The sequence below is a fragment of the Lachnoclostridium sp. An196 genome, from assembly GCF_002160135.1.
Taxonomy (GTDB): domain Bacteria; phylum Bacillota; class Clostridia; order Lachnospirales; family Lachnospiraceae; genus Hominiventricola; species Hominiventricola avistercoris.
In genome coordinates, this window is the sequence record NZ_NFJZ01000002.1 from 112,012 (window position 1) to 227,354 (window position 115,343).

The following is a 115,343-nucleotide window of genomic DNA, read 5'->3' on the forward strand; positions in this document are numbered from 1 at the left end:
AATCATGGGACAGAAGCGTTACCGTGAATTTCCGATCCTGGATCTGGACGATAATTACATCGGCATGATTTCCAGAAGAAATCTTTTGAATCTGAGAAAAAAACAGGTGATCCTGGTAGACCATAACGAGGCCAGCCAGACCGTGGACGGTATCAACCACGCGGAAGTGCTGGAGATCATCGACCACCACCGGATCGGTACCTTGGAGACCATGGAGCCGGTATTTTTCCGCAATCAGCCGGTAGGCTGCACGGCCACCATTGTCTATCAGATGTATCATGAGAACGGCATTGAGATTCCAAAGAAGATCGCGGGGCTTTTGATGGCGGCGATCATTTCAGACACGCTGATGTTCCGTTCTCCGACCTGCACCCGCATAGACCAGAATGCGGCAGAGGATCTTTCTTCTATTTGCGGTGTGGAAATCGAAGAGCTGGCGATCGATATGTTCAGCGCGGGAAGCAATATGAGTTCCAGAACCGCGAAGGAGATCTTCCGGCAGGATCAGAAGAAGTTTGAAGTGAATGATTACAATTTTATCGTCTCCCAGATCAACAGTATGAATACCATCGAACTGCAGGAGATCAAGGAGAAAATGGTGCCGTATCTGGAAGAAAATTTCGATCAGCTTGGCGTAGATATGTGTTTTGTCATGCTGACGAATATTGTAAAGGAAGATACCGAGCTTCTTTGTTTCGGAGAACGGGCGCAGGAAGTGATCCGGGAGGCATTCCAGCTTCCGGGGGATATGGAGGATATCGTCCTGAAAGGACTGGTTTCCAGAAAGAAACAGCTGATTCCCAGCATTATGACGGTACTGCAGCAGTAGACCAAGAGGGTGGATGCGTATTGTATTATGTGCATCCGCTCTTTTTTTGCCTCCGGCCTGAGATTATGAGGAAATGGTTTGGTAAAGCTTACAGGAGTATTATTGATAATATTTATCTGTAACAGCATAATATTTTTAAAAAAGTTAGTTGACATTAACATATAATGCTCCTATAATACAGAATGTAAATGATAGTCGTTTTCATTTATGCCAGAAAACAGGAGGGATCATGATGGCATTATCACTTATGAGTATCGGAGAAACACGGACTGTAGTGAAGGTCCGCGGAAAGGAAGAAGTGGTCAGGCATCTTCAGGATATAGGATTTGCGCCGGGGTCACAGGTGCAGGTGCTCGGTGAGACTGCCGCAGGCATGATTCTTCTGGTAAAAGGTGCCCGTATTGCGCTGGACAGAAGCCTGGCAAACAAGATTATGGTAGCGTAGCGCATGCGGCGGGAAGGAGAAGAAGATGCAGACTTTGAAAGAAGTACCTGTGGGAAAGAGCGTTTCAGTCGTGAAACTGCATGGAACGGGCGCGGTGAAGCGCAGGATCATGGATATGGGAATCACGAAAGGGACGGAGGTTTATGTCCGCAAAGTAGCTCCGTTGGGAGATCCGGTGGAAGTGACTGTACGCGGTTATGAACTGTCTCTGAGAAAAGAAGACGCGAAGATGATCGAAGTACAGTAAGGAGCTTTTTTGACGGCCGCAGAAAGCGGCTTATTTTTAGCAGCATGGGTTAGGAGATACTAACCCCGAGGAGGAGAAGATGTCAATGAAAATCGCACTTGCCGGCAATCCGAACAGCGGCAAAACCACATTGTTTAATGCGTTGACCGGCGCCAACCAGTTTGTGGGAAACTGGCCCGGCGTTACTGTCGAGAAAAAGGAAGGAAAACTGAAAGGCCACTCAGATGTGACGATCATGGACCTTCCCGGAATCTATTCCCTTTCCCCTTACACTCTGGAGGAAGTGGTCGCCAGAAATTATCTGATCGCGGACCGGCCGGACGCGATCCTGAATATTGTAGACGGCACGAATCTGGAGCGTAACCTTTACCTGACCACACAGCTGATAGAGCTGGGGATTCCGGTCGTCATGGCCGTCAATATGATGGACATTGTGAGAAAAGAGGGCGACCAGATCTACACAGACAAACTCAGCAAGGAGATGGGCTGTAAAGTCGTCGAGATCTCCGCGCTGAAAGGAACCGGCGTCAAAGAGGCGGCAGAAGCCGCGGTACAGGCAGCGTCTTCCAATGCATACCAGCCGGTCGTACATACATTTGATAAAAAAGTAGAAGAGACGCTGACGGATATTGAGAATATGCTTGGATCAGAAGTGCCCGAAGAGCAGAAACGTTTCTTCGCCATCAAACTGTTTGAGCGCGACGACAAGATCGGCGACCAGCTGAAAACGGCGCCGGACGTGGAAAATATCATCGCCGGGCTGGAAAAAGAGATGGACGACGATTCTGAAAGTATCATTACCAATGAGCGTTACAATTTTATTGCATCTATCATTGGAAAGTGTTATAAAAAAGCAAGAAAAGGCGAGATGTCCATATCGGATAAGATCGACCGGGTCGTGACCAACCGTATCCTGGCACTGCCGATTTTCGCGCTGGTTATGTTTGTCGTATATTACGTGTCCGTTACCACTGTTGGAACCATCGTTACAGACTGGACCAACGACGTGCTGTTCGGAGAGATCATCCCTCCGGCCATCGAGAGCGTGCTGGTGAGCCTGAACTGCGCGGACTGGCTGCAGGGGCTGATTCTGGACGGCATTGTAGGCGGCGTGGGAGCAGTCCTGGGATTTGTTCCGCAGATGTTCGTGCTGTTCCTGTTCCTGGCTTTCCTGGAAGGATGCGGATATATGGCGCGTATCGCGTTCATCATGGACCGTATTTTCCGGAAGTTCGGACTGTCCGGCAAATCCTTCATTCCGATGCTGATCGGTTCCGGATGCGGCGTGCCGGGCGTTATGGCTTCCAGAACGATTGAAAATGACCGTGACCGCAAGATGACGATCATGACGACCACTTTTGTGCCCTGCGGAGCGAAACTGCCGATCATTGCCCTGATCGCGGGCGCGCTGTTTGACGGAGCGTCCTGGGTGGCGCCGAGCGCGTATTTCGTAGGTATCGCGGCGATCATCTGCTCCGGTATTATTCTGAAGAAGACGAAACTGTTCGCCGGAGACCCGGCTCCGTTTGTTATGGAGCTTCCGGCATACCATCTGCCTACGGTTGGAAGCGTGCTCAGAAGCATGTGGGAGAGAGGCTGGTCCTTTATCAAGAAGGCCGGTACGATCATCCTTCTGTCCACCATCGTCCTGTGGTTCCTGCAGGGTTATGGCTGGGGACCGGACGGTTTCGGCGCGGTGGAACTGGAAAACAGTATTCTGGCATCCATCGGCAACGCGATCGCGTGGATCTTCACTCCGCTGGGATGGACTCAGGGCGGCCAGGGCTGGAAGATGGCTGTGGCGGCAGTAACCGGCCTGATCGCGAAAGAGAACGTGGTGGCTACTTTCGGTGTCCTGTTCGGCTTTGCCGAAGTGGCGGAAGACGGCGCAGAGATCTGGGGAGATCTGGCGGCGTGCATGACCACGGTATCCGCATACAGCTTCCTGGTATTCAACCTGCTGTGCGCTCCCTGTTTCGCGGCCATGGGCGCGATCAAGAGAGAGATGAACAATACCAGGTGGTTCTTCATCGCGATCGGCTATCAATGCGGCCTGGCATATCTGGTGTCTCTGTGCATCTACCAGATCGGCACCTGGATCACCACAGGAGCCTTCGGCATCGGCACGGCTGCGGCATTGGTGATCATTGCGCTCTTTATCTGGCTGCTGGTGCGTCCGTATAAGCAGGACGGAAAACTGAAAGTGAATCTGAAAGGAATGGCGAAAGCATAATGGGAACCTTGATCGTTGGAATCGTTATACTGGCAATCGCAGCTGCCGCGGTACGCAGTATCTGGAAGGATAAAAAGTCCGGAAAATCCTGCGCCGGGTGCAGCGGAGGATGCTCCGGATGCAAGATGAAAGAATGAATGGAAGAGAGCAGGAGAAAAAACAGATCCTGGAACTGTTTCGCAAAAAAGGAATGCGGATCACTAAGCAGCGGGAACTGATTCTGGATATTGTCCTGGAGAATGAATGCAGCTGCTGCAAGGAGATCTATTACCGCGCGGCGAAAAAGGATAAAAATATCGGGATCGCCACGGTTTACCGTATGATCAATTCGTTAAGCGAACTGGGGCTTTTCCGGCAGAATATGCCTTATTGTCTCGCGGGCAGCGATTCCGGCGAATCAGGGAACGGCTGTAAAATATTTTTAAAGGATCAAAACGTAGTGGAACTGAACTTTGAAGAATGGAGAAAGGTGCTTGAGAAAGCGCTCATCCAGAAGGGATATTCCGAGGATGTGGAGATCGATCATATCATATTGAAATAAGGTAAGGCTGACGGGGCATGCCATATCGGCATGTCCCGTTTCTTGTGCCTGAGAAAGGGATATGGTATAGTGGCAGGGATATTTGGGAGAGGAGGATGTGTATGAAAGAAGGCGTCCGGCTGACGGAGGGAGCCATCGGGAAATCGTTGTTCCTGTTTGCGCTGCCGTTGTTCGGAAGCAGTCTGATCCAGCAGCTGTACAATACGGTGGATCTGATTTTTGTGGGAAGGATTCTGGGGACAGACGCATCGGCGGCTGTGGGATCTGGAGGACTTGTAGTGACGTGTATTCTGGGGCTGTTTACAGGTCTCGGCGTAGGCGTGGGGATCGCAGCCGGACATGCCTTTGGCGCTGACGACGGAGAGGAACTGGATCAGGTCGTCCATACGGCTGCGGGGATTTCCATAGCGGGAGGCATCCTTTTCACGATTTTAGGATGGATTCTGACGCCTGTATTTCTCAGGTGGCTGAATACGCCGGAAAATATCCTGGGGCTGTCCGTGGTCTATCTGCGCATTTATTTTCTGAGTCTGCTGTTTATCATAGCCTACAACATCAGTTCCGGGATTTTAAGATCCCTGGGAGATTCCCGGATGCCTATGCTGTATCAGCTTGCTGGCGGTATCGCCAACGTATTCGGAAATGCCTTTTTTATGTATGTGCTGAAACTGGGAGTGGCAGGAGCTGCTTTGTCCACGATGCTGTCGCAGGGAGTAGCCGCGGCGCTTACGGTGAGGCATTTACGCCGGATGCAGGGACCGTACCGGCTGCGATTTTCCAGGATCCGTATCCATCCTCATACCTGCGGGAAGATTCTGCGGGTGGGGATTCCTTCGGCGGTGCAGTCCGTGGTGATCACCCTCTCCAACCTCATCGTGCAGTCCCGCATCAACGGCCTGGGCGTGGACAGCATTGCCGCGTTTACGATCTATTTTAAAGTGGAGAACTTGGTCTATCTGCCGATCCTGGCTGTGGGGCAGGCCAACGCCGCGTTCGCCAGCCAGAATATGGGGGCGGGTTTCGTGGAGAGGATAAAGAAGGGAACATGGACGTCCGCCGCTATGGGCGTCTTTATGACGGTGCTGATCAGCACCGCTGTACTTTTGTTCCCGGGCTTTGTGCTGGGATGGTTCAGTACGGAAGCCGCGGTGATCCGTCTGGGAACGCAGATCGTGCAGATCACGTTTCCATTTTATTTTCTGTATGTGTTTCTGGAGGTGTTCGCGGGCACGCTCCGAGGAGCCGGGCGCGCGGCGGCGCCTATGCTGGTCGTGATTTTGAATCTGTGCGTGGTGAGGATTCTGGTCCTGGAGGCGGTCATGAGAGTCTGGCGAAACGTACAGGGCGTAGCGCTGATTTATCCGGTTACCTGGGCGGTGACGGCGCTGTGCCTGTTTGCCTGCTATAAAGAGATCCGGTGGGAGGAGCCGGGAAAGGCCGCCGGTATATCAAATTGGAATTAGACAGATCACGAAAACAGGAAGTATAATATAACTGTTTATAAAAAGGAATACTGTATTTCGTGGAGTCTGGTTCTGCTTTGCGCAGATGAAAAGAGAAACCGGTGCAAGTCCGGTGCGATCCCGTCACTGTGATAGGGAGCCGGCAGCAAATATGTCACTGGGGATGAAAGCCCCGGGAAGGCGCTGCCTGCGATGAACTTAAGTCAGGAGACCTGCCAGTTTTCCGTGGAGACACTCATACGGTGTATATGAGGACTGCATACGAAAGAGATGGATATATCGGATTGTACGGATGCGGTAGTCCGGCAGGAACTTGTAATGGCGGTGCGGTTATAGATGCCTAATATCTCTGTTGGTAAATATGTTGTTTTTTGAACCCCTGTGAGTGCAGGGGTTCTTATTTTGTAAGAAAATCTTTCAAGGAAAAGGAAGGAAAAAAGATGAAAAGAACAACGAAAAAGATTTTAACGCTTGGTATGACGGCGGCGCTGGCTACAGGAGCGTTGGCCGGATGCGGGTCCTCCGGATCAGGGAACGGCACAGCTGCGCAGAGCGGAAGTGCGGACGGAGAGAAAGTCCTGACATTTGGCTGCCAGAATTACGGGGACGGCCTGGTGGATCCGACCAATCAGATCAACGCAGCCTGGAACTGCATGCGTTACGGCGTAGGAGAAGCGCTGTTCCGGTTTAACGATAACATGGAAGTGGAACCCTGGCTGGCAGAATCTTATGAAGTATCGGATGACCATCTGACCTGGACGATCAAGCTGAAAGACGGAATCAAATTTTCCGACGGCTGCGATATGACGGCCACTAAGGTAAAAGAATCCCTGGATCGTCTGAAGGTAGAAGGCCCGAACGGATCATCCACTCCGGAGCGTTTCCTGGAGTATGAGGCAGAGATCACTGCGGATGATGAGGCGAACACCATTACCATCCAGACGGTGACGGCTTATCCGGATCTGCCGGGCAACCTGGCTTATCCGGTCATGGCGATTGTGGACGTGACGGATACCACGGACTGGGATCACGGCGTGATCGGAACCGGTCCGTATGTCATCGACACCTTTACGGAGCAGGTGGGCTATACGCTGGTCGCCAATGAAAATTACAGAGAAGACGTGCCGTATGACAGAGTCGAGCTCCTGTATATGAGCGATGCGAGCGCAAAGGCCATGGCGCTCAAGAACGGGCAGGTTGACCTGGTGGAAAATATCACCAATGTGGCGGATATTCAGGAACTGCAGAACGACGAGAATTTCACCGTAGACATTGCCAGCGGCGTGCGGTGCGGTTTCTCCTGGATCAATTTTAACGGTGTGCTTGGAAATGACGCACTGCGCCAGGCGGTGATTATGGGCATCGATGATGAAGGTATCTGTGCCTCCAATCTGATCGGCGGGTTATATACGCCGGGATATTCTGTACTGCCTTCCAATCTTTCCTACGGATATGATACGCTGGAGAATCCATTCGCTTATGACGCGGAAGCAGCGAAGCAGCTGCTGGACGACGCGGGCATCGTGGACACGGACGGAGACGGTATCCGGGAACTGGACGGAGAGAACATCATCCTGGACTATGTATACTATGGCAACCGCCTGCTGAAAGAATTTGCCCAGGCGCATCATCAGTATCTGAATGAAATCGGCATCGAGGTCAACGAGCGGGAAGGCAGTTCCGATGACCAGTGGAGCAACCTGGTGGCAGGAGACTATGATTTCAACGGAAATAACTGGACTACCGTAGGAAATGGAGACCCCACCGAATATATGGCGAACTGGTACAGCAAGTCGGCGTCCAACTACTGTGGATATGCCAATGAGGAATACGATCAGCTCTATGAGCAGCTGCTGACCGAGATGGATGAGGGAACCCGTACCGAGATCATCACACGCCTGCAGCAGATCCTGATCGACGATGCGGCGGTTCTGGTGGACGGATATTACAACAGCTCCATGATCTATTCCAAGAACGTGGGCTACGCGCATATTCATACGGCCGATTACTATTGGCTGAGCACGGAGATCGTTCCGGCGGAGTAAACGGATAAGCAAGGGGTGATAGTGTGACAAGAAAACAACTGGTTTCCAGACTGCTGCAGATTGTAGTGGTATTGATAGGCATCAGTTTTCTGACCTTCCTGCTGACTTATCTGTCGCCGGGAGATCCGGTGCGGACGATGCTCAGCGCCACCGGCGTCATGCCCAGCGAAGAACTGGTACAGTCGATCCGCGAGCAGATGGGACTGAACGACCCGTTCTTTACTCAGTATTTCCGGTGGCTGGGCAACTGCCTTCATGGAGACTTTGGAGATTCTTACTCCTTCAGCAGGCCGGTGGTGGAGCTTCTGGCAGCCCGCCTCTGGCCGACCCTGAAGCTTACGATCTTCTCCATGGTCCTGATGCTGATTATATCGGTTCCGCTGGGCATGTGCTCCGCGGTGTACAAGGATTCCTGGATCGATAATCTGGTGCGGGGATTTACCTTCCTGGGTATCTCCCTGCCCAACTTCTGGGCAGGACTTCTGCTGATGCTGGTCTTCTGCGTCCAGGTCAACTGGCTTCCGGTAATCTGCTCCGGAGGAGACTTTAAAAGCATGATCCTGCCCTCTGTGACGCTGGCGATCGCCATGTCCTCCAAATATACCAGACAGGTCCGTACGGCGGTGCTGGAAGAACTGAGCCAGGATTATGTGACGGGAGCCCGCGCCAGAGGCGTGGCGGAGTGGAAGGTACTCTGGCTGAACGTATTTCCCAATTCCCTTCTGCCCCTGATCACCATGCTGGGCCTTTCCGCAGGCTCCCTGCTGGGAGGAACTTCGGTGGTGGAAGTGATCTTTTCCTATCCGGGGCTGGGAAATCTGGCAGTATCGGCGATTACCTCCTGCGATTACAATTTGATCCAGGGGTATGTGCTGTGGATCGCCCTGATCTACATGGCGATTAATCTGGCTGTGGACATATCATATAATTTCGTGGACCCGCGCATGAGACTGAAGAGGTGAGCAATATGAAAAAGAAAAATTTTTTTATGAGAAATAAAACTTTCACCGTCTTTGGTGTCCTGGCGATCCTGATCATCCTGACGGCCGTTTTCGCCCCGGTGGTCACCGGAGGGGTCAACCCTGCGGAAGGAGACCTGTCGACCGCGATCCAGCCGCCCGGCCCGGGACACGTCTTCGGAACCGACAAGCTGGGACGCGACATCTTTACACGCGTGATCTACGGGGCCAGGGTATCGCTGACCGCGTCCTTTTCCGTCGTGATCCTGATCTTTGTGATCGGGACGGTGCTGGGGATCCTGGCGGGATATTTCGGAGGAGCCGTGGACGCGGTGATCATGCGTATCGCGGATATGCTGATCTCTTTCCCCGGACTGGTGCTGGCGATGGCCGTGGCGGGCATCATGGGGGCGAGTATCCGCAACGCGGTGATCGCGCTTGCCGTTGTAAGCTGGACGAAATATGCCAGGCTGGCACGGAGCCTGGTAATGAAGATCCGCGACCGGGATTTTGTTGCAGCGGCGGTCGTCACGGGATCGAAGACGCCCTACATACTGCTGCACTATATGCTGCCCAATGTGCTGCCTACGTTGGTGATCACGGCGGCGGCGGATATCGGCAGCATGATGCTGGAACTGGCGTCCCTGTCTTTCCTGGGATTCGGCGCGAAGGCTCCGGCCGCGGAATGGGGACTTATGCTGAATGAAGGACGGGCATATATGCAGGCGGCGCCCTGGCTGATGGTATTCCCCGGCATCGCGATCTTCATTACGGTCGTGGTTTTTAATATGCTGGGGGACGGTCTCCGGGATATCCTGGATCCTAAAAATGAGTAGGGGGTGCGTGAAGAGATGGCAATGCTTGAATTAAAAGATGTGATGATTTCTTACGGCGGCGTACCCACAGTGCAGAGTTTTCATCTGAGCCTGGAAGAAGGAGAGATCTGCAGTATCGTAGGAGAGAGCGGAAGCGGAAAGACCACGGTGATCCGCGCGGTTCTGGGCCTTCTGCCCGGCGGAGGAAAAGTGACGAAGGGGGATATCCTCTTTGAAGGAGAGACGCTTCTGGATAAATCCAAAGAAGAATGGCGGAAGATCCGGGGATCGAAGATCTCCATGATCTTCCAGGATTCCGGCGCCATGCTGAATCCTACCAGGAAAATAGGGAGCAGTTTTGTGGAATACATCCGTACGCATGAAAGGATCTCCAAAAAGGACGCCTGGGAAAAAGGCGTCGAAATGCTGGAGCGCATGCGCCTTCCAAACGGAGACAATATCATGAAAAGCTATCCTTTCCAGTTGTCCGGCGGCATGCGTCAGAGGGTCGGCATCGCTATGGGCATGACGTACCAGCCGAAGCTTTTGCTGGCGGATGAGCCCACCAGCGCGCTGGACGTGACGACTCAGGCACAGATCATCCGTCAGTTTATGGAGCTGAGAGAGGAATATGGGACAAGTATCATCATGGTGACGCACAATCTGGGCGTGGCGGCCTACATGTCCGACCATATTGTCGTGATGAAAGAGGGAATCGTGGAAGACGAAGGCTCAAGGGATTATATCTTAAAGGACAGCAGGGACGGGTATACCCAGAAACTGCTCGATGCGGTTCCTTCCCCGGGAGGTGTGCGATATGTTTGACGAAAAAGACGTTGTCCTGGAGGCAAGGCATGTGACGCGGAAGTTTCCCGCGCCGGGCGGCCGTACGCTGACTGCCTGCCGGGACGTGAATCTGAAATTATATAAAGGCAAGACGCTGGGGCTGGTGGGAGAGTCCGGCTGCGGGAAGAGCACGTTTATGCGTTTCCTGGTATCTCTGGACATCCCTACGGAAGGGGAGATCTTTTTTCATGGAAAGGATATCACCAGACTGAAAGGGGAAGAACTGCGTCAAAACCATCAGTATATACAGATGGTGTTCCAGGATCCTTCCGCTTCTTTCAATCCGAAGATGAAGATACGGGATATTATCTGTGAGCCCCTGATGAATTTTAAAAGGATTCAGGCGTCCGAGAAGGAGGAGACGGCCTGCAGGCTGCTGGAAATGGTGGATCTGCCCGGCGATTTCGCGGACCGGTATCCCCACAATATGTCCGGAGGACAGCGGCAACGTGTGGCGATCGCCCGCGCCATCGCCCTGGAACCGGAGATTATAGTCATGGACGAGGCCACCTGTGCGCTGGATGTATCTGTGCAGAAAACGATCATCGAGCTGGTCGTGGGACTCCAGAAGAAAAAAGGGATTTCCATCGGCTTTATCGCCCATGACCTGGGACTGATCCAGTCTTTTGCCCATCAGATCGCCGTTATGTATCTGGGGACCATCGTGGAGGTGCTTCCGGGAGAAGAGATCAGCTCAAAGGCCATGCACCCGTATACACAGGCGCTTTTGGGCGCTGTGTTTGACCTGAACATGGACTTTTCCAAAAAGATAGAAAGCATCAAGAGCGAAGCGCCGAGCCCTCTGGATATGCCGCCCGGATGCCCATTCCAGGACCGGTGCGGACACTGCATGGAAATATGCAGAAAAACGCTGCCGGCGCTCAGGGATATGGGAGAAGGACATCAGGTGGCGTGTCATCTGTATGATGAAAAATAAAAAGAGCGGTGCTCTCTTATTGCGAACTGAAAGAAAGGGTGAACACTTGGTATTAGGAACATTGACGGTTTCGGAAGGGGAAAAGAAAACAGGAAGCCTTCCGGTACCCGGAACAGAATATGAGTTGCCCCTGACGGTAATCTGCGGCGGGGAAGGTCCAGTGACGCTGATCACGGCGGGGATCCACAGCGCGGAATATCCCGGGATCCAGGCAGCCATAGAGCTGGCGGAGGAAACAGAGCCGGAAAAGGTGAAAGGTACGCTGATCATCGTCCCGGTGGTGAATGTGAGCGGCATCGTCAGGCGGTGTATGAGCATGGTATATGAAGACAACAAGAACCTGAACCGGGAATTTCCCGGAAGCCCGGACGGTACGGTGGCGGACAGGATCTGCCACACGGTCACGACGGAGCTGTTCTCCAGGGCGGACTACTATCTGGATCTTCATTCGGGAGATGCGTTTGAAGAACTGGTTCCCTACATCTACTATGTGGGACCGGTGGATGCGCAGGTTAGAGAAAAAGCATATGCCATGGCCTCGTGCGCAGATGTGCGTTATATGGTGGAGTCCCAGTGTACCGCAGGAGGAGCGTATAACCATGCCAGTACGCTGGGGATTCCCAGCATCCTGCTGGAACGGGGGTGCCGGGGGCTGTGGAACCGGGAGCAGGTGGAGCAGGACAAGGCGGACGTGCGGCGGATCCTGTCCTATATCTATGAAGGGATCCTGCCGGATCGGGACGAGTTTCCGGAGAGGGAGCTGTTTGAGGAAGCGGTCTATGAAGACGCACCCTGCGCAGGTTTCTGGTACCCGCGGTATCACGCGGGAGAAAAGATCCGGGAGGGAGAAACGCTGGGAGAGATCCGGGATGTATTCGGAAAGACGCTGCATATCTGCTGCGCGAAGGCTTCCGGGGTGATCCTGTATCAGACCTGCAGCCTGAACATCCCGGAAGGCGGTCCGATGATCGCGTATGGAGTCCGCAGATAGATGAAAACGATCATTACAGGATCGGTTCAATCACCGCGCGGAAATACCGGTCCAGTTCTTCCGGGGTCTGTTTTCTGCGGCCCCGGATCCACCATAATACCATTTCCACAAAACTTCCCGATATATGATTGACCAGAAAATCCTGCGGTACCGTCCTGGCTGATCCGGAGTCCTGAGAAACAAAAAGGCTCTGGATCAGTTCATTCAGGCTGTCTTTGAAATACCTGAGGAATATTTCGCTGCTCTCGCAGGAGAGCAGTCCCAGAATATTGTGGTCGTTTTCCTGCAGATGGTGAAGAAGATGGCAGAATACGGATTCGGGAGCCCGTTTATCTGAATACAGTCCGTGAGTATGGGTGTGGTCCATGGCGGTGCTGATGATATGTCCGAATAATTCTTCACACAGCGCCTTTAAAAGGTCGTCTTTTGTTTCAAAGTGGGCGTAGAAAGTTGTGCGGCCCACATTGGCGGCGTCGATAATATCCTGCACCGTGATCCGGCTGTAGCTTTTCTGCTCGAGAAGACCGGCAAATGCCTGAAAAATAGCTGTTCTGGTTTTCTGCTGACGTCTGTCCATTCTTTTCCTCCGTACAAAATTGAAAAATTGTTCTGTAAGAAACACGGGGATGAAATCATCCATTGCATTTATTCGTTCGTTTGTTAAAATAAAAATGAACAAAGTGTTCGCTATTGAATTAATTGTACGGAAATGAAAGGGGTATGTCAAGATGTGGAAAAAATGCAGTGATTTCCTGGCCGGAGCGCCGATGACGGCGGTGGCGGGAGTCTTTCTTCTGATGGATCTGATTCCTCATTTGATGGGAAAGGACTTTTTCCCGGTATCGCCCTCCTGGGTGACGGTCCTGATCTGCGGCATTCCGCTGTTCTATCTGGCGCTGTGGAGAATGGTTCACAATCCGGGCATCAGTAAGATCTCGTCCGCTCTGCTGATCTGCATCGCCATGTTTGCGGCCATCGGGATCGGGGACCTGTTCGCGGCCGGCGAAGTGGCTTTTATCATGGCGGTAGGAGCGCTTCTGGAGGACGCCACGACGAACCGGGCGAAGAAAGGGATCAAAAACCTGATCCGCCTCGCGCCGGCAAAAGGCCGCAGGCTGCGGGACGGAGCAGAAGAGATGATCCCGGCGGAAGAGATCCGGAAGGGCGATATCCTGCGGGTTCTTCCGGGGGAAGCGGTTCCGGTAGATGGAATTATCATAAAAGGGGAGACTTCCGTGGACCAGTCGGTGATCACGGGGGAGTCCCTTCCGGTGGATAAAGGCGTGGGAGAAGAGGTCTTCTGCGGTACAGTGAACCGTTTTGGGGCGATTGATATCCGGGCGGCAAAAGTGGGAGAGGACAGTTCCCTGCAGAAACTGATCCGCATGGTACAGGAAGCGGAAAATAAACAGGCTCCTATGCAGCGCATTGCCGACAAGGCTGCGAGCTGGCTGGTTCCTTTTGTACTTTTGATCGCCATAGGCGCGTACATAGGGACCGGAAATATTGTCACGGCGGTTACGGTTCTGGTTGTATTCTGTCCCTGCGCGCTGGTATTGGCGACGCCGACGGCAGTGATAGCGGCCATCGGGCAGGCGGCGAAGCACGGAGTGATCATAAAATCCGGAGAAGCCCTGGAGAAAATGGGAAAAGTCGATACGGTCGCATTTGATAAAACCGGTACTCTGACTTACGGATGCCTGGCAGTCAGCGATATTTTGTCTCTGGAGCCTGCCGTAAGCAGAGACCGGCTGCTTTCGCTGGCTGCTTCTGCTGAAGCGAAAAGCGAACATCCGCTGGGAAAAGCGATCGTGAATTATGCAAAAGAAAGAGATATTCCAATTATGGAATCTGAGGTGTTCCGGATGCAGGGAGGAAGGGGAATTTATGCAGAGCTGGAAGACCACCGGCTGCTCTGCGGAAATGAAAAGTATCTTGCTGAAAACGACGTTTTTGTCAGCGCTGACACTTGTTTCATAATGGAGCAGCTGCGAATGCAAGGTAAAGCACTGGTTCTTGTGGCAGACAGAGGCGCCTGCACCGGTATCATCGCGCTTTCGGATCTACTGAGGGAGGAAGCAAAAGATATGGTCTCCCGGCTGGCCGGAATGCATACCCGTACCGTTTTGCTTACCGGCGATAATAAAAAGGCGGCAGACTATTTTGCCCTCCAGGCCGGCATCTCTGATGTCAAACCGGAACTTTTGCCTGAGGAAAAGGTCTGGAATATCGAAAAACTGCAGAAAGAAAACCATCGGGTCTGCATGATCGGTGATGGCGTCAATGATGCGCCGGCCCTGAAAGCTGCCGATGTCAGTGTCGCTATGGGAAGCATGGGAAGCGACATCGCGGTGGAAGCTGCGGATGTGGCGCTGATGGGCGACGACCTGTCCAAAATCCCGTATTTGAAATGGTTGTCTGACGCGACGGTGAAAACAATCAAGGTAAGCATTGCTCTTTCCATGTGCATCAATTTTGCGGCGGTGTCCCTCTCCCTTATGGGAGTCCTGAATCCCACTACGGGAGCATTGGTGCATAACGCGGGCTCCTGCCTGGTGGTACTGATCGCGGCGCTCTTATATGACAGGAAATTTCCAGAACAGGCGATAACGGAAAGATAGATAATACGCAAGAATGCGGAGGTGTTTTATGGGAGAATATAAGCCGCCTTTTACAATATACAAGTAAGGCCCTTATGGAAAAGCTGGGACTAAAATCCAGAGAAGGTTTCCGCAGAAATTATCTGCATCCTGCTGTTGAAGTAAATCTTATCAGGATGACCATTCCGGATAAGCCGAACAGCAGAAACCAAAGATATGTAAAGATTTAAAGACGTATGCCAAACTGGCATGTCACATCTCTTGCGGCGGCAATCGGTTGGTGCTATAGTACACATGTGATCAGAAAGATCAATCAATAACATTCACAGGTGCTCTGCTCCGGATACACGGAGCGGGTGAAAAGGGAAACAGGTGAGAATCCTGTGCGAACTCGTCACTGTATGCAGGGAGTATCCGTCCACAAGGCCACTGGGAGACCGGGAAGGCGGCCGGATATGGAGATCTGCGAGTCAGGAGACCTGCCTGTGGGAGACAGGGGATATCCCAGGCCACGAGTAATTGGTCGTATGTATACCATAATGGCGTTAGTGCGTCCTTTTACCCTCATGCCCTCCTCCCCGGAGGGCGTTTTTGTTTTCGCGAGACAGGAACAGAAAAATGGGGAACAGATGGGAAACCATCGCAGAGACAAGGAGGGACAAAAATGAAAAAGAGAATGGCGAAATTATTGACAGTTCTTCTGGTATCGGCATCTTGTCTGGCAGGATGCGGCGGTCAGACGCAGGAGACTGCGCAGACGGCAGAGACGGGAGCGACAGAAGATACCGCAGAAAGCACAGAAGACGCTGCTGCAGCAGAGGATACAGAATCCGCAGAGAGCGAAGAGGATGCGGATCAGGCAGCGGCAGATAATGTAGCTGCTCTCATTGACGCTATTTATGTACAGCAGAGAACCGATGAGACAGACGCGCAGTGCGAAGAAGCAAAAGCCGCATGGGACGCGCTGACGGATGCTCAGAAAGAACTGGTATCCGGAGAAAATGCAGATCCGGATTATTTTGGAAGAGATACTGGGGACGCCTCGCTGGATGATCCGCGCAATCAGGATGAAATCGGCGAGAATGAGCTCCTGGTTGTAAGCTTTGGTACTTCCTTTAACGACAGCCGTGTAGAGGATATCAAAGCGATAGAAGATGCCCTGCAGGAAGCGTTCCCGGACTGGTCCGTGAGAAGAGCGTTTACCGCGCAGATCATCATCAACCATGTACAGGCGCGCGACGGAGAGTATATTGACAACATGGATCAGGCGCTGGAGCGCGCTGTGGCAAACGGCGTGCAGAACCTGGTGATCCAGCCGACTCATCTGATGCATGGTGCAGAATATGACGAGATGGTAGAAGCAGTAGAGGCTTATCAGGATCAGTTCGCATCGATAGCGATTGCAGAACCGCTGCTGGGAGACGTGGGAAGCGACGCAACTGTGATCAATGCGGACAAGCAGGCCGTTGCAGAAGCGCTCACGGCGCAGGCAGTGTCAGAAGCCGGATACGACAGCGCGGAGGCGGCAGCGGAAGATGGAACCGCGTTTGTTTTCCTGGGACATGGTACTTCTCACACGGCGAATGTAAGCTACAGCCAGATGCAGACCCAGATGGCGGAGCTTGGTTATGACAATGCATTTATCGGAACTGTGGAAGGCGAACCGGAGGGCACAGACTGTGAGTCTGTCATTGCTGCAGTGGCCGATGCCGGTTATACAAAAGTAGTTCTCCGCCCGCTGATGGTGGTAGCAGGCGATCATGCGAACAACGACATGGCCGGAGAGGACGCAGAATCCTGGCTGAGCATGTTCAATGCATCCGGAAACTTCGAGAGTGTGGATGCCCAGGTGGAAGGCCTTGGACGGATCGAAGCGATTCAGCAGATCTATGTGGACCACAGCGCGGCAGTGATTGGAGAGTAAGACGGTAAGATGAAGAAAAAGATAGTTACTTTGCTGGGGATGACAGTCCTGGCATGCACACTGGCAGTCGGATGCGGAAGCTCCGGCAGCCAGCCGTCGGAGACGGCGGAGACGGAAGAAACGGTGCCGGAAGAGACGGCGGATACGGCGGAAGATACAGCGCCGGAAGAGACCGCGGAAGCGGCAGAAGAGATGGAATCAGAAGCTCCGGAAGTGTCTCTGGAAGACGGAGTCTACACGGCTGAATTTGATACAGACAGCGGTATGTTCCACGTAAGCGAGGCCTGCGATGGAAAGGGGACTCTGACCGTACAGGACGGAGCCATGACGATCCATGTTTCGCTGGCTTCCAAGAACATCGTGAACCTGTATCCCGGACTGGCCGAGGATGCGCAGAAAGAGGGCGCAGAAGTGCTGGAGCCGACGACGGATTCAGTTACCTACAGCGACGGAATCACAGAAGAAGTATATGGTTTCGACATCCCTGTCCCCGCGCTGGATGAGGAATTTGATCTGGCTTTGCTGGGAACCAAGGGAACCTGGTACGACCATAAGGTGATTGTCTCGAACCCCGAGCCGGCTGAAGAAGCGGTTTCAGAGTAAAATCCGGAACAAATAGGAGGGAAAGCCCCTGCAGAGGCTTTCCCTTTTCTCGGATGGGGAGAAAGAAGCATTTGACGGAATGGAGTGATGAATTATGAGGAAGAAGGTTTGGATGGCGGTACTGGCGCTGAGACTGATGATGCTGCCTGTGGCAGTCTGCGCGGAGGATGTTGCTCTGGAGGATGGAGAGTATCGTGTGGATGTGGCCCTGGAGGGAGGCAGCGGCAGGTCAGAGATCGCTTCGCCGGCAGTTCTTCTGGTGCAGGACGGGCAGCCTTATATCCGTATTGAGTGGGACAGTTCTCACTATGATTATATGAAAGTGGGAGATGAGACGTATCTGCCTGTGAACGAGGAAGGAAATTCTGTTTTCGAGATTCCGGTGCCTGCTTTTGATGAACCGGTAACGGTCATCGGGGATACGACGGCTATGAGCGTGCCCCATGAGATCGAATATACGCTCACTGTCGATTCCGCGTCTGTTTCCCGCGCGGGGCAGGCTTCCTGGTATAACAATCCGGCATTCTGGATATGCGCCGCCGCTGCAGCAGCCGTGCTGGCCGCCGCTGTAATATACGGAAGAAGGAAAAGAAAGGGTGTATAAGTATGAAACGGATAAAATTGCTGGGAATAGCGGCGGTTTTACTCCTTTTACTGGGAGGATGCGGACGGACCGAAACGGCGGCGCAGGAAAGGAATACGGATATCAGTCAGGAGCTGACGTACACCGGCAGTATGGATCTGGTTTATGCAGAGAAATTTGCGGTAGATTACTACGAGGATGGTTATGCGCTGATCACGGTGAACCAGGATATGCAGTATCTGCTGGTACCGGAAGGGATGGAAGCTCCGGAGGATCTGGCGGAGGGGATAGCTGTGCTGCAGCAGCCGGTGGATCATATTTATCTGGTGGCGTCAGCGGTGATGGACATGTTTGTTTCCATGGACGCGCTGGACTCGGTCCGCTTCAGCGGTCTTCAGGAGAGCGGATGGTATATCGAAGAGGCCAGGGAAGCCATGGAAGCGGGAGATATCCTGTACGCGGGGAAATATTCCACGCCGGATTATGAACAGATTCTGGCGGAAGGATGCGGCCTGGCGGTGGAAAACACGATGATTTATCACACGCCGGAAGTGAAGGAGCAGCTGGAGAATTTCGGGATTCCGGTGTTGGTGGATTATTCCAGCTATGAAGCGGAGCCTCTGGGGCGTACCGAGTGGGTGAAGCTCTATGGCCTGCTGATCGGAAAAGAAGAGGCGGCCGAAGAGGCATTCCAGTCGGAGATGGAGGCATTTCAGAGCATACAGGAAAGCGAAGAGGACATCGGGGATGAGAAAAGCGTGGCATTTTTCTACATTACCGCCAATGGGGAAGCAAATGTGCGGAAATCCTCAGATTATCTGGCAAAGATGATTGATATGGCGGGAGGCGAATACATCTTCCGGAACCTGGGATACGAAGAATCGGCGTCTTCTACCGAAACGATGCAGATGGAGGAATTTTATGCGGGGGCAAAAGATGCCGATTATATTATCTACAACAGCACGATAGACGGTGAACTGTCCTCATTGGATGAGCTGCTGGCGAAAAGCCCGCTGCTGAAAGACTTTAAGGCGGTGGAGAGCGGCAATGTGTTCTGTACAACCAGAGATCTGTATCAATCGTCCATGGAGCTGGGAACGATTATCTCAGATATCCACAGTATGCTTACAGACAGAACAGATATGACCTATATTTATCCGCTGGAGTGAACACTATGAGAAAGAAAAGCCGATATATTGCCGCATTTATTACTTTGGTAATCTTACTGGGCGTCGCTTTGGCGGCGAATATCTGTATTGGAAGCGTCAGCGTGCCGGTTTCCCAGGTATGGGATATTCTGACAGGAGAGCAGGCGGACGAGGTGTACCGGAATATCGTCATGCAGATCCGTCTTCCGCGTGCTCTGGGCGGAGCTGCCATGGGCGGCGCGCTGGCATTGTCAGGATACCTGCTGCAGACTTTTTTCCATAATCCGATTGCCAGTCCGTTTACTCTGGGGATCTCTTCCGGAGCCAAGATGGTAGTGGCGCTGACGATGGTGGCGGCGCTGGGCAGTTCCCTTCAGGTCAGTTCGTGGGGACTGATCGCGGCGGCTTTCGCCGGAGCGATGATCTGTATGGGATTTGTTATCCTGATGTCCCGCTTTGTAGAACAAATGAGCATGCTTATTGTCAGCGGTGTTATGATTGGATACATCTGTTCTGCCATCACGGATTTTGTGGTGACGTTTGCGGATGACTCGGATATCGTGAATCTGCATAACTGGTCCATGGGCAGTTTTTCCGGTATTACCTGGGATAACGTGGCGGTCATATGGATCGTTATTTCAACTGCGGCCGTCTGCGTGTTTCTGATGTCGAAGCCGATCAGCGCTTATCAGATGGGGGAAGCCTATGCGAAAAATATGGGGCTGAATATTCCTCTGTTCCGCGTGCTTCTGGTATTGCTGTCCAGTATTCTTTCCGCCTGCGTGGCGGCTTTTGCCGGTCCCGTGTCCTTCGTGGGGATCGCGGTGCCTCATCTGACGAAGCGCCTGTTTGGAACTGCGAAACCGATTTTGATGATTCCGGCCTGTTTCCTGGGGGGCGCCTCTTTCTGCCTGGGATGTGATCTGCTGGCCAGGAGCCTTTTTGCGCCTACAGAACTGAGCATCAGCACGGTGACAGCTGTTTTCGGCGCTCCGGTTGTCATTGTCATAATGCTGAAGGGGAAAAGAGAGAGGACGGAATCATAGATGGAAGAATTCTATTTTTATACAAAAGGGTTGACGGTGGGGTACCATGGAGTCCCTTTGATAAAAGAAGTGGAGCTAAGGCTGAAAAGAGGGGAGATCCTTACGCTGATCGGACCCAACGGGGCAGGAAAAACCACCATATTGAGAAGTATTATCCGCCAGCTGGAACCGCTGGGGGGCGTGGCGTATCTGGATGGGCAGGATGTCCAGAAACTGTCCGGACGGGAGCTGGCCAGGAAACTGTCTGTGGTCTTGACAAACCGCGTGCATCCTGAGATGATGACATGTAAGGATGTGGTGGCTACAGGACGGTACCCATATACGGGGAAGTTCGGTGTGCTGTCGAAAGAGGATCACCAGATCGTGGAGGAGTCCATGAGACTGGTACATATTCAGGAGCTGGGGCCCAGAGATTTTTCCAGGATCAGCGACGGGCAGAAACAGAGAGTGATGCTGGCGCGGGCGCTTTGCCAGGAACCGGAACTGATCGTGCTGGATGAGCCCACGTCGTTCCTGGATATCCGTTATAAGCTGGAGTTCCTGTCTATCCTCCAGAACCTGTCCCGAACGAAGAACCTGTCTGTGCTTATGTCTTTGCATGAGTTGGACCTGGCCGGGCGTATTTCTGATAAAATTGCGTGTATACACGGAGACTGTGTGGAACGCTTCGGAACTCCGGAAGAGATTTTTACCCAAGGATATATTCCGAAGCTTTACCAGATGACGGCCGGATCCTATGATGAACTGACCGGCAATCTGGAGCTGGCGCCGGTGGAGGGAAAACCGAAGGTATTTGTGATCGGCGGAGCGGGGAGCGGTACCGCGGTTTACCGGCGTCTGCAGAGATCGGGGATTCCTTTTGCCACGGGCGTACTCTGGAAAAATGACCTGGACTACCCTTCGGCAAAGGCGCTTGCCGTGGAAGTAGTGGACGAGAATGCTTTCTGCCGGATCCGGCCGGAGAAGCTGCGGCGGGCAAAGGAGCTGGTGGACGAGTGCAGGGAAGTGATCTGTACCCTGGGCGAGGAGCTGGAAGGCGATTTCTGCGAGGAACTGAAAGAACTGGCAGAATACGCCGGACTTCAGGGAAAATTGAAAACATATGTATGACGTAGGAGTAAGGGAATATAAATTATGGATTTGAAGCAGTTACAATATTTTGTGGTCAGTGTGGACAGCGGCAGCTTTAAAAAGACGGCAGAGCTGCTCTATACTTCCCAGCCCCATGTGAGTAAGATTATCAAGTCATTGGAGACAGAGCTGCAGACCGAACTTCTGGTCCGAAAGGCCAGAGGCGTGGAAATGACGGAAGCCGGGAGAAAGGTGTATGAACACGCCTGCCGGATCCTGGTAGAGTCGGGGCAGATCTATACTTCCAGTGATCGCCGCCGGTCGCGGACATTGAGGATCGCGGCGCATCCCAGCGACCGGCTGGAAGAGATGTTTCAGGAATTTTATATACAGGAAAAAGATCTGGATGCCCAGTACCTGGAATGTGATCTGGAAGGAATCTTCCAGGCGCTGCATCGCCATACGGCGGAAGTGGGGTTCACGTATGTGGACCAGAAACAGATGACGGCGTTCCATCAGACGCTGGAGTATAAAAGACTGGAGTTTACAGAGCTGGGGAAGACGGGACCGCTGCTGTTCGCGGGGCCTAAAAATCCGTTTTACCGGGCGGCCTTTGTGACCGGAAAGGACCTGCGGGATCTGCGCTATGTCCAGAACGAGGACGACCAGGACACACTGAGCATACAGTTGATTCCGGAAAGGGACGATTACCGGTATTATCGGAGACAGGGGAAGGTCATGCAGACCAACAGCCGCCGCCTGCTGGTAAAATTGCTCCGGGAGACGGATCTGTGCCATATCGGCTGCGGTTTTTCTCCGGACCTGTCTGCCCATGATACAATACGGGCTATTCCGATCAAAGGGACGGAAGAGAGCATCTCTTTTGGCTATATAAGCCGAAAGAGAGACGGGCTTTCAGAGGATGGCAAACGGTTTGTAAAACATATAAAAAAATGTCTGGCAGAAAAGGCCGCTTCTTGTTGAGAAAGAACCTCAGCAAGAGCGGTTGCTTTTTTCCGAGCTTTTTGCTATGATTAGTTAGCAACAACTAATTAGCTACAACTAACTCGGAAGGAAGTAAGACTGAGATGGACAGAAACATTTGGGAGACCATAGCCAATCAATGCGCCCCTGTTCTGATGGATGTGAAGCCTTCTAATCTGCTGATCCTGACCAGAGCAGAGGAAGCGGCTTTCCGGCAGATGGATGAAATCGAAGGGATCTCCTGCATTTGCCTGCACTCCGGGAAAAAGAGCACCTGGCTCCTGTACCGGAAGGACCGCCTGGAGGCGGCGCTGATCTGGCCCCAGGTCCGGGAATTTCTGGAAACATACGGATACGGGAGGTTCTCCTTTGAAGAGATGCTGACGCGCATGGCGCGGAGGTATACGCTGTACAAGGAGAAACAGGCCGATTTTCCGCATGAACTGGGGATTTTTCTGGGATATCCGCTGGGAGATGTGAAAGGATTCATCAAACACCAGGGAAAAAATTTTCTGTGCTCCGGATACTGGAAAGTCTATCAGAATGAAAACCGTGCGCAGGAGACATTTCAGCTTTACAGAGCGGTCCGGGACGTGATGCTGAAAATGCTGTCCGCAGGCAGAAGCCTGTATGAGATCAGCAGCTATGCAGTCTAAAAAATCAGGAGGAGATTTCAGATGGGTGAGATTATTATCGCATATTGGAGCGGCTCAGGAAATACGGAAGCGATGGCTTCTATGGTGGCAAAGGGAGTGGAGGCAGCAGGAAAGAGCGCCAAAGTGGTATCGATCGACGATTTCCAGGCGTCAGAACTTAAGGATGAGGCAGTCTTTGCGCTGGGATGCCCGGCCATGGGAGACGAAGTCCTGGAAGAGACGATCGTGGAACCGTTTGTGGCGGAGGTAGAGAAATTTGCGTCCGGGAAGAAGATTGGCCTGTTCGGCTCTTACGGATGGGGAGACGGTGAATGGATGCGGAACTGGGCAGAGCAGATGAAGAACGCAGGAGCGGAAGTATTCGGCGGTGAAGACGCGATCTGTGTAGAAGCCCCGGACGGCGAAGCCGAAGAGAAATGTATGCAGCTTGGGAAACAGCTGGCATCCTGTTAGGAGGTGCCGTCCATGAGTATTGTCATTATTGGAGGACATGACCGGATGGTCTGCCAGTACATGAAGATCTGCAAGAACTATAAGTGTAAAGCCAAGGTGTTTACCCAGATGCCGGCCTGCCTGAACAAGCAGGTGGGCACGCCGGATATGTTCATTCTCTTCACGAATACGGTGTCCCACAAGATGGTGAAATGCGCAGTGGATGAGGCAAAGAAGAAAAATATCCAGGTGGTCCGCTGCCACACCAGCAGCGGCGCTGCGCTGGAAAACATTTTGAAGGAGCATACGGCGTAAGAAACTAAAATCCCAGAATACCGGAATCTGTAGATTTACCCGGTAGTCTGGGATTTCTGCTGTCATGGTGAAATTAGTCGTCAATTCCTACCATCACGGAAGTTGCTTTAACGATAGCATATGCTTCTTTGCCGACCTCCAGATTCAGCTCCTTGATGGCATTCATGGAGATGGTGGAAGAAACGATGTTGCCGCCTCCGATATCAATCTGAACGATCCCGTTGACAGCTCCCTCGGTGATGCTGACAATGGTTCCTTTAAACTGATTGCGTGCGCTGATTTTCATAGATGATTCCTCCTTCTAGGTATAATCTTATGCTTTCATACCTGCCTGAATATTATAAGAAATTTCTGTCGGAAGTGCAAGCGTCCGCCCGGAGAAATGAAGAGGCAGTGACATTAAGAAAGACTTCTCCTTGCCAAAGCCTTTGAATCTGCGTAGAATGAAGAAAACGGCGTTTGGAGGAAACATTATGGCAAAAGAATATTGGAGGCCGGGCAACATGCTCTATCCGGTTCCGGCGGTGATGGTGAGCTGCCAGAGTCCGGGGGAGAAGCCGAACATTATCACGGTGGCGTGGGCGGGGACGGTCTGCTCTTCCCCTGCGATGGTATCCATTTCCGTTCGGAAAGAGAGGCATTCCTACCATATATTAAAAGAGACCGGAGAGTTTGTGATCAATCTGGTGACAAAAGAATTGACACGGGCTGCGGACTATTGCGGCGTCCGCTCGGGACGGGATGTGGACAAGTTCCGGGAGATGCATCTTACGGAACTGCCGTCCAGGGAGATCGCGGCGCCGGGGATTGCGGAAAGTCCGGTCAATATAGAATGCCGGATCAAAGAGGTGATTCCGCTGGGCAGTCACGATCTGTTCCTGGCAGAGGTGGCCGGCGTGACGGTGGAAGACCGGTACATGGATGAGAACGGGAAGTTCCGCCTGAGCGATGCCGGGCTGGTAGCGTATTCCCACGGCGAGTATTACGAGCTGGGAGAGAAGGTAGGCAGCTTCGGTTATTCGGTTCGGAAGAAACCGGGGCGCACTTCCGGGAAAAAGAGGAGACAGCCGGATGGATGAGAGAGCGGTAACTCTGTACTATGCCGAGGATGACAAGGCGATTGCAGAGGCGGTCCGGGAATACCTGGCCGGACGGGGCTGCAGGGTGACGGTGTTCGCGGAAGCGGAAGCATTAAAGCGTGCGCTGCAGATCCGCCGCCCGGATGTGGTGATTCTGGACTGGAATTTGCCCAAAGGATCTGTTAAGGAACAGGGAGACGAGATATGCCGGTGGATCCGTGCCCGGTGGAAAGAGCTTCCGGTGCTCTTTCTGACGGTTCGGGAAGAACCCGCTGATATGCTGGCCGGTTTTCGGAGCGGAGCGGACGATTATGTGACGAAGCCCTTTGATCTGGAAGTGCTCTGCGCGAGGATACGGGCGCTTTTGCGCAGGGCAGGACAGCAGAAGGAACACAGCTTTTGCTGCGACGCGCTGACCCTGGACGCGGAAAAAATGCAGGTGTTCAGCGGAGAAAAAGAGATTGCGCTGAGCCGGGCGGAATATCAGATTCTGCTGCTTTTGATGGAAAACAAAGGAAGGACTGTCACGCGCGGACAGCTTCTGGAGCAGATCTGGGACAGCGAAGGGAACTATGTAAACGATAATACGCTGACGGTCACCATGAAACGGCTCCGGGAAAAACTGGGCCATCCGTCCTGTCTGAAAACAGTGCGCAGTTTTGGATATCGTATGGAGGACAGTTTATGAACAGGAAAAGCTGCCGGAATATACGCATGCTGTTGTCTGCCGGCGCCTGCGCGGCGGGGATTCTGGCGGTCATCCTGGTATGGGGGCATCTGTACCAGAATGCAGTCTATACGCATCTGGATGCATTTTGCCGGACAGTTCTGGAACAGGATCCGGAAGCGGAAGAAACGCTGCGGATTTCGCTGAAAGAGTATCAGAACCGGATGGGGAACGGGGCATCCGGAGAACCATTTTTGGAAGCCTATGGATATACTCCGAAGGATTTTCGGGCCGTTCCCGGAACTGCGGCAGGGATTGTCTGCACGGTCTGCGCGGCGGGAATCCTGGCCGCCTGCCTTTTGCCGGTGCGGCAGGAGAGGCGTGCGGCAAAAAAGAGGATCCGGGAACTGACCGGGTATCTGGAACGGGTCAATACCGATGCCCCGGGAACGCTTCTGGAGATGCGGGAAGATGATTTTGCCCACCTGCAGGATGAGATCTACAAAACGGTCACCAATCTGCATGCGGCCAGAGACGCGGCCCTGAAAGCCAGGGAGAACTATGCGGAGCATTTGGCGGACATTGCCCACCAGCTGAAGACTCCGGTCACGGCGGCGCTTTTGTCTCTGCAGCTCTCAGAACAGGCATCCTCCGGAAAAGATGCAGGAGACACACATCTGGAATCGGTTCGCCGCCAGCTGGAGAGGCTGGCCTGGCTGGAAGAGACTTTGCTCACACTTTCCAAAATCGACGCAGGAACGCTGAAGATGGAGCATGCTCCGGTGGATCTTTATACGCTGCTCTGCCTTGCGGCCGAAAATCTGCAGGAGCTGCTGAGCCAGAAAGAGGTGCAGGTGGAAATCCCGGACCGGGGCAGTGCGGAGATGTACGGAGACATGGAATGGTCCATGGAGGCGGTCATGAACCTGATGAAAAACTGCATGGAACATACACCGGCCGGAGGGAAAATTTTCTGTGACTATGGAGCGAATCCCCTTTACGTCTGGATCCGGATCCAGGACGATGGTCCTGGATTTGCAGCCGAAGACCTGCCGCATCTTTTTGAACGCTTTTATCAGGGGAAAGATGCGGCGGGAGGCGGCGCGGGGATCGGTCTTGCGCTGGCACGTTCCATCTTTGAACTGCAGAACGGAAACATAACGGCGCGCAACCGGCCGGAAGGCGGCGCATGTTTTGAGATCCGCATATACAGTCACTGAGATGTCACTTTCGTCTGCTATGCTTTTTACAGATCAACAGAAAGAGGTGATGTCTTTGGAAATTCTGAGATGCGAAGGTGTCCGTAAAGTATATGGAAGCGGTGAGAGCCGGGTCGTGGCTCTGGGTGGAATCGACCTGTCTGTGGAAAAGGGAGAATTCGTAGCAATTGTGGGGGCTTCCGGCTCCGGAAAATCTACGCTGCTCCATATTCTGGGCAGCGTGGACCGGGCCACAGAAGGGAAGGTGCTGGTGGACGGAGAGGATGTCTCCGCGCTGAAGCCCGCCCGGGCGGCCATATTCCGCCGCAGAAAGGTGGGACTGGTCTATCAGTTTTACAACCTGATTCCCACGCTCACCTTGAAAAAAAATATTCTGCTGCCGCTTGTGCTGGACCGGCGGCAGCCGGATCAGGAATACTTTGACAAGGTGACGGGGCTCCTGGGGATCGCGGACCGGCTGGAAGCCTTGCCGTGCCAGCTCTCCGGCGGCCAGCAGCAGCGGGCGGCGATCGCCAGAGCGCTGATTTACCGTCCGGCGATTCTTCTGGCAGATGAACCCACCGGCAATCTGGACCGGAAAAATTCCCAGGAGGTCATTGACCTTTTGAAGATGTCAAATCGGAACCTGAAACAGACGGTTATCCTGATCACACATGATGAAAAAGCCGCTCTGGAAGCAGACCGGATCGTGACGCTGGAAGACGGACGCATCGTCGGCGACCGGAAACGGGGGTGACGTTATGTGGAAAGAATATTCCCGGGATGACATTCGCTATAACCGGGCTTCCAGCATGTCTGTGATCATCGCGGTATTGATCTCGGCGCTGCTCCTGTCGCTTTTGTGCGGCGTACTTTATAATTTCTGGAATTATGATGTGGTGAGAGTGAAGACGGAGGATGGAGATTATCATGCGAGGCTGACGGGGACGCTGACGGAGGAGGACGTAGAAGCCATACAAGGCTATGCCAATGTGGAGAGCGTTCGGATTCGCCGGGAAATCTCGGAAGACGGCAGGAAGACGGCGGATATCCGTCTTCGGGATGCATCTTCCGTGTATGAAGACCTTCCGAAGATCGCGGCGCTGGCGGGATTGGACGCCGGAGATGTGACCTATCATGAAGACCTGCTGAATCTGCTTTTCGTGGTCAACCCGGACCGCCCGGATGCCCTGGATGTGTACGCGGTACTGGTCGTTTTTGCGGGGACGGCGCTGTGCGCGTGCTTTTCCCTGATTCTGATCATTCACCATTCTTTTGCGGTTTTTATGAATGAAAAGATCCGTCAGCTCGGCATCCTGTCCAGTGTGGGAGCGTCTCCGGCACAGATCCGGACGGTACTCCTGCAGGAAGCAGCCGCGCTGAGCGTCCTTCCGGCGGCGGCAGGGATCCTTCTGGGAATCGGCGCGGCAGCCGGAATGATGGCATGGGTCGACTGGGTCAGGGACCGGGCGCTGCCCGGGACGCTGGATGTGCCGTTCTCCTACCATCCGCTGGTTCTGTGCGCGGCGCTTTTATGCGTGGCGGCAACCGTGATGATCTCAGCCTGGATGCCTGCCTGGAAGCTGGGCAGGATATGCCCCATGGAAGCCGTCCGGGGAAGTGGAGAACGAAGCCTGACAAAGAAAAAAGAGTCCCGCCTTCTGGGAACGCTGTTCGGGATAGAAGGCGAGCTGGCGGGAAATGCGCTGAGAGCCCGGAGAAGATCCCTGCGTACTGCGTCGTTTTCACTGACCTTTTCCTTTCTGGCGTTTGGGTTTATGCTCTGCTTCTTTTCCATCAGCAGCCTCAGTACGCAGATTTCTTATTTTGACGGATCGGCGTCCGAGTGGGATGTGATGGTTACGGTAAAGAATACAGATATTGAAGAATTTGACCGGACGGAAGAGATCCGGCATCTGTCCGGGGTCCGGGATGCCGCCGTGTACCAGAAAGCCCGGGCAAAACGGTTTCTGACAGAAGAAGAACTGAGCGGCGAGTTTCGGGACGCCGGCGGCTTTGAGGGCGTTTCGGAGACTTATGTGACTCCGGAGGAAGGCGGCTGGCTGATCAACGCGCCGGTATGGATCCTGGACGACGCCAGTTTCCTGCAGTACTGCGGACAGATCGGCGTGGAACCGCGGCTGGACGGCGCGGTCGTTCTGAACCAGGTGAGGGATGACACAGATCCTAACTTCCGTGTGCGCAATGTGTTTCCTTATCTGAAAGAGGGGCAGGAAACGGCGGTTCTGTACTGCGCCGGGCAGGAAGAGAGCTCGGCCGGGATCCGGGTGCTTGGATACGCGCAGGAACTGCCTGTTTTGAGAGAAGAATACCAGACGCTGGATTATTATGAGATGATACACGTTCTGCCTGTGTCGCTGTGGGAGGAAATAGAAGAAGAAATCGAAGGCGCCGAGGAAGATATGTATATCCGCGTCTTCGCGGAAGAAAATACGGAACGCGCCGGACTGGAGGCGCTGGAGAGAGAACTGGCGCAGGCAATCGGCAGCTCCTATGAGATCGAGAGTGAGAACCGCATCGGAGAAGAGGAGGCCAGCGACAGTTCGTACCGGGCGCTGATGACGATCATCGGCGGTTTCTGCATCCTGCTTGCCATGATCGGCATCGGCAATGTGTTTACCAATACGCTGGGGTTTGCCCGCGAGAGAAGGAGAGAGGTGGCGCGTTATCTGTCCGTGGGCATGACGCCTCAGAGCATCCGGAAGATGTTCTGTGTGGAAGCGCTGGTACTGGCGGGACGGCCGGTGCTGGTCACACTGCCGGTTCTTGCCGTTATTTCCTGGATATTTATGAGGGTGGCATATCTGGATCCGGCGCTGCTTCTCCGGTGTGTGCCGGCGGCGCCGCTGCTGGCGTTTGTACTGGCAGAGTTCGCATTCGTCGGACTGGCTTATTATATAGGAGGAAGAACGGTGCTGCGCATGAATCTGGCCGATGCGCTCCGGGATGATACCTTGCAGTGAGCGCTGATAGTTACTATTCACAGCCTACTCCACCCATATGCGCACTCGTCGCCTCTGCGAGGCTCCAGTCCCGCTCCTGCCGGAGCTAAGACTGCTTATATGGGTGGAGTGACTGCTTCGCAGTCTTGATTCAGGATTGAATAGTAACAGCTGGTGAGAATATTTTCCGGGAAGGGTATTGACAAACCATCCCTTCCCGGATATACTTTAGCCGAAATAGTTTGATAATCAAAGTAAATGAGAATGGGGAACGGATCCGGCGCATATCCGACCGGTCTGATGAACGGAGAGAAAGATGAACACGAAAATAATTGGAACCGGCTATGACCTGCCGGCATTTGCAGCGGACAATGATTACCTGGCCACGCTGGTGGATACCAGCGATGAATGGATCGTGGAGCGTACGGGTATCCGCACCAGACATCTGGCAAAAGAGGAGACGACCACATCCATGGCGGTGCGCGCTTCTGTACAGGCTTTGGAGCGTGCCGGGATGAAGGCGGAGGAGATCGACCTCCTGATTGTTGCGACGATCACGGGGGACACGGAAACGCCAAGTACGTCGTGCCGGGTGCAGGCAGAGATCGGCGCGCACCGGGCGGTGGCTTTTGATGTGAATGCGGCATGTTCCGGATTTTTGTACGGGATGCATATAGCGGAGGCGTTTATCCGCAGCGGGATTTACCGGAACGCGCTGGTGATCGGTTCGGAGACCATGTCCAAGATCATCGACTGGACGGACCGGAGTACCTGCGTCCTGTTCGGGGACGGCGCGGGAGCGGCTGTTCTGGCGGGAACGGAAGAACCGGGCATTCTTTCTCAGATTGTCGGGAGCAACGGAGGAAAATGGGAAGTACTGGAGTGCCAGGGACGGCCCAATGAAAACCCTCTCAATAAGGAGGAAAGAAAGCCGGGGTATCTGACCATGAACGGGCAGGAGGTCTTCAAGTTTGCAGTAAAGACAGTGCCTGTCTGCGTGGAGGAAGCGCTGGAGAAAGCGGGCGTCGCTGCGGACGAGGTAAAATACTTTCTTTTGCATCAGGCGAATAAGCGGATTATACAGTCGGTGGCAAAGCGGCTGGGCCAGCCGGAAGAGAAATTTCCGATGAATCTGGACCAGTGCGGAAACACTTCCGCGGCAAGTCTTCCGATCCTTCTGGCACAGATGGACGAGCAGGGACTCCTGCAGCGCGGAGACAAACTGGTACTGTCCGGATTCGGCGCGGGGCTGACCTGGGGTGCATGCCTGCTGGAATGGTAAAAAAAGCATTGACAAACGACATGTTAACACATATACTTTGAGTGTCAAAATAAAGGAAAACCAATAAAAAAAGAGTTTTAAGGAGAACGAACATGTTAGAAAAAATCAAAGAGATGGTAGCAGAGCAGTTAAATGTTGACGCAGCGGAGATCACCGAGGCGACTTCTTTCAAGGATGATCTGGGTGCAGATTCTCTGGACCTGTTCGAGCTGGTTATGGCGCTGGAAGAGGAGTATGAGATCGAGATCCCGTCCGAGGAGCTGGAGAACCTTACTACAGTAGGATCCGTTGCTGACTATCTGAAATCCAAAGGTATAGAAGAATAAGAAAGCAGGTTGTAAAATGAAGACAAGGGTAACAGAACTTTTAGGCATCGAAAAGCCGATCATCCAGGGCGGCATGGCATGGGTGGCAGAGTCCCATCTGGCGGCGGCTGTTTCAGAGGCGGGCGGTTTCGGAATCATCGGAGCTGCGAACGCGCCGGCTGATGTGGTCAGAAACTATATCCGCGAGGCAAAGCAGATGACGGATAAGCCGTTCGGCGTGAACATCATGCTGATGAGTCCTTATGCGGACGAGATCGCGCAGGTAGTGGTAGAGGAAGGCGTTGCGGCGGTGACCACCGGCGCGGGCAATCCGGAGAAATATATGGAACAGTGGAAAGCCGCAGGCATCAAGGTGATCCCGGTCGTTGCTTCTGTTGCGCTTGCAAGACGTATGGAGCGGTGCGGTGCGGACGCAGTCGTTGCAGAAGGCACCGAGTCTGGCGGACACATCGGCCAGGCGACGACCATGACCCTGGTACCTCAGGTGGTGGACGCGGTGGAGATCCCGGTGATCGCAGCCGGAGGCATCGGTGACGGCAGAGGGTTTGCCGCAGCGATTATGCTTGGCGCGGAAGCGGTACAGATGGGAACCCGTTTCTGCGTATCCAATGAATGTACCGTTCATGAGAAATACAAAGAACGTATCCTGAAAGCGAAAGATATTGATTCGGAAGTGACCGGAAGAAGCCACGGCCATCCGGTGCGCGGCCTGAGAAACAAGATGACCCGTGAATACTTGAAGCTGGAAGCGAATGGCGCAAGCTTTGAGGAACTGGAGAATCTTACGCTGGGCGGCCTGCGCCGCGCGGTGGTTGACGGAGATACCGACAATGGATCTGTGCTGGCAGGACAGATCGCAGGTATGATCAACAAACGCCAAAGCTGCCGGGAGATCATCGATGAAGTCATGGATCAGGCGGAAACTCTTTTGAAATTGAAATAAACAGGACTGATAAAGGCTGCCGGAACATTGATTGCCGCAGCCTTTATTGGAATCAAAAACTTTGATAATCAAAATTTATGAGGTGTGGATATGAGCAGGACTGCTTTTGTATTTCCCGGCCAGGGGGCGCAGTACGTTGGCATGGGAAAGGATTTTTACGAGGCGTTTCCGGTCTGCAGGGAAGTGTTTGAGACTGCGTCGGAAGCCACCGGGCTGGACATTGCGAAGCTCTGCTTCGAGGAGAATGAGCAGCTGAATCAGACAGAATATACCCAGATCTGCATGCTGACGGTGGAAGCGGCCATCCTGAAGGCTGTGGAAGGACAGGGAGTCCGTTCGGAGGTAAACGCAGGTCTGAGCCTGGGCGAATACGGGGCGCTGATCGCATCCGGCGTCATGGACGCCGCCGATGCATTCAAAGTCGTGCGCCAGAGGGGAATCCTGATGCAGAACGCGGTTCCCACCGGCGGAGCCATGGCGGCGGTTATGGCCATGGATGCGAAGAAGATCGAAGAGATCTGCGCACAGACAGAGGGAATCGTATCGATCGCCAATTATAACTGTCCGGGACAGATCGTGATCACCGGAGAGGAAGGGGCGGTGGACGCAGCCTGCGAGGCGCTGAAAGCAGCAGGCGCGAAACGGACGGTAAAGCTCAATGTAAGCGGACCGTTCCACTCCCAGATGCTTGCAGAAGCCGGCGAGAAGCTGGGAGAAGTTTTAAAAGATGTGAAACTGAATGATTTTTCTGTACCCTATGTGACCAATGTGACAGCGGATTACGTCAGATCCGCGGGAGAAGTAAAAGATCTTCTCTGCAGGCAGGTGGCGTCCAGCGTGCGCTGGCAGCAGTCGGTGGAACGGATGATCGCGGACGGTACGGATACTTTTATAGAGATCGGACCGGGCAGGACATTGTCCGGATTCATGAGAAAGATTGACCGGGGAGTGACCATGATGAATATCGACAAGATGGAAGATTTTGAAAAAGTCATGGAGACTCTGAAAGGAGAGGGAGCATGTTAGAAGGAAAGATTGCTCTGGTTACCGGGGCGGCCAAAGGGATCGGACGTGCGATCGCACTGGCGCTGGCGGCAGACGGAGCGACGGTTGTGGTAAATTACAACGGATCCAAAGAGCGCGCGGAGCAGGTGGTGGAAGAGATCAAGGCACTGGGCGCGGACGGTGTGGCATATCAGTGCAACGTGGCGGATACGGCAGCCACGGCGGATATGGTGAAAGAAGTGATTAAAACCTATGGGAAACTGGATATTCTGGTGAATAATGCCGGTATTACCAGGGACAACCTGATCATGAAAATGAGCGAAGAAGATTTCGACGCGGTGATTGACGCCAATCTGAAAGGCTGTTTCAATACCATCAAGGCGGTCAGCCGCCAGATGCTTAAGCAGCGTGCAGGAAGGATCATCAATATTACTTCTGTGTCCGGAATCCTGGGCAATGCGGGACAGGCCAACTATGCGGCATCCAAGGCGGGCATCATCGGCCTGACCAAGACGATGGCAAGGGAGCTGGCAAGCAGAGGCATTACGGTGAATGCGGTGGCGCCGGGATTTGTGGATACGGATATGACACAGGTGCTTCCCGAAAACGTGAAAGAGGCCGCGACGGCGCAGATTCCTCTGGGACGGTTTGGAAAACCGGAGGATATCGCCAATATGGTAGCTTATCTGGCGTCCGAGAAGGCGTCCTATATCACCGGACAGATTATCAGCGTTGACGGAGGGATGGCGATTTGATGAGAAGAGTGGTAGTGACCGGTATGGGGGCAATCACTCCCCTGGGTCTGAATGTGGATGAGTTTTTTGAGAATGTGAAGGCGGGAAATCATGGTTTCGGACCGATTACCAGATTTGACGCCAGTGAATACAAGGCAAAGGTAGCGGCGGAGGTCAAAGGCTTTGTGGGGAAAAACTACATGGACTTTAAGGCTGCCAAGAGAATGGAACTGTTCTCTCAGTATGCGGTAGCGGCCACGAAGGAAGCGCTTGAGCAGGCCGGACTGGATATGGAAAAGGAAGATCCGTACCGCGTGGGATGCTCGATCGGTTCCGGTATCGGCGGACTGGAGACGATGGAGAGAGAGTATGCAAAGCTGACCCAGAAAGGGCCAAGCCGTGTGAATCCGCTGATGGTTCCCCTGATGATTTCCAACATGGCGGCCGGAAATGTCTCCATCGCTTATGGCCTGAAAGGCAAGAGCATCAACGTGGTGACGGCGTGCGCGACCGGTACGCATTCCATCGGCGAGGCTTACCGCAGCATTCAGGTGGGCGACGCGGACGTTATGGTGGCCGGCGGTACCGAGAGCTGCATCTGCCCGCTGGGAGTGGCAGGATTTGCGGCGCTGACCGCGCTTTCTTCCAGCGAAGACCCGGACCGCTGCTCGATTCCGTTTGACAAAGACCGCAGCGGATTTGTCATGGGCGAGGGCGCGGGAGTGGTCGTGCTGGAATCTTTGGAGCATGCTCAGGAAAGAGGCGCAAAGATCCTGGCGGAAGTGGTAGGATACGGAGCAACCAGCGACGCATATCATATCACCTCCCCGGCGGAAGACGGCATGGGAGCCGCTACCGCTATGAAATGGGCGGTTCAGGAGTCCGGGGCAGCCATGGAAGATATCATGTATATCAATGCCCACGGGACGAGCACGCACCACAACGATTTGTTTGAGACCCGGGCGATCAAAGAAGCGTTCGGAGAGCACGCAAAGGAAATGAAGATCAACTCCACCAAATCCATGATCGGGCATCTGCTGGGAGCGGCAGGCGCGGTGGAATTCATTACCTGCGTCAAAGAAATTCAGGAAGGCTATGTGCATGTGACGAGAGGTCTGGAACATCCGGATGAAGAACTGGACCTGGATTATGTACAGGGGCAGGGCGTGGAGATGGATCTTACGTACGCTCTCTCCAATTCTCTGGGATTCGGCGGACACAACGCAAGTATCCTGGTAAAGAAGTGGGCGGAATAATCTGCGGACATTCTGGGGTCAAAAGGTATTTTGGCCCCAATATTATATTTGAAAAGAGGTTATGATTATGGTAATGGATATCAAAGAAATCATGGAAACAATTCCGCATCGTCAGCCGTTTCTGCTGATCGACCGGATCGAGGAACTGGAACCCGGGAAACGCGCGGTGGGGAAAAAATGCGTTTCTTATAACGAACCGTTTTTCAACGGCCATTTTCCGCAGGAACCCGTGATGCCCGGCGTGCTGATTCTCGAGGCGCTGGCTCAGGTAGGCGCGGTGGCGATTTTAAGCCAGCCGGAAAATCAGGGAAAAACGGTTTACTTTGGAGGAATCGACAAAGCAAAATTCAAAAGAAAAGTAGTGCCGGGCGACGTGCTGACCCTGGAACTGGAGATTATCAAGCAGAAGGGTCCCATAGGCATGGGAACAGCAAAGGCGACGGTGGACGGCAAGGTGGCGGCTTCCGCAGAACTGACCTTTGCGGTGGGCTGATATGGGAAAGAGATATCTGGACTGTACGGCGTCAGAGATTCGCCGGATGAATGGAAAAGAGCTGGCGGACGCGATTGCGGGAAGCGAAGGACGGCTTCTGGTCTGCGAGACGATCGGAGCGGTCCGTCCCATGCTGGGGGATGTGACCAATGCGGAATTCGCCGCGGCCATGGGAGCGGATCTCATCATACTGAACCTGTTTGATGTCCATGCTCCTGTGATCCAGGGACTTCCGGATACGGCGCCGGAAGACGTGATCCGCGAAGTCAAGAGGCTTACGGGCAGAGCTGTGGGGATTAATCTGGAACCGTTGGAAGACGGCGTGGAAAGTTCTGTCGGTACGAACAGCGAATGGAAACTGACCTCCGGCAGGGCCGGAACGCTGGAAAACGCAGAGAAAGCAGTTGCAATGGGCGCGGATTTTATTGTGCTCACCGGGAATCCGGGGGTAGGAGTGACCAACCGGGCGATCACGCAGACACTGAAAAAATACAGGGAAGCGTTCGGGGACCGGATCCTGCTGGTCGCGGGCAAGATGCATGCGGCGGGAATCCTGTCGGAGAGCGGGGAAAAGATCATCACGGAAGAAGATGTGCGCGCTTTTGCCGAAGCGGGGGCCGACGTGATCCTGATGCCGGCGCCGGGCACCGTTCCGGGGATCACGACGGAATACATCCGCAGACTGGTGTCCTGCGCGCACGAGCTGGGGAAACTGACGCTCACGGCCATCGGCACCTCCCAGGAAGGGGCAGATACCGCCACGATTCGAGAGATCGCGCTCATGTGCAAGATGACCGGGACGGATCTGCATCATCTGGGAGACTCCGGCTATGTAGGGATGGCACTGCCGGAAAACATTCTGGAATATGGAAAAGTGATACGGGGAGTCCGCCATACCTATCACAGGATGGCCTCCTCTATAAACCGATAAAAAGGCCAAAACAAAAAGGCGCTGTTTCAAAACAGTGCCTTTTTCTGGCGGTGATCACGCCGCCCCTCTGCGGCCTCTGCCGCACGCCTGCTGAAATTCTTTCAGTTTTTGTTTCGCCTCCGGATTCAGATTCGTAGGTACCTGGATCTGGACGGTCACGTACTGGTCGCCGCGTACGCCCGGGTTCTTCATGGAGACAATTCCCTTGCCGCGCAGACGGATCTTGGAACCGGACTGTGTCCCCTCTTTGATCTTGCATACAACGCTGCCGTATAATGTCTGGATCGTCGCTTCTCCGCCGAATACGGCAGTCGTAAACGGAATTGATACGGTCGTGTACAGATCTGTTCCTTTTCTTTCGTATCCCGGCTTCGCGCCTACCTGCACCTTCAGATACAGATCGCCGGACGGTCCGCCGCCGTATCCGGCAGCGCCTTTCCCCTGGAGCCGGATGCTCTGCCCGCTGTCGATTCCTGCCGGAATATGAACCTGCAGTCTCTGGGATCCGCCGTTTGGATCGGAGAGCGTGATGGTCTTGTCTGCGCCGAACGCAGCCTCATCGAATGTGACAGAAAGGTCTGCGTGTATATCCTGACCTTTGCCGCGGAAACCGCCCCGTCCGGAAAAACCGCCGTGGGGATCGCCGCTGTTAAAATATTCATAAGAGAACCCGTGAGGGTCACTGCCGTGGAACATATGTCCGAACAGATCTCCAAACAAATCGTCCATGTTTCCGCCTTCAAAATGATATTCCTGATATCCGCCGGAACTGCCCGGACCTGCCTGAGGTCCGGCGCCGGTGCCGTCAAAGGCCGCATGGCCGAATTGATCGTAAAGCTTTCTCTTCTCGGGATCACTCAGTATGGTATATGCCTCCGTGACCTCTTTAAACTTCTCCTCCGCCCCGGGGTCTCCTCCATTGGTGTCGGGATGGTATTTTTTCGCCAGCTTGCGGTAAGCTTTTTTTATGGCGTTGTCGTCTGCACTTTTCTGTATTCCCAGTATTTCATAATAATCTCTTTTTGCTGCCAATGCGTTCACCCTCTTTCTGTAAATACATGACCAAACAATTCTATTTGTTCTATATATAATATAACACCATGGACAGAGAAGGTCAATATGAAAAAATATGTAATTTGTGTGAATATACAGATACATTTATTGATCAATCTGTGTGCGGAAGACTTGAAAATAAGCCTTTTTTTGACAATGTGTTCATTGATTTTTCAAATACAGTAATATATAATATATGAGATATGCAGATACATGTCATTGAAAATCAGAGAATAAAAAGCGCGGATTCGGCGCAACCTTTAGATATATAGATAGAACGCAATTAAACTGGGGTGCAATCGTGGAACAATATGTTATTAAAGGCGGAATACCACTAAACGGTGAAGTGGAGATAGGAGGCGCGAAAAACGCGGCTCTTGCGATTTTGGCAGCGGCAAATATGACGGATGAAACCGTCTACATCGATAATATTCCCGACGTGAGGGATATCAACGCCATGCTGGAAGCGATGGAAGGCATTGGAACAAAAGTAGAAAGACTGGACAGACATACGGTGACGGTCAACGGATCCGGTCTGGAAAACTGTATCGTAGAAAATGAGAGTATGAAGCGGATTCGGGCTTCTTACTACCTGCTGGGCGCATTGCTCGGCAAATACAAAAAAGCTCAGGTGCCTCTTCCCGGCGGATGCAATATCGGCAGCCGTCCTATTGATCAGCATTTGAAAGGTTTCAAGGCAATGGGGGCCGCAACCAGAATTGAGCATGGATTTATTATTGCCGAGGCAGAAAAACTGCACGGCGCTCATATATTCCTGGATATGGTATCGGTGGGCGCGACGATCAATATCATGATGGCGGCGTCCATGGCGGACGGCAATACGATCATCGAGAATGCTGCAAAAGAGCCGCATGTGGTGGATGTGGCCAACTTCCTGAACAGTATGGGAGCAAGCATTAAAGGAGCCGGTACGGATGTGATCCGTATCAAAGGTGTGAAGTCTCTGCACCGGACGGAGTATTCCATTATTCCGGATCAGATTGAGGCTGGGACATTTATGTTTGCAGCGGCGGTTACCGGTGGGAATGTGGTACTCCGCAATGTGATTCCGAAACACCTGGAGGCTACCAGCGCCAAGCTTTTGGAACTGGGCTGTGAAGTGCATGAGTATGACGACGCGGTGCGGGTGATTTCCCACGGCAGGCTGCAGAATACCCATGTGAAAACAATGCCGTATCCGGGATTTCCCACGGATATGCAGCCGCAGATTGCAGTCTCCCTGGCATTGGCAGAGGGGACGAGCATTGTGACAGAGAGCATTTTTGAGAACCGGTTCCGCTATGTGGACGAGCTGGCGCGGATGGGCGCTTCCATAAAAGTAGAAGGAAATGTGGCCGTGATCAGCGGCGTGGAGAAATTCACCGGAGCCAGAGTCAGCGCGCCGGATCTGAGAGCCGGAGCGGCTTTGGTGATCGCAGGGCTGGCAGCCGAAGGCATCACGATTGTGGATGACATTTACTATATTGAACGCGGTTATGAGAACCTGGATCAGAAACTGCGGGGACTGGGCGCACAGATCGAGAAAGTGGCCAGCGAGAAAGAGATCCAGAAGTTTAAGCTGAAAGTGGGCTGATCGAGCGAGGTGTCGGTCCTCTGGCGCAGAACATTAGACCGCGGTTCGGCAGTAAGACTTGGAGATAAAAAATCCTATCAAAAATCTGTTTTGGATTTTTGATAGGATTTTTTTGCCCCGCTCTTGGTCTCCGGTAAAGCAAAGTTATGCCTCGATATGATGTTTATCCGCATATCCGGTCAGGATCAGCGTCAATGCGCCGTCCCCGGTTACGTTGCAGGCAGTGCCGAAGCTGTCCTGAAGCGCGAAGATGGTCAGCATCAGCGCGGTTCCGGTAGCGTCGAACAGCAGGACTCCGGTGATCAGTCCCAGGGAAGCCATAACCGTTCCACCGGGAACGCCGGGAGCGCCGATGGCAAAAATACCCAGCAGCAGGCAGAAGAGAATCATGGTGCCGAGCGACGGAATGGTACCGTAGAGGATCTGCGATACCGTCATGACGAAAAAGACTTCTGTGAGGACAGAGCCGCACAGGTGAATATTAGCGAACAGCGGTACGCCGAAATTCACCATATCTTCCCTCAGGACGGAGGATTTTTTCGCACAGCGCAGGGCGACGGCAAGGGTTGCCGCGGAGGACATCGTTCCGACTGCCGTGATGTAGGCGGGGCCGTAATGCTTCACGACCTCCAGCGGATTTTTTCCGGAATAAACGCCCGCCAGGAAATACAGGAGCGCCATCCAGATATAATGGCCGATCATGACGATGATGATTACTTTCAGGAAAACCGGAAGCTGCTGAGTAATCGTCCCTTCGTAAGCAAGGCCGCAGAATGTGCAGGCAATGAAGAACGGCAGGACCGGGATGATGACGCGGCTTACGACCTGGAGTACGATCTTCTGGAATTCATCCAACAGCTCCGCGGTGCGGGAAGAGCCGGTCCAGGTGACACCCAGCCCGATCAGGACGGAAAACACCAGAGCGCTCATCACGCTCATGATCGGCGCGATCTCCAGCTGGAAGACAGCTTCCGGAAGAGAGCGAAGCCCCTCGGCAGCGGAAACGATGGAAAGCCGCGGAATCAGTGCATAGCCAGCTGCTGTAGAGAAAAAGGCAGCTCCGATAGAGGAAGCGTATGCAAGAAGCAGTGCAACGCCCAGCATGCGGGAAGCGTTTTTTCCAAGAGTGGTGATGGACGGCGCGATAAACCCGATAACGATAAGCGGCACGCAAAAATTGATGATCTCACCCAGAATCTGTTTTAAAGATACAATGACATTCATGAATGCCATGGAAACGGGGGCTTCCGGATAACGGCCGGAAAGAAGCCCCAGCAGGATGCCGGCTGCGACGCCCAGAAGCAGCCGGAACGGAAGGCTGAAAATGATTTTTTTCATGTATTATCTCCCTTTAGTAATTATTTGCCCGAATGGGACCGGGCATTTGTTCTTATAGTATATGTTGTTTTTCGCTTCCTGGCAATCCGCAGAAAATTTCCAGGGGAAATTTCATTCGTACATATAATCCCGGCGGATTTAAGGATAGAAAAAGGGCGGCCGCAGACTGTGAAAAAGTCCTGCAGCCGTCCATATGATTTGCGCTGAAATCTTTCTGCGGTTATCTCAGGTATGCCTTGAGAGTCTCCACCTTGTCCGTTTTTTCCCAGGGCAGATCCAGATCTGTGCGTCCGAAGTGTCCGTAAGCAGCGGTCTGCTTATAGATCGGACGGCGAAGATTCAGCATCCGGATAATTCCTGCGGGTCTTAAGTCAAAATTCTCGCGGATAATTTCTACCAGCTCGCTGTCAGAAAGCTTTCCGGTGCCGAAAGTGTCCACGCGGACGGAAGTGGGTTTTGCCACTCCGATGGCATAGGAAAGCTGAATCTCGCATTTATCGGCAAGGCCTGCCGCAACGATATTTTTGGCTGCATAACGTGCCGCGTAAGCCGCGGAACGGTCTACCTTTGTGCAGTCTTTGCCGGAGAAAGCTCCGCCGCCGTGGCGGGCATATCCGCCGTAAGTGTCGACGATAATCTTGCGTCCGGTCAGGCCGCTGTCTCCATGGGGACCGCCGATGACAAAACGTCCGGTAGGATTGACAAAGAACTTAGTATCGTCGTCAACCATGTCCGCAGGGAGAACTTCATCAAAGACATATTTTTTTATGTCTTCGTGAATCTGCTCCTGAGTCACATCTTCATCATGCTGAGTAGACAGAACCACCGCATCAAGTCGTACTGGTCTGCCCTCTGCATCGTATTCTACGGTCACCTGAGTTTTTCCATCCGGACGAAGGTATGGGAGAGTGCCGTCTTTGCGGACTTCGGTCAGGCGGCGTGCCAGCTTGTGTGCCAGCGCGATCGCATAAGGCATCAGTTCCGGTGTTTCATTAGTAGCGTATCCAAACATCATACCCTGATCGCCGGCGCCGATCGCTTCGATCTCGCTGTCGTCCATAGTGTTTTCTTTGGCTTCCAGAGCCTTATCTACGCCCATGGCGATGTCGGCGGACTGTTTGTCAAGCGCAGTGATTACCGCGCAGGTGTCTGCATCGAAACCGTATGCCGCGTCAGTGTAACCGATCTCACGGATGGTATCTCTTGCGATTTTCTGAATATCGATGGATGCCTTCGTAGTGATCTCTCCCATGACCAGAACCAGACCGGTGGTGGTACAAGTCTCGCACGCCACACGGCTCATGGGATCCTGAGCCATCAGAGCATCCAGAATCGCGTCAGAGATCTGGTCGCAGACCTTGTCAGGATGCCCTTCTGTTACAGATTCAGAAGTAAATAATAATTTTTCCATCAGAAAACTCCTTTCTTTAGCAAATTGCGGGAGCCGATATCTCCCAAAAGTAAAAGTGACATAAAAAAAGCCCGCATAAGCGGACCTGATAAAAGCGTTTATCAAATCCCTTATTGTTCGATTGCTCGCTCAGGTTAGCACCTTCCTGAAAACAGGGGTTGCCGGGTTTCACAGATCCTATGTATCTCCACCGCTCTGAATAAGAGAAATACTGCTATGGACTTTTTTCACACACAATAAGATACGACAGGAACATAGAAAAGTCAATAGATTTACAAAAAGTTTATAAATAGAAAAGATAATGTATGATATAATGTTCACGTAGGCAATGAGCAGTGCAGAAGACGGTAAAAACAGATTCTTCATGCTTGCATGAAGAATCTGTTTTTGGCGGATTCTATAGGGCGAAGCCCGTGAGCGAGACGGAGCGGAGCGGAGTCGAGCGCGCACTGCGGGGAAAAACCCTGCCGGTGCAGAAGACGCAAAAGCTGACGCTTCATGCTTGCATGAAGAATCTGTTTTTGGCGGATTCTATAGGGCGAAGCCCGTGAGCGAGACGGAGCGGAGCGGAGTCGAGCGCGCACTGCGGGGGAAAACCCTGCCGGACCGACAGACGGAGGATATCATGAATCTGAAAACAAAGCTGATTATTACTTTCAGTGTGGTGATCGCGGTTCCCCTTTTTTTGATTACGATTGTATTTATAGGATTTATGAGTATGCAGCCCGCAGAGGTGGCTACGCCTCAGACGAAGGAGTTCCTGGGGGAGATGCTTCTTTCGGTGCTTTTGATTATGGCAATGACCAGCGCGTTTCTGATCGTCTGGATATACCGCAGCATTTTAAATCCTATCGAGACCATGAAGAAAGCCACCCGGAATATTCGTGACGGAAACCTGGATTTTGAGATGGAGATCGAGGACAACGATGAGATCGGCGAGCTTTGCGCGGACTTTGAAGAAATGAGAGTACGTCTGAAGGAATCGACGGAGGAACGGATTGCTTTTGACAGCCAGAGCAAGGAATTGATCAGCAATATATCCCATGATCTGAAGACTCCGATCACCGCGATTAAGGGGTATGTGGAAGGCCTGCTGGACGGAGTGGCGGATACGCCCGAGAAGCAGGTGAAATATCTGAGAACCATCTATAATAAGGCAAATGATATGGACCGCCTGATCAACGAGCTGACATTCTATTCCAAGATTGATACGAACCGGATTCCATATACGTTCAACAAAATTAATGTAAAAGAATATTTTGACGACTGTATCGAAGATATCGGGCTGGAACTAAGCCCGCAGAAAATCGGGCTGTCTTATACGAACGAGGTGGCTGACGATGTAACCGTCATCGCGGATGCGGAACAGATGAAGCGTGTCATCAACAATATTGTCAGCAACTCGGTCAAATATATGGACAAGCCGGAGAAATTTGTCCATATCCGGGTCAAGGATGTGGGCGATTTTATCCAGGTGGAGATTGAAGACAACGGAAAGGGTATCCCTACAAAGGACCAGCCGTATATCTTTGACCGGTTTTTCCGCTCGGACACCTCCCGAAACTCTTCCAAAGGGGGCAGCGGAATCGGACTTTCCATCGTTCACAAAATTATGGAGGATCACGGAGGAAAAGTCTGGGTGACCAGCAAAGAGGGGATTGGCACGACTATGTATTTTGTGCTTAGAAAATATCAGGAGGTACCCGTGAATGAGTAAAATATTGATTATCGAAGATGAAGAAGCAATTGCGGATCTTGAGAAAGATTATCTGGAACTGAGCGGATTTGAGGTAGAGATTGAGGAAAGAGGAGACGCCGGACTGACGAAAGCGCTGAAGGAAGACTTTGATCTGATTATTCTGGATTTGATGCTTCCTGGCGTGGACGGATTCGAAATCTGCAAAAAAATCCGGGAAGAGAAAGACATCCCTGTGATTATGGTTTCGGCCAAAAAAGACGATATTGACAAGATCCGGGGGCTTGGTCTGGGAGCGGATGATTATATGACGAAGCCGTTCAGCCCCAGTGAACTGGTAGCCCGTGTCAAAGCGCATCTGGCGCGTTATGAGCGTCTGGTGGGCAGCGGGATTCAGGAAAATGAGATTATAGAGATTCGCGGTATCAAGATTGACAAGACGGCCAGACGTGTCTGGGTGAACGGCGAAGAGAAAGCCTTTACCTCCAAAGAGTTTGACCTGCTTACTTTTCTGGCGCAGAATCCGAACCATGTGTTTACAAAGGAGGAGCTGTTCAGCAAGATCTGGGATATGGAGTCTATCGGAGATATCGCGACTGTGACAGTGCATATCAAGAAGATCCGCGAAAAGATCGAGTTCAATACGGCGAAACCCCAGTATATCGAGACCATATGGGGGGTCGGATATCGATTCAAAGTATAAAAAGAATGATAAAAAGGAATGCCGCCGGCATTCCTTTTTTGCTGAATTATGATTTTTTTCCAAAATGGCGTTTGAAAAATCCCTGTTTTTTCTGAGGTTTCTCCAGACCGCCGCGGGCGCTTTTGATCGCTGTGATGTAGATCCCGCTGATCACGACTTTGACTTCCTTCTTTACCGGAATCTGCTCGAAGACTTTTTCATCTGCGATCAGAGTCATGATCTTGGGTCCGACCTTGGCTTTGACCACCGGTACTTTGGACCGGCGCAGGTACCAGGGTGTCTGGCTGATCACGACGGCCGGCAGACCGGACTCTTTGATCTTCATACGCTTCTTATCGATAATCAGCATACTGGCGGTCTGGGCCATGGCGTCTAACTGCGCCTGACTCTCGTCCTGCTTCTTCTGCAGACGGCGTCCCATAAAATACAGGACAGCCAGTACGATGATCAGAATTACAAGAATAACAATCAATACATTCCAGATCATATGTTTTTCCGCGTTCCTCCCTGTTTCAATTTCTCGTCTCATTGTAGCATTGTTTATCATAAATTGCAAGAATAAGAGAGGTTGCCAACGCCGGGGGAAAATGATATACTTTGTTACCATAACGGAGGAAAGGACAAAATATGAAGAGAAAATATGTATTATTTTGCCTGGCGGTATTCCTGCTCGGACTAACCGCTTGCGGCAGCAGTGGAAATGGAGATAATGGAACTGACACAGCGCAGGAAAACACAGAAGAATCCGCTGAAGAAACATCGGGATATGATCCTGTACTCTACGAGGATCTGACCAGCACGCTGGTATCTCTCGGCCCTTATAAGGGATTGGAAGCGCAGCGCGCAGTCACGGCAGTGACGGATGAAGACGTGCAGGCGGAAGTAGACGCGATTAAAAAAGAATATTCCCAGCTGGAAACTGTGGACCGCGCCGCGCAGGAAGGGGATGTGGTGGTCATCGACTTTACCGGATACGTGGATGGCGAGACATCGGATTCTCTGCAGGGGACAGAGTATTCTCTGGAACTGGGAAGCGGGGAGATGGTTCCCGGATTTGAAGATCAGTTAATTGGAGCGGTGGCGGACGAAACGCGGGAAATTTCGCTGACCTTCCCGGAGGAATATTATGAGGAAGTGGCCGGGAAAGACGCTGTCTTTGAGGTATATGTACATGAAGTACAGGAATATGTCCTGGACGACTGGAGCGATGAATTTGTACAGGAAAATCTGGATTATGACAGTATAGCGGATATGGAAAGCTCTATTCGCGCCAATCTGGAACAGACTGCGGAGGAAGAGGCAGAATCGAATCTGGAATATGATCTGGTGGCCGCTTTTCTGGAGGGCTGTGAGTTCGAGATTCAGGATACAGATGTAGAAGCTTATATTGATCAGATGATGAGTGAATATGAGACATATGCCGCTATGTACAGTATGGGGCTGGATGAATTCCTGGAGCAGTCGCTGGGAGTGACCGAAGCCCAGCTGCGGGAAGCATTCCGTGAAACTGCCAATTTCCGTGTGCAGATGACGCTGGCTTTCCATAAAGTGGCAGAGGAAGAAGGACTCACAGTCTCTGAAGAGGAGTATCAGGAGCAGCTGCAGAGCCTGGCTGATCAGTACGGTTATGAAGATACGGCGGATATCGAGGCAGTCTACAGCAGAGATATGATCGAAGAACAGATGATACAGGAACGGGTCATCAGCCTGATTGTGGAAAACGCGGTGATTTCCTGAAAAATAGCTTGTTGATTCAAAGAAAATGTAGTAAGATACTGATATGGGCACGGTGTGCCAAATATGGTGAAGAAAGGATGACAAACAATGCCATTAGTTACAACCACAGAAATGTTCAAAAAGGCGTATGACGGCGGATACGCAGTAGGCGCTTTCAATGTGAACAACATGGAGATCGTACAGGGTATTACCGAGGCGGCAGGCGAGCTGAAGAGCCCGGTGATCCTTCAGGTTTCCAAGGGTGCAAGAGCTTATGCAAACCACACTTATCTTGTAAAATTAGTAGAGGCGGCAGTGATTGAGAATCCGGATATTCCGATCGCGCTGCATCTGGATCATGGCGATAGCTTTGAGACCTGCAAATCCTGTATCGACGGCGGATTTACCTCCGTTATGATCGACGCTTCCTCCAAACCTTTCGAGGAGAACATCGAGATCACCAAGAAAGTCGTTGAGTACGCGCATGCTCATGGCGTAGTTGTTGAGGCTGAGCTGGGTACTCTGGCTGGTATCGAGGACGAAGTCGTTGTGGAAGCTGGTCATGAGAGCTACACCCGTCCGGAAGAAGTAGAGGAGTTCGTAAGCAGGACAGGCTGTGATTCTCTTGCGATCGCTATCGGTACTTCCCACGGAGCATACAAATTCACTCCGGATCAGTGCACCCGCAATGCGGACGGCGTTCTGGTTCCGCCGCCACTGCGTTTCGACGTGCTGGAAGAGTGCATTAAGAGACTTCCGGGATTCCCGATTGTTCTTCACGGCTCTTCTTCCGTTCCGCAGGAGTTCGTAAAGATGGTAAATCAGTACGGCGGAAATATGCCGGATGCTGTTGGTATTCCGGAAGAGCAGCTTAGAAAGGCAGCTCAGCTTGCAGTATGCAAGATCAACATTGACTCCGATATCCGTCTTGCTATGACCGGTACGATCAGAAAGTACATGGCAGAGCATCCGGATCATTTCGACCCGAGACAGTATCTGAAACCGGCTCGTCAGGCGGTTAAGGAAATGGTTGCTCACAAGATTGTGAACGTACTCGGATCCGATGGAAAAGCTTGAGAAACAAAAGAATAAAAAGAGTGGGCTGCCGCGGTTTTGCGGCAGCCTTTTTCGATGCAAAATTACTCTGAAATCGTGATAGAAGTGATCACCGGCTGATTATCCGCCGCCACTGTTCCGTTGCCGTCCTGCACCGGCGTATCCGCACAGATGGCGTCTACCACATCCATGCCGTCCGTCACATGGCCGAACGCAGCGTACTGTCCGTCCAGATAAGTGCTGTCCTGGTGAACAATGAAAAACTGGGAAGAAGCGCTGTCCGGGTCACTGGATCTTGCCATGGAGATCGTTCCTCTCACATGAGAGATATCATTTTCAACTCCATTGTCGGAGAATTCCCCTTTGATCGTTTCGCCGGAGCCGCCGGTTCCGTTGCCCAGCGGATCGCCGCCCTGAATCATAAAACCGTCGATGATCCGGTGGAAAGTCAGTCCGTCATAGAATCCGTCCTTTGCCAGATTGACAAAATTGGTGACGGTAATCGGCGCCGTATCAGCGTCCAGCTCCAGCGAAATGGTGCCGTAGTCTTCCACCTGGATCTCGGCGTAGTGAAGACCGCTTAAAAGATCGACGTCGCCTGTGGAGGCATCCGCTTCTGCATTGGATCCGCAGCCCGATGCAGCGCCGATCAGAACTGTGCACAGAAGAAATACGATTAATTTTTTCATACTTTTGCTCCTCTTAACATTGATGTGTCTATTTTAGGAGTGTACAATGGAAATGTCAAATGAATAATGTGTGAAAGAAAGGAGAAGAAGATGTCTGTACTGTTTGTAGAATACCCCAAGTGCTCTACCTGTCAGAAAGCGAAAAAATGGCTGGATCAGCATGGGGTGGAATATGAGGACCGTCATATCAAAGAGCAGAATCCTACGGAAGAAGAATTGAGAGAGTGGCATGCCAGAAGCGGACTGCCTCTTAAAAAGTTTTTCAACACCAGCGGAATGCTTTACAAGTCCATGCAGCTGAAAGAAAAGCTGCCGGAGATGAGCGAGGAAGAGCAGCTCCGCCTCCTGGCAACGGACGGCATGTTAGTGAAACGCCCGTTGATCGTCATGGAGGATCAGGTATTGGTCGGCTTTAAAGAGGCAGAATGGGAAAAAGCATTTACATGATCTTGCCCAGGAAATAAGCGGCCTGTTTGCGCCACCAGTCCCAGTCGTGATTCACGTCGTAGCCCCAGTAGTCCACAAAGGCAGGGATATTCTTGGCTTTTAAAACAGCGTCCAGTTTGCGGGTGTCCGCAAGAAGTTCATCTTCCCACGCGCCCTGCCCTACGCAGAAGAACATCCGGCTGCGGCGGTAGAGATCCATGTAGGGATGATCCTCCGGCATATTGGGAAGACAATGGATGGGAGAATTCAGATACACCAGGTCGTCCATATATCCGCCAAGGATATTGGCGGCGTCGTAGACGCCGCTCAGACAGATGGTCGCGTCGAAACGGTCCGGAAAACGAAAGAACAGATTCCCGGCATGGAATGCGCCCATACTGCAGCCCATAGTCATGAGCTTGTCTCCTTCGCTGCAGTTTTCCATGAGCGGACAGACTTCCCGCATGAGATACTGGATCCAGCGTTCATGCAGCTCGATGCGTTCTCTGGGCGGTTTCCATGAGCAGGACCAGGTCTCCGCGTCGATGGTATCAATGCAGAAAAGCTGCAGCTTTCCGCCGTCGATCCAGGGACGGCAGGCTTCTACCATGCCGAAAGATTCAAAATCGCCGTGTTTCCCGTTCTGAGAGGGGATGACCAGGCAGGGCTTGCCTGCGTGACCGTATATTTTCAACGGCATATCCCGGTTTAATCGTTCGCTGTACCAGTGGAGTTCTTTTGTCTGCATTTTTTGGTCGCTTCCTTTTTTGTTTGATTTTTGGTATTGACGGGACTGGCATCAGAGGGCGGAACCAGTTCCAGCGTATATTTGAAAAAGTCCTGAAGCTCTTCCTGCGACTTCAGTCTTGCCAGATACATATAATTGCCCATGCCATGAGCCAGTACATCCGGAAGTTCCTCCGCGGCTTTCAACTGTACCTGATATGTTTCCAGAATTTCCTGATGAGAATGGAGGTACGGGAGTCCTTTCCAGCGTCCCGCGTAGGCGCAGAAACAGCGGGTGGAACGGGTCTGGTGCATCAGACGGTCATAGACCATCATATCGGCATAATGCTGGTAGCAGTTCGTGCTGTAGGCGAAGTTGATCATATCCGGGGTTGGGCCGCCGGATGGACGCATATTGACTTCCAACCCCACGATCTGTCCTTTGGGGCCCAGATGAGGATGATCTTCCAGCAGACGGAAAAATTCCAGGTGAACAAACCGGCTTCGCACATGGAAGGCCTTCAGGCAGGCACGTCCTGCGGATTTCAGATCTTCGGCCACCTGATCCACGATATAGAAACGGATGCTCTCATGGATATTAACGCAGTCCATGATGGAAACAGGAGTAATGTTGCCCGTTTCAAACAGAACACGTCCCCGGCTGTTTACGATCGCATCGTAGGAACAGATCTCGCCCGGTACGAATTCTTCCATTATATATGGTACATCCGGAAGATTGCAGTAGAAGCTGTTCAGTTCCTGCTCGTTCTGGAGCTTCCAGGTATCGGAGGCGCCTACGCCGCAGTCCGGTTTTACGATGACCGGATATCCTACTTCCTGGATGAACTCTTTGGCTTCTTCCAGGGTTCCAACCATATGGAAACGCGCGCAGGGAACCCCGGCACGTGCGTATCCTTCTTTCATTCGAGATTTATGTTTTATAAGAGCCATGTCTTTGGGCAGCAGTCCGGTGGTGATATGAAAATCTTCCCGAAGCCGGGCGTCCTGCTCCAGCCAGTATTCATTGTTGCTTTCCAGCCAGTCAATCTTTCCGTGGTGGAAAGACAAAAATGCTACTGCCCGGAACATCTCGTCGTAATTTTCCATATTATCTACCCGGTAATACTCGGTCAGCGCATTTTTAAGACGGGGTGACAGCGCGTCATACGGAGCATCTCCGATCCCAAGCACATTGACACCGTCGGCTTTCAGGGCAATACAGAAATTCTCATAGTTGCCGGGAAAGGATGGTGAGATAAAGATAAAGTTCTTCATATAATATGTTCCTTTCATAAAGGAAGCCCGTCCACTTTGATGGGAAGGGCTTTCGAGATCAGATCTGTCCGTTTCGGTATTTTTCCAGAAAAGCGGCGATTCTCTCGTAGGGATCCAGAAGATCGCTGATGGACGCGTCGTGATTCAGCGTATCGATCAGCAGAGCGATATACTTGCTCATGTCACAGGAAATATAATATGGCCTGGAGAGCAGTTCCGGCGTCTGATAGATCAGATTAGTGGTCAGGATCCGATAGAAGACACCCTCTTCGTAAGCGGCATCGAATTTGTCCATGCCGTTCGTAAAGAGTCCGAAAGTTGAGTACAGGAAGATTCTTCTGGCCTTCAATTCTTTCAGCTTCCTTGCCACATCGAGCATGCTTTCGCCGGAAGAGATCATATCGTCAATAACGATCACATCTTTGCCTTCCACATTGCTTCCCAGAAAGTCATGAGCCACGATCGGATTGCGTCCGTTGATTACGCGGGTATAGTCGCGGCGTTTGTAGAACATGCCCATATCGATCCCCAGCACGTTGGCGATATAGACGGCGCGGTTGGTAGCGCCTTCGTCCGGGCTGACCACCATGAGGTGATCGCTGTCCAGCTGAATGTCCGGTACGTTTCCGAGCAGAGCTTTGATAAACTGATAGGCAGTCTGTACAGTCTCGAAACCATGGAGAGGAATGGCGTTCTGCACACGAGGATCATGGGCGTCAAAGGTAATGATATTGTCCACGCCCATATTGGCCAGCTCCTGAAGAGCCAGCGCGCAGTCCAGGGACTCTCTGGCGGAACGCTTATGCTGACGGCTTTCATAAAGGAAGGGCATGATCACAGTGAGTCGTTTCGCTTTGCCGCCGCATGCGGCGATGATACGTTTTAAATCCTGGTAGTGATCGTCCGGGGACATGTGGTTGATCTGGCCTCTGAGCTTGTAGGTCATGCTGTAGTTGCACACATCTACCATCAGATAAAGGTCGCGGCCTCTTACGGATTCCTGTACGATGCCCTTGGCTTCCCCGGAACCGAAGCGGGGAACGGCGGCGTCTACCAGATAGGAATCCTGCTCGTATCCCTGAAAAGCAATGGTGTTTTTGTGCTCCAGCGCGCTTTCCTTGCGCCACTGTACCAGATAATCGTTTACCTTCTGTCCCAGTTCTTTACAGCTGGGCAGGGGAATGATCCCCAGAGAGCCGACCGGAATCGTCTCTAAAACACGCTCACTGCGCTGAATATTCATATGATATGTCCTCCAAATGTAAATGAAATATATGTGAATCGTGAGTAAAACATTCTTTCAAAACCTTTATAACATTGTCTGCGTGCGACCGTCAAGGGATTTCACGGAGAACCGGAAATTTTCCTGCGGATACGGATATCGCTGCCTGTAAATTTTAAAAGCGTATAAGAACTGGTAATCCTGGAAAAGATCCTCTCGCTGTACAGATCCCGGAAATCTTTCAGGGACAGATTGGTGGAGATAATCGTGGAACGTCTGCGCAGAGCCCGCTCGTTCAGCACCTGGAAAAGACGCGACACGGTAAAGGTATTCAGCATTTCCGTGCCGAGATCATCCAGAATCAGCAGATCACTGTCCAGGACCGCTTCGCTGCGCTGCCGGAAATCATTTTCTTCCGCATGGGAAGGAGAAAGCAGTTCAAAAAGCTGAAATGCCGTAAAATAAACAACGGAGTGACTCCGGTCCAGCAGTTCCTTCGCGATGCAGTTGGTCAGAAAAGTCTTTCCGGTGCCGACCGGGCCATAGAGCATCAGATTCTGAAATTTGCCGTCAAAGGTCTGCACAAATAAGCGGCAGGCATCGATGATGGCGGGCATGGCGGCTCTCTGCTCTTCGTCGTATACATCGAAGGAGAGCGTCGAAAAATTTTCTCTGGACAGCGCTTCCTCTAGACGGGAAGATGAATAAAGCAGCCGGATCTCTTCCCTGTGGAAGCAGCCGCATTTCCGGCTGCCCACATATCCCGTGTCCCGGCATACGGGGCAGGTATAATGCATCTCCAGGTAATCGGCAGGATAACCGTTCTGTTTCAGAAGAAGCTCTTTTTCCTGCCGGAGGGAGGCCAGCCCCCGGCGAAGATCCTCCAGGGCATTAGGGTCGGCGCTGTCTCTTTCCTCAGACAGAAAAAGCTTTTCTGCCTGCGCCATACTGAAGGAAGAGATGCTCTCTTCGATTTCCCGAATGCGCGGTATCTTCTGGTAGATCTCATCCTTCCGCGCGCACTGAATCCGGTAATTATGATATTGACGGCGGTCATACTCACGCATGATCGCGTCATATTGTTTGTTGGTCAGCGGCATATATTACCTCCTATGAGTTCTCGATCAGCTGCTTTTCCAGTTCGTCAAAATTGTAGTCCCGCTGCTCAAAGTTGCTGAAACGTGTGGATGAGGGAGCGGGGGCGGGCTTCTGGCGGGCTGACAGGCGCTTCTGATGCTCTTCGTCAAGTCTGCGGACGTCTTCCGCCGTGTGTACTTTCTGCTCAGACCAGCTTTGCAGGATCCGGTCGGCATATTCGAAATTTGGTTTGTGCAGGCGTTCCATAGTACGTCTGCAGGCTTCCAGGATCAGATCCAGTGTGAAATCGTACTCTTTCAGCCATTTGTTTATGTATTTCAGTTCCGGCTCCACCGGATTGCGGTCGTTGATACCGAAGGCCTTCATGACGGAGAAGGTGTTGCGCGTGTAAGTGGTCGTGCGTTCTTTGGCCTGAGATACCGTCTGGATTCCGGCTTCCGCCCAGGCCAGAGCCACGGTTTCTATGTAGTGGATGCTGCGGCTTCCTTTACAGACACAGTATTCTACCAGATACTCGATCAGATCTGCAGAAAAGTGCAGCTGATCATAAAAATAAAGGATTGTCTCCATCTCAGACGGAGACAAGGTTTTTTTCATATATTGTTCGCAAACAAACAAAAGCTGGCGGCACTCCGCCTGCTCTGCAAACTGCGCCAGTTCGCTGCGGCTGTAAGATTTCCGGCCGGGTGCGGCGCTTTCGGAAGGAATGTGCAGACGTTCTGTGTCGGCTGCGGGTTCCGGAACCTGCAGGATATAGATGCCGAGCAGTGTGTTGGACGCGTCGCATTCCAGTTTTAGAAGATGATGTTTTTCCCAGTATTTCAAGGCGCGGAGGATATCGCTTTCTGTGTATTCCAGGGCGTCGGCAAGCCCGGCTACAGTGAGATCCTGCCGTCCGCCCTGCAGGGACCGCAGCAGATATAAGTATACTTTTGTGTATTCTCCGCTGGCTTTCGGCATGTAATAATCCAGAAACAGATTGGAAATACTGGTTGCGCCGGCAGACAGATCAGTTTTTAAAGTCAGGTGCTCCATGCAGCAGTTGCCTCCGCGAAAACTTTTTAGTATCGCCATTATATCACACTGGATTTTAAAATGAAATAGTATGTGGATATGCCCATAAAGAGGAAATCGGATGTTGACTGAAAATGTGGATAATGTGGATAACTCGGTGGAAAGATTTTATTATGGGAACCAGGATTCGACAAAAAACGTGGTAAAATGCGTAAAATCGGGACTTTAATGAGAAAGGTATGTAAAAATTATGTAAATGCGTTATCCACGAAAAAATCCACATGCTTCAAACATACGAGATGTTGATAAACATGTGGATAATGTGGATAACTTTATTTCCGGAGAAGATTTTCGCCGATTTTATGCACGTCTCCGGCCCCCATAGTTATCAACAGGTCTCCGTGCATACAGTTTTTTGACAAAAATGTTTCAATTTCTTCAAACGTGGGAAAATACCAGCAGGTTTTCCCTGATTTTTCCAGTTCCTTCTGCAGATCTGCCGAGCTGATTCCTAATGTATTGATCTCGCGGGCGGCGTAGATGTCCGCCAACACCACATGGTCTGCCAGGGAAAGGGCTTCTGCAAATTCGTGCAGGAATGCCTTGGTCCGGGTGTAAGTATGCGGCTGAAAGACGCACCAGATCTCCCGGTGCGGATAATTGGAAGCGGCTTTTAATGTGGCGGCGATCTCGGTGGGGTGATGGGCGTAATCATCGATAACCGTGACGCCGTTTACTTCTCCTTTATACTGAAATCTTCGGTCGGCGCCGTGGAACTGAGAGAGGCCCTTCTGTATCATGTCCATGGAGATGCCCAATTCCAGCGAAGCGGCCACGGAGGCCAGCGCATTGGAGACATTATGAATTCCGGGCACGTGGAGGATGACCCGGCCGAGATCTTTGCCCTGATGCCTGATCTGGAAAGAAGCGCATCCTTTCCCGTCATAGGTAATGCCGACGGCGCTGTAGTCTTCCTGCCCTGTCAGGCCATAGGTGACTGTGCGTGCGGAGATCCCGTCTGTGATCTCCTCCGGGCGGCTGATCTCACCGTTCAGAACCAACAGACCGTGGGAGGGCAGCAGCGCCGCAAAGCGGTGGAAGGAATTGCGGATATCTGCCAGATCCTTGAAGAAATCCATATGGTCTTCTTCTATATTTAAGATGATTCCCAGCGTGGGATAAAATGACAGAAAACTATTGGTATACTCGCATGCTTCTGTCAGGAAAACGTCGGAGTGCCCGATCCGGATATTTCCGCCGATTTCATGCAGGATTCCGCCTACGGAAATAGTAGGATCTTTTTGAGCTTCCAGAAGGATCAGGGAAAGCATGGAGGTAGTTGTGGTTTTCCCATGGGTGCCGGACACGGCGATGGCATGCCGGTAATTCCGCATGATCTGCCCCAGCAGCTCTGCTCTTGCGAGCAGTGGAATTCCTGCCCGGACAGCAGCGGCATATTCCGGATTATCCGGATGGATTGCCGCAGTATAGACCACCGCGTCTATGCCTGGGACAATATTTTCCGCACATTGTCCGTAGTGTACCTTCGCTCCTGCGGATTCCAGGTGTCTGGTCAGCTCGGATTCTTTGGAGTCAGAACCGGATACGGTAAATCCTTCCTTCAGAAGAATCTCTGCCAGCCCGCTCATGCTGATGCCTCCGATTCCTATAAAATGAACATGAATAGGAGTATGAAAATCTATCTGATACATACAAAGCCCTCGTTTCCTTTTTAATAATGGTTTGTTATGTATAAATTATACTTCTTTTATCTGAAAAATCAATGCACGGATCTATAGAAAAACAGTGCGCATGAACAATTGCACAAAATGTTGATGAAATATATGTATAATATGACGAAAGAAGAGAAAAATGCATTCGATATAGCATAAAAACTGTCACAAAATGTTAAAAAAGTACTAATGTTTTTGCATTGAAATGTTCACTATTTACAAAAGGTGTGGTATAATGTCACCATCAAAAGCATTTATATGTTGCAGCAAGAGGTGATAGCGTGATTAAAAAGGAAATGATTGCCATGCTTTTGGCAGGAGGGCAGGGGAGCCGGCTGGGCGTCTTGACATCCAAAGTGGCAAAGCCTGCAGTGGCTTTCGGAGGGAAATACCGTATCATCGATTTCCCGCTCAGTAACTGCATTAACTCCGGAATAGACACTGTCGGTGTGCTTACACAGTACCAACCCCTTCGACTGAACACACATATAGGGATCGGGATGCCCTGGGATCTGGACCGAAATAACGGAGGAGTGACGATCCTGTCACCCTATGAAAGAAGTGCCGGGAGTGACTGGTATTCCGGTACTGCAAATGCTATCTACCAGAATATTGACTATATTGACACTTACAATCCGGATTATGTACTGATCCTTTCCGGCGACCATATCTATAAGATGGATTATGAAGTGATGCTTGATTTCCACAAAGAGAACGAAGCGGCAGTCACGATCGCCTGTATGCCTGTTCCGTGGGAAGAAGCAAGCCGCTTTGGCGTTGTGATCGCGGATGAAAAGGGGCAGATCAGCGAATTTGAAGAAAAACCGGCCGAACCGAGAAGCAATCTGGCGTCCATGGGAATATACATTTTTACATGGAAAGTGCTCAGGGATGCGCTGATTAAGATGAGAGACGTACCCGGCTGCGATTTCGGAAAGCATATTCTTCCGGAGTGTCTGGCAAAAGGAGAACGTCTTTTCGCTTATGAATACAATGGATACTGGAAAGACGTGGGGACGCTTGGTTCATACTGGGAAGCCAATATGGAACTGATAGATATCATCCCTGAATTTAATCTTTATGAAGAATTCTGGAAGATCTATACCAAGAGCGATGCAGTGCCGCCTCTGTATGTGTCTTCCACCGGCTATATAGAAAAAAGCATTGTCAGCGGCAATTCCATCGTGGAAGGAACAGTGATTAATTCTGTAATTGGAGCAGGCGTGACGATCGGAGAGGGCACGGAAGTGAGAGATTCCATCATCATGAAAAACACTGTAATCGGAAAGGGATGCAGGGTCAGCCGGGCGATCATTGCCGAGGAAGTGACGGTAGGAGACGGGTGTGTAATCGGGGAAGGCGAAGACATTCCCAACAGACTGAATCCCAAAGTATATTCTTACGGGCTGGCGACGATCGGAGAAAAGACGGTCATTCCGCCCAATGTGCATATCGGACTGAATACGGCGGTTTCCGGCGCGACAAAGAGCGATGACTACCCGGACGGCGTGCTTGCAAGCGGTGAGACATTAATTAAGGCAGGTGAACGAGTATGAGGGCGATAGGCATTATATTAGCCGGTGGAAATAATCACCGGATGAGAGAACTCTCCAATAAAAGGGCGATCGCTGCGATGCCGGTGGCGGGAAGCTACCGCAGTATTGATTTCGCGCTGAGTAATATGTCTAATTCTCATGTACAGAAAGTGGCAGTGCTCACTCAATATAATTCCCGCTCCCTGAACGAGCATCTGAGTTCTTCCAAATGGTGGGATTTCGGAAGAAAACAGGGAGGACTGTACATATTCACTCCGACGGTGACTGCGGATAACAGTTTCTGGTACCGCGGTACGGCGGACGCGATCTGGCAGAATCTGGACTGGCTCAAGCAGAGCCACGAGCCCTATGTGGTAATCGCTTCCGGAGACGGCATCTACAAGATGGATTACAACAAAGTGCTGGAATACCATATTGATAAGAAGGCGGATATTACGATCGTCTGCAAAGAGATGCCGGAAGGAACAGACATGAGCCGCTTTGGAGTGGTGAAAATCGATCATACGGGAAGAATTCTGGATTTTGATGAGAAGCCTGTAGCCACGGACGCCAGTATGGTATCCTGTGGGATCTATGTGATCCGCAGACGGCAGCTGATTGAGCTGATAGAAAAATGCGCGCAGGAGGACCGCTTCGATTTTGTCCGGGATATCCTGATCCGCTATAAGAATATTAAAAAGATATTTGCATATCAGATGGACACATACTGGAACAGTATTTCATCGGTAGAATCTTATTATGAGACAAACATGGATTTCCTGAAGCCGGAGATAAGAAATTATTTTCTGCGGGAATATCCGGAGATATATTCCAAGGTACAGGATCTCCCGCCCGCCAAGTTTAACGCCGGATCGGACGTAAAGAACAGTTTGGTGGCCAGCGGATGCATCATTAACGGCGTGGTGGAAAATTCCATTCTTTTCAAGAAGGTATTTGTTGGAAACAACTGTGTTATCAAAAATTCCATTATTCTGAATGATGTGTATTTGGGAGACAATACCTGCATTGAAAACTGCATTGTGGAAAGCCGGGATACAATCCGTGCCAATTCACGTTATGCAGGTGAAGATGGAATTAAGATCGTTGTAGAAAAAAATGAAAGGTATATCATGTAAGTCTTAAAATCAGGATAGATATACGGAGGGAGAGCATATGAAAATCACAGATGTACGGATCAGAAAAGTTGCCAAAGAAGGTAAAATGAAAGCAGTGGTATCGATTACGATAGACGATGAGTTTGTAGTACATGATATCAAGGTGATTGAAGGCGAAAAAGGGCTGTTTATAGCAATGCCGAGCCGGAAGGCGTCCGACGGCGAATACAGGGATATCGCGCATCCCATCAATTCGGCCACACGTGATTTCATCCAGACAATGATTCTGGATAAATATGCAGAGGCTGCTGCGGCAGCGGAGGAAGCTGCTGTGGAATAGGCAGATCAGGAAGGCCGGCACACCGAGAGGTGCGCCGGTTTTTTGCTACTTGTCAAAAAAATCTCCGTCGTGTACAATGAGCAGGGCAGATTAGCCGCTGAAATGGAGAGAAAAAGATGTATGTAATTGCCGGCCTGGGTAATCCGGGTTCAAAATACGAAAAGACAAGACATAATGTGGGATTTCAGGTCATTGACCGGCTGGCGGAAAAATATCATATAGATATGAAGCTGAAGAGGCACCGGGCGGTCTGCGGGACCGGAATGATTGAAGGAACCAGAGTACTCTTGATGAAACCGCAGACATTTATGAATCTGAGCGGAGAGAGTATTCAGGAAGCGGTCCGGTTCTCCGGCGCAGATCCGGAAACGGAATTTCTGGTAGTCTATGATGATGTTTCGCTTCCGCCCGGACAGCTCCGTATCCGTAAAAAGGGAAGCGCGGGAGGCCATAACGGAATAAAAAATATCATCCTGCACCTGGGAACCCAGACATTCACAAGAGTGCGCGTAGGTGTTGGAGAAAAGCCGGAGGGATATGATCTGGCAGATTATGTGCTGGGCCATTTTCCCAAGGAAGAAAAGAAACAGATGGAGGACGCGTTTGACCGGGCCGCGGAAGCGGTGGCCGTGATTTTGAAAGAAGGCGCGGACAGAGCTATGAATCAATTCAATTAGGAGCGGAAGATGGATACTTTTTATGAACCGTTGCTGCAGATGGAGACCTTTGTACAGATCAGAGAGAGACTGAAGAAGGATCAGGGTCTCCAGCTGGTTACCGGATGCGTAGACTCTCAAAAAACACATCTGATGTACGGAATGGGACGCGGCTGGCCGGTGAAATTGATTCTTACTTATAATGAGTTAAAGGCGAAGGAAATCTACGAGGAGTATCAGGCCCTGGAAGAGGAGGTCTATTACTATCCTGCAAAAGATTTTCTCTTTTTTCATGCAGATATTCAGGGAAAAGAACTGCTGCGCCAGAGAATATCCGCAGTCAGCAGCCTGTTTTCCGGACCGGAGACTGTGATCATCACTACTCTGGACGGGTGTATGGATCCGCTGCTTCCGCTGGAAAAGTGGAAGCAGCTTACCGTGACCATCAGTGCGGGCAGCGTTCTTGAGATGGACGCCATGAAGACCCGTCTGATCAGGATGGGATATGAACGGACCGGCCAGGTGGAGATGCCGGGACAGTTCGCGGTGCGCGGAGGGATTCTGGACATTTATCCGTTGACGGAAGAGTCTCCCGTTCGGATCGAGCTGTGGGATGATGAAGTGGACTCCATTCGCAGTTTTGATGCGGAAAGTCAGAGGTCCATGGAAAACCTGGACGAGATCACGCTCTATCCGGCGGCGGAAATGGATTCCCGGGAAGATGGGAAGGGCGTCAGCCTGCTGGAGTATATTCGCCAGTTTGATTCTCTGGTGTTTCTGGACGAGGTGAACCGCCTGGCGGAATGCGGGGAGACCGTGGAAAAGGAATATCGCCAGAACTATGAAAACCGGCTGGAAAAGGGACAGATCCGGAAAGACCAGCCGGAAGAGATCATTCCCTATGAACAGGTGCTTCATATGCTGAACCATATGAGAGGCGCGGCGCTGGGCACACTGGAGACGACAGACAAGAGAATGGATTTCTGCGGACGTTTCCGCCTGGATACCCGTTCCATTCAGTCCTACAATAACCATTTTGAACTGCTGGTGAAGGATCTGAAACGCTGGAAACGGGAGAAATACCGGGTAGTGCTGCTCTGCGCTTCCAGGACCAGAGGCCGCCGCCTGGCGGAGGACCTTCTGGCGGAGGAATTAAATGCGTTTTACAGTGAAGATCCCTCCAGGGTGGCGCAGCCCGGGGAGATCATGGTGGTGCACGGAAATGTGTTTCGCGGATATGAATATCCGCTGATCCGTTTCGCGGTCATTTCGGAGACGGATGTCTTCGGCAGGGAGAAAAAGAAAAAACGCAGGAAACAGCGCACCTACGAGGGCCGGAAGATCAGCAGCTTCACGGAACTGTCCGTGGGAGACTATGTGGTACATGAAAATCATGGCCTGGGGATCTACCGGGGAATCGAAAAGATCACGGTAGACAAGACGGTCAAGGATTATATGAAGATTGAATACAGCAAAGGGGCCTGCCTCTACATTCTGGCTACGCAGATGGACGCGATCCAGAAATACAGCAGCGCGGATGGCGAGAAGGTTCCTAAACTGAATACGCTGGGCGGACAGGACTGGAAAAAGACCAAATCAAAGGTAAAAGGCGCCGTCCAGGAAGTGGCGAGGGACCTGGTGGAGCTGTATGCGGCGCGGCAGTCCGAAAAGGGATATGTGTATGGACCGGATACTGTCTGGCAGAAAGAATTTGAAGAATTGTTTCCTTATGAAGAGACGGAGGACCAGGTTAAGGCCATCGCGGATACCAAGAAAGATATGGAGAGCGGGAAAATTATGGACCGCCTGATCTGCGGCGATGTAGGATACGGAAAGACGGAGGTGGCTATCCGGGCCGCTTTCAAGGCCGTACAGGAGAGTAAGCAGGTGGTATATCTGGTGCCGACGACGATCCTCGCCCAGCAGCATTATAATACCTTTGTGCAGCGGATGAAGGAATTCCCCGTCCGGATCGACCTGCTCTGCAGATTCCGCACGCCCGCGCAGCAGAAAAAGACGATTGAAGATCTTAGAAAAGGACTCGTGGATATTGTGATCGGCACTCACCGGGTTCTGTCAAAAGACGTGGAGTATAAGGATCTGGGGCTTCTGATCATCGACGAGGAACAGCGGTTTGGCGTGGCGGATAAAGAAAAAGTGAAGAAGCTGAAGACCAATGTGGATGTGCTGACGCTGAGCGCTACGCCGATTCCCCGGACCCTGCACATGAGTCTGGCGGGGATCCGCGATATGAGCGTGCTGGAAGAGCCGCCCATTGACCGCCTGCCCATCCAGACCTATGTATGTGAATATGACGAGGAGATGGTGCGCGCGGCCATTCACCGGGAACTGGCCAGAGAGGGGCAGGTATATTATGTGTACAACCGGGTGGAATCCATCGCTGATATCGCGCACAGGATCCAGGAACTGGTGCCGGAGGCTGTGGTGGCTTTTGCCCACGGCCAGATGAAGGAGCATGAGCTGGAGAAGATCATGTATGAATTCATCGAAGGAGAAGTAGACGTGCTGGTGGCTACGACGATTATTGAAACCGGTATGGATATCTCCAATGTGAATACGATTATCATTCATGACGCAGACAATATGGGACTCTCGCAGCTCTATCAGCTCCGGGGAAGAGTGGGCCGTTCCAACCGTACCGCGTATGCGTTCCTTTTATATAAGAGAGATAAGATGCTCAAGGAGGTCGCCGAGAAGCGTCTCCATGCGATTCGGGAATATTCCGATCTGGGCAGCGGATTTAAGATCGCCATGCGGGATATGGAGATAAGGGGAGTCGGTACTTTGCTGGGACAGAGGCAGCATGGCCACATGCAGGCGGTAGGTTACAGCCTGTATTGTAAGATGCTGAATGAGGCGGTGCTGCGTATGAAGGGAGACAGCCGGGACGGAACCGATGAATTTGAGACGGTGGCGGATCTTCAGATCGACGCGTTTATACCGGATGCTTATATCCGCAACGAGGCTCTGAAGCTGGACATTTACCGGAGAATTGCGGCTGTGGAGAGTGAAGAGGAACGGGATGACATGCTGGAAGAACTGATCGACCGGTTTGGAGAACCGCCCAAATCCGTATTAAACCTTCTGGAGATAACGGGTCTTCGGGGCAAGGCGCATCGTCTGTACATTAAAGAGGTACAGGGCCGTCCTGACCGCATCGTATTTACCATGTATGAGCGCGCGCGGATCAATCCGGCGAAGATCCCGCAACTGATCGCGTCTATGGACGGAGCCATGACCTTCCGCAAGTCAGAACCTCCGCAGTTTATCTATGAAATGAAAAACAGCCGAAAAAAATATTCCGGTAATCTTCTGGAGGTAACAGGGCAGATTCTGGATGATATGGAGATACTGAAAGAGCAGGAGTAAAATAATGAGAAGAAAGATAATCGCACTTTTGATGGCCGCGCTGTTCCTGACCGGCTGCGGGGCGGGGCGGGAGCAGGAAACCGATGCGGACCAGATTGCCTTTACGGTGAATGGGGAAGACATCAGCCTCAGAGAATGGAATTTTTATGTTCGGATGAACCAGATGCAGTGGGAGAGAGAAGACCTGGACACATATGGGGACGACATGTGGAGCATGGAAGTTGACGACGACGGGACCACGCTGGCGGACAGCCTGAAAGAAGAAGTGATGAATCTGATCTGCAGAACGCATCTGTCCGCGCAGAAGGCGGAAGAATACGGCGTCTCTCTGAGCGGGGAACAGCTGGAGGAAGTGAGGCAGCGGGCAGAGGATTTTATGGGAGCCTACAATGAAGCGCTGCTGGAATATGCGGGGGCGGATGAGGAATTTGTCTACGACCAGCTTGCGCTGACAGAACTCTCCATTCAGGCCGAGGAGGCGGCTGTGGCGGATTATGAGCCGGAACTCTCGGAGGAAGACTATCACCGGGAAGGAATCTGCTATGTGCTTGTATCCACCACGGGCCTCCGGGACGCGGAAGGAAACCTGACTCCGTTCACAGAGGAAGAAGTACAGGAGCGGACAGAACTGGCTTTTGAGATCTGTGAGACAGCCCGGGAGATCGGAGACCTGAAAAGCGCAGCTGAGGAAAAAGGGATGACGCCGGTGGTTTCCAGTATGGGCATGACCAACGAAAACGACGGGCAGGAACCGCTGATGCTGGACGCAGCCAGGATGCTGGGAGTAGGTGAAATATCAGATCCCATTGAGACGGAGGAAGGCTGGTTCGTGGTTCAGCACACGAACGATTTTGACGAGGACGCCAGTGATTACTGGAAAGATTATCTGACGGATCTGGGCAGGCAGGAACGGTTGTCCCAGATCCTGGACGAGTGGATGGAACAGGCTGAAATTACAGTAGATCAGGATGTGATGGACCAGGTAAATGTGAAAATTGTTTTAAAGGAATTGCTTTAGAAAACAAAAGGGATTATAATTAACTACTATGATAATGTTTAGGAGGAATACTTATTATGAAAAGGAAAATAGCGGGACTTTTCGCTCTGCTGCTGACTGTGGCGACAGCAGTCACGGGCTGTTCCGGAAGGATTACTCTGGACGGTACGGCAGAAGCAGCCAGTGTGAATGGAGTATCGATCCCGTTGTCTGAGGTGAATTTTTATCTGAGATATCAGCAGGCCCAGATGCAGAGCATGTATGGAGCTTATTTTGGTGAAGATTTTATGAGCCAGGATCTGATGGGGACGGGAACCCCTTATGGCGAGACGATTCGTGACACTGTGGTGGATACCCTGGAGGAATATTACATTGTGGAGGCCAATGCGGAAGATCTGGGAGTCTCTCTGAGCGAAGAAGAGAAGGCAGCCGCGTCTGAAGCTGCGCAGGCGTTTCTTGCTGCGAACGACAGTGAAACTCTGGAGGCGATGACGGCAGATGAGGCTGCTGTGACACATGTGCTGGAGCTGGCCGCGCTTCAGTCGAAAGTATATCAGACGTTGGCGCAGACTATTGACACAAACGTGCCGGATGAAGATGTGGTACAGAAAAGGATCTCCTATGTAAGAAACGACATTACCGGAACTACAGATGGAGATGGAAATACAACGGAATTGTCGGCGGCGGAACTGGCTGAAAAAGAGATCACTATGAATGAGATTCTGAACGAGGCAAAAGAGAGCGGTGATCTGAGCGCAGCGGCAGAGGCGCATGACCTGACGGCTACGACGGTCACTTATGGCCAGGACAATAATTCTTCCCTTAACGAAGACCTGAAAGCGGCGGCGGACGAGCTGGGAGAAGGAGAATTCTCAGATGTGGTCAAGACGGACAGCGCATATTATGTGATTTATATGGAAAGTCTGTTTGATGAAGAGGCGACCGAGACAGAGAGACAGAATGTGCTGGCTGACAGGGAGCAGGAAGCTTATGATAACTGGCTGAATCCGCTCAGGGAGGCGGCAGAGATTACGGTAAATGACGAAGTGCTGAATACTATTCCTCTGGAGAAAATTTTCAATATGAAGCAGGAGGAGACGAATACAGAGGAAAGTACGGATACAGATACAACAAATACAGAGACGACTGACACAGATACGACGGATGAGGAGACTGCTGATGACGCGGCATCTACCGATGCTGCTGAAGAGACGGAGGCAAAATAAGCAGGTGAGCAGGAACGCGGCGGGCCTGGTATTGCTTTTCGGAACGCTGGCTTCCGTGATTTCCGGCTGCGGTTCGAAAGAAAGCAATACGGAGACGGCGCAGGTCCCATATGAGGAAGAGTATCAGGAAGAAGTTTCTACAGGACAGGAAAGCGGAAACGATACAGAAGTTTCCGCTTTTCATGAAACTGAGGAATATGAGGCAAAAGAAGCGGAGAAAGAGGCTGAGATCTCTTATGAGGTCCGGGACGTGTCGGCAGTGGTACTGACAGAAGATGCGGTGGATTCCGCTCTGGAAGATACATGGTCTCCATCATCCTCTGTTGGAATGCCAAATGATACGGTGGAGTTTGTCGGCTCCTCTGAAGAGGAGATCATGGAAACGGTCTATGAAGAGTCGACGGTAGATGAAAGCGATCCCTCCACCTATCGGATTGTTGAAAGAGAAGAGACAATTCCGGTGACGGTGGAGACTCCTACAGAGTATTCCGACAGCTCCGGCAAGGTAAAGTATTCCCTTCAGGATGGCGTATGGCAGGAGTATTCTTACAGTACCGGAGAAGTCGTGCTGGACAGCGAAGACGAAGAACTGGCCATGCTGCTTCTGAATATGGACGGATCTTACGACGGATATGAACTGGTATCGGTCGTCTGCGACCGTATTGAAGAAGAAGGAAACGCAGCCGGGTACAGCTATCAGGTGCTTTACAGAAAAGCGGAGCCTCTGGAAGGGGAACCCGGAGAAACAGAGCATCTGACTGTAACCGCGTCCGTTCAGACACAGACGGCAGAGACGCGGGTCATACAGGAGAAAGTTCCCGTCATGGTGGAAAAGGAAGTGCCTACCGGGGAATACCGGTATTTTGGATGGCAGAACGAAAACGGACATGCCTGCTATTATGATGAAAATGGCGAGCGGGTGACGGGAGATCAGGTCATAAAAGGGCTTCGATACCGGTTTGACGAGAACGGGTATCTGATCAGCCGTACCGGAGTGGATGTCTCCAGCCGGAACGGCGCTGTAGACTGGGACAAAGTCAGGAACGCGGGGATCGGATTTGCCATGATCCGGGCAGGATACAGGGGCGCGGATAATGGAAGGCTGATACTGGATGCGGAAGCAGAATGTAACCTGTCTGGAGCGGCTGCGGCAGGACTGGACACAGGCGTCTATATTTTCTCCCAGGCAGTTACGGAGCAGGAAGCGATTGAAGAAGCCAGTCTGGCCGTTTCGCTTGCAGGGAAATATGGAACTTCTATGCCGATAGCTCTAAAAGTGGATTATTCCGGGCCGTCTTATACTGGCAGAGCAGACGGACTCAGCCCGGAGGACCGGACAAAGATCGTCCGCGCGTTTTGCACGACGGTCAGAAATGCTGGATATGAACCGATGATATTCGGAGGCGAAAGCTGGATGGTCAACAGCCTGGATCTGTCAGAGACAAATCATGCGCAGGTCTGGCTGGCAGCTGACGGCGCGGATCATTCGTCGTTCGGATCCTTTAGTATCTGGCAGTATACGGCTACGGGGTATGTGAACGGAATTACAGGAAATGCGGGTATAAATATCAGCTGCCCAGCGCAGCAGTAGATAAAAGGAGGATATTCCAATGAGCAGCACAGCACAGAATCTGACATTGCTGACAGATCTTTATGAATTGACCATGATGCAGGGGTATTTCAAAAACCCGGTACAGGAGACCGTGATCTTTGACGCGTTTTACCGGGTAAATCCCTGCGGCAACGGTTACGCGATTGCCGCAGGGCTGGAACAGGTGATTGACTATATTAAAAATCTTCGGTTTTCAGAAGAAGATGTGGAATATCTCGGAAGCCTGGGGATTTTTGAGAAAGATTTTCTGGATTATCTGAAGGATTTCCGTTTCAGCGGAGATATCTATGCAATTCCGGAAGGAACTGTGGTTTTTCCAAGAGAGCCTCTGATAAAAGTGATTGCTCCCATTATGGAAGCGCAGCTGGTAGAAACGGCGATTCTGAATATTATTAATCACCAGAGCCTGATCGCGACCAAGGCGGCAAGAGTGGTGAACGCGGCCCGGGGAGACGGGGTCATGGAATTTGGACTGCGCCGCGCTCAGGGACCGGATGCAGGAACTTACGGCGCGCGTGCGGCGATGATCGGGGGATGTATCGGTACATCTAATGTATTGTGCGGACAGCTGTTCGATGTGCCGGTTCTTGGAACTCATGCCCACAGCTGGATTATGAGTTTTCCGGACGAATATACGGCGTTCAAGACCTATGCGGAACTGTATCCCAATGCCTGCACGCTGCTGGTGGATACCTATGATACTTTGAAATCCGGCGTGCCCAACGCGATCCGTGTATTTAAAGAGATGCGCAGGGCGAAGAAACTGAACGGCCGCTATGGAATACGCCTGGACAGCGGCGACCTGGCTTATCTGTCTAAGGAAGCCCGCAAGATGCTGGACGCTGCGGGATTTAAAAACGCGATCATATCTGCTTCCAGCGATCTGGATGAATATCTGATTGACAGCCTGAAGTCTCAGGGGGCACAGATTACTTCCTGGGGAGTGGGAACCAATCTGATCACCTCCAAGGACTGTCCCGCATTCGGCGGCGTTTACAAGCTGGCGGCAGTCAAGACCGGTGACGGTGATTTTGTGCCCAAGATCAAGCTGTCCGAGAATTCCGAAAAAGTGACGAATCCCGGAAATAAAACGGTGTACCGGATTTATGAGAAGGCCAATGGAAAATTGAAAGCCGATCTGATCAGCCTGGTAGACGACCGCTTTGACGAATCGAAAGACCTGGTGATCTTTGACCCGGTGGAAACCTGGAAGAAGACGCATCTGAAAGGCGGCACCTATACCATGAGAGAACTGATGGTGAAAGTGTTTGACAAGGGCGAGTGTGTCTACGAATCTCCGTCGGTGATGGATATCCGGGAATACTGTTTCCACGAGCAGGAAACGCTCTGGGACGAAACCCGCCGTCTGGTGAATCCGCATGAAGTGTATGTGGATCTTTCTGACCGTCTGTATAAGATTAAAACGGACCTGCTGAACCAGATGCATGCAGGAGAGTAACGGAAAAGGATTTACAATAAGGTATAAATTCCTCTATTTTACAGATAATATGTTTATCTTCCGGATCTGCCAGATTTATGGCGGAGGGTGATAAAGACAGCATGTAGGATGGAGGAATTTTTTGCTATGAAAGCAACGGGAATTGTGCGGCGGATTGACGATCTCGGCAGAGTTGTGGTTCCGAAGGAAATCCGGCGCACTTTAAGAATCAGAGAAGGTGATCCCCTGGAGATCTTTACGGACCGGGAAGGGGAGATTATCCTGAAAAAATATTCTCCGATCGGAGAACTTGGGACTTTTGCGAAGCAGTACGCAGAAAGTATGGCCCAGACTACCGGACATATGGTTTGCGTGACAGACCGTGATATGGTGATCGCGGCAGCGGGCGGAGCGAAAAAAGACTATTTTGGAAAGGCGATCAGTCATGATCTGGAACATCTGATCGAGGAGCGGGAGAGTCTGCAGGCGTCCGCCGGAGACAGGAAATTTATCCAGGTGATTCAGGATGAAATGGAAGGAATCACAGGAGAGACGATCTGTCCGGTGATCAGCGAAGGGGATGTGATCGGCGCAGTACTGATCCTCGCGCGGGACAGCAAAGCCAAAATGGGAGAAGTTGAGATGAAGGTTGCGGCATCTGCGGCAGGATTTCTGGGACGGCAGATGGAGCAGTAAAGTTGCGAAAGAAGAGGGATACATTATGTATACCTGGGAAGAACTGGAACAGTTTGTAAATAACTGCAGAGCCTGTCCGCTCTGCCGAACCAGGAAACATCCGGTGATGGGACGCGGTGATCACAAGGGGAAGCTGATGCTGGTGGCGGAAGCACCGGGAAGTCAGGAAGATCTGGCAGGCATTCCCTTTGTGGGACCGTCCGGAAAAGTGCTAGATGAGCTGCTGGCCGCGGCCGGGATCCGAAGGGGAGATATCTATATTACCAATATTCTGAAATGCCACCCACCGGGAAACCGGGATCCGCTGGATCAGGAAAAAGAGTCCTGTATTCCATATCTGAAGTATGAAACATATCTGCTGAAACCGCAGGCTATCGTATGCCTTGGCAGGGTTGCGGCCCAGAGGCTTATCGATCCGGACTACCGCATCTCGCGGCAGCATGGAACCTGGATCGAGCGGAGAGGATGCTTTCTGACGGCGACCTACCATCCTTCAGCCCTGCTTCGGGACCCTTCCAGGATGGAAGAAGCGAAGAGGGATTTTCAGGGGATTGGAGAAAAACTGCTCCGGCTGGAGAGGGCGGAGACTGGTCGGTAAAAAGAGACGAGAAAAAGTTGAAAAAAATAAAAAAAGTACTTGCATTTTTACGCGGTATCCCGTATAATAACATTCGTTGAACACATAGGGCTATCGCCAAACGGTAAGGCAACGGACTCTGACTCCGTCATTTCAAGGTTCGAATCCTTGTAGCCCTGCTCTATGACCCCGGCGGGATGATCTGCCGGGGATTTTTTGTGCCAGAAAATGTTGATTTTCCAGGCTTTCTTGCACTTTCCTCTGAGAGATGCATTTTGGAGAGGGAAAACTCTCTTTCTTATGATTTCCCGGATTTTCCCGGGTTTTTCATGAAATTTCAGATGGATAGGTCAATTCATAGGTCAATTTGAAATGGCAGAATATGTCGATCCAGTGCTGGAGTGATTGTCAGGAGCTACTGCTTCCCGTGTTATGACCCTTGGGAAAATACATAAAGTAAATCAAAATAAAATGAAGTGAAAACAGTCTGTCCCCAATCGGGCATCACCAGCTGACAGGCATCTCTGGCAAATCGCCAACATTTTCACAGATATCAAAATTTTATATATTGGCGGATGCCGTGGGAAAAGGCAGGAATATGCGTTTGCCGGAGTAGAACCGGATTTTTCTGTATGCCTGTAAAGTTTCAAAGGTTTTGCATTCGCCGGAAAGGAAGAATGGAAGAGTTATATAAGGAGACCTTTGGAAGACCTGAACCTGATGGATGATCTTCTTGCCGAACAGGGGGATGTACCGGAGGACTTGAAGCAGGATCTGGAAGTGCAGGAGTGTGAGAAGGACTTCTATGAGTTCCCGGCGCACAATCATTCCGCTGCTCAATTCCCCTCTTCTTCCAGCAGTTTCAGCGAAATCAGGAGATCCAGTGTGAGATCCGAAGTAAATTCTGTAATTCCTGTCAGATGGGATATCTGCTCCATCCGGCGGCAGAAAGTGGTGCGGTGAATGTACAGCTGATCTGCGGCGTGTGTCATATTCATGCCGCAGTTCAGATATGCTCTCAGAGTAGGGACCAGTTCGGTCCCTTTTTGTATGTCCCGGTCCCGGAGAAGCCGTACAGCCGGATGCAGCAGCTGCTCTGAGGGAAGGTCTTTCGTCATGTTTTCCAGACAGTAGCGCAGCCGGTAATCCTCGAACTGATAGTACCAGAAAGTATCGTTGGAGCGGGACCCCAGGCGCAGAGCCGCCTCTGCTTCCAGAGCCGCGCTGTGGATAAATGAAATGCCGGAAAATACTTCACTGATTCCTGCGCGGCACACATTCTCCCGGATGAACACGGAAAACCGGGAGAAAAAAGAAGCCTGTTCTGTGAGCGACAGATTTATCACCCATAAAACTTTATTTCCCAGAGAGACCGCGCAGGAATCCGGCCATTGCCGTTCCAGTTCCCGGACTAAGAACGGAAGCGTGATCTCCATCTGGGTCTGCCACTCCTCCTGCTGATATGCTTTCAGGACCGCTGCCTGGTACCGGTGGCCCAGCTTCCAGTGATATGGGGAAAGGGCAGTCTGGAGCAAAGCGATGTCTGGTTTTTCATCTGCGTACAGAGATCTGCAGAGCTGGTGAAGGAGATCGTTCTGATGACGGTCCGGAGTCTGCAGGTTGTTCTGGAAATAAAGTTCTATATACCGGGCCAATACCTCGATGAGGTATGCTTCGCCCTGGGAAATATTATCCTGCCCCTTATTCAGGCGGCAGATCAGGCGGGCATAATACTGATCGAAAAGAAAAATATTCCGGCAATAGAGAAGAGACTCTGTATAATGGTTGTAAAAATAAAATCCTTCTTTTTTCAAAGCAGCCTCATGAAAATCTTTGCGCATCAGCAGAGAGTGGGTCAGTTCGGCGGAAAGGCGCCGGATTCCTTCAGCGTGTTCTTCTTTGGTGTTTGCCAGTTCCGTGTGATATTCCGGTGTAGAGAACATGACGTTCATATCCCGGTCGATGAGCGCGTATTCCTGCCGGATGTATGTTTTCCCTTGCGTCAAAATATTCTGGAAAGGCACATGCTGCAGGATACTCTGTGCCAGCCGGTTTTCCCATGCATCCAGTTCCTGCCATTGTTCTGCCAGATATTCGAAGATCTGCTGACTTTCGGCGGCTCCTTTGATATGACAGCAGGGATGTGCTTCCGGCATCCCGGATTTATCCGACAGGTACATGAATACAGAGTCTTTTGTATCGCCGTCTTTCAGATAAAGAGTTTTCTGCCCGTCAGAAATATCCGACAGGATCTGTTCCTCCGAACTCCTTTTAAGATATCGCAGCCTTTGTATCTCCCTGCTCTCTTCATTGTCTGCTCCTGCGGCGGTATGCAGATGACAGCCCTGCCGCTGCAGCAGATAGAGGAGCACTGCAAATGTCATTTTCATAGGTATATCCTCCTGCTACAAATTGTAGCGTGTCCTCCCGCAAAAATCAACAGGCGGCGTCTGGGAAAAGCCCCTGCCATGCCATATAATTCAATTATCAAGATTATTTTAAGGAGGAGGATAATATATGGGTGAACAGACAGTTTTGACGCCGGAACAGAAGGCGTACAATCAGAGAGTACAGCGTGTGGAGACTGCGATCGCGCTGAAAGAACCGGACCGGGTTCCGGTGGTCCCGTTTATCGCGTCCTACGCGCAGCGGGCTTATGGTTCCTGTTATGCGGATCTCTACTATAATTATGAGAAAGCGGGCGATGCCGCCGTACAGTTTTACAAGGATCATCCGCAGATGGATGTGAGCATGTTCTCGGGATTTACCAGCGGGCGCGCCAATGAACTGGCAGGCTCCCAGATGATTGACTGGCCGGGCCGACCCGGCACGATGGTCTCTCCTTACAGCTCTCATCAGGTGATCGAGCGTGAGTTCATGTCCCCGGAAGAATACCCGGAGATGCTGGGAGATTTTACCGGTTTCATGATCCGCAAGTATATTCCCAGGGCGTATAAAAATCTCACCGGTACGTCCGATATACGCCTGGATCCGGCCATCGTCCTGAGCACCAGCCTGCTGAAGCCGCTCTATACCCCTCAGGCGAGGGAAACATTCCGACTGCTGGGGCAGATCGGAGAGGAGGACGCCAAGGCTGCGGAGATGACCGCACAATATCAGGCAAAGATTGCGGCAATGGGATTTCCCCCTATGATGACCGGACGCTGTGAGGCGCCGTATGATATTCTGGGCGATTATTTCCGGGGGACCATGGGAATCTTTGAAGATCTGCTGGACGAGGAGACCCAGGATTATGTGGAGCAGGCGTGCTGGATGTTCGCAGATCAGCAGATTCAGGCCCTGCAGTATTTCCGGAACGCGAGTCTGCCGGTAAGACGCGTGTTCTTCCCGCTGCACAAAGCTATGGACGGATTTATGAGTGCGGCTCAGTTTGAACGCTTTTATTGGAAACCGCTGAAAAAGATTATGATGGCGCTGATCGATATGGATGTTACGCCTTACATCTATACGGAGGGGCCGTACAATACCAGACTGGAACAGCTGACGGATGTGCCGAAGGGCAAAGTGCTGTATCATTTTGAGACGGTGGATATGAAAGAAGCAAAACGGATCCTGGGCGATACAGCCTGCATCTGCGGAAACCTGTCCGTTACGGAGCTGGAATTCGGGAAGAAGGAGACGGTTGTGGAAGAGACTAAACGTCTGCTGGATATCTGCGCGCCCGGCGGAGGGTATCTGTTTGACCTGAATGGAAGTCTGGAGAACTGCAAACCTGAGAATCTGGAAGCCATGTTTGAAACGCTGGACAAATACGGGAAATATTGATCTTTCCGGCATATTGCGCCCCGGACTAATGCCCGGGGCGTATTTGTGCGGTTGATAAACATGACAGATAAAAATAAAGATAAAATAAAAAAAAGAAATAATAATATTTTTTTAAAAATATTTTCAGAAAACTATTGACAAAGAAGAAGAGATGTTGTAATATAAAATCACAAAATCAAAGAGATTCACCAATCTCTGGATGATGGAGGAAGGTCCAATGGGAAGGTAATCAGAATCCACCAGAAGGATTTCAGGATGTAAGAATCAGACGACATGGAAGTACATGGAGAAAGAGGAACGCATCAGATGCCCCGGAAGTGGAAGGCAGGAAGAATCAGGAAAATATTTTATATTTTTAAATCTGTTTCTGCTGAACATAGAGGGAAAAGAAGATCTCGTAAATGAAAAAATCATACGTGAGAAGATATCAAGGATTGAATATTATCTGAGAAGAAATTCGACGAAGGCAGACGCATCGGAGAGATGAACCTGAGATGATGATAAAAAAATCCGGTGGAAGAAGATCAGATATGAGAAAGTCATGAGAAGAGAAAAAGTGTAATGATTACGGAAAACAAGGGGACTGGAATCCAAATACTATCTTGAAAGGGGATTTCAAAGGTGAAACTCCAGATTGACAGGTAAAGGGCCATTCGAGAAGATTACAGTATCGAATGGCTCTTTCCTTCATAAAAACAACAATGATACGACAGAAAAAAATAGATAAAATACAAAAAAGAAAAATAATAAATATTTTTTGAAAAAAATTTCAGAAAACTATTGACAAAGAAGAAGAGATGTTGTAATATAAAATCACAAAATCAAAAGAGATTCACCAATCTCTGGATGACGGAGGAAGGTCCAATGGGAAGGTAATCAAAATTCACCAGATGGATTTCAGGATGAAAGCGATCATCTAAGATGGAATGACATGGATGACGGCGGCAGGATCTGAACCTTGGATATGGAAGACAAAAAGAATCAGTAAAGTATTTTATGAAATGAGTGGTTTTGTAGAAGAACTTTAAAATCTGTTTTTGTTGGAGCAGGAAGGGTTGGAGCTGTCGACAGAAATGAAGACCTGTCGGGATGAGAGGCGGAAGTTCAGGAAAAGTCTTAAATGTGACGATTGCAGAGAACAAGGGATACTGGAATCCGAAAAATATCTTGAAAGGAGATCAAAAAGGTGAAACTCCAGATTGACAGGTAAAGAGCCATTCGAGAAGATTATAGTATCGAATGGCTCTTTCCTATTGTATGTAAAACTTCTTGTAGCGTTTTTCCATAAATGCCGTTATAATGAAGACTGGCAAACCAAGTGCGGAAAGAGGATGGCGCAATGTATCAATATGTCAGTCGAATACGATTTACAGAAGTCGATCAGAACAGAAAGACCACTTTAAATGCAATCCTGAATTACTTTCAGGATTGTGCCACGTTTCAATCAGAGGATCTGGGAGTCGGAATGACAACGCTGGAGAGTATGGGCCGGATGTGGGTTCTGAATTCCTGGAAGATACAGGTGCATCGGTATCCAGAATTTGGAGAGCGTATCACGGTGGAAACATGGCCATACGCATTTGGAAAGATGACAGGACAGAGAAATTTCCGGCTGGTAGGGGAAGACGGCAGTGTGGCGGCATGCGCAGATTCTTTCTGGGTATACATGGATACGAAGCGGATGCGCCCCACAAGACTGGACGAGCTGATGGAGCGGACGTATGTGACGGAGCCCCGGCTGGATATGGAATATGATGAGGGCAAGATAGCGCTGCCTGAAAGTATGGAGGAGAAAGATACATTTCTGATCCATGAATATCATCTGGACGTGAATCATCATGTGAATAATGGACAGTATGTACAGCTTGCGGGGGACTATCTCCCGGAAGGCTTTCAGATCCGTCAAATGCGTGCTGAATATAAGAAATCGGCTTTGCTGGGCGATGTAATCTATCCCCGCCTGGGGAGGGTGGAAGACAGATTTGTGATCCTCCTCGGAGATGCGAAGGGCGCCCCTTATGCGACAGTGGAATTCAGATAGGAGATAATACATGCAATTAGGAAAGAAACAGTTATTAACAGTCGTAAAAATAGTGGATTTTGGAATCTACCTGGCAGATCCGGATGATCCGGAAGACAGAGTGCTGCTGCCGAAAAAGCAGGTGCGCGCGGGGGTACGGCCGGGGGATCAGATGGAAGTCTTCCTGTACAAAGATTCCAGGGACAGACCCATCGCTACGACGGCGGAGCCGCTGCTCACATTGGGGGATGTGGGACGGCTGAAGGTGAAAGAGGTGTCCAGGATCGGTGCGTTTCTGGACTGGGGACTGGAAAAGGATCTGTTTCTGCCGTTCCGGCAGCAGACCAGAAAGGTGCGCGCAGGTGAAGAGTGTCTGGTGGCTCTTTACATAGATAAAAGCGGGCGGCTGTGCGCTACCATGAATGTATACGAGTATCTGAGAACAGACAGCCCGTATGGACCGGACGACCATGTGACGGGAACGGTTTATCAGATCAGCGAGAATTTTGGCGCGTTTGTGGCGGTGGACGACCTATATTCAGGTCTGGTCCCTAAAAAGGAATTTTACGATCAGGCAAAGATCGGAGATCGGGTGGAAGCTCGCGTAACGGGGGTGAAAGCGGACGGAAAACTGGATCTGAGCCTGCGGGAGAAGACCTATCTGCAGATCGATGAGGACGCGGAACAGGTAATGAAAGCCATCGAAGAATTCGGCGGAGTTCTGCCGTTTTCAGACAAAGCGTCTCCGGAAGTGATCAAAAGAGAGCTTTCTATGAGCAAAAATGCATTTAAACGTGCAGTGGGACGGCTTTTGAAGGAAGGACGCGTTGAAATTACAGATAAAAGCATTCGCAAACGATAGTTCGCCCTAGGCAATTTGCTGATTTTCTCATAAAAGGAAAAAATTACTTGAAATCGCGGAATTGATTGATTATAATGGGGGCGTAAAGAAAGGAAAGGAGCATAAGGAAATGAAAGTACAGAATATAAAAGACGTAAATAAGTTTTTCGAAGTAGTAGACAGCTGCAAAGGCAAAGTAGAACTGGTAACTGGAGAAGGAGACAGACTGAACCTGAAGTCCAAACTTTCCCAGTATGTATCTCTTGCAAATATCTTCTCCAACGGTGAGATTCCGGAGCTGGAGATTGTTGCATATGAGAAAGAGGATATTGATAAATTATTGTCCTTTATGATTAACGGCTAATCGGTTATAATGGAGGAGTAACAGCGAAAGCTGTTGCTCCTTTTTTCGTTATAGAACACTTTTGGATCGGAGCAGATAGGAACAGATACGAGGGGGAATGGCGGCATGAGTTTTGTGCATCTGCACGTACATACAGAATACAGCCTGCTGGATGGCTCTAACAAGATTAAAGAATATGTGGCCAGGGTGAAAGAGCTGGGCATGGACAGCGCGGCGATCACGGATCACGGTGCCATGTATGGCGTGATCGATTTTTATAAAGAAGCGAAAGCCCAGGGGATTAAGCCGATTATAGGCTGCGAGGTGTATGTGGCGCCGAATTCCCGCTTTGACAAGGAGACCACCGGAGGGGAAGACCGGTACTATCATCTGGTCCTGCTGGCAGAGAACAATCAGGGATATCAGAATCTGGTCAAGATCGTTTCCGATGGTTATACAGAGGGCTTTTATTACCGCCCCAGGGTGGACCGGGAGATCCTGGCAAAGTACCATGAAGGGATCATCGCCACCAGCGCCTGTCTGGCCGGCGAAGTGCAGCGCTGCATCCAGAAAGGGATGTATGAGGAAGCGTGCGATGCGGCGCGCCGCTATGAGAATATTTTTGGAAAGGGCAATTTTTTCCTGGAGCTGCAGGATCACGGTATTCCGGAACAGAAGATGGTGAATCAGGCGCTGCTGCGCATGAGCAGGGAACTGGGGATAGAGCTGGTAGCCACAAACGACGTGCATTACACCTATGCGGAGGATGTAAAACCGCACGATATCCTGCTTTGCCTGCAGACGGGGAAACGGCTGGCGGACGAGGATCGTATGCGGTACGAAGGCGGTCAGTACTTTGTAAAATCTCCGGAAGAGATGGAGCGGCTGTTCCCCTACGCGAAGCAGGCGCTGGAAAATACACAGAAGATCGCGGACCGCTGTAATGTGGAGATCGAATTCGGCGTGACGAAGCTCCCCAAATACGATGTGCCGGAAGGCTACACTTCCTGGGAATATTTAAACAAACTCTGCAGGGAAGGATTTGCCGGACGCTATCCGGATGACGACGGAACGCTGAGAAAACAGTTGGAGTACGAGCTTTCTATTATTCAGAAGATGGGGTATGTAGATTATTTCCTGATCGTGTGGGATTTTATCAAATATGCCAGGGATCATGGGATCGCTGTGGGACCGGGAAGAGGAAGCGCGGCAGGAAGTCTGGTGTCTTATACGCTTGGTATTACCAACATCGACCCGGCCAAATATCAGCTCCTGTTTGAACGTTTTCTGAATCCGGAGCGGGTATCCATGCCGGATATTGACGTGGATTTCTGCTTTGAACGGAGACAGGAAGTCATTGATTACGTGGTGCGCAAGTACGGCAAGGACCGGGTAGTGCAGATTGTCACGTTCGGTACGCTGGCTGCAAGAGGTGTGCTCAGGGATGTGGGAAGGGTCATGGATCTGCCCTACGCGTTTGTGGATTCCATCGCGAAGATGGTGCCTCAGGAACTGAATATTACACTGGATAAGGCGCTGCAGATGAATCCGGAACTGCGTACGCTGTACGAGACTAATGAGCAGGTGAGAGAGCTGATAGATATGTCCAAGCGTCTGGAAGGACTGCCGAGACACACTTCCATGCATGCGGCGGGCGTGGTAATCAGCCAGAAATCCGTAGATGAATATGTTCCGCTGTCCAGAGCCCAGGACGGGTCTCTGGTCACACAGTTTACGATGACGACGCTGGAAGAACTGGGACTTCTGAAGATGGATTTTCTGGGGCTGCGGACGCTGACGGTGATCCAGAACGCGGTGATTCTGGCGGAGAAAAGCAGCGGGAAAAAGATAGATATTGACCATATTAACTATGATGATAAGAAAGTACTGGATTCTCTGGGAACAGGACATACAGACGGCGTGTTTCAGCTGGAAAGTACGGGGATGAAGAATTTCATGAAAGAGCTGAAGCCCCAGAGTCTGGAAGATATTATCGCCGGAATTTCCCTGTATCGTCCGGGCCCTATGGACTTTATTCCCCAATATATCCGGGGAAAAAATCATCCGGAGGAGGTCACTTACGACTGTCCCGAACTGGAACCGATTCTGGAGCCGACTTATGGCTGTATTGTCTATCAGGAGCAGGTCATGCAGATTGTCCAGAAGCTGGCGGGTTATACGCTGGGACGGAGCGACCTGGTGCGCAGGGCCATGTCGAAAAAGAAGGCCGCCGTCATGGAACGGGAACGCCAGAACTTTGTTTATGGAAATGAAGAAGAAAATGTCCCCGGCTGTATTGCCAGAGGAATTTCGGAGCAGACTGCAAATAAGATCTTTGACGAGATGACTGATTTCGCCAAATATGCGTTCAATAAATCCCATGCGGCCGCGTATGCGGTGGTGGCATATCAGACTGCCTGGCTGAAATATTATTATCCGGTAGAGTTCATGGCGGCACTGATGACGTCGGTGATCGACAATTCTGCCAAGGTGTCTGAATATATTATGACCTGCCGTCAGATGAACATACAGATTCTCCCGCCTCATGTCAATGAAAGCGAAGGTGTATTCTCCGTGTCGGACGGCGCGATCCGTTACGGACTGAACGCCGTGAAAAGCGTGGGGCGTCCTGTGATCGAAAGCATCCTGGAGGACCGCCGGCAAAATGGTCCGTACAAGGATCTGAATGATTTCATCGACCGGACCTGCGGACGGGAAGTGAACAAGAGGACCGTGGAAAATCTGATCAAAGCGGGCGCTTTCGACGGTCTGGGCGCCAACCGCCATCAGATGATGAAAGTGTATGAACGGATGATGGATCAGGCTTCCCAGAAGAAAAAAACAGACTTCGCGGGCCAGATGAGCCTGTTCGATCTGGTTCCGGAGGAAGAGAAACAGGCATTCCGGATAGAGCTTCCGCAGGTGAAAGAGTACCGTAAGGAAGAACTGCTGGCATTTGAAAAAGAAGTGCTGGGGATCTATATCAGCGGCCATCCTCTGGAAGAATATGAGGAGCAGTGGCGGCAGGGCATCAGCCATGTGACCGCGGACTTTCTGGCGCCGGAAGAAGGGGAGGCACCCAAAGTGCGCGACGGCGAGCGGGCGATCGTGGGAGGAATGATCACTTCCAAGACCATGAAGGCCACGAAAAATAATAAGATGATGGCGTTTATCACGATAGAAGATCTGCTCGGTACGGTGGAAGTGATCGTATTTCCGCGGGATTATGAAAAAAATGCCTCTCTTCTGAATCTGGACGGCAAGGTGTTTGTCAGCGGGCGGATCTCGGCGGAGGAGGAGAAGGCGAGCAAGCTGATCCTGGAGAAGATCGTGCCTTTTGAGACGGTGCGCCGGCAGCTGTGGATCCAGTTTCCGGATATGGACGCGTACCGGAACCAGGAAGATAATCTGTACCGGATTTTGATGGACAGCGAGGGCGACGACGAAGTGATCATCTACGTGCGCAAAGAAAAAATGAAGAAGGTATTGCCCGCGTCGCGGAATGTTAAAGCGGATCAGGAGCTCCTGGAGCGTCTCGCTGCGGTTTTCGGGGAGAAAAACGTGAAAGCCGTTGAGAAGCGTATTGAAAACAGAGCTCAAATAGATTAAAATGATATTTGATAATGTAAAAACGCAGCAATGTTTTGCGGAGGTTAAACCATGGCAAAAGAAATTAGCACAATAGGGGTTTTGACGAGCGGCGGTGACGCGCCGGGTATGAATGCGGCGATACGTGCCGTTGTAAGAAAGGCATGCGCCAGCGGAAAACGGGTGAAAGGGATCCGGAGAGGATACCAGGGACTGCTGGAAGAAGATATCATAGATATGGACCGCCAGTCGGTCAGCGATATCATCGATACCGGCGGTACGATCTTGTTTACAGCCCGCTGTGCGGAATTCCGCACAGAGGAAGGACAGAAAAAGGGTGCTGAAATCTGCCGGAAGCATCATATTGACGGCCTTGTTGTCATCGGCGGAGACGGCTCTTTCGCGGGAGCGCAGAAGCTGGCGAATCTGGGGATCAATACGGTTGGCGTGCCCGGAACGATTGACCTGGATATCGCATGTACCGAATACACGATCGGATTTGATACAGCGGTCAATACGGCCATGCAGGCGATCGACAAGGTGCGCGATACCTCTACCTCCCATGAACGCTGCAGTATTATAGAGGTGATGGGAAGAAACGCCGGATATATTGCGCTCTGGTGCGGTATCGCCAACGGCGCGGAAGATATCCTGATTCCGGAACAATATGATTATGATGAGCAGAAGATCATCAACAATATCATTGAGAGCCGGAAGAGAGGGAAAAAGCATCACATCATCATCAATGCGGAGGGCATCGGCCACTCCACTTCCATGGCGAAAAGGATCGAGGCCGCAACCGGCGTGGAGACCCGTGCGACGATCCTGGGTTATATGCAGCGCGGAGGAAGCCCTTCCTGTCAGGACCGCGTATACGCGACCATGATGGGGGCGCTGGCTGTAGATCTGCTCTGCGAGGGCAAGTCCAACCGTGTGGTGGGATATAAAAACGGAGAATTCAAAGACTTCGACATTAACGAGGCTCTGGGCATGAACAAAGGCGTAGACCCGTATATGATCGATGTTTCGAAAGCGATGGCAAAGTGATGATTACCAGTACATCGAACCAGCAGGTGAAGCACCTGCAGCAGCTGGCGAAAAAAGCCAGGGAGAGAAATGAACAGGGCGTTTTTCTGGTGGAAGGGATCAAGATGTTCCAGGAAGCGCCCGATGAGAAAATGCGCAAAGTGTATATTTCCAAAAGCCTGTACGATGAAAAAGGACAGGCTTTTTTGCGTAACCATGAATATGAAGTTCTGGATGACCGGGTATTTCAGGCGGTCAGCGATACCAAAACGCCCCAGGGCATCCTGTGCGTGGTAGAGCAGTTCCGGTACCGGCTGGAGGATCTGACGCGCCGGGAGAATCCTCATCTTCTGATCCTGGAAAATCTGCAGGATCCCGGAAATCTGGGAACCATCCTCCGGACGGCGGAGGGGGCAGGCGCTGACGGTATTATACTGAACCGCGCGTCGGTGGATCTTTATAATCCGAAGACAATTCGTTCCACCATGGGATCTGTTTACCGGATGCCCTTTTTGTATGTGGAGGAAATCGAGGAGATTCTGCCGGAGCTGAAGAGAAGGAATATCCGGACTTATGCCGCCCATTTGAAAGGAAAGAACTGTTACGATGAGGAGGACTACCGGACAGGGACCGCCTTTTTCATCGGCAATGAGGGAAACGGGCTTTCAGAACGGCTGAGCTGTATGGCGGATGTGCGGATCCGCATTCCTATGGAAGGAAGTCTTGAGTCGCTGAATGCGGCAGTGGCGGCCTCGATTCTTATGTACGAGGTCAACAGACAGCGCCGCAGTTGACAAATAATTCATTATCTGATAAACTCTCTGTAATAAATGTAACAGTTTTGTAATATATTTGTACCAATCGGGGAATCCGATGGTAAAATATGGAGGGAATATCAGATGTGTAAAAAAGGGATGCTTTGCTGTATGCTTCTTGGCATGTGGCTCTGTCTGTCCGGATTTACCACGCTTGGGAATGAAGGGGAAGACACGCTGAGCGCACTGCTGGGACAGCTGTCCGCAGAGGATGTGGAAGGGCTTATGGCCGAAGACGAATGGGCCGGACGAGTGATGGCAAAGGTAGAAGACTCTGTCAGCGTCCGTGAATCGGCCAGTACGGATTCCGCAGTGGTCGGCAAGATGTTTAGAGGCGACGCCGGAAATATCGTGGAGCAGGCAGACGGATGGACAAGAATCCAGTCCGGAGATGTGGATGGATGGGTCAGCAATGAGTACCTGGCATTTGGCCAGGAGGCGGAAGAGCGGGCGGCGCAGGATGTGGCCAAGACGGCTACCGTTGTCACAGAGACTCTGAAAGTGCGCGATGAGCCCAGCACGGACGCCAGTGTCATCGACCTGATCGGCATGGGTGAGAAAATCCAGGTCGGGGAAGAAGAAAACGGCTGGCTGCAGATCTTGTATTCGGACGGCGAGGTGGATTATGTTTCCGCCGAGTATGTGGAAGTCGCATACGAATATGGAGAGGCGAAGACCATAGAGCAGATAGAGGCGGAAGAAGCCGCGAAGAAAGCGGAAGAAGAGAAGGCGAAGAGAACGACGAATCTGGGAGCCGTTGCCGCGTCTACCGATGAAGTGACGCTGCTGGCGGCGCTGATTCAGGCGGAGGCGGGAAACCAGCCGTATGAGGGGCAGGTGGCTGTGGGAGCAGTCGTGATGAACCGTGTGCGCAGCAGCGCGTATCCGAACACGATTCAGGGAGTGATCTCCGCGCCGGGACAGTTCGGACCGGCGGCAACCGGACAGGTGGCGTCCATCATGGCGTCAGGACCGAAATCCAGCTGCATGCAGGCGGCGCAGGCGGCGATTAACGGAGAGACCACGGTAGGAACGTTCACACACTTCAAGAGCGCCAGTTCACCGGTCAGCGGACCGTCGGTAGTGATCGGCGGACACGTCTTTTATTAAATAATGTAACTGTCCAGGACGTTATCCTGAGCGGCTGAAGAAAAACAGATAAAGATAAACAAGATCCCGTAGTTTTAAGAGACTGCGGGATCTTGCTGCTTACGGGAAATTCCATTGTCAAGGATGAAACGGCATGGTATAATGAGCGTGAAACGCGAATTATACCACCGCGCATGCCGGTTTCTGCGTTCGCCGCAGAAAGCCGGGCGCATCCGCCGGAGGCATCATGTCTGCGAAGCGGACATGATATAATGAGCGTGAAACGCGAATTATACCATCGCGCATGCCGGTTTCTGCGCTCGCCGCAGAAAGCCGGGCGCATCCGCCGGAGGCATCATGTCTGCGAAGCGGACATGATATAATGAGCGCATGCAGAATGGAAAGGAGGAACGGTATGGAACTGATACTGGAGTCCCCTGCTATGATGTGGCTGGGACTTTTAATCCTTTTGCTGGTTATTGAGATCGTCACGCTGCAGCTGACCACGATCTGGTTTGCGGGAGGGGCGCTGGCGGCGTTTGCCGCTGCGGTTCTGGGCGCAGATACTACGGTACAGTGGGCTGTTTTTCTGATACTGTCTTTCGCGCTTCTGGTTCTGACCCGTCCGGCGGCTATGAAATATATGAGCAAAGGTCATGTGAGGACGAATGCGGACAGTCTGATCGGAAAGACGGCGGTTGTATCAAAAGAGATCAATAATCTTGCCCAGACCGGAGAAGTGATGATCGCTGATGTGAGCTGGACAGCCAGGACCAAAGAAGACGGCTGTGTCGTTCCGGAAGGCGGCAAGGTGAAGATATGCGCGATCGAAGGTGTAAAACTGATCGTGGAAGAGGTAAAGGAGGAAAAATAAATGCCTATTGTAGTAATCGTTCTGATTCTTGTGGTTCTTGTAATCCTGGCATCCTGTATCAAGATTGTACCGCAGGCTACCGTACTGGTAATGGAGAGACTGGGCGCGTATAACGGGACCTGGCAGGTGGGTGTCCATTTCAAGGTGCCTTTTATCGACCGTGTGGCCAGAAGGGTGACCCTGAAAGAGCAGGTAGTGGATTTCGCGCCGCAGCCTGTGATCACGAAGGACAATGTAACCATGCGGATTGATACGGTGGTCTTTTTCCAGATCACGGATCCGAAGCTGTTTACTTACGGTGTGGAGAACCCGATCATGGCTATTGAGAACCTGACAGCTACTACGCTGCGGAATATCATCGGAGATCTGGAACTGGACCAGACGTTGACCTCCCGTGAAACGATCAACACGAAGATGCGCGCCTCTCTGGATGTGGCGACGGATCCCTGGGGAATCAAAGTGAACCGCGTAGAACTGAAGAATATCATCCCGCCGGCGGCGATTCAGGACGCGATGGAAAAGCAGATGAAAGCAGAGCGTGAACGCCGTGAAGCGATCCTGCGTGCGGAAGGTGAAAAGAAATCTACGATCCTGGTAGCGGAAGGTAATAAAGAATCCGCGATTCTGGATGCGGAAGCGGAGAAGCAGGCGGCGATCCTGCGCGCGGAAGCAGAGAAGGAAAAGATGATCAAGGAAGCAGAAGGACGCGCGGAGGCGATCCTGAAGGTACAGCAGGCAAATGCAGACGGTCTGCGGTTCCTGAAAGAAGTCGGTGTGGACGAAGCGGTGATCCAGTTGAAGAGCCTGGAGGCATTCGCCAAGGCGGCGGACGGAAAGGCAACAAAGATTATCATCCCGTCGGAGATTCAGAATCTGGCAGGACTGGTATCTTCCCTGACCGAAGTGGCGAAGACGGATATGGAGCCGACGGCAGACAGCGCGGGTGTCGGCAGAACAGAGGTCTAAGAGGGAGACGGAAAGTAACTTCATATTTGCATGACAAGGGGGCTGGTGCAGATCGCGCCAGTCCTTTGACGGAGGAGGCATCCTATGGATTTGAGAGGAAGAAATTTTTTAAAACTGTTAGATTATACGCCGGAAGAGATCCGCTATCTGTTGGATCTTGCCGCGGAGCTGAAAGAGAAAAAAAAGAAAGGGATTCCTGTAGATACGCTGCATGGGAAAAATGTGGCGCTGATTTTTGAGAAGACCAGCACAAGAACCAGATGCGCGTTTGAAGTGGCTGCTCATGATCTGGGGATGGGAACTACCTATCTGGATCCGTCCGGTTCCCAGATCGGGAAAAAGGAGAGCATCGCCGATACGGCCAGGGTGTTGGGAAGAATGTATGAAGGCATCGAATACCGCGGATTTGGACAGGATGTGGTGGAAGAACTGGCAAAATATGCAGGGGTTCCGGTATGGAACGGACTGACTAACGAGTTTCATCCTACGCAGATCCTGGCGGATCTGCTGACGATTCGGGAACATTTCGGCACTCTGGACGTAAAGGTGACTTATATGGGAGACGCCCGTTATAATATGGGTAATTCCTGGATGGTGGGCTGCGCGAAGATGGGTATGAAATTCACCGCATGCGCGCCGAAGAAATACTGGCCGTCGGAAGAACTTACAGCCAGATGCCGCGAAATCGCCAAAGAGACAGGCGCGGAGATCATCCTGGAAGAAGATGTGCAGAAAGCGGTGAGCGGAGCCGATGTGATCTATACGGATGTGTGGGTTTCCATGGGCGAGCCGGATGAAGTCTGGACAGAACGGATCAAGGATCTGTTCCCGTATCAGGTGAACCGTTCCGTGATGGAGATGGCGGGACCTGAAGCAGTGTTTATGCACTGTCTGCCGGCATTTCATGACCTGAATACGACGATCGGGAAAGAGATCAGCGCAAAATACGGACTGGACGCCATGGAAGTGACGGACGAAGTGTTCGAATCTCCCAGATCCATTGTATTCGAGGAGGCAGAAAACCGTATGCATACCATCAAGGCAGTGATGGCGGCTACATTGGGCGCATAAGCAGTGCGGAAAGGAGCGGGGATGCTCATGAAAGAGAGGTACAGAACTGTCACGGTTTGTCTGAGCCTGCTGATTCTGGCTCTTGTATTTGCTGTGGCTTCGGATGAAGAACTGAGCAGGATCTGCATCCCGCTGGCTTTTTTTGCCGGAACACTCTTATATGGAACGGGAGCGGCATATGACCGGAAGACAGGGAAGAAGACCGGAAGCCGTTTTCAGGGTACCTTTGCTTTGCTGTTTCTGGCGGCGGCTGTTTTCAGCGTGCTGCACATAGGAGGGATCTTATGAAAGCGGAACTTCTGAAGATTCTGAGAGATACAGACGGTTATGTGTCCGGGCAGCAGCTTTGCAGACATTTCAATGTCTCGAGAACTTCAGTCTGGAAAACGATCTGTCAGCTGCGGGAAGAAGGCTATCTGATCGAGGCGGTGCAGAACAGAGGATATCGTCTTCAGGAGAGCCCGGAACTGATGAGCGGGGCGGAAGTCAGGAGCCGTCTGCATACCCGGTGGATGGGCCGGGAATGTATTTGCCTGGAAACGGTGGATTCTACGAACACATATGCGCGCCGTCTGGCGGAAGAAGGGGCGGCTGACGGGACGCTGGTGCTGGCGGAAGAACAGACAGGCGGAAAAGGGAGAAGAGGAAGGAACTGGTCTTCTCCGAGAGGAGAACAGATCGCCATGACGCTCCTGCTCCGCCCGAAGATCCGGCCGGAGCATGCGTCCCGGATGACCTTGCTGATGGCTTTGGCGGCGGCAAGGGGAATCCGCAGAATATGCGGTCTGGAATCAAAGATCAAATGGCCCAATGATCTGGTTTCGGGGGATAAAAAGATCTGCGGAATTCTGACGGAAATGAACACGGAAGTGGATTATATCCATTATGTAGTCATCGGTACCGGCATCAATGTGAATCAGACAGAATTCCCGGAAGAATTAAGGGAAACTGCTTCTTCTCTGCGCTTGGAGACCGGCCGCAGCTATTCCAGGGCAGAACTGGCCGCATGTATCATGGATGAACTGGAGCCGGTCTATGAGACGTTCCTGAAGACGGAAGATCTGCGCGATTTGTATCAGGAATATAATGAACTGTGCGTCAACTGCGGCCGTCAGGTACGGGTGCTGCATCCGAAGGGCGCGTATACCGGGACGGCGGAAGGGATCAACCAGAACGGAGAGCTGCTGGTGCGCCGTGAAGACGGCACCGTAGAGCAGGTATATGCGGGGGAAGTATCCGTGCGGGGGCTGTATGGATATACATAGGGGCGTATTTGAGAGGAGAAAAGACAGAGAGGAAATATATGGAACAGGATAAAGTGGTGCTTTGCGCGGCCAGCGCGTATGAGCAGAAATATTATCTGAATGAGGCGTTCGGCAGTCTCCCGTCCCAGATACAGGATGAGCTGAAGATCATGTGCGTGCTGTTTACAGAAGATGTGGGCGGAATAATTACGCTGGCATTTGACGAAGACGGGAACCTGCTTCTGGAGGTCTCCGCGGATCCGGGAGATCTGCTTTATGACGAGATCGGCAGCGAATTGAAGATCCGTCAGATTCAGAGAGAGAAAGCGGAGCTTCTGCAGAATCTGGAACTATATTATAAGGTGTTTTTCCGGGGAGAGAAGATAGAATGATCCGCAGACTGAAGATCGGGGACGTGGAGCTCTCCAATAATCTGATCCTGGCGCCTATGGCGGGAGTCACGGATCTTCCTTTTCGTCTTCTCTGCAAAGAACAGGGGGCCGGGCTGGTATGTATGGAGATGGTCAGCGCCAAGGCCATTTATTACCATAATAAAAATACAGAGAGTCTGCTGGAAATCGACAGGAGAGAGACGCCCGTATCGCTCCAGCTTTTTGGCTCCGATCCGGACATCATCAGCGGGATGGCAAAAAAGATCGAAGATCGTCCTTTTTCAATCCTTGATATCAATATGGGATGTCCGGTGCCTAAAGTGGTGAATAATGGCGAGGGCTCCGCGCTGATGAAGAATCCGGGACTGGTGGAGGAAATCGTCTCTAAAACAGTAAAAGCGATTCGTAAGCCGGTTACGGTGAAGATCCGGAAAGGATTTGATGAGGAGCATATAAACGCGGTGGAGATCGCCAGGATCGCAGAGAGCGCCGGCGCCGCGGCTGTGGCGGTGCACGGACGTACGCGGGAGCAATATTATCACGGAAAAGCAGACTGGGATATCATCCGCCGGGTAAAAGATGCCGTGAGGATCCCGGTGATCGGGAACGGCGATGTGGATTCTCCCGGAGCAGCGCGGCGGATGTTGGAAGAAACCGGATGCGACGGGATCATGATCGGCAGAGGAGCTCAGGGAAATCCCTGGATCTTTCATCAGATTCTTCGCTGGATGGAGACCGGGGAGGAAGAAAAGAAACCAGATCTTCAGGAAGTGAAAGAAATGATCCTGCGTCACGGGAGACTGCTGACGGAATATAAAGGAGAATATACCGGAGTTCGGGAGATGCGCAAACACGTGGCCTGGTATACCTCCGGATATCCGAATTCGTCAAAACTGCGGGGAAGGATCAATGAAGCGCAAACTTTAGAAGAACTGGAGGGTTTAATCCGGGCGCTTTGACATATACTGAAACGAAGAAGCTGAATGGCCGTTTGGTAGATGATCTGGAAAAAAATATTTTGGTTTCGCAGAAGGGAAAAAGAGGATGCGCCGGAGAAACCGGCGGAGAAAAAGAGCTTTTTGCTGTATACCAGATATGCGCCGCAGATCCTGACCTGGTTCCGCAGGGAGAAGGGAATTCCCAGGAAAGATCTGCAGCTGGTTGTGATCGACGATGAGGAACAGCCGGCGTGGAAAGTGGTCCGTCTGCTGGAAATCCTGATCACGGATCTGAATCTCCTTTATCTGGTGACGAAGCGCAGAGAAGCGTTTGAAGAACTGGCAGAACAGGCCTACGAGGAGAATGGGCTTCTGATTACGATACGGGAAGAAGCCGGGGAAGAAAATGTTCCGGGAAATCTGGTGCTGGATCTGAGGGACTGGGAAAAGCACCTTGACATTATTTCTGAGGTAGGCTATAATACGTTGATTATGTAGGGCTGTCTGATTTTTCAGGAAAAGCCCGTTATTTCACGGCAGCATCACAGATTGGAAGGTGTAGAGGATGGAAGAGAAGAAAAATATTCTGACCTATGAAGGTTTGAAAAAACTGGAAGATGAGCTGCAGGATCTGAAGGTAGTCCGCAGAAAAGAGATTGCAGAGAAGATTAAAGAGGCGAGAGAACAGGGAGACCTGTCTGAGAACGCGGAGTACGACGCGGCGAAGGATGAGCAGCGGGACATTGAAGCCAGGATCGAACAGATCGAGAAGATCCTGAAAAATGCAGAAGTGGTTCTGGAAGAAGAGATTGATCTGGACAAGATCAATATCGGATGCAATGTACGTGTCCTGGATCTTGAATACAACGAAGAGGAAGAATATAAGCTGGTGGGCTCTTCTGAGGCGAGCAGCCTGCAGAATAAAATATCCAACGAGTCTCCCATCGGACGGGCGCTGATCGGCGCTAGAATCGGCGACGTGGTGACGGTGGAAGCCCCGGCAGGAGAGATAAAGTATAAGGTACTCAGTATCCATAGAGCAAGCTAAGGAGTGAAAAAAGTGGCAGAAGCAAAGAATGTGCAGGAACAGGACGTTAACCAGCTTCTGAAGATCCGCCGGGAAAAGCTGGCGGAGCTCCAGAATGAAGGAAAGGATCCGTTCCAGATAACGAAATACGATGTGACGCATCACAGCAGTGATGTGAAGGAGCAGTTTGACGCGCTGGAAGGCCATACTGTACGCGTGGCAGGCAGGATGATGTCCAAACGAGTGATGGGCAAGGCGTCTTTCTGCAATGTACAGGATCTGAAAGGCAATATTCAGGCTTATGTGGCGCGGGACAGCGTCGGCGAGGAAAGTTATAAAGAATTCAAAAAGTACGATATCGGGGATATTGTAGGTATCGAAGGACAGGTGTTCCGAACCAAAACCGGAGAGATCTCCATCCACGCTTCAAAGCTTACGCTTCTGTCCAAGAGTCTTCAGATTCTTCCGGAAAAGTTCCATGGGCTGACCAACACAGATCTGCGTTACCGTCAGCGCTACGTGGATCTGATCATGAACCCGGATGTGAAGGATACTTTTATCAAACGTTCCAGGATTATCAGTGCGATCCGCCGTTACCTGGACAGCCAGGGATTTATGGAGGTGGAGACACCCATCTTGGTAGCCAATGCGGGCGGCGCTGCCGCGCGTCCGTTTGAGACGCACTTTAACGCGTTAAACGAAGATTTCAAGCTTCGCATATCTCTGGAACTGTACCTGAAGAGACTGATCGTAGGCGGCCTGGAGCGTGTCTACGAGATCGGGCGCGTGTTCCGCAATGAAGGTCTGGATACCCGGCACAATCCGGAATTTACGCTGATGGAGCTCTATCAGGCATATACGGACTATAACGGTATGATGGATCTTACAGAGAATCTGTACCGTTTCGTGGCTCAGGAAGTGCTGGGCACCACGAAGATTGTTTACAACGGTGTGGAGATGGATCTGGGCAAACCCTTTGAGCGTATCACTATGGTAGACGCAGTGAAGAAGTATGCGGGTGTTGACTGGAATGAAGTAGAGACTCTGGAGCAGGCGAGAGCTCTGGCAGAAGAGCATCATGTGGAATATGAAGAGCGTCATAAGAAAGGGGACATCCTTTCTCTGTTCTTCGAGGAATTCGCAGAGGAACATCTGATTCAGCCTACGTTTGTCATGGACCATCCGATCGAGATTTCTCCGCTGACGAAGAAGAAACCGGAGAATCCGGATTATGTAGAACGTTTCGAGTTCTTTATGAATGGCTGGGAGATGGCGAACGCCTACTCAGAGCTGAATGATCCCCTTGATCAGAGGGCGCGTTTTAAAGCGCAGGAGGAGTTGCTGGCCCAGGGAGATGAGGAAGCCAATACTACCGATGAAGACTTCCTGAATGCCCTGGAGATTGGTATGCCGCCTACCGGAGGCATTGGATTCGGTATCGACCGTATGTGCATGCTGCTGACAGACTCTGCTGCGATCAGGGATGTGCTGCTGTTCCCGACGATGAAATCCCAGGGAGCCGCGAAGAACGAGGCGAACAACGCTGCCCAGGCGGCTGTAAAGCTGGACCTTTCCAAAGTGAAGATCGAGCCGCTGTTTGAAGATATGGTAGATTTTGATACGTTCAGCAAGTCCGATTTCCGCGCCGTGAAGGTGAAGGCGTGCGAGGCTGTGCCAAAGAGCAAGAAACTTCTGAAATTCGTCCTGGACGACGGATCCGGCGCAGACCGTGTAATTCTAAGCGGTATTCACGAGTATTATGAGCCGGAGGAGCTGGTTGGAAAGACCTGCATCGCGATCACCAACCTGCCGCCGAGGAAGATGATGGGTATCGATTCCTGCGGCATGCTGATCAGCGCCGTGTACGAGTATGACGGGCATGAAGGGCTGAATCTGCTGATGGTGGATGCTGCTATCCCGGCGGGTGCGAAGCTGTATTAAGAGATATTGAGTTAAATTTTATCCCCCTCTTCCGGCGGCGTGTCGGGAAAGGGGGATTTTGCATTAGCTCTTTTTATTTTCAATAATTTAGTTTTAGATTGCTCTGCTGACAGTGGTATGTTATACGCTTTATATGGAAAACCAGAGCGTATAAAGGCGGCCTCCCCTCCATTTATTGGAGGGGGTGACCCTCCAGACCAAAGAGGAAAGGAGGGCGATGCCAATGTATGTTACATATCAGGACTTAGTTCAGATTGGAATGTTCATTGTAGCCCTTGTAGGATTGTGTTATATAATTTTTCGAGGAAAGAAATAGCCGCCACTACTCCCAATAGTGACGGCCGACCTCATATGAGGTAAAGTTTTCTATTGTCGGGTAGGCCGTGTGTCTCCGGCTTTCCTTTTTCTATTATCAATATAGTACATTCGGCGGAGGGATTCAAGAGCCGGACTCCATTATTTTGTGAGCCATTATTTTGTGAGGCGGCAATTCCTACAAAATTGCAGGCTGCATGTCATCCGGCAGTAGGGAAAAAGTGTTACTCTTTCCATATCGAAAGCAGAAAGAGGTGTAAAAAGTGGAACTGTTGGAAGTTAAGAATGTTTCTAAAACATACGGAAAAGGGGAAGCGGCAGTGCGGGCGCTGAAAAAGGTCTCATTTTCTGTCCCCAAGGGTGAATTTGTGGCAGTGGTGGGAGAGTCCGGATCCGGAAAAAGTACGTTATTAAATATGATCGGAGCGCTAGACATGCCTACTTCAGGGAAGGTATTTATCGACGGCAAAGATATTTTTTCCATGAAAGAACGCAACCTGACCGTATTCCGCCGCAGGAATATCGGTTTTATCTTCCAGAGTTTTAATCTGATTCCGGAATTGACGGTAGAACAGAACATGATATTTCCGGTACTGCTGGATTACCAGAAACCAAACAGAAAGTATCTGGAAGAATTGCTGACGGTTCTGAACCTGAAAGAGCGCCGCCATCATCTGCCCGGCCAGCTGTCCGGAGGACAGCAGCAGCGGGTGGCCATCGGGCGCGCGCTGATCACCCGCCCGGCGCTGATCCTGGCGGATGAACCGACCGGCAATCTGGACACGCAGAATACCAGCGAGGTGATCGCTCTGTTGAAAGAAGCGTCCAGAAAATATGAGCAGACAATCGTGATGATTACGCACAGCCGGAGTATAGCCCAGACGGCGGACCGGATCCTGAGAGTATCGGACGGCGTGCTGACGGATTTCGGGAGGTGCCGCGAATGAAAAGCTATCTTGATCTGATTCCCATATCGGCGAGAGTACACAGGCGCCAGAACCGTATGACGCTTCTGTGTATTATCTTCGCCGTATTCATGGTGACGGCCATATTCAGCATGGCGGATATGGGTGTGAGGATGGAGCAGTCGCGGCTTGCAGACAAGCATAATGCCCTGACTCTTCAGGAAATCGGCAGCACCGCCATGGGTCAGACACTCCTTGTCACCGCGGCAGTTCTGTTTGTGCTCATACTGGCTGCGGGAGTGCTGATGATTTCCAGCAGCATCAACAGCAGTGTGGCCCAGCGGACGAGATTTTTCGGGATGATGCGCTGCATCGGGATGAGCAGGCGGCAGATTATCCGTTTCGTAAGGCTGGAAGCCCTGAACTGGTGCAGGACGGCGATCCCCATAGGTCTTGTACTGGGAGTCGCGGCTTCATGGGCACTGTGCGCGGCGCTCCGTTTCCTGGTAGGAGAGGAGTTTTCCAGGATTCCTCTTTTTGGCTTCAGCGCCGTCGGAATCATCAGCGGCATTGCCGTCGGCATCATTTCCGTGCTGCTGGCCGCCGGATCCCCTTCCAGACGGGCCGCGAAGGTACCGCCCGCCGCGGCTGTATCGGGCAATTCGGAAAATGGAAACGCAGGCCGGCGTCCGGTTCACGCGCGTTTTGTGAAGATCGAAACCGCGATGGGAATCCATCACGCTGTTTCCGCCGGGAAGAACCTGGTTCTTATGACAGGATCTTTCGCGCTCAGCATTATACTGTTCTTAAGCTTTTCTGTTCTGATCGATTTCGTCGGATATCTTATGCCTCAGTCAGCAGCGGCCTCGGATATAGATATATCCAGCGCGGACGGCGGCGGCACGGTCGATGCCGGGCTGCTGGAGGCGGTCAGCGTCATGGACGGCGTAAAAAGAGCATACGGCCGCCGGAGTTGGTTTGATGTTTCTGTGATTCTGAGAGGGGATACAGAATCTGCCCGTAAAGCGGATATGATTTCCTTTGACGATTTTGATCTGAAGAGTCTGAAGAAAGATGGAATGTTGAAGCGCGGCAGTGATTTGTCAAAAGTGTATGGAGACAGCCGGTATGTCCTGGCCACATGGGATCAGGACTGCGGCTGGGAAATTGGAGATACAGTTCTGATCGGAGATGAGGAACTGGAAATCGCGGGTCTTCTGAAATACGATCCGTTCAGCAGCGACGGGCTGACGGGTGGGAAGATCACGTTAATCACTTCAGATGAAACTTTTGTCCGTCTGACCGGAACGGAGGATTATTCTCTTATTATGGTGCAGACGAAAGGGAATATAACGGAGGAAGAAGTGGAAGCGCTCCGCGGCGCGGCAGGCAGTGAATGTATATTCAGTGACAGGCGTGAACAAAGTACCGGCGGTACTTATCTGGCCTTTGTGGTTGGAGTTTATAGTTTCCTGGCGATTATCGCACTGGTCACCGTGCTGAATATTGTCAATAGTATCTCCATGAGCGTATCCGCGAGGATAAAACAGTACGGCGCCATGCGGGCGGTGGGAATGGATGAACGCCAGGTGAGGAAAATGATCGCGGCCGAAGCATTTACTTATGCTTTCTGGGGCTGCGCGGTCGGCTGCGGGGCCGGGCTGCCGTTTGCCAGGCTGCTGTATGGTTTTCTGATCACCAGCCATTTCAGCTACGCGGTCTGGAGGGCGCCGGTTGGTTCCCTGGGGATCATACTGCTGCTTGTAATACTGTCTGTGTCGGCGGCAGTTTACGGGCCTGCAAAAAGGATACGGAATATGTCTGTGACGGAAACAATCAGTGAGTTATGATATTTAAAAGTATGGAAGAATGGAATCCCGCAAAGAAATTTGCGGGATTTCACATTATATTTACCAATCTTTTACAAGTTGCAGATAGAGGATTTTACATTCGTTTCGTAAAATCTTGTAATGAGGTGGCTGGATATGCGTATTAACATGAAAAATATTTCTAAATCTTATGACAAGGTGGATGTGATCAAAAATCTGGATCTGCAAATTGCAGATAAAGAATTTACTACACTGCTTGGCCCTTCAGGCTGTGGAAAGACAACGATTCTGCGTATGATCGCCGGGCTGGAAACTCCTACATCCGGCGAGATTTATTTCGATGATAAGTGCGTCTTTTCAGATAAGAAGGGAATCAATATTCCCCCGGAGAAAAGGAATATTGGATTTGTATTTCAGGACTTTGCACTGTGGCCTCATCTGACAGTTTTTGAAAATGTGGCGTTTGGCCTCCGGGCAAGACGGGATACAAAAAATATGGAGGAGCGCGTAATGCATGCGCTTAAGGCTGTAAGGCTGGAAGAGTACCGGGACAGATATCCGTCCCAGCTTTCCGGAGGCCAGCAGCAGAGAGTTGGTTTTGCCAGGGCGATCGTGACCAGGCCGGATTGTATTCTGTTCGATGAACCTTTATCTGCGTTGGACGCGATTCTCAGAGATGAGATGCGCATAGAAATTAAAAGGTTGACTGTGGAACTGGGTGTAACCGCGGTTTTTGTTACTCACGATCAGATGGAAGCCATGAGCATGAGCGACCGTATTGTAGTTTTAAATAAAGGAGCGATCGAGCAGCAGGGAAAACCGGAAGAGATCTATCAAAGCCCCAGTACTCCTTTTACAGCAAAGTTTATTGGAAAATCAAACTGGCTGGATCAAGATACAATGTTTCGTCCGGAGACAGCGAGCCTGGAAAAAAAAGATGGCTACAAAGAATATCGCGCAGTGGTGGATGGAGTCCAGTTCCTGGGAGAAAATTATCAGCTTTATCTGGATGCCGGGGGAAAACAGTGGATTATGGAATCCGCATGCAGATATGACATCGGTTCCGATGTATCTGTTTATATAAATGAGGATCAAATATTGACCTTTCAGAAATAAAAGACAACAGGAGGATCACACTATGAAAAAAAAGTTATTAGCAGCTTTTTTAATGACAGCTATGGGAGTCAGTCTTGTGGCCTGCAGTTCCAATGGCAGCAGCGCTGAGACAGCAGCCGATTCCGCGCAGACGGCTGAGGAGTCGGAAGGCGGCAGCGAAACGGATACGGAGTCAGCCGATGCAGAGACACAGGAGGACGCCGAGGACAGTTCGGATGAACTGAGCGGCACCCTGACTGTATATATGCCAAGCCCGACAGATCTGAATACCGCTTATGTAGATGGGTTTGAAAAGGCGACCGGCATCAAAGTGGAATTATTCGAGGGAACGACCGGAGAGATACAGGCCCGCCTGGAGGCAGAAAAGGATAATCCGGTGGCGGACGTGGTAGTCCTGGCATCCTGGTCAGACGGACTGGCGATGAAAGAAACGGGGCAGATTATGAGCTATCCGGAAGCGGAAAATGCAGATAAGCTTTATGACGGCTGGGTAGATGAAGACAATATGTTATTCGGCACCAGTGCTTCCGCTCTTGGCGTTATCTATAACACGACGCTGATCGACAGCCTGGATGCTGACTGGTCGGAACTGGTGGATGCAAAATACAAAGATATGATTGCTATTCCGGATCCGGAAAAATCAGGCTCCTGCAAAGATTTCCTTGCAGGGTATATGTACTCCACGGATAATGACTGGAGCGCCTGGGAGGGGATGGCTGAAAACGGCCTGATGGTGGCAGGCGCGAACAAGGCAGCTTTGGAGACGGTGACAACCGGAGAGAGAGCGATCCTTGTAGCCGGCGTCGATTACAATGCCTATTCAAATATTGATAAAGGAGAACCTCTGGCAATCTATTATCCGGCTTCCGGAACTGTGATCAATCCGAGACCGGCAATGATCATGAATACCAGCAAGAACGTAGAAAACGCCAAAGCATTTATTGATTATCTGATGTCCGATGAGGCGCAGCAGATGGTGGCGGACGCGTATCTGCTTCCGGGAAGAAGCGATATTACCTGCGATAACCGCACGAATGTATCCGATATTCCTACCTTCCAGGATCTTGACTGGAATGTGATGATGGAGAATTCCAGCGATATCGCGGCGAGATTAAACGAGTTATGTCAGTAAAGAGGTGCGGCAGGAAGTGAACAGAACAACAGATAAAAAACAGACGATTGTATATTTTACGATCTTTGTTATACTATTTGCATTAGTTATCCTTCCGGTCATTGTAGTATTCAGCGAAGCGGTCATTGTAGATGGCCGCTTTGATTTTAGCAATGCATTGCGGACGGTCATAGACAAGGAGAATTTAACTACGATTACCAATTCCCTGCTTCTTGGCGTGCTGGTTGTAATCGTCTCTACTATTATATCTACGCCGCTGGCGCTTTTGCTGGCGCGCACCAGATATGCCAGATGGAAGTGGCTCGATGTGGTTCTCATGATTCCCTTTATGACGCCGCCGTATATCTCCTCCATGGGCTGGATTTTGTTTATGCAGAAGAGGGGATTATTCCAGCAGCTGTTTCCCTGGACAGGAAGCGTCTCGGAGAGCTTCTTTTCTCTGGGAGGCCTGGTGCTTGTCATGAGCTTTCATGTGTCCCCGTTTATGACGACCATGCTTAAAAATGCTATTTTAAATATTGGCATGAATCTGGAAGAAAGCGCCGCTGTCAGCGGCGCGGGTTTTCTTTACCGCTTGAGGAGAGTGATGCTTCCTCTGCTGACCGGAAATTATGCGATTGCCATGCTGCTCGTATTTGTAAAAACGCTTTCTGAGTATGGAACTCCTTCTACCCTGGGAAATCGTATCGGATTTTATGTTTTCACGACGGATATTCACCGATATGCGTCTACCGCGCCGATTGATTTTGGAAAGGCGTCAAGCCTGTCCAGCATACTGATCATTATCTGTATGGTCATGTGGCTGGCGCAGAGCTATACTACCTCAAAACATACTTATAATCTGGTCGGAGGAAAAGGGAAAAAAGAAAGCCTGTACAGCTGCAGGCGGGCGGCGGAAGTGATCGGAGGCGTCTATATATTTCTGGTCGTAGCGGTCACAATAGGCGTTCCGTATTTTTCAGTGATTGCGACTTCTCTGATTAAACTAAGAGGGTATGGCCTGGCAGCGGGCAATTTTACATTTCAGCATTATGTAGAATTGTTTACGAAAAACAGCAAGGGATGGGAAGCGCTGGCGACCAGTACTTTCCTGGCAGTGGTATCTGCCACTATCGCCAGTATAATGGGAACGTTGATTGTCGTTCTGATTAAAAAAGCCGGAAGATGGAAAAAGGTAATAGAAGGAGAAGCTCTTCTGCCGGAGATGCTGCCCAATATTGTACTTGTGATCGGGATGATGTTGTTCTGGAATAAGATATATAAGCTGCTGCCATTATATAATACGCTCGGTTTTATGGTATTGGTATATGTGGTGATGTTTCTGCCGTATTCCATACAATATGTCAGCTCTGCGATCATGCAAACCGGAGATTCTCTGATGGAAGCGGGAAAAGTGTGCGGGGGAAACCGGTCCTATGTTTTCCTGCATGTGACACTGCCGCTGATTATGCGGGGCGTAATGCAGGGATGGATGATGATTTTTATTATTGTATTTCGGGAACTGGTCGCTGCCAGCCTGATCTCTCCGCCTAATGTACAGACGGTATCCACTTTTATCGTGCGGGAATTTGAACAAGGCAGCGCCTCGGTAGCGATGGCTATGGCGTTAATCTGTGTGGTGATCACAACGACACTGCTGATTATTTTGAACAATGTGATTGGTAAAAAGAAATATTAACGCTTCTGGAAATCCCTCCAAAAATGTAGTATAGTATCCTGTTGTGAGTTGATTTTGATTTATTATATATGGAGGGATCGATATGTGGATTGCAGACAAATATATTGATTACGTAAGAGAACAGACCATAGAAAATCCCGGCCAGAGCTGGGGCAGGATGCTGCTGGGATTTCAGGCAAACAAGCTCCGGACCAAACTGCTTCCGAAAAAAGAGATCTCAAAAGGCTACCAGAAGCTGGAGGCTTTGATGATGTCTTTTGTGGCGGATTCACTCTGCCGGCCGGACAGCTATGTATGGGGAAATATCTTTTCGCCCTGTGAGATCATGCAGTGTTTTGGCCTCAGCACTTTATCTATTGAATGTCTGTCCTGCTATCTGAGCGGATATCGCCTGGAAGACTATTTTATTGATTATGCGCAGAATACAGGCATCGCGCCCACGCTGTGTTCCTATCATAAAACGTTTGTGGGGGCCATTGACAGCGGCGCTGTGCCGGCGCCCCAGTACGCGGTGACCACCTCTCTTTCCTGCGACGGCAATCTGAATACTTTCCGCTATCTGGAAAAGAAAAAAGGAGTGCCGTTTACTTTTCTGGATGTGCCGTATGGGGATGACGAGGCGTCGGTGGATTATCTGGCAGGGCAGCTTCGGGACTTTGCCGGAGAGCTGGAACGGCGTTTCGGGAAAACATTTGACGAGGAGAAGCTGAAAGAAAACATACGTATCGAGAATGAGACAAGAAAAGAACTGATGCGTTTCTTCCGGCTCCAGAGTGAATATTATTATCCGGGAGAGCTGATCAGCCATCTGTATATGATGATGGGCATGCACCTGCTGATCGGTACCCGGGAATTCCTGGATCTGGTCCGTTTTATGATCGATGAGATCCAGACCTATCCGAAATTTGAGGGGAAAAAGATCCTGTGGGTGCATCTTCTTCCTTTCTATCAGGAGAGCCTGCAGCAATATTTTAATACGAACCAGAAATATCAGATCATCGCCAGCGATATTATCCTGGACTCTGTGGAGGAGATGGACGCGGAGAAACCGTTCCATGCACTGGCGCGCAAGATCATCCATAATGCCTATAACGGGTCTTATTCACACAGAGCGGAGCTGGTCTGCGGACTGACCGATACGCTGCGTCCGGACGCGGTGATCCAGTTCTGCCACTGGGGCTGCAAGCAGTCTTCCGGCGGAAGCATTCTTCTGAAAGAAAAAATGCAGGAACTGGAGATCCCCATGTTAATACTGGACGGCGACGGCATTGATAAAAGGAACAGCCATGACGGGCAGATCAAGACCCGCCTGGAAGCATTCCTGGAGATGCTGGACTCTGAAGAAAAGGAGCGGGAAGAGGTATGTTAGGTTATATATGCAAATATGCTCCGGTAGAGATTTTTGAGTCCATGGGCGTGGAGATGAAGCGGATCGAGCCGGATGTGACAAATTTTAACCAGGCGGAGATCAGGATGCATCCCAACATCTGCAGCTTTGCCAAGGGCGTGCTGGAGGATGTGATGAGCAGCGACTATGAAGGCGTCATTCTCACCACGTGCTGTGACAGCATCCGCCGTCTTTATGACGTGCTCAGAGAAGAATATCCGGGGAAATTTATCTATATGCTGGATACCCCCAGGATCACGAAGGACGCCGGAATCAGTCTCTATGAGCAGCGGATCCGGGCGATGATCCGCTCCTATGAGGAATTTTCCGGAAAAACCTTTGATGAAGAGATTTTTCGTGAGTATATAAAGGGAAAAAATGAAGAACAGCAGATTGCTGTGCGCGCAGGCGCGCTTAATATCGGCATCCTGGGAGCCAGGGCAAATAAAAACATCGCGGAGATTCTGAAAACAAAGGGCGCCAATGTGGCGTTTGATCTGACCTGTACCGGTCTTGGGCGTAAGGCGGTCTATGAAGAACAGGATCCGATGACCGGATATGTAGGCGGTCTTCTGAGTCAATTTCCCTGTATGCGGATGGAGCAGGCGTCCAACCGGGACGAACTGATCCGGCGCTTTGCGGACAGTGTGGACGGTGTAATCTATCATACGGTCCAGTTCTGCGACAATTATGCCTATGAGTATGCATGGCTGAAAAGCTGGCTGAAAAAGCCGCTATTGCTTCTGGAGACGGATTATACCAGACAGAGTTACGGGCAGATCCTGACCCGTATCGAAGCGTTTCTGGAGTCACTTAAGCCGGATGTACAGAGAATTCAAAGACAGACGAAGGGAGAGAACGCCATGTATGTGCTGGGAATAGACAGCGGTTCCACATCTACCAACGCGGTGATCATGGACCGGGACAGAAAGATTAAAGCATTTTCTGTAGTGCGTACCGGGGCAAAATCCGGTGTCAGCGCGCAGAAAGCGCTGGATGAAGTGCTGCAGCGCGCGGGCCTTGCGAGGGATGATATATCCTGGATTGTATCCACCGGGTATGGCCGGGTCAGCATTGAGTTTGCGGACGAGAATGTGACGGAGATCAGCTGCCACGGGAAAGGAACCCATTATTTTAACCCGAAGATCCGTACGATCCTGGATATCGGAGGACAGGACAGTAAAGCGATTCATCTGAATGAAAAGGGAGAGGTGAAGGACTTTGTCATGAATGACAAATGCGCTGCCGGAACCGGACGCTTTCTGGAGATGATCGCCCGTACGCTGGAAGTCAGTCTGGACGAGCTGGGAGCCATCGCGCTGACGTCTGCGGAGAAGATCGAGATCACCAGCATGTGCTCTGTGTTCGCGGAGTCGGAGGTAATCTCACTGATCGCCAACAATAAGGAAAAGGCGGATATCGCCGACGGAGTATGCCATGCCATCGCCAACAAGGCGTTCGGACTTCTGCGCCGCGTAGGGCTGGAACCGGATTTCATGATGACCGGAGGTGTGGCGAAGAATCCGGGCGTCGTCCGCGCGGTGGAAGAGAAGATCGGCGCGAAGCTGTATATCTGCGAGGAGCCGGAGATCGTAGGGGCCACGGGAGCAGCCCTGTACGCGCTGGAGAGGATCTCTGCGAAATAAAATATGTGAACGCACAAGGGGCGCTGCATGCTGAAGCAGCGCCTCATTTTTTATTATTTAGGGAGAGACGGCGATTTTTTTATTTTCCGCGGTCTTTAATGCCAGGGCAAGGCACGCGGTCAGGATCTGCGACAGTACCACGCTCCACCATACGCCTGTCTGCCCCAGGACAAGGGGAAGGAGAAACAGCAGGATCAGCAGCAGGGCTGGTTCCGCGTAGACGCAGAGATAGGAATAGAGATTGTTCTCTGTGGCGTAGAACCCGGAGGTCGTGATCCTGGAAAACGCATAGAAGATAAGTCCGAATAAAAAGATCGGAAGGACCTGGACCACCATCGCGCTGACGTCGTCCGAGGACCCGAACAGTACTCCCAGTCCGGACCGGGCGGCGAACAGTACCGCGTTGCTGAGCAGAGCCAGGCCGACGGCGCAGATATAGGCAGTCTTACGCATCCGGCGGACCAGATCCGTCTTTCCTTCTCCATAATACTGGCTCAGGAGCGGCTGTACTCCGTCTCCTACGCCCTGCATTAACATCTGGACAATGGTGAGGGCGTAAGCGATGCAGGCGTAACAGGCCACAGCCATGGCCCCGCCGTTAACCATGGAAAAACGGTTGATCAGCATAAGAGAGATCATGGGAGAGAGCGTCAGGCCAAAGGGAGCGACGCCGATCTTCCATATATTTCCGGCCATCTTGCCGAAACCGGCCAGAGATCCGGTGACGGGCAGCCGGCTGTAAATCAGATAGGCAAACGCCAGCACTGTCGTGACAGCCTGTCCGAGGATGGTTGCGAGGGCAGCTCCGGCGGTTCCCATATCCCACACCCATACGAACAGATAGTCCAGCAGGATGTTGGACAGGAAACCGGACATCATAGTGATCAGCGCGAAAAAGGAACTGCTGTTATTCCGTATAAAAGGAACGATACCGGTAGCCAGGATCTGAAAGACGGCGCCCAGTACGATCACATCCAGATAGTCTTTGCCCAGCGTCAGGATATCGCCCCTGGCCCCGAACAGCCGCAGGACTGGTCCGGTCAGAAAGAAAAAGAAGGCTGTGGTGAGCATGCTTGAGATGAGAAGGAGCAGCAGGGTGGCGCGAATATACTTTCCGGCCGGATCCGGTCCTTCTGTCTCTTTCCGGACTGTCCAAAGCACCGCTCCGCCCATACCGATGCCTGTGCCTACAGACTGCATAAGGGATACAACGGGAAACGCGATATTGATGGCGGACAGGCCGGCATCGCCCATGCTGTGGCCTACGAAAAAACCGTCCACGATGGCGTAGACCCCGGACAGGGCGAAAGCCAGCACGGAAGGCGCGACATATTTCAGGAATATTCTGTATTGGTTCATTTGGACTCCTCCAGAAATTTTTTCATTGTGCTGTTAAAAAGATCGATGGTCTTCAGCATCTGCGGGATGCAGAGACTATTATATAGATAAGATACTATTTGTCAACGAAAAAAGTGTAGATATTTCTGCAGAGAGGACTTATGATATGATAAAGGAACAATGCCGACAGAATCTGTAAAAAACGGCGGCAGTTCTGTGGTGATTACAGGAGAAACGAAAAGAAGTACAGAAAAAGGAGAACGGATATGAGAATCGGAACCATCGGTACCGGCGTGATCGTCCGGCACATATTGAAAGGGGTAGAACGCACGGAAGGGATATGCTGCGAAGCGGTGTATTCCAGAAAAGAAGAGACGGGAAGAAAGCTGGCAGATGAATTCGGAGTGAAAAAAGTGTATACAGATCTGGACGCCATGTGCCAGGACGAGGCAATCGATTTTATCTATGTGGCATCGCCCAACAGCCTCCATTATGAGCAGGCAAAGAAGGCGCTGGGCTATGGGAAGAACGTCATCTGTGAAAAGCCTTTTACGCCCACGGCTGCGGAAGCGGAGGAACTGATCCGTATGGCGAAGGATCGGCATCTGTTCCTGTTTGAAGCGGTCACGACACTGTATCATCCGCATTATTCATGGATTCGCAGCCATATGGCGGATGTGGGAGATCTGAAAATGATTTCCTGTACTTTCTGCCAGTATTCCAGCCGTTATGACCAGCTGAAAGCCGGAGAAGTTACCAATATTTTTGACCCGGAATTTGCCGGCGGCAGTTTAATGGATATTAATGTGTATAATATTCATTTTATTGTGGGTCTTCTGGGCCGGCCGGATCAGGTGGAATATCTCGCAGGACACCACGGGAACGGCGTCGATATCCATGGAATCCTCGTGATGCGTTATGGGGATGTGATCTGTCAGTGCACCGGCGCGAAAGATACCTGGTGCGAGAACAGCGCACAGATTATGGGAGACCAGGGATATATCCGGGTGACTCCCTGCAGCAACAATCTTCAGGAAGCGCGTTTAGTACGAAAAGGGACCGAGGATCTGACAGTGAAAGTGGACGGCGACCAGTGGTTCTATGAAGTGCAGGAACTGGCGCGCCTGGTGGAGCAGAAAGATTATGAGACTTGTTACAGGAACCTGGACAATACTCTGGAAGTGGTCAGGATTCTGGAGAAATGCAGAGGGAACTGAATCGTCCCCTCTGTATTCCTCTATATTCCTTTTGGAAAGTTTTCGGTTTGCCCATAAACTTTCAAGTTCAAAGCTTCATTCTTTTTTCCGTGTTAAGAAAATCCCAATGACTGCAATAATAAAGATAATCGGCGCTGTCCTGACAAAGAGCCATTCAAACGAGTGAAAAGCCACTCCGAGAACGGCGGTTTCAGGGTCGCTGTAATCCCAACCCAGATAAGGACTATTCAATATTGCCAGAGCCGCAAAAACCATTACTATAATTACACATAATGAAGTAAGCAGCCAACGAATCATTTTCCTTCTTGTGGTTTTTCTCTGTGCCAGCTGCAGATTTATCACCTCTAGTTTTTCGGAAATGGCTTTTAAGTTATCAGCCTCCGCTTGAATAACCGTTTCTCCCAGCAGCGTGCTTACAGGTGTTTCAAGCACTTCCGATATGGAGATTAACATATCAGAGTCGGGAACCGACAAACCTTGCTCCCATTTGGAAATGGTTTGCCGCACGACATTCAGTTTGACGGCAAGCTCCTGCTGCGAAAGTCCTTTTGATTTTCTGATTGCTTTAATATTTTCATTGAGCATCAGGGACAGTCTCCTTTCTTTCCATCGTTACCGTTATTGTAGTCTGAATCGCCCGTTGCCGCAAGCAACGCATCTTAACATCTACGTTTTGCAGGATATTTTATGGCACAAGAGCATTTACCCAGACCAATTAAGGCTGCCCCGGAAAGAGCCATGAGGATACGCAAAGGGATATGATCCGCCAGCGGGCCGAAGACTGCCATGCCAAGAGGCATAAAGCCGGAATACATGGAACTGAAAAGCCCGAAAATGCGCCCTTGCATAGAAGCCCCTGTTCTTTCCTGCAGGAGAGTGGTCAGAGCGGTCTGTACGCCGGCCAGCGCGACGCCGTAGATGCCCATCAGAAGCAGGTAAGGAAGAAAGCGGCTGGAAACAGCCATCAGGATGGCCATGGTTCCAAAGACCGTCAGACTGTTCCGGAGAGCGTACGCCTTTTTCCGGGATTGTCCCCTGCATGCTGCCAGGAGTCCGCCTGCGGTCATGCCTGCGAATCCGGCCAGCTCGACAGCGGTCAGGTATCCGTAGGATTCGCCGTAGACTCTGCTGACAAAGAGACCGGACAGATAACCGGCGGGAACGCAGAGAAATACAAAGCCTCCGTAAATCAGCAAAAGCGTGCCCACGTCCCGGTGGGAAACGGCATAAGAGATTCCGCTTTTCAATTCCTGAAAGGCGGATGTTTTTTTCTCCGGAGGTCTCCGGAAAGGAATCGGAACCAGGCACAGCAGGCCGATCCCCAGCACTGCGGTCAGAACATCAATCAGAAGCGTACTGCGCAGGGAAAAGGAGACTAATACGGCTCCGGCAGCCGCAGGCGCCGCAAACTGTACCAGGGATTGTAAGGCCGCGTTGATGCCGTTTACACGCATCAGCTGTTCTTCCGGAACCAGCCGGGGCAGGACGGCATGGACTGTCGGAGTCTGGATCCCTGCCCCCAGAGAGCGGACCGCCGACATGAGAAGCAGCAGGAAAAGCAGGATGGTCGGATCCTGGATATGGGGGATCGCCGCGGCCATGGCCAGCGTGACCGCGGCGATGGCAGCATCCGCCCCCGTGATCAGCCATTTCCTGGGGAAACGGTCTGCCCAGACACCGCCCCAGAAAGAGACGAGAAACTGGGGAAAGTAGGAGCAGACGCTGAAAGCGGCGACCCAGACGCCGGATGAAGTCAGCAAAGTAGCGTACCAGACGACTGCCATCTGAACCAGTGTGGATCCGAAGAGCGTGACGCTCTGGCTGATCAGAAATAAAATGACTTTCTTGTGCATGTGAATTCCTCCTGAGGTGATAGAGGAAGGAGGAAACGCTGGGTGGGATAATCGTATTCCGTGAGCAGGCAATCCGGGAGAAAACCCAGGCGGAGCAGATCCCGGCGGTATCCCGGATCGGCTTTGTCCTGATCCCGGTAGGTCGTGATCTGGAACCGGCGGCAGTACGGATATTCCATGTGCAGTCTCTCCAGAAAGGCAGAAAAGATATTCTGCTTTCGGTACTGCGGATGGATGCCGATAAAGTCGATGGCAGCGGATTCCGGGGAAAAGATCAGGATCCCTGCCGCCTGTCCAGCGTCTTCCCATAGGAAAGCGCGCTGTTCGGCGATGCTTTTCCGCAGATCCGGCAGATATCCCTGCTCGGTAAGATATGGATATCCGCCGACAGTCTGCCAGACCAGTTCCATCCAGGCCGGGATGTCTTCCGGATTTGCCGGACGGATCTTATCCGGAGAGCATATATTTCCTGAGATCTCACGGCGGAGTGAAAAAGGCATCTGCAGAGGATAGAAATTCCCCCGTCTGCGGTATTCTGCCGGAGAAAGCTTGTACATTTCCCGGAAAGCAGTGGTAAATGCCCGCTGGCTTTCGTAACCGCACTCAAGCGCAATATCCAGGATCGGCGCGCCGGCGCCGGCGAGCTTTCCGGCGGCTTCTGTGAGCCGCCGTCTCCGCACATATTCGTGCACAGAGATGCCGACAACTTCAGAAAAAATCCGGTGCAGATGGTATTTAGAATAGTGCGCAGCGGCCGCCACCTGGTCCAGGTCCAGCCGGGATTCCAGGTGGGATTCTATATATTCGACTGCGGCGCCGATGCCCGCAAACATCTGATCCGTCATGGCGGCCTCCTTCCTTCAGAAAGTATAGCGGAAACAGAAAGGGATTGTTTCATGAATCTTGCGCAATCCGGAGGGGTTTGTCATAAGATCGGAATATTTGACAAAAGTATTTGAACGGCTGCCGCGACGGCGAACGCATCAATGACGCATATAATGATCCTGACAGGTCCGGGCATGCAGTCAAATCTTTTGCTCTTTTTTCTCTGTTCAAATTTCCCCAGCAGTCCGGTCGTATATAAGGGAATCAAAAGGGTTGTAACATAGATCAGCGTCTGACAGTACACGTATATACTTTCCAATATGGCATTCTGCAGGGCAGCGCCTGTTGTGTCAAGAAGAAAATATACTGCAAGCGCGCAGACTCCCATGAGGCTAAGATTTCGTATGTTTTTGATAAGGGTCTCTTTTTCGGTTCCTGCATAGTCCGACATTTTTTCAGCAACTTCTTTTACTTCTCTTTCCATATTCTCGCTTTTCCTTTCTCCATCGATGATTTCAGGAATACTTACATTATAAAACTCTGCCAGTTCGACCAGCAGGCTGATGTCCGGCATGTTGTTTCCGGTTTCCCAACGTGAGACAGTTCGTCCGGATATATTCAGCCTTTCTGCAAGTTGTTCCTGAGTAAGATTTTTTGCCTTCCGAAGTTCTTTCAGAAAACGTCCTGTTTTTTGCTGGTCCATTTTTTAACCTTCTTTACTCACAGGATAAAGCGTAATGTCTGGTTTTTACACGACACAAAGCGAGAAAATGCTGCTTTGGATGCCGGACGGCATTGTCGGATGAGAAAATTGTCACGTACTATTATACAGTACAGGTGTTTCAAAAGTATATAAAGATGAGTATAATGAAAACAGACAGGAGGTGACAGACATGATCCGTATTGCGGTCTGCGACGATGAGGAAAATACGGCGCGTCTCCATCAGGACAAGATCCGTGAAATCTTAAGTGAAAACCGGACGGTCTATGAGACGGCGCTTTATACGCGCAGCGACAATCTTCTCTCCGACATCACGGAGGACGGTTTCTTTTATGATATTCTGCTGCTGGATATTGAGATGCCGGGGACCGATGGGATGGAGATGGCGGAAAAGATCCGTCCGTATCTGCCGGATGTGAAGATCATATTTATCACATCTCATATAGAGTATGCCATCGATGCTTATGAACTGTCCGTTTTCCGCTATGTTCCGAAGAATGATCTGGACCGGAGGCTTCCCGCTGCCATTCTGGATGCGGTGAAGCTGCTGGAACTGGAGGCGGATCGGGTCTATACGATCCGGACGAACAGCCGTCTGGAGCGTATCCCTTATAAATCCATTTATTATATTGAAAGGGACGGCAAAAACGCGGCCATTGTCACCGCCGCAGGCGTGTCGAAAGTGCGCCGGACCCTGGCGCAGATTCATGAGGAACTGGACGCGGAGGAATTTATCTATATTGACCGGGGATGCATCGTCAATCTGATCCATATTGCGCAGGTGAAGGGGAATACGGCAGTCCTGAAAGACGGATCGGTCCTGCCGGTGAGCCGTTCCCATCTGCAGTCTGTGAAGGAGGAGATCAACCGGTACTGGGGGAGTCATATATGATCCATGCGTTTTTTCTGATATCGGAGATCCTGACCGGGACCATGCGTATGGCGGCGGGATTTTTCCTGGCGTCCCGTATACTGGGAATGGATCGGCCGGGAAAGAGAGCGGTCCTGGCAGGTACAGCGGGAACGGTGGTCCTGTCGGCGGTTCTGGCGGTAACCGGGGTGCCGTTATCACTGCGTATCACCTTGGAAAGTCTCTGGATGACAGCGTATGAAAAGAGAAGCTGCGGAGCAGATGTGCGCCAGGGTCTGTTTGTGAATATATTCTATGAGATTGGTTTTTCTCTCTGGATCTTTCTGGCGGAAGCGGGTGCGGAACTGGTGCAGGCGGCGGCAGGGCTGCCGGTATCTGCCGGGTATTCAGGGATAGCGGCGGGCTGGACGGTCGGCATAGCGGCGGCGGGATTATGCCTGTACATAAGGCGGCATCCGGATCTGAGGGAAAAGGATGGGTTCCGCCTGGCGTCGGGGCTGGCGATCCTGGGCTTCGTGGGTACGATATCGCTTTCGGAACAGAGCATGCTTGCCATCTCCGGCGATACGCTGGACGTCTGGATGATTTTGTCTCTGATCTGTATGATCGCCATCCTGATTTTCCGGATGCGCAGACAGTATGAGGTGGAACGGGAACTGGCAGAGGTGAAAGCAGAGCAGGCAGAGCTTCTGGAAAGGGACTATACGGAGCTGAGCCGGCTGTACGGGGCGAACGCCAGGCTGTTTCATGATTTTCACAATCACATCGGAGTACTGCAGCGGTTTCTGGATACAGGAAAATATGAAGAAGCGCGTCATTATCTGAATGAACTACAGCAGCCGGTCCGGAATCTGACGGAACAGTCCTGGACCGGCGATGAGGCGGCGGATTACCTGATAGGCAGCAAGAAAGCGGAAGCCGAAGCGGCGGGGATCCGGATGCGGGTTCAGGCGGAGTATCCAAGACACGCGAATCTGCAGAGCGCGGATCTGTGCGCGGTATTGGGGAACCTTCTGGACAACGCGCTGGAGGCTGCAGAGAAAGTACCGGAGCCGGATCAGAGACAGGTAGCGCTTACCATCCGCCGGATTCACCGGATGCTGGTGGTGAAAGTGGAAAATACGTTTGCCGGAAAGCCGATGGAGAAGGACGGACATCTGGTGTCCACCAAATCCGGACAGGGACTGCACGGCTGGGGAATCCGAAGCGTGCAGGCCGCGGCGGAGAAATACGACGGGACGGTGCGGACCTCCTGTGAGGGAAATATTTTCCGGGCGGTCGTGACGCTCTCTTTTCCGGATCTGCGTGAAAAAACGTAGCTCCTATTCATTCGAGGACAAAAAAATGCCGTTTGCGGACATTTCCGCAGAACGGCGTTTTTTTGTCTATGATAAAGCCATAAAAGGAAAAAGTTATGGAGGAGAATGGATTATGAAACATGTGTATTTTCGAATTGCAATGACCTTATTGTGGGTAGTGGTTGGAGTGATCAGCATGAATCCCCTGTTCCTGATCGTGGGAGCTGTCTTCGGATGGAGCGCTTATGATCTCTGGAAAAAAACAAGAGACGGCGGAGAGGGACGATAGGATGGATGCTTCCTGTTTGATGGTCCGGAATCTGCAGGCCTGGTACATGCCGCAGAGGAGGGTGCTTTACGGCCTTTCCATGGAGCTGAAAAAACACGAGGCGGTGGGGCTGATCGGCTGGAACGGCGCCGGAAAGACGACGCTGATCAGGGCTTTGTCGGGACTTTTGAAAAATTGCCGGGCAGATGAGGTTCGAAGCGGTTCCCGGCCGGTGGATTTCCGGGATGAAGCGTTCAAATATTATCGTTATACCGTATTCGATGAGGATCATTCATTTGCATACTTTACGTTTCGGGAGTATTTTTCTTATGTCTGCAGGGCGTATGGGAAAACAGGAAAAGATATGCCTGATCCGGGTGAAATAGTGGAAGGCTTTCATTTCACGGAATATCAGGATGTATGGATGAAAGAATTGTCCACGGGAAACCGGAAAAAAGCGTTCCTGATCACTGGGTTCGCGCTGAAACCGGAGCTCCTTCTCCTGGACGAGCCGGTGAACGGACTGGACTTTCAGAGCACGGAATATTTATACCGGCTGATCCGGAGTTATAAGGCATACGGGACGGTCTTGTTTGCCTCTCATGTACTGGAGAGCATCACACTCACGTCGGACCGGGTGCTGGTATTGGAACATGGCCGGATCGGCCGTACTTTTGAGAAAGAGCAGATAGACGCGGATGAGATCAGGGAGGCGCTGCGGGATGAGGATGATGTTTGAGAGCTTTGCCAGGGGACTGCTTGGAATCCGGTACAGGCGGGTGTTTCGGGAGATGGCAGTGTGCGCGCTGCTGTTCTGGGCACTTCGTTCCACCGGGTATCGGGTAAGGATCGCATCGGAGGTTTTATATATCATGAGCATGCTCTGCGCGGCAGGCGTCATGTGGAGGACGGTTTCTTCCGCAGAAAATGCCGGTCATCTGGACGGCCTGCTGATGTTGCCCTTTCACCGGCAAAAGCTGGTATTTGCCTGTGTGGGAGCCTGCGGGATCTATACGCTGTTTACCGCGGTCATGCCTCTGACGGCGGCGCTTGCGGCAGTGGCGGTGCAGGGACCCGCAGAGTGGGCGCTGTCTTGGCTCTGCGCGGGAAACGGAATCGGTATGGCGGCGGCAGTCTGGCTGTACAGAAAACATAAGGCCCTGATGGTGTGCTGGGGAGTTTTCCAGATAATGGGGATCTTTTGCCTGGAGACGGGTTTTTTATGGTGTCTGCTGGCAGGAAACTTAATGCTGGTTTTATTATTATTGGCAAAAGCGGATGCTTATGAACTGCGCCCGTATGCGGAAAAGGGAAAAGCCCGGAGAACGGGATCGGGGAAATATGCGGTATTTCGTTATTTTGTCCGTTATCTGACCGCGCATAAAAATTATCTGGTCAATACGGGAATGCTGGCGGTGGTGGCTGCCGCTTTGCCGTTCTTTTTTCAGGGGATGGACAGACAGTTCGTTCTGCCCATCGGTTTCGCGATCCTTTCCCTGAATACGCCTTTGGGCGTTCTGTTATCCTGCGATCCTTCCCTGGAACGGGCCGTCCGTTCACTGCCTGGGCAGATCCGGGGATTTTTTGCGCCGTACGGCGTGTTCGTATTTCTCTGTAATGGCGCGTTGGATCTGGTTTTTCTGGGGAGCTGGCAGATCTGCGGAAACCGGACCTTGCCTGCGGATTATGGCATGGCGGTATTATTCTGTGCCCTGGGGGCGGCGGGAACTGTTTTCATGGAATATTTTTTCCCGATCAGAGGGTGGAAGACGGAAAACGATCTGTGGAGGCATCCGAGGAAATATGTGGTTCCGGCGGCGCTTCTGCTGGCGGCGGGCATCGTCAGTGAAATAATTTAACCATTCGCCTTGCAATACCCCACCCGCCGGTCTATACTACGCTTATGGACTCAGGTTGGAGGAACATGGAAGATGTCGCAGGTGTATCTGGGGATATTCCGGCGGGAAGAAGACAGAGGTGCAGAGGAGAGTGAACATGGCAGATAAAAGATCGACAAGCTGTGAAACTTGCGCATTTTACGTCTATGACGATGAATACGGGGCGTATCTGTGCGATATGAACATGGACGAGGACGACTATGTGAGGATCATGACGGACAGGCATTATCAGTGCCCGTATTATCGGAACGGGGACGAGTATGCCGTGGTCAGAAAGCAGATGTAGTAAACGTGCAGTGGAATTTGGAGGGTGCCATTATGGATTTTAAACTATTTATGGATTCAGTTGAAAAATCTCTCTCTGATTAAAACCGAGGAGGAACTCCGGGACTGGGTCAGAAACTATGCCCGCAGCATTCCGGAAGATGAACGCGAAAGTTTTCTGGAACAGATGTTTCAAACTGTTGACGGAGATTATATCTGACGGGCGCGCCCAGGATCCGGATTTCGCAAAAGAGCTTTATCTTCTGGACGACGGAACGGATTATGTACATGACCTGCAGGGATGGCTGGAAGATTATCTTGACGAGCTGGATATCCGCTTCCTGTCGGAAAATTTCGCACGGTGGCCTTTGGCAGCAATGCGCCCACCTGGCATATTGCTTTGCTGGATTTGCCGCAAGCACGCCGAGCGCCGTGTTTTGCAGTCCGCAGTGCAAGAATAAATATAATGTTTGAAAGAGCAGGGCAACACAGTTCCGGCAATGGGCAACAAAGGTGCTGGACACTTTTGCTAAGCAGGGATATGTCTTAGATAAAAGCAGGCTGATCAACGGTCAAATCTTCGATGAGGATTATTTTGACCATCTGATTTCCGAAATACAGGAAATCAGGGCCAGCGAGCGTCGTTTCTACCAGAAAATCACGGACATTTATGCCACTGTCGTTGATTACTCCGTTGACAATCAGATTACGAAAGATTTTTTTGCGACGGTACAGAGCTGAAATTTTGCAGGACAAGGGAAAGGTTACTGCAGCAATCGCCAAGACTTTTGCAGAAAGTGAATTTGAGCAGTATCGAATTATCCAAGATCGTCTGTATCAGAGCGATTTTGACCGTTTAGTTGCTGACGCATAACTAAATCAAAAATAAGATTTATCTTTTTTCAAAAGGATGGGGGTATAGAAAAGCTGCATTTATTTTATTGACTTTAAAAATTGTACGTGCTACAATACAGCTGCTTGTCAGAGGACTTGCAATCAATCAGATTGTTGAAGTGGGATAAGGCCATTTGGGTTTTGTCCCACTTCTTTTTTGTTGTTATGGAGGTGTTTTATGAACAAGAGAACAAAGTCCCTGTATGGTTATATTTTCCCGGCAGTCGGCGGTCTGTTTATGACTTATCTTTACAATGTGGTAGACGGTATTTTCGTCGGCCAGGGTGTCGGGGCCGCAGCGCTGGGCGCTGTCAATATCGGCGTGCCGTTTATTACGTTTGTAGTTGCTGTGGCTGCCATGTTTCCTATGGGAGGAGCAACGGTAGTCGCAATCCGTATGGGACGGGGAGACGATAAGGGAGCAAATCATGCTTTTATGACTTCTTTTGTCCTGACTGTACTGGTATCTGTCGTTCTTATGATAGTAGGTATGGTATTTTCGGAGCATATAATAGACATAAGCGGAGGATATAAACTCAGCAGTGAAATGAGGGAAATGGCAGTAGATTATTTATTTTATTATTCTGCTTTCTCCATTCCCATGTTAATGAGTACATGTCTGTCTGTTTTTGTGAGAAATGATGGCTCGCCCGCGTTGTCATTTATTGGAATGGGGGTTGGCGCTGCCGCAAATATTTTTCTTGACTGGCTGTTTATATTTCCGCTGGGTATGGGAGTGGTCGGCGCGGCGATCGCTTCTGGTCTGGGGCAGGTTTTTGCAGTGCTGGTCCTGCTCAGCCATTTTGTCTTTAAGAAAGGGAGACTGCGTATCAGACCTTTCTCTATAAACTTTTCATTGGTACAGAAGATTTGCAGGAGGGGTGTCCCGGAAGCAGTATCGCAGCTTAACACGCCGGTTACTGCGTTCTGCTATAATCTGGTGCTGGCTCATCTGATTGGTGATATAGGTGTTTCGACGTTCAGTGTGTTAAGCTTTATCTATTCTCTCGCAAACGCAATACTTTCGGGTGTAGCACAAGGAATCCAGCCCCTTTGGGGAAACAGTTATGGGGAACGGAATACATCAGAATTAAATGCTTTGCTTCGGCGCGGACTATCGGTCAATATCCTGCTGTCTGCTGTGATCTATTGTTTATTATTTGTTTTTGATGAAGCTATCATCCGTATTTTTAACCAAGACCCGGTATTGGTGCAGGCAGCTGCACAGGCCCTGCCTGTTTTCAGCCTGTCATTTATTCCTATGGCATTGAACCTGATTTACACAGCATTTCTGTTTTCTACCAAGAGGACTGCACAGGCTGATGCGATCGCGCTGAGCCGCGGGATTATTGTAAAAGCGATAACTATTTTGGGTATTCCTCTTTTATTGGGAGACAGCGCGGTCTGGTTGGCGCCATTTTTGGCTGAAGCAATCACACTCATTCTTGCCGCTGCGTTAACGAAGACAACGAAACTGGTTTATAAATGAGACCAGATAGTTTGAAAATGAATGCTATTGCTTGCTATATGCTTCAAAATTACATAATTACTTGTAACGAGAAAGATTATTGCAATTCGGAAATCCCGGCAGTGAATCCGAATGACTTTCTGAAAGCGCTGAGTGAAATTCCTGAAAAATTTTAAAAAGCGCTTGACAGTCATTCCTCTTTGCACTATAGTAGCAACTGTCCGAAATCATAATATCCGATTTTTTATATAATGATGGGAGGCGGTAAAAACGAAGGAAAAAAAATGCCGCGAGACACTGAAGGTTTTCCGGGAAACGACGATGGAACTGGATAATCTGTATTCTTTTTTTCCGAAATCCTGTGGTCTTTCGGAGCCGGAGTACTGGTCGCTGCTTTTGATCCATGACGGAGTGGAGACGCAGAGCCGGATCAGCGAGCAGCTGTTTATGAGCCGGCAGACGTTGAATTCCGCGTTTAAACAACTGGTGAAAAAAGGCTTAATTGTTTTGGAGCCTTATGAAGATAACCAGAGAACCAAACGCGCGGTTCTGACCCCATCGGGGGATCGTCTGGTGGAGGAACAGGTCACACGGATGCACCGGATCGAAGAGCAGGCCTGGGAGAAGTTCAGCCAGGAGGAAAGCGAAGCGCTGGCGCGACTGACCCGGAAGTACACAGATGTACTCGGAGAGATACTGGAACCCCTGAAAAAGGGTTCTGATTTCAAAAGTAAAACAGTATGACAATCATCGGAGGGTATGCAGCCGCAGCTGTAATATCGGAGAAGATGTCGAGTGCGCTCGGTTATTTGAAAACAGATAACCGGGCGCTATTTTTTTGTCATAAGATTTGATGTTTGAGAGGATGAATAAGTATGAAACTGATTATGCGATTTTTAAAACCACATCGGAAACTTTTTATAGTCACCGTGCTTCTGCTGATCCTGGATGTGGTGGGAGCGCTGTTTATCCCTACGCTTTCAGCGGAAATGCTGAATATGGGAACTTCCGGAAGTTCCTTTTCCGAACTGCTGAATACCGGCGTGCAGATGGCGGCGGTTTCGCTTCTGTCGGGGGCCTGTGCGATCCTTGGCGGATACACCTGTGCTGTGCTTTCTGCGCGGATCGGCAAGGACATACGTATGGCGATTTACGAAAAATCCCTGAAGCTGTCCGTATTTGATTTCCGGCAGTTCGGAACAGCGTCGATTACAACCAGAACGGTTTCGGATATCAACACGATCCAGATGGCGCTGAGCAGTACGATCCAGATGATCCTTCCGGTTCCGGTCATCTGCGTGATCGCGCTGGCGCTCTGCTTCTATCTGGATGTGCAGATGGGTCTGATTCTTCTGATTGCCGTATTCATCGTGCTTCTTCTGGCATGGGGGATCATGTACAGCGCGGCTCCGCTGTTTAAACGGCTGCAGAAACTGTTGGACCGGATGTCCACGGTGCTGCTGGAGAATCTTACCGGAGTGCGTGTGGTACGCGCCTTTAACAATGAAAACCGGGAAGAAAACCGTATGAGTACGG

Annotated in this window: 112 protein-coding genes, 1 tRNA gene, 1 pseudogene and 3 riboswitches (2 of these 117 only partly in view); of the genes and pseudogenes, 95 read left to right on the forward strand and 19 right to left on the reverse strand. The window is 51.3% G+C overall.

The annotated features are described in order from the left end of the window. The 13 genes from B5F29_RS02905 to B5F29_RS02965 form a co-directional block, all read left to right on the forward strand. Positions 1–829: the 3' portion of a putative manganese-dependent inorganic diphosphatase gene (locus tag B5F29_RS02905; protein ID WP_087153190.1), read on the forward strand. It extends 821 nt beyond the left edge of the window; the window shows 829 of its 1,650 coding nt (coding positions 822–1,650); the start codon falls outside the window, past its left edge; it ends in the stop codon at positions 827–829. Between the two features lie 229 nt (positions 830–1,058). Then, the gene (locus B5F29_RS02910; RefSeq protein WP_242955561.1) at positions 1,059–1,274 is read left to right on the forward strand and encodes a FeoA family protein; all 216 of its coding nucleotides are present in this window, start codon (positions 1,059–1,061) and stop codon (positions 1,272–1,274) included. A 25-nt stretch (positions 1,275–1,299) separates the two neighbouring features. Then, a complete protein-coding gene (locus B5F29_RS02915; RefSeq protein ID WP_087153192.1) occupies positions 1,300–1,521 on the forward strand; it encodes a FeoA family protein in 222 nt (73 codons plus the stop codon). 79 nt (positions 1,522–1,600) lie between these two features. Continuing rightward, entirely contained in the window at positions 1,601–3,754 is a 2,154-nt protein-coding gene (feoB, locus tag B5F29_RS02920; protein WP_087153193.1) for a ferrous iron transport protein B, read from the forward strand. After that, positions 3,754–3,891 (forward strand): FeoB-associated Cys-rich membrane protein, encoded by a 138-nt coding sequence (locus B5F29_RS02925; protein ID WP_087153464.1) that lies wholly within the window; start codon positions 3,754–3,756, stop codon positions 3,889–3,891. The genes feoB and B5F29_RS02925 overlap by 1 nt, the downstream gene beginning before the upstream one ends. Beyond that, positions 3,873–4,295, forward strand: a complete 423-nt coding sequence (locus tag B5F29_RS02930) for a Fur family transcriptional regulator (RefSeq protein WP_162608350.1) — start codon at positions 3,873–3,875, stop codon at positions 4,293–4,295. Before B5F29_RS02925 ends, B5F29_RS02930 begins: the two co-directional genes overlap by 19 nt. 101 nt (positions 4,296–4,396) lie before the next feature. Next, positions 4,397–5,758, forward strand: coding sequence for an MATE family efflux transporter (locus B5F29_RS02935; RefSeq protein WP_242955562.1), 1,362 nt, complete (start codon positions 4,397–4,399; stop codon positions 5,756–5,758). A gap of 50 nt (positions 5,759–5,808) precedes the next feature. Beyond that, positions 5,809–5,993, forward strand: a riboswitch (cobalamin riboswitch). 205 nt (positions 5,994–6,198) lie between these two features. After that, entirely contained in the window at positions 6,199–7,803 is a 1,605-nt protein-coding gene (locus B5F29_RS02940) for an ABC transporter substrate-binding protein (RefSeq protein ID WP_087153196.1), read from the forward strand. A 23-nt stretch (positions 7,804–7,826) separates the two neighbouring features. After that, positions 7,827–8,765, forward strand: coding sequence for a nickel ABC transporter permease (nikB, locus tag B5F29_RS02945; RefSeq protein ID WP_087153197.1), 939 nt, complete (start codon positions 7,827–7,829; stop codon positions 8,763–8,765). Positions 8,766–8,770: 5 nt separating this feature from the next. Then, on the forward strand, positions 8,771–9,598 hold the full coding sequence (nikC, locus tag B5F29_RS02950) for a nickel transporter permease (RefSeq protein ID WP_087153198.1): 828 nt from the start codon (positions 8,771–8,773) through the stop codon (positions 9,596–9,598). A gap of 15 nt (positions 9,599–9,613) precedes the next feature. Continuing rightward, positions 9,614–10,402, forward strand: coding sequence for an ABC transporter ATP-binding protein (locus B5F29_RS02955; protein WP_330397512.1), 789 nt, complete (start codon positions 9,614–9,616; stop codon positions 10,400–10,402). Continuing rightward, entirely contained in the window at positions 10,395–11,360 is a 966-nt protein-coding gene (locus B5F29_RS02960; protein WP_087153199.1) for an ABC transporter ATP-binding protein, read from the forward strand. Before B5F29_RS02955 ends, B5F29_RS02960 begins: the two co-directional genes overlap by 8 nt. A gap of 46 nt (positions 11,361–11,406) precedes the next feature. Next, the gene (locus B5F29_RS02965) at positions 11,407–12,351 is read left to right on the forward strand and encodes a M14 family metallopeptidase (protein ID WP_162608351.1); all 945 of its coding nucleotides are present in this window, start codon (positions 11,407–11,409) and stop codon (positions 12,349–12,351) included. A 13-nt stretch (positions 12,352–12,364) separates the two neighbouring features. Here the strand turns inward: B5F29_RS02965 and B5F29_RS02970 are convergent, their stop codons facing one another. Further along, on the reverse strand, positions 12,365–12,928 hold the full coding sequence (locus B5F29_RS02970) for a TetR/AcrR family transcriptional regulator (RefSeq protein WP_087153201.1): 564 nt from the start codon (positions 12,926–12,928) through the stop codon (positions 12,365–12,367). Between the two features lie 151 nt (positions 12,929–13,079). On the opposite strand from B5F29_RS02970, the gene B5F29_RS02975 reads away from it, so the two are divergent. From B5F29_RS02975 to B5F29_RS03025, 12 genes are all read left to right on the forward strand, one after another. Beyond that, the gene (locus B5F29_RS02975; protein WP_087153202.1) at positions 13,080–14,972 is read left to right on the forward strand and encodes a heavy metal translocating P-type ATPase; all 1,893 of its coding nucleotides are present in this window, start codon (positions 13,080–13,082) and stop codon (positions 14,970–14,972) included. Positions 14,973–15,010: 38 nt separating this feature from the next. Then, positions 15,011–15,181, forward strand: coding sequence for a Fic family protein (locus B5F29_RS17125; RefSeq protein WP_334293249.1), 171 nt, complete (start codon positions 15,011–15,013; stop codon positions 15,179–15,181). Positions 15,182–15,261: 80 nt separating this feature from the next. Continuing rightward, a riboswitch (cobalamin riboswitch) is annotated at positions 15,262–15,452 on the forward strand. Between the two features lie 163 nt (positions 15,453–15,615). Continuing rightward, positions 15,616–16,875 carry a sirohydrochlorin cobaltochelatase gene (locus B5F29_RS02980; RefSeq protein ID WP_087153203.1) on the forward strand — a complete coding sequence of 420 codons (1,260 nt, stop codon included), beginning with the start codon at positions 15,616–15,618 and terminating at the stop codon, positions 16,873–16,875. Between the two features lie 9 nt (positions 16,876–16,884). Then, the gene (locus B5F29_RS02985) at positions 16,885–17,478 is read left to right on the forward strand and encodes a hypothetical protein (RefSeq protein WP_087153204.1); all 594 of its coding nucleotides are present in this window, start codon (positions 16,885–16,887) and stop codon (positions 17,476–17,478) included. A gap of 94 nt (positions 17,479–17,572) precedes the next feature. Then, positions 17,573–18,082, forward strand: a complete 510-nt coding sequence (locus tag B5F29_RS02990; protein WP_242955563.1) for a hypothetical protein — start codon at positions 17,573–17,575, stop codon at positions 18,080–18,082. Positions 18,083–18,084: 2 nt separating this feature from the next. Beyond that, positions 18,085–19,230, forward strand: a complete 1,146-nt coding sequence (locus B5F29_RS02995) for an ABC transporter substrate-binding protein (RefSeq protein ID WP_087153205.1) — start codon at positions 18,085–18,087, stop codon at positions 19,228–19,230. Between the two features lie 5 nt (positions 19,231–19,235). Beyond that, positions 19,236–20,255: a FecCD family ABC transporter permease gene (locus B5F29_RS03000; RefSeq protein ID WP_087153206.1), complete on the forward strand. Its 1,020-nt coding sequence runs from the start codon at positions 19,236–19,238 to the stop codon at positions 20,253–20,255. After that, complete coding sequence (locus B5F29_RS03005) at positions 20,256–21,365, forward strand: ABC transporter ATP-binding protein (protein WP_087153207.1); 1,110 nt, start codon at positions 20,256–20,258, stop codon at positions 21,363–21,365. 24 nt (positions 21,366–21,389) lie between these two features. Further along, a complete protein-coding gene (locus B5F29_RS03010; RefSeq protein ID WP_087153208.1) occupies positions 21,390–22,310 on the forward strand; it encodes a LysR family transcriptional regulator in 921 nt (306 codons plus the stop codon). A 104-nt stretch (positions 22,311–22,414) separates the two neighbouring features. Then, positions 22,415–22,966: a DUF3793 family protein gene (locus tag B5F29_RS03015; protein WP_087153209.1), complete on the forward strand. Its 552-nt coding sequence runs from the start codon at positions 22,415–22,417 to the stop codon at positions 22,964–22,966. Between the two features lie 21 nt (positions 22,967–22,987). After that, the gene (locus tag B5F29_RS03020; protein WP_087153210.1) at positions 22,988–23,419 is read left to right on the forward strand and encodes a flavodoxin; all 432 of its coding nucleotides are present in this window, start codon (positions 22,988–22,990) and stop codon (positions 23,417–23,419) included. A gap of 12 nt (positions 23,420–23,431) precedes the next feature. Beyond that, positions 23,432–23,713 carry a DUF2325 domain-containing protein gene (locus B5F29_RS03025; RefSeq protein WP_087153211.1) on the forward strand — a complete coding sequence of 94 codons (282 nt, stop codon included), beginning with the start codon at positions 23,432–23,434 and terminating at the stop codon, positions 23,711–23,713. 73 nt (positions 23,714–23,786) lie between these two features. Here the strand turns inward: B5F29_RS03025 and B5F29_RS03030 are convergent, their stop codons facing one another. Continuing rightward, a complete protein-coding gene (locus B5F29_RS03030) occupies positions 23,787–23,999 on the reverse strand; it encodes a TOBE domain-containing protein (protein ID WP_087153212.1) in 213 nt (70 codons plus the stop codon). 187 nt (positions 24,000–24,186) lie between these two features. Between B5F29_RS03030 and B5F29_RS03035 the strand changes: the two genes are divergently transcribed. The 13 genes from B5F29_RS03035 (at position 24,187) to B5F29_RS03095 (ending at position 36,591) form a co-directional block, all read left to right on the forward strand. Next, positions 24,187–24,792: a flavin reductase family protein gene (locus B5F29_RS03035; RefSeq protein ID WP_087153213.1), complete on the forward strand. Its 606-nt coding sequence runs from the start codon at positions 24,187–24,189 to the stop codon at positions 24,790–24,792. Continuing rightward, positions 24,785–25,480 carry a response regulator transcription factor gene (locus tag B5F29_RS03040; RefSeq protein WP_087153214.1) on the forward strand — a complete coding sequence of 232 codons (696 nt, stop codon included), beginning with the start codon at positions 24,785–24,787 and terminating at the stop codon, positions 25,478–25,480. Before B5F29_RS03035 ends, B5F29_RS03040 begins: the two co-directional genes overlap by 8 nt. Continuing rightward, positions 25,477–26,679, forward strand: coding sequence for a sensor histidine kinase (locus B5F29_RS03045; protein WP_087153215.1), 1,203 nt, complete (start codon positions 25,477–25,479; stop codon positions 26,677–26,679). The genes B5F29_RS03040 and B5F29_RS03045 overlap by 4 nt, the downstream gene beginning before the upstream one ends. A gap of 55 nt (positions 26,680–26,734) precedes the next feature. Then, positions 26,735–27,415, forward strand: a complete 681-nt coding sequence (locus B5F29_RS03050) for an ABC transporter ATP-binding protein (protein ID WP_087153467.1) — start codon at positions 26,735–26,737, stop codon at positions 27,413–27,415. Positions 27,416–27,419: 4 nt separating this feature from the next. Continuing rightward, the gene (locus B5F29_RS03055; protein WP_087153216.1) at positions 27,420–29,642 is read left to right on the forward strand and encodes an ABC transporter permease; all 2,223 of its coding nucleotides are present in this window, start codon (positions 27,420–27,422) and stop codon (positions 29,640–29,642) included. Positions 29,643–29,937: 295 nt separating this feature from the next. Beyond that, positions 29,938–30,903, forward strand: a complete 966-nt coding sequence (locus B5F29_RS03060; RefSeq protein WP_087153217.1) for a beta-ketoacyl-ACP synthase III — start codon at positions 29,938–29,940, stop codon at positions 30,901–30,903. Between the two features lie 92 nt (positions 30,904–30,995). After that, entirely contained in the window at positions 30,996–31,229 is a 234-nt protein-coding gene (acpP, locus tag B5F29_RS03065; RefSeq protein WP_087153218.1) for an acyl carrier protein, read from the forward strand. Positions 31,230–31,245: 16 nt separating this feature from the next. Further along, a complete protein-coding gene (gene fabK / locus B5F29_RS03070) occupies positions 31,246–32,172 on the forward strand; it encodes an enoyl-[acyl-carrier-protein] reductase FabK (RefSeq protein WP_087153219.1) in 927 nt (308 codons plus the stop codon). Positions 32,173–32,262: 90 nt separating this feature from the next. Beyond that, entirely contained in the window at positions 32,263–33,198 is a 936-nt protein-coding gene (fabD, locus tag B5F29_RS03075) for an ACP S-malonyltransferase (protein WP_087153220.1), read from the forward strand. Then, positions 33,192–33,932 (forward strand): 3-oxoacyl-[acyl-carrier-protein] reductase, encoded by a 741-nt coding sequence (gene fabG / locus B5F29_RS03080; protein WP_087153221.1) that lies wholly within the window; start codon positions 33,192–33,194, stop codon positions 33,930–33,932. The genes fabD and fabG overlap by 7 nt, the downstream gene beginning before the upstream one ends. After that, positions 33,932–35,167 carry a beta-ketoacyl-ACP synthase II gene (gene fabF / locus B5F29_RS03085; RefSeq protein WP_087153222.1) on the forward strand — a complete coding sequence of 412 codons (1,236 nt, stop codon included), beginning with the start codon at positions 33,932–33,934 and terminating at the stop codon, positions 35,165–35,167. The genes fabG and fabF overlap by 1 nt, the downstream gene beginning before the upstream one ends. Positions 35,168–35,234: 67 nt before the next feature. Continuing rightward, complete coding sequence (fabZ, locus tag B5F29_RS03090; RefSeq protein WP_087153223.1) at positions 35,235–35,660, forward strand: 3-hydroxyacyl-ACP dehydratase FabZ; 426 nt, start codon at positions 35,235–35,237, stop codon at positions 35,658–35,660. A gap of 1 nt (position 35,661) precedes the next feature. Next, entirely contained in the window at positions 35,662–36,591 is a 930-nt protein-coding gene (locus tag B5F29_RS03095; protein ID WP_087153224.1) for a DUF7916 family protein, read from the forward strand. A 54-nt stretch (positions 36,592–36,645) separates the two neighbouring features. On the opposite strand, the gene B5F29_RS03100 is transcribed toward B5F29_RS03095, so the two are convergent. Continuing rightward, on the reverse strand, positions 36,646–37,623 hold the full coding sequence (locus B5F29_RS03100) for a DnaJ C-terminal domain-containing protein (protein ID WP_087153225.1): 978 nt from the start codon (positions 37,621–37,623) through the stop codon (positions 36,646–36,648). A gap of 322 nt (positions 37,624–37,945) precedes the next feature. Between B5F29_RS03100 and B5F29_RS03105 the strand changes: the two genes are divergently transcribed. Beyond that, positions 37,946–39,238 (forward strand): UDP-N-acetylglucosamine 1-carboxyvinyltransferase, encoded by a 1,293-nt coding sequence (locus tag B5F29_RS03105; protein ID WP_087153226.1) that lies wholly within the window; start codon positions 37,946–37,948, stop codon positions 39,236–39,238. A gap of 144 nt (positions 39,239–39,382) precedes the next feature. Here the strand turns inward: B5F29_RS03105 and B5F29_RS03110 are convergent, their stop codons facing one another. After that, positions 39,383–40,576 carry a dicarboxylate/amino acid:cation symporter gene (locus tag B5F29_RS03110; RefSeq protein WP_087153227.1) on the reverse strand — a complete coding sequence of 398 codons (1,194 nt, stop codon included), beginning with the start codon at positions 40,574–40,576 and terminating at the stop codon, positions 39,383–39,385. 220 nt (positions 40,577–40,796) lie between these two features. Next, positions 40,797–41,987, reverse strand: coding sequence for a methionine adenosyltransferase (gene metK / locus B5F29_RS03115; RefSeq protein WP_087153228.1), 1,191 nt, complete (start codon positions 41,985–41,987; stop codon positions 40,797–40,799). A gap of 107 nt (positions 41,988–42,094) precedes the next feature. Continuing rightward, positions 42,095–42,193, reverse strand: a riboswitch (SAM riboswitch). A gap of 419 nt (positions 42,194–42,612) precedes the next feature. Here metK and B5F29_RS03125 point away from each other — a divergent pair. Both B5F29_RS03125 and B5F29_RS03130 read left to right on the forward strand, forming a co-directional pair. Then, on the forward strand, positions 42,613–43,704 hold the full coding sequence (locus tag B5F29_RS03125) for a sensor histidine kinase (protein ID WP_087153468.1): 1,092 nt from the start codon (positions 42,613–42,615) through the stop codon (positions 43,702–43,704). Further along, complete coding sequence (locus tag B5F29_RS03130; protein WP_087153230.1) at positions 43,697–44,386, forward strand: response regulator transcription factor; 690 nt, start codon at positions 43,697–43,699, stop codon at positions 44,384–44,386. The genes B5F29_RS03125 and B5F29_RS03130 overlap by 8 nt, the downstream gene beginning before the upstream one ends. Before the next feature lie 46 nt (positions 44,387–44,432). Here B5F29_RS03130 and B5F29_RS03135 read toward each other — a convergent pair whose 3' ends face one another. Beyond that, entirely contained in the window at positions 44,433–44,873 is a 441-nt protein-coding gene (locus tag B5F29_RS03135; RefSeq protein ID WP_087153231.1) for a hypothetical protein, read from the reverse strand. Between the two features lie 140 nt (positions 44,874–45,013). On the opposite strand from B5F29_RS03135, the gene tig reads away from it, so the two are divergent. After that, the gene (gene tig, locus B5F29_RS03140; RefSeq protein ID WP_087153232.1) at positions 45,014–46,123 is read left to right on the forward strand and encodes a trigger factor; all 1,110 of its coding nucleotides are present in this window, start codon (positions 45,014–45,016) and stop codon (positions 46,121–46,123) included. 87 nt (positions 46,124–46,210) lie between these two features. Next, positions 46,211–47,179 (forward strand): class II fructose-1,6-bisphosphate aldolase, encoded by a 969-nt coding sequence (gene fba, locus B5F29_RS03145; protein ID WP_087153233.1) that lies wholly within the window; start codon positions 46,211–46,213, stop codon positions 47,177–47,179. A 62-nt stretch (positions 47,180–47,241) separates the two neighbouring features. On the opposite strand, the gene B5F29_RS03150 is transcribed toward fba, so the two are convergent. Continuing rightward, complete coding sequence (locus B5F29_RS03150; RefSeq protein ID WP_087153234.1) at positions 47,242–47,847, reverse strand: peptidylprolyl isomerase; 606 nt, start codon at positions 47,845–47,847, stop codon at positions 47,242–47,244. 90 nt (positions 47,848–47,937) lie between these two features. Between B5F29_RS03150 and B5F29_RS03155 the strand changes: the two genes are divergently transcribed. After that, complete coding sequence (locus B5F29_RS03155) at positions 47,938–48,294, forward strand: arsenate reductase family protein (RefSeq protein ID WP_087153469.1); 357 nt, start codon at positions 47,938–47,940, stop codon at positions 48,292–48,294. Here the strand turns inward: B5F29_RS03155 and B5F29_RS03160 are convergent. The 6 genes from B5F29_RS03160 to murC form a co-directional block, all read right to left on the reverse strand. Beyond that, positions 48,287–49,021, reverse strand: coding sequence for an esterase family protein (locus B5F29_RS03160; RefSeq protein WP_087153235.1), 735 nt, complete (start codon positions 49,019–49,021; stop codon positions 48,287–48,289). The two genes, B5F29_RS03155 and B5F29_RS03160, sit on opposite strands and share 8 nt — an antisense overlap. Further along, positions 48,982–50,274 (reverse strand): ATP-grasp domain-containing protein, encoded by a 1,293-nt coding sequence (locus B5F29_RS03165; RefSeq protein WP_143449114.1) that lies wholly within the window; start codon positions 50,272–50,274, stop codon positions 48,982–48,984. The genes B5F29_RS03160 and B5F29_RS03165 overlap by 40 nt, the downstream gene beginning before the upstream one ends. Positions 50,275–50,332: 58 nt before the next feature. Continuing rightward, positions 50,333–51,517 (reverse strand): ribose-phosphate pyrophosphokinase, encoded by a 1,185-nt coding sequence (locus tag B5F29_RS03170; protein WP_087153236.1) that lies wholly within the window; start codon positions 51,515–51,517, stop codon positions 50,333–50,335. A 101-nt stretch (positions 51,518–51,618) separates the two neighbouring features. Continuing rightward, a complete protein-coding gene (locus tag B5F29_RS03175; protein ID WP_087153237.1) occupies positions 51,619–52,596 on the reverse strand; it encodes an ATP-binding protein in 978 nt (325 codons plus the stop codon). Positions 52,597–52,606: 10 nt separating this feature from the next. Further along, positions 52,607–53,629: a DnaD domain protein gene (locus B5F29_RS03180; protein WP_162608352.1), complete on the reverse strand. Its 1,023-nt coding sequence runs from the start codon at positions 53,627–53,629 to the stop codon at positions 52,607–52,609. Positions 53,630–53,940: 311 nt separating this feature from the next. Further along, positions 53,941–55,320, reverse strand: a complete 1,380-nt coding sequence (gene murC / locus B5F29_RS03185) for a UDP-N-acetylmuramate--L-alanine ligase (RefSeq protein WP_087153239.1) — start codon at positions 55,318–55,320, stop codon at positions 53,941–53,943. A 302-nt stretch (positions 55,321–55,622) separates the two neighbouring features. On the opposite strand from murC, the gene B5F29_RS03190 reads away from it, so the two are divergent. From B5F29_RS03190 to B5F29_RS03245, 12 genes are all read left to right on the forward strand, one after another. Further along, the gene (locus B5F29_RS03190; RefSeq protein WP_087153240.1) at positions 55,623–56,897 is read left to right on the forward strand and encodes a glucose-1-phosphate adenylyltransferase; all 1,275 of its coding nucleotides are present in this window, start codon (positions 55,623–55,625) and stop codon (positions 56,895–56,897) included. After that, complete coding sequence (gene glgD / locus B5F29_RS03195; RefSeq protein ID WP_087153241.1) at positions 56,894–58,012, forward strand: glucose-1-phosphate adenylyltransferase subunit GlgD; 1,119 nt, start codon at positions 56,894–56,896, stop codon at positions 58,010–58,012. Before B5F29_RS03190 ends, glgD begins: the two co-directional genes overlap by 4 nt. A gap of 37 nt (positions 58,013–58,049) precedes the next feature. Continuing rightward, a complete protein-coding gene (spoVG, locus tag B5F29_RS03200) occupies positions 58,050–58,331 on the forward strand; it encodes a septation regulator SpoVG (protein WP_087153242.1) in 282 nt (93 codons plus the stop codon). Between the two features lie 116 nt (positions 58,332–58,447). Then, the gene (gene pth / locus B5F29_RS03205) at positions 58,448–59,008 is read left to right on the forward strand and encodes an aminoacyl-tRNA hydrolase (RefSeq protein WP_087153243.1); all 561 of its coding nucleotides are present in this window, start codon (positions 58,448–58,450) and stop codon (positions 59,006–59,008) included. A gap of 9 nt (positions 59,009–59,017) precedes the next feature. Further along, on the forward strand, positions 59,018–62,377 hold the full coding sequence (mfd, locus tag B5F29_RS03210; RefSeq protein ID WP_087153244.1) for a transcription-repair coupling factor: 3,360 nt from the start codon (positions 59,018–59,020) through the stop codon (positions 62,375–62,377). 4 nt (positions 62,378–62,381) lie between these two features. Next, positions 62,382–63,395: a SurA N-terminal domain-containing protein gene (locus B5F29_RS03215; RefSeq protein ID WP_087153245.1), complete on the forward strand. Its 1,014-nt coding sequence runs from the start codon at positions 62,382–62,384 to the stop codon at positions 63,393–63,395. A gap of 56 nt (positions 63,396–63,451) precedes the next feature. Next, complete coding sequence (locus tag B5F29_RS03220; RefSeq protein ID WP_087153246.1) at positions 63,452–64,600, forward strand: peptidylprolyl isomerase; 1,149 nt, start codon at positions 63,452–63,454, stop codon at positions 64,598–64,600. Further along, a complete protein-coding gene (locus tag B5F29_RS03225) occupies positions 64,554–66,191 on the forward strand; it encodes a GH25 family lysozyme (RefSeq protein WP_162608353.1) in 1,638 nt (545 codons plus the stop codon). The genes B5F29_RS03220 and B5F29_RS03225 overlap by 47 nt, the downstream gene beginning before the upstream one ends. A 19-nt stretch (positions 66,192–66,210) precedes the next feature. Next, positions 66,211–67,671 (forward strand): nicotinate phosphoribosyltransferase, encoded by a 1,461-nt coding sequence (locus B5F29_RS03230; protein ID WP_087153248.1) that lies wholly within the window; start codon positions 66,211–66,213, stop codon positions 67,669–67,671. 126 nt (positions 67,672–67,797) lie between these two features. Next, positions 67,798–68,346: a stage V sporulation protein T gene (gene spoVT / locus B5F29_RS03235; RefSeq protein ID WP_087153470.1), complete on the forward strand. Its 549-nt coding sequence runs from the start codon at positions 67,798–67,800 to the stop codon at positions 68,344–68,346. Between the two features lie 25 nt (positions 68,347–68,371). Next, on the forward strand, positions 68,372–68,944 hold the full coding sequence (locus tag B5F29_RS03240; protein ID WP_164488370.1) for a uracil-DNA glycosylase: 573 nt from the start codon (positions 68,372–68,374) through the stop codon (positions 68,942–68,944). A gap of 86 nt (positions 68,945–69,030) precedes the next feature. Beyond that, positions 69,031–69,102: transfer RNA gene (locus B5F29_RS03245), tRNA-Gln, on the forward strand. A gap of 657 nt (positions 69,103–69,759) precedes the next feature. Here B5F29_RS03245 and B5F29_RS03255 read toward each other — a convergent pair. Beyond that, a complete protein-coding gene (locus tag B5F29_RS03255) occupies positions 69,760–71,313 on the reverse strand; it encodes a PucR family transcriptional regulator (RefSeq protein ID WP_087153250.1) in 1,554 nt (517 codons plus the stop codon). Between the two features lie 127 nt (positions 71,314–71,440). Between B5F29_RS03255 and B5F29_RS03260 the strand changes: the two genes are divergently transcribed. From B5F29_RS03260 to B5F29_RS03390, 27 genes are all read left to right on the forward strand, one after another. Then, entirely contained in the window at positions 71,441–72,709 is a 1,269-nt protein-coding gene (locus B5F29_RS03260; RefSeq protein ID WP_087153251.1) for a uroporphyrinogen decarboxylase family protein, read from the forward strand. 283 nt (positions 72,710–72,992) lie between these two features. Further along, the gene (locus B5F29_RS03265; protein WP_087153252.1) at positions 72,993–73,196 is read left to right on the forward strand and encodes a hypothetical protein; all 204 of its coding nucleotides are present in this window, start codon (positions 72,993–72,995) and stop codon (positions 73,194–73,196) included. Positions 73,197–74,048: 852 nt separating this feature from the next. Beyond that, complete coding sequence (locus B5F29_RS03270) at positions 74,049–74,750, forward strand: acyl-[acyl-carrier-protein] thioesterase (protein WP_087153253.1); 702 nt, start codon at positions 74,049–74,051, stop codon at positions 74,748–74,750. A gap of 10 nt (positions 74,751–74,760) precedes the next feature. Continuing rightward, positions 74,761–75,591 (forward strand): CvfB family protein, encoded by an 831-nt coding sequence (locus tag B5F29_RS03275; protein WP_087153254.1) that lies wholly within the window; start codon positions 74,761–74,763, stop codon positions 75,589–75,591. A gap of 109 nt (positions 75,592–75,700) precedes the next feature. Then, on the forward strand, positions 75,701–75,934 hold the full coding sequence (locus tag B5F29_RS03280; protein ID WP_087153255.1) for a polya polymerase: 234 nt from the start codon (positions 75,701–75,703) through the stop codon (positions 75,932–75,934). 105 nt (positions 75,935–76,039) lie between these two features. Beyond that, positions 76,040–79,522 carry a DNA polymerase III subunit alpha gene (locus tag B5F29_RS03285; protein WP_087153256.1) on the forward strand — a complete coding sequence of 1,161 codons (3,483 nt, stop codon included), beginning with the start codon at positions 76,040–76,042 and terminating at the stop codon, positions 79,520–79,522. A 51-nt stretch (positions 79,523–79,573) separates the two neighbouring features. Then, on the forward strand, positions 79,574–80,548 hold the full coding sequence (gene pfkA, locus B5F29_RS03290) for a 6-phosphofructokinase (RefSeq protein ID WP_087153257.1): 975 nt from the start codon (positions 79,574–79,576) through the stop codon (positions 80,546–80,548). Beyond that, on the forward strand, positions 80,548–81,321 hold the full coding sequence (locus tag B5F29_RS03295; protein WP_087153258.1) for a TrmH family RNA methyltransferase: 774 nt from the start codon (positions 80,548–80,550) through the stop codon (positions 81,319–81,321). The genes pfkA and B5F29_RS03295 overlap by 1 nt, the downstream gene beginning before the upstream one ends. A gap of 105 nt (positions 81,322–81,426) precedes the next feature. Beyond that, a complete protein-coding gene (locus B5F29_RS03300) occupies positions 81,427–82,452 on the forward strand; it encodes a cell wall hydrolase (protein ID WP_087153259.1) in 1,026 nt (341 codons plus the stop codon). A 394-nt stretch (positions 82,453–82,846) separates the two neighbouring features. Beyond that, complete coding sequence (locus B5F29_RS03310) at positions 82,847–83,305, forward strand: NfeD family protein (RefSeq protein WP_242955564.1); 459 nt, start codon at positions 82,847–82,849, stop codon at positions 83,303–83,305. Next, on the forward strand, positions 83,306–84,271 hold the full coding sequence (locus tag B5F29_RS03315) for an SPFH domain-containing protein (RefSeq protein ID WP_087153261.1): 966 nt from the start codon (positions 83,306–83,308) through the stop codon (positions 84,269–84,271). An 84-nt stretch (positions 84,272–84,355) separates the two neighbouring features. Then, positions 84,356–85,342, forward strand: coding sequence for an ornithine carbamoyltransferase (gene argF, locus B5F29_RS03320; RefSeq protein ID WP_087153262.1), 987 nt, complete (start codon positions 84,356–84,358; stop codon positions 85,340–85,342). 27 nt (positions 85,343–85,369) lie between these two features. Further along, the gene (locus B5F29_RS03325) at positions 85,370–85,630 is read left to right on the forward strand and encodes a hypothetical protein (protein WP_087153263.1); all 261 of its coding nucleotides are present in this window, start codon (positions 85,370–85,372) and stop codon (positions 85,628–85,630) included. Further along, positions 85,627–86,607, forward strand: a complete 981-nt coding sequence (locus B5F29_RS03330) for a biotin--[acetyl-CoA-carboxylase] ligase (protein ID WP_087153264.1) — start codon at positions 85,627–85,629, stop codon at positions 86,605–86,607. The genes B5F29_RS03325 and B5F29_RS03330 overlap by 4 nt, the downstream gene beginning before the upstream one ends. A gap of 38 nt (positions 86,608–86,645) precedes the next feature. Beyond that, positions 86,646–86,978, forward strand: a complete 333-nt coding sequence (locus B5F29_RS03335; RefSeq protein WP_087153265.1) for a DUF6145 family protein — start codon at positions 86,646–86,648, stop codon at positions 86,976–86,978. Further along, positions 86,975–87,937, forward strand: a complete 963-nt coding sequence (dusB, locus tag B5F29_RS03340; RefSeq protein WP_087153266.1) for a tRNA dihydrouridine synthase DusB — start codon at positions 86,975–86,977, stop codon at positions 87,935–87,937. Before B5F29_RS03335 ends, dusB begins: the two co-directional genes overlap by 4 nt. A gap of 39 nt (positions 87,938–87,976) precedes the next feature. Further along, positions 87,977–88,414 carry a hypothetical protein gene (locus B5F29_RS03345; protein ID WP_087153267.1) on the forward strand — a complete coding sequence of 146 codons (438 nt, stop codon included), beginning with the start codon at positions 87,977–87,979 and terminating at the stop codon, positions 88,412–88,414. A 67-nt stretch (positions 88,415–88,481) separates the two neighbouring features. Further along, positions 88,482–88,964 (forward strand): transcription elongation factor GreA, encoded by a 483-nt coding sequence (gene greA, locus B5F29_RS03350; protein WP_087153268.1) that lies wholly within the window; start codon positions 88,482–88,484, stop codon positions 88,962–88,964. 12 nt (positions 88,965–88,976) lie between these two features. After that, entirely contained in the window at positions 88,977–90,884 is a 1,908-nt protein-coding gene (gene lysS / locus B5F29_RS03355; protein ID WP_087153269.1) for a lysine--tRNA ligase, read from the forward strand. Positions 90,885–91,143: 259 nt separating this feature from the next. Further along, the gene (locus B5F29_RS17130) at positions 91,144–91,200 is read left to right on the forward strand and encodes a hypothetical protein (protein WP_334293250.1); all 57 of its coding nucleotides are present in this window, start codon (positions 91,144–91,146) and stop codon (positions 91,198–91,200) included. Between the two features lie 262 nt (positions 91,201–91,462). Next, a complete protein-coding gene (locus B5F29_RS03360; RefSeq protein WP_087153270.1) occupies positions 91,463–92,146 on the forward strand; it encodes an ABC transporter ATP-binding protein in 684 nt (227 codons plus the stop codon). Next, positions 92,143–93,954 carry an ABC transporter permease gene (locus tag B5F29_RS03365; protein WP_087153271.1) on the forward strand — a complete coding sequence of 604 codons (1,812 nt, stop codon included), beginning with the start codon at positions 92,143–92,145 and terminating at the stop codon, positions 93,952–93,954. The genes B5F29_RS03360 and B5F29_RS03365 overlap by 4 nt, the downstream gene beginning before the upstream one ends. Before the next feature lie 135 nt (positions 93,955–94,089). Beyond that, positions 94,090–95,049 (forward strand): ABC transporter ATP-binding protein, encoded by a 960-nt coding sequence (locus tag B5F29_RS03370; protein WP_087153272.1) that lies wholly within the window; start codon positions 94,090–94,092, stop codon positions 95,047–95,049. A gap of 22 nt (positions 95,050–95,071) precedes the next feature. Next, positions 95,072–96,181 carry an ABC transporter substrate-binding protein gene (locus tag B5F29_RS03375; RefSeq protein ID WP_087153273.1) on the forward strand — a complete coding sequence of 370 codons (1,110 nt, stop codon included), beginning with the start codon at positions 95,072–95,074 and terminating at the stop codon, positions 96,179–96,181. Positions 96,182–96,197: 16 nt separating this feature from the next. Further along, complete coding sequence (locus B5F29_RS03380; RefSeq protein WP_087153274.1) at positions 96,198–97,859, forward strand: ABC transporter permease; 1,662 nt, start codon at positions 96,198–96,200, stop codon at positions 97,857–97,859. Positions 97,860–97,941: 82 nt separating this feature from the next. Then, entirely contained in the window at positions 97,942–99,228 is a 1,287-nt protein-coding gene (locus B5F29_RS03385; protein WP_087153275.1) for a 2-hydroxyacyl-CoA dehydratase subunit D, read from the forward strand. Beyond that, on the forward strand, positions 99,222–100,892 hold the full coding sequence (locus B5F29_RS03390; RefSeq protein ID WP_087153276.1) for an acyl-CoA dehydratase activase: 1,671 nt from the start codon (positions 99,222–99,224) through the stop codon (positions 100,890–100,892). The genes B5F29_RS03385 and B5F29_RS03390 overlap by 7 nt, the downstream gene beginning before the upstream one ends. Before the next feature lie 57 nt (positions 100,893–100,949). Here B5F29_RS03390 and B5F29_RS03395 read toward each other — a convergent pair whose 3' ends face one another. Beyond that, the gene (locus B5F29_RS03395) at positions 100,950–102,251 is read right to left on the reverse strand and encodes an MATE family efflux transporter (protein ID WP_087153277.1); all 1,302 of its coding nucleotides are present in this window, start codon (positions 102,249–102,251) and stop codon (positions 100,950–100,952) included. Between the two features lie 245 nt (positions 102,252–102,496). Here B5F29_RS03395 and B5F29_RS03400 point away from each other — a divergent pair, with 245 nt between their 5' ends. Continuing rightward, positions 102,497–103,447: a Gfo/Idh/MocA family protein gene (locus B5F29_RS03400; protein ID WP_087153278.1), complete on the forward strand. Its 951-nt coding sequence runs from the start codon at positions 102,497–102,499 to the stop codon at positions 103,445–103,447. 75 nt (positions 103,448–103,522) lie between these two features. Here B5F29_RS03400 and B5F29_RS03405 read toward each other — a convergent pair whose 3' ends face one another. The 4 genes from B5F29_RS03405 to B5F29_RS03420 form a co-directional block, all read right to left on the reverse strand. Then, positions 103,523–104,032, reverse strand: a complete 510-nt coding sequence (locus B5F29_RS03405) for a helix-turn-helix domain-containing protein (RefSeq protein ID WP_087153279.1) — start codon at positions 104,030–104,032, stop codon at positions 103,523–103,525. Between the two features lie 74 nt (positions 104,033–104,106). Beyond that, entirely contained in the window at positions 104,107–105,300 is a 1,194-nt protein-coding gene (locus B5F29_RS03410) for an MFS transporter (protein ID WP_087153280.1), read from the reverse strand. Continuing rightward, positions 105,273–106,145 carry a helix-turn-helix domain-containing protein gene (locus tag B5F29_RS03415; RefSeq protein ID WP_242955565.1) on the reverse strand — a complete coding sequence of 291 codons (873 nt, stop codon included), beginning with the start codon at positions 106,143–106,145 and terminating at the stop codon, positions 105,273–105,275. The genes B5F29_RS03410 and B5F29_RS03415 overlap by 28 nt, the downstream gene beginning before the upstream one ends. A gap of 80 nt (positions 106,146–106,225) precedes the next feature. Then, complete coding sequence (locus B5F29_RS03420; protein WP_087153281.1) at positions 106,226–106,828, reverse strand: helix-turn-helix domain-containing protein; 603 nt, start codon at positions 106,826–106,828, stop codon at positions 106,226–106,228. A gap of 190 nt (positions 106,829–107,018) precedes the next feature. On the opposite strand from B5F29_RS03420, the gene B5F29_RS03425 reads away from it, so the two are divergent. The 11 genes and pseudogenes from B5F29_RS03425 to B5F29_RS03475 form a co-directional block, all read left to right on the forward strand. Then, positions 107,019–107,738, forward strand: a complete 720-nt coding sequence (locus B5F29_RS03425) for a LytR/AlgR family response regulator transcription factor (protein WP_087153282.1) — start codon at positions 107,019–107,021, stop codon at positions 107,736–107,738. Then, positions 107,735–109,036 carry a GHKL domain-containing protein gene (locus tag B5F29_RS03430; protein WP_087153283.1) on the forward strand — a complete coding sequence of 434 codons (1,302 nt, stop codon included), beginning with the start codon at positions 107,735–107,737 and terminating at the stop codon, positions 109,034–109,036. The genes B5F29_RS03425 and B5F29_RS03430 overlap by 4 nt, the downstream gene beginning before the upstream one ends. Positions 109,037–109,148: 112 nt before the next feature. Further along, complete coding sequence (locus B5F29_RS16390; RefSeq protein WP_162608354.1) at positions 109,149–109,304, forward strand: hypothetical protein; 156 nt, start codon at positions 109,149–109,151, stop codon at positions 109,302–109,304. Between the two features lies 1 nt (position 109,305). Next, positions 109,306–110,022 (forward strand): ATP-binding cassette domain-containing protein, encoded by a 717-nt coding sequence (locus B5F29_RS03440; protein WP_087153285.1) that lies wholly within the window; start codon positions 109,306–109,308, stop codon positions 110,020–110,022. Continuing rightward, positions 110,006–111,142 (forward strand): hypothetical protein, encoded by a 1,137-nt coding sequence (locus tag B5F29_RS03445; protein ID WP_087153286.1) that lies wholly within the window; start codon positions 110,006–110,008, stop codon positions 111,140–111,142. The genes B5F29_RS03440 and B5F29_RS03445 overlap by 17 nt, the downstream gene beginning before the upstream one ends. 136 nt (positions 111,143–111,278) lie before the next feature. Then, positions 111,279–111,467: a DUF6472 family protein gene (locus B5F29_RS03450; protein ID WP_087153287.1), complete on the forward strand. Its 189-nt coding sequence runs from the start codon at positions 111,279–111,281 to the stop codon at positions 111,465–111,467. 139 nt (positions 111,468–111,606) lie between these two features. Beyond that, positions 111,607–111,906, forward strand: a complete 300-nt coding sequence (locus B5F29_RS16395; RefSeq protein WP_162608341.1) for a hypothetical protein — start codon at positions 111,607–111,609, stop codon at positions 111,904–111,906. Positions 111,907–111,925: 19 nt separating this feature from the next. Then, positions 111,926–112,319, forward strand: a pseudogene (gene rhuM / locus B5F29_RS17135) (RhuM family protein); the annotation flags it as partial. A 198-nt stretch (positions 112,320–112,517) separates the two neighbouring features. Next, positions 112,518–113,828, forward strand: a complete 1,311-nt coding sequence (locus tag B5F29_RS03465) for an MATE family efflux transporter (RefSeq protein WP_087153289.1) — start codon at positions 112,518–112,520, stop codon at positions 113,826–113,828. Positions 113,829–114,128: 300 nt separating this feature from the next. Beyond that, positions 114,129–114,551, forward strand: a complete 423-nt coding sequence (locus B5F29_RS03470; RefSeq protein WP_087153290.1) for a MarR family winged helix-turn-helix transcriptional regulator — start codon at positions 114,129–114,131, stop codon at positions 114,549–114,551. Between the two features lie 131 nt (positions 114,552–114,682). After that, positions 114,683–115,343 carry the 5' end (the start) of an ABC transporter ATP-binding protein gene (locus B5F29_RS03475; protein WP_087153291.1) on the forward strand. The gene runs 1,076 nt beyond the window's last position, so 661 of the gene's 1,737 nt are visible here — the first part of the coding sequence; it begins with the start codon at positions 114,683–114,685; its stop codon lies beyond the right edge, outside the window.

Bases quoted from the DNA above. Each gene is read 5' to 3' on its own strand.
- B5F29_RS02910 (WP_242955561.1), top strand. From the start codon at position 1,059: ATGATGGCATTATCACTTATGAGTATCGGAGAAACACGGACTGTAGTG.
- B5F29_RS02915 (WP_087153192.1), top strand. From the start codon at position 1,300: ATGCAGACTTTGAAAGAAGTACCTGTGGGAAAGAGCGTTTCAGTCGTG.
- feoB (WP_087153193.1), top strand. From the start codon at position 1,601: ATGTCAATGAAAATCGCACTTGCCGGCAATCCGAACAGCGGCAAAACC.
- B5F29_RS02925 (WP_087153464.1), top strand. From the start codon at position 3,754: ATGGGAACCTTGATCGTTGGAATCGTTATACTGGCAATCGCAGCTGCC.
- B5F29_RS02930 (WP_162608350.1), top strand. From the start codon at position 3,873: ATGCAAGATGAAAGAATGAATGGAAGAGAGCAGGAGAAAAAACAGATC.
- B5F29_RS02935 (WP_242955562.1), top strand. From the start codon at position 4,397: ATGAAAGAAGGCGTCCGGCTGACGGAGGGAGCCATCGGGAAATCGTTG.
- B5F29_RS02940 (WP_087153196.1), top strand. From the start codon at position 6,199: ATGAAAAGAACAACGAAAAAGATTTTAACGCTTGGTATGACGGCGGCG.
- nikC (WP_087153198.1), top strand. From the start codon at position 8,771: ATGAAAAAGAAAAATTTTTTTATGAGAAATAAAACTTTCACCGTCTTT.
- B5F29_RS02955 (WP_330397512.1), top strand. From the start codon at position 9,614: ATGGCAATGCTTGAATTAAAAGATGTGATGATTTCTTACGGCGGCGTA.
- B5F29_RS02960 (WP_087153199.1), top strand. From the start codon at position 10,395: ATGTTTGACGAAAAAGACGTTGTCCTGGAGGCAAGGCATGTGACGCGG.
- B5F29_RS02970 (WP_087153201.1), bottom strand. From the start codon at position 12,928: ATGGACAGACGTCAGCAGAAAACCAGAACAGCTATTTTTCAGGCATTT.
- B5F29_RS02975 (WP_087153202.1), top strand. From the start codon at position 13,080: ATGTGGAAAAAATGCAGTGATTTCCTGGCCGGAGCGCCGATGACGGCG.
- B5F29_RS02980 (WP_087153203.1), top strand. From the start codon at position 15,616: ATGAAAAAGAGAATGGCGAAATTATTGACAGTTCTTCTGGTATCGGCA.
- B5F29_RS02985 (WP_087153204.1), top strand. From the start codon at position 16,885: ATGAAGAAAAAGATAGTTACTTTGCTGGGGATGACAGTCCTGGCATGC.
- B5F29_RS02990 (WP_242955563.1), top strand. From the start codon at position 17,573: ATGAGGAAGAAGGTTTGGATGGCGGTACTGGCGCTGAGACTGATGATG.
- B5F29_RS02995 (WP_087153205.1), top strand. From the start codon at position 18,085: ATGAAACGGATAAAATTGCTGGGAATAGCGGCGGTTTTACTCCTTTTA.
- B5F29_RS03000 (WP_087153206.1), top strand. From the start codon at position 19,236: ATGAGAAAGAAAAGCCGATATATTGCCGCATTTATTACTTTGGTAATC.
- B5F29_RS03005 (WP_087153207.1), top strand. From the start codon at position 20,256: ATGGAAGAATTCTATTTTTATACAAAAGGGTTGACGGTGGGGTACCAT.
- B5F29_RS03010 (WP_087153208.1), top strand. From the start codon at position 21,390: ATGGATTTGAAGCAGTTACAATATTTTGTGGTCAGTGTGGACAGCGGC.
- B5F29_RS03015 (WP_087153209.1), top strand. From the start codon at position 22,415: ATGGACAGAAACATTTGGGAGACCATAGCCAATCAATGCGCCCCTGTT.
- B5F29_RS03020 (WP_087153210.1), top strand. From the start codon at position 22,988: ATGGGTGAGATTATTATCGCATATTGGAGCGGCTCAGGAAATACGGAA.
- B5F29_RS03025 (WP_087153211.1), top strand. From the start codon at position 23,432: ATGAGTATTGTCATTATTGGAGGACATGACCGGATGGTCTGCCAGTAC.
- B5F29_RS03030 (WP_087153212.1), bottom strand. From the start codon at position 23,999: ATGAAAATCAGCGCACGCAATCAGTTTAAAGGAACCATTGTCAGCATC.
- B5F29_RS03035 (WP_087153213.1), top strand. From the start codon at position 24,187: ATGGCAAAAGAATATTGGAGGCCGGGCAACATGCTCTATCCGGTTCCG.
- B5F29_RS03040 (WP_087153214.1), top strand. From the start codon at position 24,785: ATGGATGAGAGAGCGGTAACTCTGTACTATGCCGAGGATGACAAGGCG.
- B5F29_RS03045 (WP_087153215.1), top strand. From the start codon at position 25,477: ATGAACAGGAAAAGCTGCCGGAATATACGCATGCTGTTGTCTGCCGGC.
- B5F29_RS03055 (WP_087153216.1), top strand. From the start codon at position 27,420: ATGTGGAAAGAATATTCCCGGGATGACATTCGCTATAACCGGGCTTCC.
- B5F29_RS03060 (WP_087153217.1), top strand. From the start codon at position 29,938: ATGAACACGAAAATAATTGGAACCGGCTATGACCTGCCGGCATTTGCA.
- acpP (WP_087153218.1), top strand. From the start codon at position 30,996: ATGTTAGAAAAAATCAAAGAGATGGTAGCAGAGCAGTTAAATGTTGAC.
- fabK (WP_087153219.1), top strand. From the start codon at position 31,246: ATGAAGACAAGGGTAACAGAACTTTTAGGCATCGAAAAGCCGATCATC.
- fabD (WP_087153220.1), top strand. From the start codon at position 32,263: ATGAGCAGGACTGCTTTTGTATTTCCCGGCCAGGGGGCGCAGTACGTT.
- fabG (WP_087153221.1), top strand. From the start codon at position 33,192: ATGTTAGAAGGAAAGATTGCTCTGGTTACCGGGGCGGCCAAAGGGATC.
- fabF (WP_087153222.1), top strand. From the start codon at position 33,932: ATGAGAAGAGTGGTAGTGACCGGTATGGGGGCAATCACTCCCCTGGGT.
- fabZ (WP_087153223.1), top strand. From the start codon at position 35,235: ATGGTAATGGATATCAAAGAAATCATGGAAACAATTCCGCATCGTCAG.
- B5F29_RS03095 (WP_087153224.1), top strand. From the start codon at position 35,662: ATGGGAAAGAGATATCTGGACTGTACGGCGTCAGAGATTCGCCGGATG.
- B5F29_RS03110 (WP_087153227.1), bottom strand. From the start codon at position 40,576: ATGAAAAAAATCATTTTCAGCCTTCCGTTCCGGCTGCTTCTGGGCGTC.
- metK (WP_087153228.1), bottom strand. From the start codon at position 41,987: ATGGAAAAATTATTATTTACTTCTGAATCTGTAACAGAAGGGCATCCT.
- B5F29_RS03125 (WP_087153468.1), top strand. From the start codon at position 42,613: ATGAATCTGAAAACAAAGCTGATTATTACTTTCAGTGTGGTGATCGCG.
- B5F29_RS03130 (WP_087153230.1), top strand. From the start codon at position 43,697: ATGAGTAAAATATTGATTATCGAAGATGAAGAAGCAATTGCGGATCTT.
- B5F29_RS03135 (WP_087153231.1), bottom strand. From the start codon at position 44,873: ATGATCTGGAATGTATTGATTGTTATTCTTGTAATTCTGATCATCGTA.
- tig (WP_087153232.1), top strand. From the start codon at position 45,014: ATGAAGAGAAAATATGTATTATTTTGCCTGGCGGTATTCCTGCTCGGA.
- fba (WP_087153233.1), top strand. From the start codon at position 46,211: ATGCCATTAGTTACAACCACAGAAATGTTCAAAAAGGCGTATGACGGC.
- B5F29_RS03150 (WP_087153234.1), bottom strand. From the start codon at position 47,847: ATGAAAAAATTAATCGTATTTCTTCTGTGCACAGTTCTGATCGGCGCT.
- B5F29_RS03155 (WP_087153469.1), top strand. From the start codon at position 47,938: ATGTCTGTACTGTTTGTAGAATACCCCAAGTGCTCTACCTGTCAGAAA.
- B5F29_RS03160 (WP_087153235.1), bottom strand. From the start codon at position 49,021: ATGCAGACAAAAGAACTCCACTGGTACAGCGAACGATTAAACCGGGAT.
- B5F29_RS03165 (WP_143449114.1), bottom strand. From the start codon at position 50,274: ATGAAGAACTTTATCTTTATCTCACCATCCTTTCCCGGCAACTATGAG.
- B5F29_RS03170 (WP_087153236.1), bottom strand. From the start codon at position 51,517: ATGAATATTCAGCGCAGTGAGCGTGTTTTAGAGACGATTCCGGTCGGC.
- B5F29_RS03175 (WP_087153237.1), bottom strand. From the start codon at position 52,596: ATGCCGCTGACCAACAAACAATATGACGCGATCATGCGTGAGTATGAC.
- B5F29_RS03180 (WP_162608352.1), bottom strand. From the start codon at position 53,629: ATGGAGCACCTGACTTTAAAAACTGATCTGTCTGCCGGCGCAACCAGT.
- murC (WP_087153239.1), bottom strand. From the start codon at position 55,320: ATGTATCAGATAGATTTTCATACTCCTATTCATGTTCATTTTATAGGA.
- glgD (WP_087153241.1), top strand. From the start codon at position 56,894: ATGAGGGCGATAGGCATTATATTAGCCGGTGGAAATAATCACCGGATG.
- spoVG (WP_087153242.1), top strand. From the start codon at position 58,050: ATGAAAATCACAGATGTACGGATCAGAAAAGTTGCCAAAGAAGGTAAA.
- pth (WP_087153243.1), top strand. From the start codon at position 58,448: ATGTATGTAATTGCCGGCCTGGGTAATCCGGGTTCAAAATACGAAAAG.
- mfd (WP_087153244.1), top strand. From the start codon at position 59,018: ATGGATACTTTTTATGAACCGTTGCTGCAGATGGAGACCTTTGTACAG.
- B5F29_RS03215 (WP_087153245.1), top strand. From the start codon at position 62,382: ATGAGAAGAAAGATAATCGCACTTTTGATGGCCGCGCTGTTCCTGACC.
- B5F29_RS03220 (WP_087153246.1), top strand. From the start codon at position 63,452: ATGAAAAGGAAAATAGCGGGACTTTTCGCTCTGCTGCTGACTGTGGCG.
- B5F29_RS03225 (WP_162608353.1), top strand. From the start codon at position 64,554: ATGACGCGGCATCTACCGATGCTGCTGAAGAGACGGAGGCAAAATAAG.
- B5F29_RS03230 (WP_087153248.1), top strand. From the start codon at position 66,211: ATGAGCAGCACAGCACAGAATCTGACATTGCTGACAGATCTTTATGAA.
- spoVT (WP_087153470.1), top strand. From the start codon at position 67,798: ATGAAAGCAACGGGAATTGTGCGGCGGATTGACGATCTCGGCAGAGTT.
- B5F29_RS03240 (WP_164488370.1), top strand. From the start codon at position 68,372: ATGTATACCTGGGAAGAACTGGAACAGTTTGTAAATAACTGCAGAGCC.
- B5F29_RS03255 (WP_087153250.1), bottom strand. From the start codon at position 71,313: ATGAAAATGACATTTGCAGTGCTCCTCTATCTGCTGCAGCGGCAGGGC.
- B5F29_RS03260 (WP_087153251.1), top strand. From the start codon at position 71,441: ATGGGTGAACAGACAGTTTTGACGCCGGAACAGAAGGCGTACAATCAG.
- B5F29_RS03265 (WP_087153252.1), top strand. From the start codon at position 72,993: ATGGAGAAAGAGGAACGCATCAGATGCCCCGGAAGTGGAAGGCAGGAA.
- B5F29_RS03270 (WP_087153253.1), top strand. From the start codon at position 74,049: ATGTATCAATATGTCAGTCGAATACGATTTACAGAAGTCGATCAGAAC.
- B5F29_RS03275 (WP_087153254.1), top strand. From the start codon at position 74,761: ATGCAATTAGGAAAGAAACAGTTATTAACAGTCGTAAAAATAGTGGAT.
- B5F29_RS03280 (WP_087153255.1), top strand. From the start codon at position 75,701: ATGAAAGTACAGAATATAAAAGACGTAAATAAGTTTTTCGAAGTAGTA.
- B5F29_RS03285 (WP_087153256.1), top strand. From the start codon at position 76,040: ATGAGTTTTGTGCATCTGCACGTACATACAGAATACAGCCTGCTGGAT.
- pfkA (WP_087153257.1), top strand. From the start codon at position 79,574: ATGGCAAAAGAAATTAGCACAATAGGGGTTTTGACGAGCGGCGGTGAC.
- B5F29_RS03295 (WP_087153258.1), top strand. From the start codon at position 80,548: ATGATTACCAGTACATCGAACCAGCAGGTGAAGCACCTGCAGCAGCTG.
- B5F29_RS03300 (WP_087153259.1), top strand. From the start codon at position 81,427: ATGTGTAAAAAAGGGATGCTTTGCTGTATGCTTCTTGGCATGTGGCTC.
- B5F29_RS03310 (WP_242955564.1), top strand. From the start codon at position 82,847: ATGGAACTGATACTGGAGTCCCCTGCTATGATGTGGCTGGGACTTTTA.
- B5F29_RS03315 (WP_087153261.1), top strand. From the start codon at position 83,306: ATGCCTATTGTAGTAATCGTTCTGATTCTTGTGGTTCTTGTAATCCTG.
- argF (WP_087153262.1), top strand. From the start codon at position 84,356: ATGGATTTGAGAGGAAGAAATTTTTTAAAACTGTTAGATTATACGCCG.
- B5F29_RS03325 (WP_087153263.1), top strand. From the start codon at position 85,370: ATGAAAGAGAGGTACAGAACTGTCACGGTTTGTCTGAGCCTGCTGATT.
- B5F29_RS03330 (WP_087153264.1), top strand. From the start codon at position 85,627: ATGAAAGCGGAACTTCTGAAGATTCTGAGAGATACAGACGGTTATGTG.
- B5F29_RS03335 (WP_087153265.1), top strand. From the start codon at position 86,646: ATGGAACAGGATAAAGTGGTGCTTTGCGCGGCCAGCGCGTATGAGCAG.
- dusB (WP_087153266.1), top strand. From the start codon at position 86,975: ATGATCCGCAGACTGAAGATCGGGGACGTGGAGCTCTCCAATAATCTG.
- B5F29_RS03345 (WP_087153267.1), top strand. From the start codon at position 87,977: ATGATCTGGAAAAAAATATTTTGGTTTCGCAGAAGGGAAAAAGAGGAT.
- greA (WP_087153268.1), top strand. From the start codon at position 88,482: ATGGAAGAGAAGAAAAATATTCTGACCTATGAAGGTTTGAAAAAACTG.
- B5F29_RS03365 (WP_087153271.1), top strand. From the start codon at position 92,143: ATGAAAAGCTATCTTGATCTGATTCCCATATCGGCGAGAGTACACAGG.
- B5F29_RS03370 (WP_087153272.1), top strand. From the start codon at position 94,090: ATGCGTATTAACATGAAAAATATTTCTAAATCTTATGACAAGGTGGAT.
- B5F29_RS03375 (WP_087153273.1), top strand. From the start codon at position 95,072: ATGAAAAAAAAGTTATTAGCAGCTTTTTTAATGACAGCTATGGGAGTC.
- B5F29_RS03385 (WP_087153275.1), top strand. From the start codon at position 97,942: ATGTGGATTGCAGACAAATATATTGATTACGTAAGAGAACAGACCATA.
- B5F29_RS03390 (WP_087153276.1), top strand. From the start codon at position 99,222: ATGTTAGGTTATATATGCAAATATGCTCCGGTAGAGATTTTTGAGTCC.
- B5F29_RS03395 (WP_087153277.1), bottom strand. From the start codon at position 102,251: ATGAACCAATACAGAATATTCCTGAAATATGTCGCGCCTTCCGTGCTG.
- B5F29_RS03400 (WP_087153278.1), top strand. From the start codon at position 102,497: ATGAGAATCGGAACCATCGGTACCGGCGTGATCGTCCGGCACATATTG.
- B5F29_RS03405 (WP_087153279.1), bottom strand. From the start codon at position 104,032: ATGCTCAATGAAAATATTAAAGCAATCAGAAAATCAAAAGGACTTTCG.
- B5F29_RS03410 (WP_087153280.1), bottom strand. From the start codon at position 105,300: ATGCACAAGAAAGTCATTTTATTTCTGATCAGCCAGAGCGTCACGCTC.
- B5F29_RS03415 (WP_242955565.1), bottom strand. From the start codon at position 106,145: ATGACGGATCAGATGTTTGCGGGCATCGGCGCCGCAGTCGAATATATA.
- B5F29_RS03420 (WP_087153281.1), bottom strand. From the start codon at position 106,828: ATGGACCAGCAAAAAACAGGACGTTTTCTGAAAGAACTTCGGAAGGCA.
- B5F29_RS03425 (WP_087153282.1), top strand. From the start codon at position 107,019: ATGATCCGTATTGCGGTCTGCGACGATGAGGAAAATACGGCGCGTCTC.
- B5F29_RS03430 (WP_087153283.1), top strand. From the start codon at position 107,735: ATGATCCATGCGTTTTTTCTGATATCGGAGATCCTGACCGGGACCATG.
- B5F29_RS16390 (WP_162608354.1), top strand. From the start codon at position 109,149: ATGAAACATGTGTATTTTCGAATTGCAATGACCTTATTGTGGGTAGTG.
- B5F29_RS03440 (WP_087153285.1), top strand. From the start codon at position 109,306: ATGGATGCTTCCTGTTTGATGGTCCGGAATCTGCAGGCCTGGTACATG.
- B5F29_RS03445 (WP_087153286.1), top strand. From the start codon at position 110,006: ATGAGGATGATGTTTGAGAGCTTTGCCAGGGGACTGCTTGGAATCCGG.
- B5F29_RS03450 (WP_087153287.1), top strand. From the start codon at position 111,279: ATGGCAGATAAAAGATCGACAAGCTGTGAAACTTGCGCATTTTACGTC.
- B5F29_RS16395 (WP_162608341.1), top strand. From the start codon at position 111,607: ATGAACGCGAAAGTTTTCTGGAACAGATGTTTCAAACTGTTGACGGAG.
- B5F29_RS03465 (WP_087153289.1), top strand. From the start codon at position 112,518: ATGAACAAGAGAACAAAGTCCCTGTATGGTTATATTTTCCCGGCAGTC.
- B5F29_RS03470 (WP_087153290.1), top strand. From the start codon at position 114,129: ATGGAACTGGATAATCTGTATTCTTTTTTTCCGAAATCCTGTGGTCTT.